Source organism: Burkholderia sp. HI4860 (genome assembly GCF_002223045.2).
GTDB lineage: Bacteria > Pseudomonadota > Gammaproteobacteria > Burkholderiales > Burkholderiaceae > Burkholderia.
Map to the genome: position 1 here is coordinate 1 of NZ_NKFO02000001.1, position 114,430 is coordinate 114,430.

At 66.6% G+C, this 114,430-nt stretch carries 99 protein-coding genes, 1 tRNA gene and 7 pseudogenes (1 of these 107 cut by a window edge); 40 read left to right on the forward strand and 67 right to left on the reverse strand.

Going from position 1 to position 114,430, the window contains the following annotated elements:
- Together CFB34_RS00005 and CFB34_RS00010 are read right to left on the reverse strand one after the other, a co-directional pair.
- Positions 1–1,005 (reverse strand): annotated as a pseudogene (locus CFB34_RS00005) (aconitase X); the annotation flags it as partial.
- 187 nt (positions 1,006–1,192) lie between these two features.
- Positions 1,193–1,620: pseudogene (locus CFB34_RS00010) on the reverse strand (MarR family winged helix-turn-helix transcriptional regulator).
- A gap of 90 nt (positions 1,621–1,710) precedes the next feature.
- On the opposite strand from CFB34_RS00010, the pseudogene CFB34_RS00015 reads away from it, so the two are divergent.
- The 5 genes and pseudogenes from CFB34_RS00015 to CFB34_RS00035 all read left to right on the forward strand — a co-directional run bounded on the left by CFB34_RS00015 (position 1,711) and on the right by CFB34_RS00035 (position 7,330).
- Positions 1,711–2,625, forward strand: a pseudogene (locus CFB34_RS00015) (LysR family transcriptional regulator).
- Between the two features lie 81 nt (positions 2,626–2,706).
- Positions 2,707–3,138, forward strand: coding sequence for a MarR family winged helix-turn-helix transcriptional regulator (locus CFB34_RS00020; RefSeq protein WP_089443075.1), 432 nt, complete (start codon positions 2,707–2,709; stop codon positions 3,136–3,138).
- A gap of 62 nt (positions 3,139–3,200) precedes the next feature.
- A pseudogene (locus CFB34_RS00025) lies at positions 3,201–4,288 on the forward strand (HlyD family secretion protein).
- Positions 4,289–4,301: 13 nt separating this feature from the next.
- Positions 4,302–5,870: pseudogene (locus CFB34_RS00030) on the forward strand (DHA2 family efflux MFS transporter permease subunit).
- Positions 5,871–5,889: 19 nt separating this feature from the next.
- Positions 5,890–7,330, forward strand: a pseudogene (locus CFB34_RS00035) (efflux transporter outer membrane subunit).
- 50 nt (positions 7,331–7,380) lie between these two features.
- Here CFB34_RS00035 and CFB34_RS00040 read toward each other — a convergent pair.
- From CFB34_RS00040 to CFB34_RS00050, 3 genes are all read right to left on the reverse strand, one after another.
- On the reverse strand, positions 7,381–7,563 hold the full coding sequence (locus tag CFB34_RS00040) for a hypothetical protein (RefSeq protein WP_069250984.1): 183 nt from the start codon (positions 7,561–7,563) through the stop codon (positions 7,381–7,383).
- A 6-nt stretch (positions 7,564–7,569) separates the two neighbouring features.
- Positions 7,570–8,202 carry a glutathione transferase gene (gene yfcF / locus CFB34_RS00045; protein WP_089443079.1) on the reverse strand — a complete coding sequence of 211 codons (633 nt, stop codon included), beginning with the start codon at positions 8,200–8,202 and terminating at the stop codon, positions 7,570–7,572.
- 143 nt (positions 8,203–8,345) lie between these two features.
- Positions 8,346–8,756 (reverse strand): TIGR02594 family protein, encoded by a 411-nt coding sequence (locus CFB34_RS00050; protein ID WP_089428115.1) that lies wholly within the window; start codon positions 8,754–8,756, stop codon positions 8,346–8,348.
- Between the two features lie 183 nt (positions 8,757–8,939).
- On the opposite strand from CFB34_RS00050, the gene CFB34_RS00055 reads away from it, so the two are divergent.
- From CFB34_RS00055 to CFB34_RS00065, 3 genes are all read left to right on the forward strand, one after another.
- Complete coding sequence (locus CFB34_RS00055; protein WP_089443080.1) at positions 8,940–9,851, forward strand: LysR substrate-binding domain-containing protein; 912 nt, start codon at positions 8,940–8,942, stop codon at positions 9,849–9,851.
- A 128-nt stretch (positions 9,852–9,979) separates the two neighbouring features.
- On the forward strand, positions 9,980–11,296 hold the full coding sequence (locus tag CFB34_RS00060; RefSeq protein ID WP_089443081.1) for an MFS transporter: 1,317 nt from the start codon (positions 9,980–9,982) through the stop codon (positions 11,294–11,296).
- Positions 11,297–11,308: 12 nt separating this feature from the next.
- Positions 11,309–12,550 carry an amidohydrolase family protein gene (locus CFB34_RS00065; RefSeq protein WP_089443082.1) on the forward strand — a complete coding sequence of 414 codons (1,242 nt, stop codon included), beginning with the start codon at positions 11,309–11,311 and terminating at the stop codon, positions 12,548–12,550.
- A gap of 208 nt (positions 12,551–12,758) precedes the next feature.
- On the opposite strand, the gene CFB34_RS00070 is transcribed toward CFB34_RS00065, so the two are convergent.
- From CFB34_RS00070 to CFB34_RS00135, 15 genes are all read right to left on the reverse strand, one after another.
- The gene (locus tag CFB34_RS00070; RefSeq protein WP_089429160.1) at positions 12,759–13,055 is read right to left on the reverse strand and encodes a hypothetical protein; all 297 of its coding nucleotides are present in this window, start codon (positions 13,053–13,055) and stop codon (positions 12,759–12,761) included.
- A 460-nt stretch (positions 13,056–13,515) separates the two neighbouring features.
- Positions 13,516–14,508: an IS5-like element ISBmu2 family transposase gene (locus CFB34_RS00075; RefSeq protein WP_006412423.1), complete on the reverse strand. Its 993-nt coding sequence runs from the start codon at positions 14,506–14,508 to the stop codon at positions 13,516–13,518.
- A 766-nt stretch (positions 14,509–15,274) separates the two neighbouring features.
- Positions 15,275–15,715, reverse strand: coding sequence for a TIR domain-containing protein (locus CFB34_RS00080; protein ID WP_089443083.1), 441 nt, complete (start codon positions 15,713–15,715; stop codon positions 15,275–15,277).
- Positions 15,716–15,723: 8 nt separating this feature from the next.
- Entirely contained in the window at positions 15,724–17,130 is a 1,407-nt protein-coding gene (locus CFB34_RS00085) for an SIR2 family protein (RefSeq protein ID WP_242808526.1), read from the reverse strand.
- A 297-nt stretch (positions 17,131–17,427) separates the two neighbouring features.
- Positions 17,428–18,027, reverse strand: a complete 600-nt coding sequence (locus CFB34_RS00090; RefSeq protein ID WP_089443085.1) for a TIR domain-containing protein — start codon at positions 18,025–18,027, stop codon at positions 17,428–17,430.
- Between the two features lie 469 nt (positions 18,028–18,496).
- A complete protein-coding gene (locus CFB34_RS39160) occupies positions 18,497–18,772 on the reverse strand; it encodes a GNAT family N-acetyltransferase (protein ID WP_347404410.1) in 276 nt (91 codons plus the stop codon).
- Positions 18,773–18,903: 131 nt separating this feature from the next.
- Entirely contained in the window at positions 18,904–19,692 is a 789-nt protein-coding gene (locus tag CFB34_RS00095; RefSeq protein WP_089443378.1) for a hypothetical protein, read from the reverse strand.
- A gap of 105 nt (positions 19,693–19,797) precedes the next feature.
- The gene (locus CFB34_RS00100) at positions 19,798–21,660 is read right to left on the reverse strand and encodes a methyl-accepting chemotaxis protein (RefSeq protein WP_089443086.1); all 1,863 of its coding nucleotides are present in this window, start codon (positions 21,658–21,660) and stop codon (positions 19,798–19,800) included.
- 169 nt (positions 21,661–21,829) lie between these two features.
- Complete coding sequence (locus CFB34_RS00105; protein ID WP_089443087.1) at positions 21,830–22,510, reverse strand: OmpA family protein; 681 nt, start codon at positions 22,508–22,510, stop codon at positions 21,830–21,832.
- Positions 22,511–22,549: 39 nt separating this feature from the next.
- On the reverse strand, positions 22,550–23,314 hold the full coding sequence (locus CFB34_RS00110; protein WP_089443088.1) for a flagellar motor protein: 765 nt from the start codon (positions 23,312–23,314) through the stop codon (positions 22,550–22,552).
- Between the two features lie 13 nt (positions 23,315–23,327).
- A complete protein-coding gene (locus tag CFB34_RS00115; protein WP_089443379.1) occupies positions 23,328–24,572 on the reverse strand; it encodes a cyclic nucleotide-binding domain-containing protein in 1,245 nt (414 codons plus the stop codon).
- A gap of 277 nt (positions 24,573–24,849) precedes the next feature.
- Positions 24,850–25,281: a lytic transglycosylase domain-containing protein gene (locus CFB34_RS00120; RefSeq protein ID WP_039344980.1), complete on the reverse strand. Its 432-nt coding sequence runs from the start codon at positions 25,279–25,281 to the stop codon at positions 24,850–24,852.
- An 89-nt stretch (positions 25,282–25,370) separates the two neighbouring features.
- Complete coding sequence (locus tag CFB34_RS00125) at positions 25,371–25,754, reverse strand: hypothetical protein (RefSeq protein ID WP_089443089.1); 384 nt, start codon at positions 25,752–25,754, stop codon at positions 25,371–25,373.
- A 14-nt stretch (positions 25,755–25,768) separates the two neighbouring features.
- The gene (locus CFB34_RS00130) at positions 25,769–26,140 is read right to left on the reverse strand and encodes a hypothetical protein (RefSeq protein WP_089443380.1); all 372 of its coding nucleotides are present in this window, start codon (positions 26,138–26,140) and stop codon (positions 25,769–25,771) included.
- Between the two features lie 218 nt (positions 26,141–26,358).
- Positions 26,359–27,024 carry a glutathione S-transferase family protein gene (locus tag CFB34_RS00135; protein ID WP_089443090.1) on the reverse strand — a complete coding sequence of 222 codons (666 nt, stop codon included), beginning with the start codon at positions 27,022–27,024 and terminating at the stop codon, positions 26,359–26,361.
- Between the two features lie 289 nt (positions 27,025–27,313).
- Here CFB34_RS00135 and phaZ point away from each other — a divergent pair, with 289 nt between their 5' ends.
- The gene (phaZ, locus tag CFB34_RS00140; RefSeq protein ID WP_089443091.1) at positions 27,314–28,669 is read left to right on the forward strand and encodes a polyhydroxyalkanoate depolymerase; all 1,356 of its coding nucleotides are present in this window, start codon (positions 27,314–27,316) and stop codon (positions 28,667–28,669) included.
- Between the two features lie 106 nt (positions 28,670–28,775).
- On the opposite strand, the gene CFB34_RS00145 is transcribed toward phaZ, so the two are convergent.
- The 12 genes from CFB34_RS00145 to kdpA all read right to left on the reverse strand — a co-directional run bounded on the left by CFB34_RS00145 (position 28,776) and on the right by kdpA (position 40,761).
- Positions 28,776–29,243: a DUF3761 domain-containing protein gene (locus CFB34_RS00145; protein WP_089443092.1), complete on the reverse strand. Its 468-nt coding sequence runs from the start codon at positions 29,241–29,243 to the stop codon at positions 28,776–28,778.
- A gap of 60 nt (positions 29,244–29,303) precedes the next feature.
- Positions 29,304–29,441, reverse strand: a complete 138-nt coding sequence (locus CFB34_RS00150; RefSeq protein WP_167347852.1) for an HHHH-motif protein — start codon at positions 29,439–29,441, stop codon at positions 29,304–29,306.
- 313 nt (positions 29,442–29,754) lie between these two features.
- Positions 29,755–30,189, reverse strand: coding sequence for a cupin domain-containing protein (locus CFB34_RS00155; protein WP_089443093.1), 435 nt, complete (start codon positions 30,187–30,189; stop codon positions 29,755–29,757).
- 93 nt (positions 30,190–30,282) lie between these two features.
- Entirely contained in the window at positions 30,283–31,050 is a 768-nt protein-coding gene (locus CFB34_RS00160; RefSeq protein WP_039344915.1) for an ATP-binding cassette domain-containing protein, read from the reverse strand.
- 33 nt (positions 31,051–31,083) lie between these two features.
- A complete protein-coding gene (locus CFB34_RS00165; RefSeq protein ID WP_046549412.1) occupies positions 31,084–31,797 on the reverse strand; it encodes an ABC transporter permease in 714 nt (237 codons plus the stop codon).
- Positions 31,794–32,483: an ABC transporter permease gene (locus CFB34_RS00170; RefSeq protein WP_089443094.1), complete on the reverse strand. Its 690-nt coding sequence runs from the start codon at positions 32,481–32,483 to the stop codon at positions 31,794–31,796. Before CFB34_RS00170 ends, CFB34_RS00165 begins: the two co-directional genes overlap by 4 nt.
- Before the next feature lie 174 nt (positions 32,484–32,657).
- Positions 32,658–33,431, reverse strand: coding sequence for an ABC transporter substrate-binding protein (locus CFB34_RS00175; RefSeq protein ID WP_039344924.1), 774 nt, complete (start codon positions 33,429–33,431; stop codon positions 32,658–32,660).
- Positions 33,432–33,704: 273 nt separating this feature from the next.
- A complete protein-coding gene (locus CFB34_RS00180; RefSeq protein WP_089443095.1) occupies positions 33,705–34,457 on the reverse strand; it encodes a response regulator in 753 nt (250 codons plus the stop codon).
- A complete protein-coding gene (locus CFB34_RS00185) occupies positions 34,454–36,160 on the reverse strand; it encodes a DUF4118 domain-containing protein (RefSeq protein ID WP_089443096.1) in 1,707 nt (568 codons plus the stop codon). The genes CFB34_RS00180 and CFB34_RS00185 overlap by 4 nt, the downstream gene beginning before the upstream one ends.
- 80 nt (positions 36,161–36,240) lie before the next feature.
- The gene (kdpB, locus tag CFB34_RS00190) at positions 36,241–38,265 is read right to left on the reverse strand and encodes a potassium-transporting ATPase subunit KdpB (RefSeq protein WP_179243763.1); all 2,025 of its coding nucleotides are present in this window, start codon (positions 38,263–38,265) and stop codon (positions 36,241–36,243) included.
- Positions 38,266–38,345: 80 nt separating this feature from the next.
- Positions 38,346–39,047, reverse strand: coding sequence for a potassium-transporting ATPase subunit KdpC (gene kdpC, locus CFB34_RS00195; RefSeq protein ID WP_179243707.1), 702 nt, complete (start codon positions 39,045–39,047; stop codon positions 38,346–38,348).
- 10 nt (positions 39,048–39,057) lie between these two features.
- Positions 39,058–40,761 carry a potassium-transporting ATPase subunit KdpA gene (gene kdpA / locus CFB34_RS00200; protein WP_089443097.1) on the reverse strand — a complete coding sequence of 568 codons (1,704 nt, stop codon included), beginning with the start codon at positions 40,759–40,761 and terminating at the stop codon, positions 39,058–39,060.
- Between kdpA and CFB34_RS00205 the strand changes: the two genes are divergently transcribed.
- The 4 genes from CFB34_RS00205 (at position 40,741) to hutC (ending at position 43,823) form a co-directional block, all read left to right on the forward strand.
- A complete protein-coding gene (locus CFB34_RS00205; RefSeq protein ID WP_242808527.1) occupies positions 40,741–41,163 on the forward strand; it encodes a hypothetical protein in 423 nt (140 codons plus the stop codon). The genes kdpA and CFB34_RS00205 overlap by 21 nt on opposite strands.
- A 154-nt stretch (positions 41,164–41,317) precedes the next feature.
- Positions 41,318–41,632 (forward strand): hypothetical protein, encoded by a 315-nt coding sequence (locus tag CFB34_RS00210; protein ID WP_089443098.1) that lies wholly within the window; start codon positions 41,318–41,320, stop codon positions 41,630–41,632.
- 185 nt (positions 41,633–41,817) lie between these two features.
- A complete protein-coding gene (locus CFB34_RS00215) occupies positions 41,818–42,945 on the forward strand; it encodes a porin (protein WP_089443099.1) in 1,128 nt (375 codons plus the stop codon).
- Positions 42,946–43,127: 182 nt separating this feature from the next.
- Positions 43,128–43,823 carry a histidine utilization repressor gene (gene hutC, locus CFB34_RS00220; RefSeq protein WP_039349239.1) on the forward strand — a complete coding sequence of 232 codons (696 nt, stop codon included), beginning with the start codon at positions 43,128–43,130 and terminating at the stop codon, positions 43,821–43,823.
- Positions 43,824–43,843: 20 nt separating this feature from the next.
- On the opposite strand, the gene CFB34_RS00225 is transcribed toward hutC, so the two are convergent.
- Positions 43,844–45,085 carry a glycosyltransferase gene (locus tag CFB34_RS00225; RefSeq protein ID WP_089443100.1) on the reverse strand — a complete coding sequence of 414 codons (1,242 nt, stop codon included), beginning with the start codon at positions 45,083–45,085 and terminating at the stop codon, positions 43,844–43,846.
- A gap of 94 nt (positions 45,086–45,179) precedes the next feature.
- Between CFB34_RS00225 and CFB34_RS00230 the strand changes: the two genes are divergently transcribed.
- Positions 45,180–45,800, forward strand: a complete 621-nt coding sequence (locus tag CFB34_RS00230; protein ID WP_089443101.1) for a TetR/AcrR family transcriptional regulator — start codon at positions 45,180–45,182, stop codon at positions 45,798–45,800.
- A 306-nt stretch (positions 45,801–46,106) separates the two neighbouring features.
- Positions 46,107–46,460 carry a hypothetical protein gene (locus CFB34_RS00235; protein ID WP_089443102.1) on the forward strand — a complete coding sequence of 118 codons (354 nt, stop codon included), beginning with the start codon at positions 46,107–46,109 and terminating at the stop codon, positions 46,458–46,460.
- Between the two features lie 40 nt (positions 46,461–46,500).
- Here the strand turns inward: CFB34_RS00235 and CFB34_RS00240 are convergent, their stop codons facing one another.
- The 4 genes from CFB34_RS00240 to CFB34_RS00255 all read right to left on the reverse strand — a co-directional run bounded on the left by CFB34_RS00240 (position 46,501) and on the right by CFB34_RS00255 (position 50,639).
- Positions 46,501–47,316: an alpha/beta hydrolase gene (locus CFB34_RS00240; RefSeq protein ID WP_089443103.1), complete on the reverse strand. Its 816-nt coding sequence runs from the start codon at positions 47,314–47,316 to the stop codon at positions 46,501–46,503.
- Positions 47,317–47,425: 109 nt separating this feature from the next.
- Positions 47,426–48,343, reverse strand: a complete 918-nt coding sequence (locus CFB34_RS00245; protein WP_011355987.1) for a LysR family transcriptional regulator — start codon at positions 48,341–48,343, stop codon at positions 47,426–47,428.
- Between the two features lie 250 nt (positions 48,344–48,593).
- Positions 48,594–48,839, reverse strand: coding sequence for a DUF3717 domain-containing protein (locus CFB34_RS00250; protein ID WP_043178075.1), 246 nt, complete (start codon positions 48,837–48,839; stop codon positions 48,594–48,596).
- Between the two features lie 264 nt (positions 48,840–49,103).
- Positions 49,104–50,639, reverse strand: coding sequence for an amino acid permease (locus CFB34_RS00255; protein ID WP_089443104.1), 1,536 nt, complete (start codon positions 50,637–50,639; stop codon positions 49,104–49,106).
- Between the two features lie 590 nt (positions 50,640–51,229).
- Between CFB34_RS00255 and CFB34_RS00260 the strand changes: the two genes are divergently transcribed.
- The 5 genes from CFB34_RS00260 (at position 51,230) to CFB34_RS00280 (ending at position 57,509) form a co-directional block, all read left to right on the forward strand.
- Positions 51,230–52,762, forward strand: coding sequence for a sensor domain-containing diguanylate cyclase (locus CFB34_RS00260; protein ID WP_089443105.1), 1,533 nt, complete (start codon positions 51,230–51,232; stop codon positions 52,760–52,762).
- 163 nt (positions 52,763–52,925) lie between these two features.
- Entirely contained in the window at positions 52,926–53,996 is a 1,071-nt protein-coding gene (locus CFB34_RS00265; protein ID WP_089443106.1) for an FUSC family protein, read from the forward strand.
- Between the two features lie 330 nt (positions 53,997–54,326).
- Entirely contained in the window at positions 54,327–55,661 is a 1,335-nt protein-coding gene (gene argG, locus CFB34_RS00270; RefSeq protein ID WP_044848086.1) for an argininosuccinate synthase, read from the forward strand.
- Between the two features lie 218 nt (positions 55,662–55,879).
- On the forward strand, positions 55,880–56,377 hold the full coding sequence (locus CFB34_RS00275; RefSeq protein WP_089443107.1) for a shikimate kinase: 498 nt from the start codon (positions 55,880–55,882) through the stop codon (positions 56,375–56,377).
- A 340-nt stretch (positions 56,378–56,717) separates the two neighbouring features.
- Positions 56,718–57,509, forward strand: coding sequence for a polysaccharide lyase family 7 protein (locus CFB34_RS00280; protein ID WP_089443108.1), 792 nt, complete (start codon positions 56,718–56,720; stop codon positions 57,507–57,509).
- Between the two features lie 77 nt (positions 57,510–57,586).
- On the opposite strand, the gene CFB34_RS00285 is transcribed toward CFB34_RS00280, so the two are convergent.
- Both CFB34_RS00285 and CFB34_RS00290 read right to left on the reverse strand, forming a co-directional pair.
- Positions 57,587–58,897, reverse strand: a complete 1,311-nt coding sequence (locus tag CFB34_RS00285; RefSeq protein WP_089443109.1) for an MFS transporter — start codon at positions 58,895–58,897, stop codon at positions 57,587–57,589.
- Positions 58,898–59,144: 247 nt separating this feature from the next.
- Positions 59,145–60,227, reverse strand: a complete 1,083-nt coding sequence (locus tag CFB34_RS00290) for a tartrate dehydrogenase (RefSeq protein ID WP_089443110.1) — start codon at positions 60,225–60,227, stop codon at positions 59,145–59,147.
- A gap of 108 nt (positions 60,228–60,335) precedes the next feature.
- On the opposite strand from CFB34_RS00290, the gene CFB34_RS00295 reads away from it, so the two are divergent.
- Positions 60,336–61,244: a LysR substrate-binding domain-containing protein gene (locus tag CFB34_RS00295; protein ID WP_089443111.1), complete on the forward strand. Its 909-nt coding sequence runs from the start codon at positions 60,336–60,338 to the stop codon at positions 61,242–61,244.
- Between the two features lie 263 nt (positions 61,245–61,507).
- Here the strand turns inward: CFB34_RS00295 and CFB34_RS00300 are convergent, their stop codons facing one another.
- The 3 genes from CFB34_RS00300 to CFB34_RS00310 all read right to left on the reverse strand — a co-directional run bounded on the left by CFB34_RS00300 (position 61,508) and on the right by CFB34_RS00310 (position 63,944).
- Entirely contained in the window at positions 61,508–62,503 is a 996-nt protein-coding gene (locus CFB34_RS00300) for a LysR family transcriptional regulator (protein ID WP_242808528.1), read from the reverse strand.
- 95 nt (positions 62,504–62,598) lie between these two features.
- Positions 62,599–63,018, reverse strand: coding sequence for an ATP--cob(I)alamin adenosyltransferase (locus CFB34_RS00305; protein WP_089443112.1), 420 nt, complete (start codon positions 63,016–63,018; stop codon positions 62,599–62,601).
- Between the two features lie 125 nt (positions 63,019–63,143).
- Positions 63,144–63,944, reverse strand: a complete 801-nt coding sequence (locus CFB34_RS00310) for a helix-turn-helix transcriptional regulator (protein WP_089443113.1) — start codon at positions 63,942–63,944, stop codon at positions 63,144–63,146.
- A gap of 172 nt (positions 63,945–64,116) precedes the next feature.
- Here CFB34_RS00310 and CFB34_RS00315 point away from each other — a divergent pair, with 172 nt between their 5' ends.
- Positions 64,117–64,743 carry a LysE family translocator gene (locus CFB34_RS00315; protein ID WP_089443114.1) on the forward strand — a complete coding sequence of 209 codons (627 nt, stop codon included), beginning with the start codon at positions 64,117–64,119 and terminating at the stop codon, positions 64,741–64,743.
- A gap of 13 nt (positions 64,744–64,756) precedes the next feature.
- On the forward strand, positions 64,757–65,521 hold the full coding sequence (locus CFB34_RS00320; RefSeq protein WP_089443115.1) for a class I SAM-dependent methyltransferase: 765 nt from the start codon (positions 64,757–64,759) through the stop codon (positions 65,519–65,521).
- Positions 65,522–65,545: 24 nt separating this feature from the next.
- On the opposite strand, the pseudogene CFB34_RS00325 reads toward CFB34_RS00320, so the two are convergent.
- Together CFB34_RS00325 and rtcR are read right to left on the reverse strand one after the other, a co-directional pair.
- Positions 65,546–65,749: pseudogene (locus CFB34_RS00325) on the reverse strand (DUF2848 family protein); the annotation flags it as partial.
- A gap of 150 nt (positions 65,750–65,899) precedes the next feature.
- Positions 65,900–67,516, reverse strand: a complete 1,617-nt coding sequence (rtcR, locus tag CFB34_RS00330) for an RNA repair transcriptional activator RtcR (RefSeq protein WP_089443116.1) — start codon at positions 67,514–67,516, stop codon at positions 65,900–65,902.
- Positions 67,517–67,851: 335 nt separating this feature from the next.
- On the opposite strand from rtcR, the gene CFB34_RS00335 reads away from it, so the two are divergent.
- From CFB34_RS00335 to CFB34_RS00350, 4 genes are all read left to right on the forward strand, one after another.
- Positions 67,852–67,922 (forward strand) — tRNA-Cys (locus CFB34_RS00335).
- A gap of 258 nt (positions 67,923–68,180) precedes the next feature.
- Positions 68,181–69,323 carry a slipin family protein gene (locus CFB34_RS00340; RefSeq protein ID WP_089443383.1) on the forward strand — a complete coding sequence of 381 codons (1,143 nt, stop codon included), beginning with the start codon at positions 68,181–68,183 and terminating at the stop codon, positions 69,321–69,323.
- A gap of 59 nt (positions 69,324–69,382) precedes the next feature.
- Positions 69,383–70,606: an RtcB family protein gene (locus CFB34_RS00345; RefSeq protein WP_089443384.1), complete on the forward strand. Its 1,224-nt coding sequence runs from the start codon at positions 69,383–69,385 to the stop codon at positions 70,604–70,606.
- Positions 70,607–70,889: 283 nt separating this feature from the next.
- Positions 70,890–72,041, forward strand: coding sequence for a DUF1176 domain-containing protein (locus CFB34_RS00350; protein ID WP_179243706.1), 1,152 nt, complete (start codon positions 70,890–70,892; stop codon positions 72,039–72,041).
- A gap of 9 nt (positions 72,042–72,050) precedes the next feature.
- Here CFB34_RS00350 and CFB34_RS00355 read toward each other — a convergent pair whose 3' ends face one another.
- Positions 72,051–72,719, reverse strand: coding sequence for an O-methyltransferase (locus CFB34_RS00355; RefSeq protein ID WP_089443118.1), 669 nt, complete (start codon positions 72,717–72,719; stop codon positions 72,051–72,053).
- A 132-nt stretch (positions 72,720–72,851) separates the two neighbouring features.
- On the opposite strand from CFB34_RS00355, the gene CFB34_RS00360 reads away from it, so the two are divergent.
- On the forward strand, positions 72,852–74,147 hold the full coding sequence (locus CFB34_RS00360; protein ID WP_089443119.1) for an aminotransferase class I/II-fold pyridoxal phosphate-dependent enzyme: 1,296 nt from the start codon (positions 72,852–72,854) through the stop codon (positions 74,145–74,147).
- 187 nt (positions 74,148–74,334) lie between these two features.
- A complete protein-coding gene (locus CFB34_RS00365; RefSeq protein WP_089443120.1) occupies positions 74,335–75,060 on the forward strand; it encodes a hypothetical protein in 726 nt (241 codons plus the stop codon).
- Positions 75,061–75,082: 22 nt separating this feature from the next.
- Here CFB34_RS00365 and CFB34_RS00370 read toward each other — a convergent pair whose 3' ends face one another.
- Positions 75,083–75,586: a hypothetical protein gene (locus CFB34_RS00370; RefSeq protein ID WP_089443121.1), complete on the reverse strand. Its 504-nt coding sequence runs from the start codon at positions 75,584–75,586 to the stop codon at positions 75,083–75,085.
- A 65-nt stretch (positions 75,587–75,651) separates the two neighbouring features.
- The gene (locus CFB34_RS00375) at positions 75,652–75,927 is read right to left on the reverse strand and encodes a DUF4148 domain-containing protein (RefSeq protein ID WP_089443122.1); all 276 of its coding nucleotides are present in this window, start codon (positions 75,925–75,927) and stop codon (positions 75,652–75,654) included.
- Between the two features lie 316 nt (positions 75,928–76,243).
- Between CFB34_RS00375 and CFB34_RS00380 the strand changes: the two genes are divergently transcribed.
- A complete protein-coding gene (locus tag CFB34_RS00380) occupies positions 76,244–77,404 on the forward strand; it encodes a porin (protein WP_089443123.1) in 1,161 nt (386 codons plus the stop codon).
- 199 nt (positions 77,405–77,603) lie between these two features.
- On the opposite strand, the gene CFB34_RS00385 is transcribed toward CFB34_RS00380, so the two are convergent.
- Positions 77,604–77,828 carry a hypothetical protein gene (locus tag CFB34_RS00385; protein WP_179243705.1) on the reverse strand — a complete coding sequence of 75 codons (225 nt, stop codon included), beginning with the start codon at positions 77,826–77,828 and terminating at the stop codon, positions 77,604–77,606.
- 325 nt (positions 77,829–78,153) lie between these two features.
- Between CFB34_RS00385 and CFB34_RS00390 the strand changes: the two genes are divergently transcribed.
- Positions 78,154–78,441 (forward strand): DUF4148 domain-containing protein, encoded by a 288-nt coding sequence (locus CFB34_RS00390; protein WP_089443124.1) that lies wholly within the window; start codon positions 78,154–78,156, stop codon positions 78,439–78,441.
- 79 nt (positions 78,442–78,520) lie between these two features.
- Here the strand turns inward: CFB34_RS00390 and CFB34_RS00395 are convergent, their stop codons facing one another.
- The 11 genes from CFB34_RS00395 to CFB34_RS00445 all read right to left on the reverse strand — a co-directional run bounded on the left by CFB34_RS00395 (position 78,521) and on the right by CFB34_RS00445 (position 94,918).
- Complete coding sequence (locus CFB34_RS00395) at positions 78,521–79,951, reverse strand: heavy metal sensor histidine kinase (RefSeq protein WP_089443125.1); 1,431 nt, start codon at positions 79,949–79,951, stop codon at positions 78,521–78,523.
- Complete coding sequence (gene irlR / locus CFB34_RS00400) at positions 79,948–80,631, reverse strand: heavy metal response regulator transcription factor IrlR (protein ID WP_039349341.1); 684 nt, start codon at positions 80,629–80,631, stop codon at positions 79,948–79,950. Before irlR ends, CFB34_RS00395 begins: the two co-directional genes overlap by 4 nt.
- Positions 80,631–83,843, reverse strand: coding sequence for a CusA/CzcA family heavy metal efflux RND transporter (locus CFB34_RS00405; protein WP_089443126.1), 3,213 nt, complete (start codon positions 83,841–83,843; stop codon positions 80,631–80,633). Before CFB34_RS00405 ends, irlR begins: the two co-directional genes overlap by 1 nt.
- Before the next feature lie 125 nt (positions 83,844–83,968).
- A complete protein-coding gene (locus CFB34_RS00410; protein ID WP_089443127.1) occupies positions 83,969–85,435 on the reverse strand; it encodes an efflux RND transporter periplasmic adaptor subunit in 1,467 nt (488 codons plus the stop codon).
- A 34-nt stretch (positions 85,436–85,469) separates the two neighbouring features.
- A complete protein-coding gene (locus tag CFB34_RS00415; RefSeq protein ID WP_089443128.1) occupies positions 85,470–86,798 on the reverse strand; it encodes a TolC family protein in 1,329 nt (442 codons plus the stop codon).
- A gap of 243 nt (positions 86,799–87,041) precedes the next feature.
- Positions 87,042–88,232, reverse strand: coding sequence for a phosphotransferase (locus CFB34_RS00420; RefSeq protein WP_089443129.1), 1,191 nt, complete (start codon positions 88,230–88,232; stop codon positions 87,042–87,044).
- A gap of 41 nt (positions 88,233–88,273) precedes the next feature.
- Entirely contained in the window at positions 88,274–88,906 is a 633-nt protein-coding gene (pnuC, locus tag CFB34_RS00425; protein ID WP_089443130.1) for a nicotinamide riboside transporter PnuC, read from the reverse strand.
- A 59-nt stretch (positions 88,907–88,965) separates the two neighbouring features.
- Entirely contained in the window at positions 88,966–91,197 is a 2,232-nt protein-coding gene (locus tag CFB34_RS00430; RefSeq protein WP_089443131.1) for a TonB-dependent siderophore receptor, read from the reverse strand.
- A gap of 567 nt (positions 91,198–91,764) precedes the next feature.
- A complete protein-coding gene (locus CFB34_RS00435) occupies positions 91,765–91,968 on the reverse strand; it encodes a DUF2970 domain-containing protein (protein WP_043178166.1) in 204 nt (67 codons plus the stop codon).
- A 124-nt stretch (positions 91,969–92,092) separates the two neighbouring features.
- Positions 92,093–94,237 carry a pyridoxamine 5'-phosphate oxidase family protein gene (locus CFB34_RS00440; RefSeq protein WP_089443132.1) on the reverse strand — a complete coding sequence of 715 codons (2,145 nt, stop codon included), beginning with the start codon at positions 94,235–94,237 and terminating at the stop codon, positions 92,093–92,095.
- A 36-nt stretch (positions 94,238–94,273) separates the two neighbouring features.
- Positions 94,274–94,918 (reverse strand): glutathione S-transferase, encoded by a 645-nt coding sequence (locus tag CFB34_RS00445; protein WP_089443133.1) that lies wholly within the window; start codon positions 94,916–94,918, stop codon positions 94,274–94,276.
- Positions 94,919–95,044: 126 nt separating this feature from the next.
- On the opposite strand from CFB34_RS00445, the gene CFB34_RS00450 reads away from it, so the two are divergent.
- Positions 95,045–95,986: a LysR family transcriptional regulator gene (locus CFB34_RS00450; RefSeq protein WP_089443134.1), complete on the forward strand. Its 942-nt coding sequence runs from the start codon at positions 95,045–95,047 to the stop codon at positions 95,984–95,986.
- Positions 95,987–96,116: 130 nt separating this feature from the next.
- Here the strand turns inward: CFB34_RS00450 and CFB34_RS00455 are convergent, their stop codons facing one another.
- Both CFB34_RS00455 and CFB34_RS00460 read right to left on the reverse strand, forming a co-directional pair.
- The gene (locus CFB34_RS00455) at positions 96,117–96,554 is read right to left on the reverse strand and encodes a hypothetical protein (RefSeq protein WP_242808621.1); all 438 of its coding nucleotides are present in this window, start codon (positions 96,552–96,554) and stop codon (positions 96,117–96,119) included.
- 88 nt (positions 96,555–96,642) lie between these two features.
- Positions 96,643–97,293, reverse strand: a complete 651-nt coding sequence (locus CFB34_RS00460) for a TetR/AcrR family transcriptional regulator (protein ID WP_242808529.1) — start codon at positions 97,291–97,293, stop codon at positions 96,643–96,645.
- A gap of 103 nt (positions 97,294–97,396) precedes the next feature.
- Here CFB34_RS00460 and CFB34_RS00465 point away from each other — a divergent pair, with 103 nt between their 5' ends.
- Genes CFB34_RS00465 through CFB34_RS00475 form a run of 3 tightly spaced genes read left to right on the forward strand, consistent with a single transcriptional unit; the run spans position 97,397 to position 100,861 of the window.
- Positions 97,397–98,299 carry an SDR family NAD(P)-dependent oxidoreductase gene (locus tag CFB34_RS00465; RefSeq protein ID WP_089443137.1) on the forward strand — a complete coding sequence of 301 codons (903 nt, stop codon included), beginning with the start codon at positions 97,397–97,399 and terminating at the stop codon, positions 98,297–98,299.
- A complete protein-coding gene (locus tag CFB34_RS00470) occupies positions 98,296–99,870 on the forward strand; it encodes an NAD(P)/FAD-dependent oxidoreductase (RefSeq protein ID WP_089443138.1) in 1,575 nt (524 codons plus the stop codon). The genes CFB34_RS00465 and CFB34_RS00470 overlap by 4 nt, the downstream gene beginning before the upstream one ends.
- Positions 99,871–99,877: 7 nt before the next feature.
- Positions 99,878–100,861, forward strand: coding sequence for an alpha/beta hydrolase (locus CFB34_RS00475; RefSeq protein WP_089443139.1), 984 nt, complete (start codon positions 99,878–99,880; stop codon positions 100,859–100,861).
- A 57-nt stretch (positions 100,862–100,918) separates the two neighbouring features.
- On the opposite strand, the gene CFB34_RS00480 is transcribed toward CFB34_RS00475, so the two are convergent.
- Complete coding sequence (locus CFB34_RS00480; RefSeq protein ID WP_089443140.1) at positions 100,919–101,317, reverse strand: carboxymuconolactone decarboxylase family protein; 399 nt, start codon at positions 101,315–101,317, stop codon at positions 100,919–100,921.
- A 358-nt stretch (positions 101,318–101,675) separates the two neighbouring features.
- Here CFB34_RS00480 and CFB34_RS00485 point away from each other — a divergent pair, with 358 nt between their 5' ends.
- Positions 101,676–104,051 carry a collagen-like triple helix repeat-containing protein gene (locus CFB34_RS00485; protein WP_089443141.1) on the forward strand — a complete coding sequence of 792 codons (2,376 nt, stop codon included), beginning with the start codon at positions 101,676–101,678 and terminating at the stop codon, positions 104,049–104,051.
- A gap of 120 nt (positions 104,052–104,171) precedes the next feature.
- Positions 104,172–105,455 carry an isoprenylcysteine carboxylmethyltransferase family protein gene (locus tag CFB34_RS00490; RefSeq protein WP_089443142.1) on the forward strand — a complete coding sequence of 428 codons (1,284 nt, stop codon included), beginning with the start codon at positions 104,172–104,174 and terminating at the stop codon, positions 105,453–105,455.
- Between the two features lie 87 nt (positions 105,456–105,542).
- Here the strand turns inward: CFB34_RS00490 and cml are convergent, their stop codons facing one another.
- Positions 105,543–106,775, reverse strand: a complete 1,233-nt coding sequence (gene cml, locus CFB34_RS00495; protein WP_089443143.1) for a CmlA/FloR family chloramphenicol efflux MFS transporter — start codon at positions 106,773–106,775, stop codon at positions 105,543–105,545.
- Positions 106,776–107,484: 709 nt separating this feature from the next.
- On the opposite strand from cml, the gene CFB34_RS00500 reads away from it, so the two are divergent.
- Both CFB34_RS00500 and CFB34_RS00505 read left to right on the forward strand, forming a co-directional pair.
- A complete protein-coding gene (locus CFB34_RS00500) occupies positions 107,485–108,075 on the forward strand; it encodes a histone acetyltransferase (RefSeq protein WP_089443144.1) in 591 nt (196 codons plus the stop codon).
- A 63-nt stretch (positions 108,076–108,138) separates the two neighbouring features.
- Complete coding sequence (locus CFB34_RS00505) at positions 108,139–108,711, forward strand: NADPH-dependent FMN reductase (protein ID WP_089443145.1); 573 nt, start codon at positions 108,139–108,141, stop codon at positions 108,709–108,711.
- Between the two features lie 13 nt (positions 108,712–108,724).
- On the opposite strand, the gene CFB34_RS00510 is transcribed toward CFB34_RS00505, so the two are convergent.
- The 4 genes from CFB34_RS00510 to CFB34_RS00525 are packed head-to-tail and all read right to left on the reverse strand — an operon-like array spanning position 108,725 to position 113,812.
- Positions 108,725–109,339: a DUF2894 domain-containing protein gene (locus CFB34_RS00510; protein WP_089443146.1), complete on the reverse strand. Its 615-nt coding sequence runs from the start codon at positions 109,337–109,339 to the stop codon at positions 108,725–108,727.
- The gene (locus CFB34_RS00515) at positions 109,336–109,980 is read right to left on the reverse strand and encodes an OmpA family protein (RefSeq protein ID WP_060343323.1); all 645 of its coding nucleotides are present in this window, start codon (positions 109,978–109,980) and stop codon (positions 109,336–109,338) included. Before CFB34_RS00515 ends, CFB34_RS00510 begins: the two co-directional genes overlap by 4 nt.
- A gap of 3 nt (positions 109,981–109,983) precedes the next feature.
- Positions 109,984–113,031: a DUF802 domain-containing protein gene (locus tag CFB34_RS00520; RefSeq protein ID WP_089443147.1), complete on the reverse strand. Its 3,048-nt coding sequence runs from the start codon at positions 113,029–113,031 to the stop codon at positions 109,984–109,986.
- 10 nt (positions 113,032–113,041) lie between these two features.
- On the reverse strand, positions 113,042–113,812 hold the full coding sequence (locus CFB34_RS00525) for a DUF3348 domain-containing protein (protein WP_089443148.1): 771 nt from the start codon (positions 113,810–113,812) through the stop codon (positions 113,042–113,044).
- 452 nt (positions 113,813–114,264) lie between these two features.
- Between CFB34_RS00525 and CFB34_RS00530 the strand changes: the two genes are divergently transcribed.
- On the forward strand, positions 114,265–114,430 hold the 5' portion of the coding sequence (locus CFB34_RS00530) for a hypothetical protein (protein WP_089443149.1). The gene runs 1,046 nt beyond the window's last position; the window shows 166 of its 1,212 coding nt (coding positions 1–166); it begins with the start codon at positions 114,265–114,267; its stop codon lies off the right edge, out of view.

Genomic DNA, 114,430 nt, shown 5'->3' on the forward strand with positions numbered 1-114,430 from the left:
AGGATGAATCGGCTCGTGTTCACGTAGAAATCGCAGGCCGGCCTGCCGTCGAATGCATCGAGCAACGTATCGAGCGTGCGGAATTCGGCCAGCGAGAAATGCGGCGTACCGAGCGCTACCGCGACGAGTGCATCGCCGGCCGCGCCGTGGTTCAGCGTGCGGCGAATCTCATCGAGATCGGCCATCGTGACATCGACCGTGCGTGGCGCCGCTTGTCCGTGCAATGCGGCGTCGAGCGTAGGCGCTTCCGGTGTCACACCGACCGCATGGAACAGCGCAACGGCCCCGCTCGACGCGGCGGCCGCGCCCAGTGCCTTGAGTTCGTCTTCCGTGGTGTCCGCCGGCAGCCCGACGATCGCCGGCACGACCGCGCCGCGATCCTGCCGATCAGCAGCCCGAGTGCGGCGAAATAGATGTCGCGCGAGGCCAAGCGACTGAATTCCGGTGCGTTGAACACGATCCGCGCGGCGCGATTCGCTTCGACATGCAGCCCCGCATACGGCGCACGCCCGGTGATCGCAGCGGCCAGGTCGAGAAAATCGCCGTAGCGGCTCGTCGCGCGCCGAGCACCGAGTCGCGAACACGATCGCGTTCGATTCGGCCCACGCGATCTGCTCGCCTTTCGCGGGACGGTTCTTCAGTTGGTACGGCGCGCACGTGAAGCTCGATTCGCAGCGAGCTGCAGATGCGCATCCATCAGGCGCTGCGCATCGCGCTGGATCGTGCGGTCGCCGTGGTACAGCTCCGGATGGATCAGGTCGAGCGACCGACGTTCAGCGTGGTCGGCACCGCGACCTTCGCGCCGGTGTCGACGAAATACTCGACGAAGTCGAGGCTGGTCTGGCCGTGGTAAAGGCAGCCGTCGATATGGGCGGACGTGATGTCGATCAAATGCGGCGCGGACATCACGTGCGCCGTGCGCGCGACGATCCGCATCGCGCGCGCGACGCCCTCGCCGAAATCCCCGCGCAGCATCGCGCTGTCGCGGTCACTCAACTGCAGCATCGGTTGCTCCTCTGACGCGTGCCGGCGGCGCCGGCTCGTGAAATCCGTCAGGGGACTCTACAACTGGAAATAAAAACTGTCCAGATCAGCACTTAACCGACATTTTCAAAAACCAATTTCCACCCTTGAGCGGCTTTGAAGCGACCAATGGCTCGAATTCAGCTCCAGTTTGCCGCCAGCCAGCTGTCTAGCGTTCCGAGGTCACGCTGAACAGCTCGTCGCGCAGCGCCTTCGCGCGATCGCGGCCGAACTGCGTCTCGAATTCGTCCTGCGCGGCCTGCCAGGCGACTTTCGCTTCAGCGAACGTGCGCTCGCCCAGCTTCGTGAGGCTCAGCGCATGCGCGCGCGCGTCGTGCTCGGACGCGGCCGTCGCGACAAAGCCGTCGCGCTGCAGCGGCTTGAGCGCGCGCAGCAGCGTCGTGCGATCCATCACGAGCGCATCGGCGAGTTCGCTCATCAGCAGGCCGGGCTGGCGCGTCAGGTTCGCCATGATCGAGAACTGGGCGGGCGTGACGCCGACTGGGCCAGATGGCGTTCGTACAGTTGCGTGACAAAGCGCGCCGCCTGACGCAGCGCGAGGCAGTTGCACGCCTGGGCAATCGAGGTGTCGTTCATGTTTCGCAATTTATATGTGCATATGCATAAAGTCAATGTACACTCCGCCGTAACCAGGCCGGCGGCCGGCCTCGCGTCAAGGAGACGGACATGGACTACATCGACAAGCTGCGGATTTTCCGGTCGGTGGTGGAGATGCGCAGCTTCACGCGCGCCGCCGACATGCACGGCCTCGCACGGCCGGTCGTGTCGCGCGCGGTCGCGGATCTGGAAGCGCGCTTCGGCAGCCGGCTGCTGCACCGGACACGCGCCAGGTGTCGCTGACCGAAACGGCCGAGCGCATCTACGAGCGCTGCGCGGCCGTGCTCGACGAACTCGACTCGCTCGAGGCGGAAGCGCAGTCGCCGACGCGCGAGCCCGAAGGCTGCTGCGGCTCGTCGCGCACACGACGGCCACGCTGAACCGGCTGGTGCCGCTGATCGCCGGCTTCAAGCCGCGCACCCGAAAGTGCGCCTCGACGTGACGCTGACCGAGCGCCCCATCGATCTCGTCGGCGAAGGCTACGACATCGTATCGTCGTCCCGTACATGCTGACGAACGAATCGACCGTCGTGCGGCTGATCGAGCGGATTCCGCTCGTGATCGTCGCGACACCCGCGTACCTGCGCGCGCATTCGCGCCGGTCGCGCCAGCCGATCTCGCCGATCACCCATTCGTGCCGATGTCGCCGTCTCTGCGCCGGCCCGCGCTGTCGTTCCGCGTCGACGGCAACACGCTGACCGTGCCGTTCCGCTTCGACATCTCGTCGAACAGCCCCGTCTTCAACCGTGAAATGGTGATGCACGACTTCGGCATCGGCGTCGTGCCGAAGACGCTCGTCGATGCCCAGCTTGCGTCAGGCGCGCTCGTGCAGTTGCTGGCCGACGCCGATCTCGTCGATGCGTTCGTCGAGATCAAGCTCGCCTACGCGAACCGCGCGCTGCTGCCGCGAAGGTCAAGACGTTCATCGACTACACGGCCGCTTATTGCGACCGCGAAGGCTGGATCGTTCCGGCGGCCGCCTGACGCCGATTGGTACAGCCGCGACAACAATCTGATCGTGCCCCGCCGCTCGCTTCGAGCCGCATTGCCTCCTAACATGTGTACATGCACAAGATGACGCTCACCGATGACGATTGCTTCGCGGTCCGGCAAGCCGCCCGACGAATCTCGCAGTTCTACGAGCGCTATCTGTCGCGGGCGGGCGTGACGCCGTCGCAGTACAGCATTCTCGCGCTGCTGCGCGACCGGCCCGGCCTGACGATGGCGACGCTGTCGACCGTGCTGGTGATCGAACGCACCGCGCTGCTGCGCGCGCTCAAGCCGCTCATCGGCGCGGCGCTGGTGGCGGGCCAGATCGAGCCGCGGTGCCGCCGCCAGACCTTCGCGCTGACCGCGCACGGCGAAACGAAGATCGCCGACGCGCACGTGCACTGGCTCGCCGCGCAGGAAGCGTTCGAGCAGCGGTTCGGGTCGACGCAGGCGGCCCGCCTGAGAGACGAATTGTTCCGGATCACGCACAACCTGCCGGAACGCTAGCCCTTCCCCGATCGACGACATGCGTCGATCGACTTGATAAGTGCATATACATAGGTGAATCGATGGATACGACCCAAGCCGCTGCCTCATCCCGTGAAGCAGCCACACTCGACAGCCGCGAAGCAACAGCGCCGCGTGCCGTGGATGCGCATCGCGGTGGGTGCCGTCGTCATCGTCGTCGCCGCGCCGCGCTCGACTGGCTGTTCGTGCTGCGCTTTCAGGAAAGCACCGACGATGCGTATGTCGGCGGCGACGTGACCGTGCTGGCGCCGAAGGTCAACGGCTTCGTCGACAAGATCCTCGTGACCGACAACCAGCGCGTGAAGGCCGGCGACGTGCTCGTGCAACTCGATGCGCGCGACTACGACGCGAAGCTCGCACAGGCCAGCGCCGAAGTCGACAGCGCGCGCTCCGCGGTGACCGAACTCGAGGCGAAGCAGCAACTGCAATTCGCGGTGATCGGCCAGCAGGCGGCCGAGAAGAATGCGTCGTCGGCCGAGCTGACGCGTGCCGCGTCGGACCGCGTGCGCTATCGCGAGCTCGTGAAATCCGACGCCGTGTCGAACCAGATCGTCGAACGCGCGGACGCCGACTATTCGAAGGCCGGCGCCGCCGTCGACCGCAGCGACGCCGCGCTGCTCGCGTCGAAGCGGCAGCTCGACGTGCTCGGTGCGCAGCTCGCCGATGCGCGGGCCCGCGTGAACACCGCGCTTGCCGCGCAGCGTGTCGCCGCGCTCAACGTCGAATACACGACGATCCGCTCGCCGGTCGACGGCTACGTCGGCAACCGCACGGCCGCGTCGGGATGCTCGCGAACGTCGCGTGCCGCTGCTGACCGTCGTGCCGGCGTCCGGCCTGTGGATCGACGCGAACTTCAAGGAAGACCAACTGCGCAAGATGCACGCGGCGATCGCGTCGACGTATCGCTCGATGCGTCGAACACGAAACTGCACGGCCGCGTCGACAGCCTCGCGCCCGCCACCGGCGCGACCTTCAGCGTGCTGCCGCCCGAGAACGCGACCGGCAACTTCACGAAGATCGTCCAGCGCGTGCCGTGCGCGTGCATCTCGATCCGCAGCCGGGCCTCGAGCAGGTGCTGCGCCCCGGGCTCTCCGCGGTCGTGACCGTGCATACCGATCACGCGAACTGAACGGGAGCCGACGATGACCACCGCGTTTTCCGGCGACCCGGCGTCGCAACCGACGAAGCAGCGCGTGTTCGCGTTCGCGCTGATGTGCGTCGGCTTCTTCATGGCGACGCTCGACATCCAGATCGTCGCGTCGTCGCTGCGCGACATCGGCGGCGGCCTGTCCGCCAGCCAGGACGAACTGTCGTGGGTGCAAACGCCTACCTGATCGCCGAGATCATCGTGATCCGATGTCGGGCTGGCTGTCGAAAGTGATGTCGACGCGCTGGCTGTTCGCCGCATCGGCGGTCGGCTTCACGATCACCAGCATGCTGTGCGGCGTCGCGTGGGACATCAATTCGATGATCCTGTTTCGCGGCTGCAGGGTGCGCTCGGCGCCGCGATGATCCCGACCGTGTTCACCACCGCGTTCGTGCTGTTCCCGGCAAGCAGCGGCTGATCGCGTCGACGACCATCGGCGCGCTCGCGTCGCTCGCCCCGGCGATCGGCCCGTGATCGGCGGCTGGATCACCGATCAATGGTCGTGGCACTGGCTGTTCTACCTGAACCTCGTGCGGGCATCGCGGTGGCTGCGCTCGTGCCGCGCTACGTGCACATCGACGAACCCGACCTCAGCCTCATCAAGCGCGGCGACTATCTCGGCATCATGCTGATGTCCGGTTTCCTCGGCTGCCTCGAATACGTGCTGGAGGAAGGCCCGCGCAAGAACTGGTTCGGCGACGACGCGATCGTGATCTGCGCGTGGATCTCCGGCATCTGCGGTTTCCTGTTCATCGTGCATGCGCTGACCGCGAAGGATCCGATCGTCGACCTGCGCGCGCTCGTCGTGCGCAACTTCGGGATCGGCAGCCTGCTGTCGTTCGTGACCGGCATCGGGATCTTCGTGACCGTGTTCCTGACGCCGCTGTTTCTTGCGCAGGTGCGCGCGTTCAGCTCGCTGCAGATCGGCATCGCGTTGCTGTCGGTCGGCGCGTTCCAGCTGATTGCGCTCTGCGCGTATGCGTTCGCCGCGCGCTACTTCAGCCTGCGCGCGCTGCTCGTGTTCGGGTTGATCTGCTTCGGGCTCGGCTGTTACCTGTACACGCCGATCACGCACGACTGGGGCTGGCGCGAACTGCTGCTGCCGCAGGCGCTGCGCGGCATCGGCCAGCAGTTCAGCGTGCCGCCGATCGTGACGATGGCGCTCGGCTCGCTGCCGCAGTCGCGCCTGAAATCGGCGAGCGGCCTGTTCAACCTGATGCGCAATCTCGGCGGGGCGATCGGCATCGCGGTGAGCGCGACGATGCTCAACGACCGGCTGAACTTTCACTACCTGCGCCTGAACGAGCACGTGAGCGCCGGCCAGCCGCAGATCGCGTCGCTGCTCGATCGGCAGGCTGCGTACTGGACGTCGGTGGCCGGCAACACGCTGGACACCGCGCAAGCCGGGCTCGCGAACCTGCATCACCTGATCTATCGCGAGGCGCTCACGCTCACCTATGCCGATGCGTACTACGCGCTGTCGCTGTGCTTCGTCGTCGCGCTGCTCGCGGTCGTCTTCTCCAAACCCATTTCCCTGAACGCGCCGCCGCCGGACGCGCACTGAGGTTGAGGTCATCCCCATCATGAAAAAACTTCTCGTCGCCCTCGCCGTCAGCGCACTCGCCGCCGGATGCGCGGTGCAGCCCGCGCAGCATCCGGCGCTTCAGGATTCGGTTCGGACGCTCGCGCCGGACGCATGGGACACCGATGTGCCGCGCGCGGACATCGACGCCGCCGCGTGGTGGGCGCAATTCCACGATCCCGCGCTCGACCGGCTGATCGCCACCGTGCTCGACGGCAACCTCGATCTGCAGGCCGCCGCCGAACGCGTGAAGCAGGCGCAGGCGCTGACCGTGCAGAAGCGCGCAGTGCTGCTGCCCGAACTCGATGCGACCGCGCATGCGGCCGACGCACGCCAGAACACGCCGCCGCCGCTCGGGTATGTGCGGCAGGCGGGTGCCGGGCTCGCGTTGAGCTGGTCGCCGGATGTGTTCGGCGGTGAACGGCTCGATCTGCTTGCCGCTCAGGCCGAGCTCGTCGGGCAGAAGCATGCGGAAGATGCGATGCGGCTCGCGCTCGCGGCCGATGCGGCTTCCGCGTATGTCGATCTGCGCTGGGCGCAGCAGGAATTGAAGATCCTGCAGGACAACGCGAAGATCCGGCAGCATGCGCTCGAACTCACGCGCAAGCGGCAGACGTTCGGGCTGTCGACCGAGCTTGACGTCACGCGTGCGCAGAACCAGCTCGATGCGCTCGAAGCGCGGATTCCGCCGACGCAGGCGCAGATTGCGCATCAGCTCAATCTGATTGCGGTGTATTCGGGGAGGACGCCGGAATCTGTTGATCGGCTGGTGCTCGCGCAGGCGGGGAAATTCCCGCGCCGCCGGTTGGCGCACCGGGTACGTTGCCTTCCAGGCGTTGCTGCGGCGGCCTGATGTACTGACCGCGTATGCGCAGGTCGAGCGGCGGGCCGCGCAAGTCGGTGTGGCAAAGGCCGAGCGGTATCCGAAGTTTTCGTTGAACCTGACGGACGGGATTCTGGCGGCTTCTTATCTCGGGTTGCCGACGTTGACCGATAACCTGTTCAGTGCGGCGTTGAGTGCGACGAGCCCGATCTTCAATGCGGGGCGCATTACCGCCGACATCTCGCAGAGCGAAAGCCGGATGCGCGAGTCGGAACTCGGGTTACGGCAGACGATGCTGCAGGCGCTGAGGGAAGTCGAGGATGCGCGGGCGAATCTCGTCAGTTCCGATGAGGCGACGCGCAGGCTGGGTAGCGCGCTGGCTGCGTCGGACAAGGCGCTTGGGTTGGCGAATCAGCTCTATAAGGGCGGTGCGACGGATTTTCTGGATGTGCTGTCCGCGCAGGAGGTTTATCTGCGGGATTCGGATTCGCTGAATCAGGTCAAGCGCGAACATGCGCTGGCGGCGGTGGCGCTTTATCGGTCGCTCGGGGGTGGGTGGAGCAGGAATGACGCGGCGGGTGGGCCGCCGACGGAATCGGAGGAAGTGGCGAAGAACTAGGCGGGATCACGACAGGGCGGCGGCTTCCATACTTGCCGGCGCCCCGCTCTTCAGCCGCACGATCCGAGACATTGGACCGTCGTCAACGCAATCGAGTAAGCCACGATCCACGCAATACCCAATCCGACGATCACGGTGACGATACGCGTGATGAGTTTGTGCCAGAACCGGACCGCAACAAACACGCCTGCCGCCAACAGGAGCACCATGAGGATCGGCCAGATCACGTTCATGGCGAATTACAACGGCGGCCGCTTCAGCTTCACCCAGCGCTGCACCGACGGCCGTTCCCACTGCGCACGTGCATAGTCGGCGAGGCGCTGCGGCACCGGATCGTCATTCAGCACCAGACGGTTCAGCATCACCGCCAGGTCGACATCCGCGATGCTCCACTCGCCGAACAGGTTCGACGCGCCCGGTGCAAGCAGCTTGTCGGCGGCCACGAACAGCTTCTGCGCGGCGGCCTGCGCGAGACTCGACAGCGGCTCGCTCGACGGCCCGTAGAACAGCACTTCGGTCGACCGCTCCGTCCGCACCGGCATCAGGTCGCTGCGCAGCCACGCCTGCACCTGTCGCGCCCGCGCACGCTGGCGCGGCTCGACCGGATAGAGCCGCGTGCCCGGGAAAGTCTCGTCGAGATACTCGGTAATCGCCGACGATTCCGACAGCGCGAAATCGTCGTGGACGAGCGTCGGCACACGTTGCGTCAGCGACGTCGCCGCGTAGTCGGGCGCGAAATGCGCGCGGTTGCCGAGGTCGACGGTCACCAGTTCGTAAGGCAACGCTTTTTCCTCGAGCGCCACGAAGACCGACATCGCGTAAGGGCTCGTGTATTGCGTATCCGCGTAGAGACGGAGATGACCGGTTTGCACTGCAGGCTCCTTGTGGGTGCGGAGGCCGGTGGCGGCGCGTTGATGCGCCGACGGGCTCCGGGTGGGTCGATGCGGTTGTGTGACAGGTTAGCAGCGGCCGGTTACGCGGCGCTCGTGGTTTTGTATGGGCTGTTGCTGCGTCGTCACGCGGCGTCGGGCCAGCGGTAGCCGATCACTTCGTTCAACGGGTACGCGAGTTCGCGTACTTCTTCCAGCTGATTGCCGCCGAAGAGATACACCTGCTCGTCATCGTGACGCAGGTAGAAACCGACGTGCCCTTTCCAGCTCGCGGGATCGTCGCGGGTCAGGATTGCAATGCAGCCGTAGACCGGGCGTTCCAGCGGCCTCCCCCATTCGAGCCACGAACGCGCAAGCGCCGAGCCCGTGCCGCGTATGCCGGCGTGCGTCATGCACCAGTTGACGAAGGACGAACACCAGGAAATCTTGTCGTCGTAGCCGACCAGGTTCGTCTGGTTGTTGTATTCGACGATGCGCGGGTTGATGCTGCCGGGCGGATGGCGGCGGATGCCGAGTTCGGCCATCGCGACGGGCATCCACGGCGGATGGGCGGCGTCCGGTTTGCTCTCAGGGTTGAATAGGGTCACGTCGTTCTCGGGCGAGTGTGTTGTGCGGTCAATCTTCGCATGAATGCGGTGACTGGCGCACCCTGCTTCCTTGTGATTTCCTTTCGATCCGCTCGTATCATATCGGCAGCCTCCTCGACCTCCCAAGCTGCCATGCGCATCACGCCCCTGCCGCCCCTTCAGTGCCTCATCGCGTTCGAAGCCGCCGTGCGGCATGCGAGCTTCACGCGCGCGGCCACCGAGCTGCATCTGACCCAAAGCGCGATCAGCCGGCAGATCCAGCAGCTCGAGGAATTCCTCGGCCGCTCGCTGTTCGTGCGCGAACATCGTTCGCTGCGGCTGACGATCGCCGGCGAGCAATACGCCGCGCAGGTGCACCATCTCCTCACGCAATGCGCGGAAGCCACGCACGATGTAATGAAGCCCTATGGCGATCTCGAACTGACGATCGCATGCTCGTCGGGCGTTGCGCTGCTGTGGCTCACACCGCGCCTGCCCGCGTTTCGCGCCGCCTATCCGGACATCAAGCTGCGGCTGATCGTGCGCGACGGGCTCGCGTCGATGTCGCCGGCGGAGTTCGACGTGGGTGTGTACTACGTGCGTCAGCAGGCGCCGGCCGAATACACCGCGCGCCGCCTGTTCGACGAGGAAGTGTTTCCGGTCTGCTCGCCCGGCTATCTGGCCGGCCGCACGCTCGACGCAGCCGATCTTGCGAACGAGACGCTGCTGCGTCTCGAGGATGGCCAGCGCCAATGGATGTCGTGGTCCGAATGGTTCGACCAGAACGACATCGACCGGCAGAAGGCACGGCCGCAGGACATCACGATCAATTCTTATCCGCAGATCGTACAGATGACGATTCTCGGCCAGGGTGTGTCGCTCGGCTGGCGCTACATGATCGACGCATGCATCGAGGCCGGCCTGCTCGTGCGCGTGACGGAAGCATCCGCGAGCCACGGCGGCGGCTACTACGTGATCTCGCCGAACGACCGCGCGCAGAACCACGCCGCACGCCTGTTCACACGCTGGCTGTTCGAACAGGCGGAGAAGCAGACCGCGTCCTGATTGCGATGCATGCGCGTAGCGCATGCGTGCATGCAAATCTTTCGTTTCAGAAAAAAATCGCGCTGTCCTTAGCATGGGTTCACGCGGGGCAGCCGTCCCGCCTTCTGATTCCGATAGAGGAAGAGACCATGCAAGGAACGCTTTCCCCGCGCGCCGCGCCTGCCGTCGATGCGGCAGTGCAGCAGCGCCGCCGCGCCATCGTCGCGACCGTGATCGGCAATGGTCTCGAATGGTTCGATTTCACCGTCTACAGCTTCTTCGCGGTCATCATCGCGAAACTGTTCTTTCCGACCGGCAACGAACTGACGTCCGTGCTGCTGACCGTCGCGACGTTCGGCGTCGGCTTCTTCATGCGGCCCGTCGGCGGCATCGTGCTCGGCATCTACGCGGACAAGGTCGGGCGCAAGGCCGCGCTGTCGCTCACCATCCTCATGATGGCCGCCGGCACCGCGCTCATCGGGCTCGCGCCGACCTACGAACAGGCCGGCATCGCCGCGCCGCTGCTGATCGTCGTCGCGCGGCTGCTGCAAGGCTTCTCGGCCGGTGGCGAGATGGGCGGCGCCACCGCGTTCCTCACCGAATACGCGCCGCCGGAGAAGCGTGCGTACTACTCGAGCTGGATCCAGTCGAGCATCGGCTTCGCGGTGCTGCTCGGCGCCGCGACCGGCACCTTCGTCACGACGTCGCTCGACACGCAGGCGCTGCATAGCTGGGGCTGGCGGCTGCCGTTCCTGCTCGGGATCATCGTCGGGCCCGTCGGCTACTACATCCGCAGCCATATCGACGAGACGCCCGCCTTCAGCGCCGTCGAAGCGCAGGCAAAAGAAAGCTCGCCGCTGAAGGCAGTGCTGTCCACCTACCCGCGCGAGACGTTCGCGAGCTTTTCGATGGTCATTCTGTGGACCGTCTGCACCTACGTGCTGCTCTTCTACATGCCGACGTATTCCGTGCGCACGCTGCATCTGCCGCAATCGACCGGCTTCGCGGCCGGCATGGTCGGCGGGCTGATGATCATGTGCTGCTCGCCGATCGTCGGCCGGCTCGCCGACGTGTGGGGACGGCGCGTATTCCTGTCCGGATCGGCGCTGGCCATCTTCTTGCTCGCGTGGCCGATGTTCGCGTGGATCAACCATGCGCCCGGGTTCACGTCGCTGATCGTGTTCCAGGCCGTGTTCGGCGTGCTGATCGCGACCTACACGGGGCCGATCCTCGCGGCGTTCGCCGAACTGTTCCCGACCAAGGTGCTGTCGACCGGGCTGTCCGTTGCGTACAACTTCGCGGTCACGATCTTCGGCGGCTTCGCGCCGTTCCTGATCACGTGGCTCATCGCCCGCACTGGCAGCAACATGGCGCCGGCCTTCTACGTGACGCTCGCGGCGGCCGTCAGTTTCATCGGAACGCGCTTCGTGAAGGACGCCAAGCGGGCGGCTTCCGTCAATCGATAAGGATCTCTATCCATGACCATTACCGTGCTGCAAGGCGGCAACGTACTCGATCTCGAACGGGGCGTGCTGCTCGACCATCATCATGTCGTGATCGACGGAGAACGGATCGTCGAAGTCACCGATCGGCCGGTGGATTTGCCGAATGCGCAGGTGATCGACGTGCGCGGCAAGACCGTGATGCCGGGATTCATCGATTGCCATGTGCATGTGCTGGCTTCGAATGCGAACCTCGGTGTGAATGCGACGCAGCCGAATATTCTTGCCGCGATTCGGTCGTTGCCGATTCTCGATGCGATGTTGTCGCGCGGGTTCACCAGCGTGCGCGATGCTGGGGGCGCAGACTGGAGTTTGATGCAGGCGGTCGAAACCGGGCTGGTGTCGGGGCCGCGGATTTTTCCGTCGGGAAAGGCGTTGTCGCAGACCGGCGGGCATGGGGACTTTCGGCCGCGCGGGGATTTGCTGGAGCCTTGTTCTTGCTGTTTCAGGACGGGGGCGATTGCTCGGGTGGTGGACGGGGTCGAAGGTGTGCGGCTTGCCGTGCGTGAGGAGATTCAGAAAGGCGCGACGCAGATCAAGATCATGGCGTCAGGTGGCGTGGCTTCGCCTACCGACCCGATTGCGAACACGCAGTACTCCGAGGACGAGATTCGGGCCATCGTGGATGAGGCCGAAGCCGCGAATACGTATGTGATGGCGCATGCGTATACGGGGCGGGCGATTGCTCGGGCGGTGCGGTGTGGGGTTAGGACGATCGAGCACGGGAATCTCGTGGATGAGGCGGCGGCGAAGCTGATGCGCGAGCATGGCGCGTTTGTCGTGCCCACGCTTGTCACTTATGACGCGCTGGCCAAACACGGCGCGGAGTTCGGGATGCCGCCGGATTCGGTGGCAAAGGTGGCTTCCGTTCAGCAGAAAGGCCGCGAATCGCTGGAAATCTATGCGAACGCCGGCGTGAAGATGGGGTTCGGGTCGGATCTACTCGGGGAAATGCACGCGTTTCAAAGCGGAGAGTTTCGGATTCGGGCGGAGGTGCTCGGGAATCTGGAAGCGCTCAGGTCGGCGACGACCGTCGCGGCGGAGATCGTCAATATGCAGGGGCAGCTTGGGGTGGTGGCCGTGGGCGCGATCGCCGACCTCGTCGTGCTGGATGGGAATCCGCTTGAAGATATCGGAGTCGTGGCCGATGAAGGCGCGCGGGTCGAGTATGTGTTGCAGCGGGGGGCGCTTGTGAAGCGGCAAGCCGGTGGGCGTTGATTTGATGATTTGACGCCATTCGGCTGTTTCGGCAGGCGCCGTGTCGCCTCACGGACCTTGCGGTCGTGACAGTTGTTGAAGGTGGCTGGAGGTGTGAGTCGCGGCGTTTGCAGCAATGGCCGGGGCGGTGTCGCCCCGGCAGTCAGTCGCATTCGGGAAACGCCTGCATTCCACTCGCTAGGGCCGCATCAAGCGGCCCTTGCAGGCGTTATAGCGTCGACGGTCCACGGTCAAGATCGTGGTACGGCTGCTCTCGCAACGCCAACTGGCTGTAATCCGGCGTGATCGTGATCTGCCGGGTCGCGTAGTTGGCGTCCACGTATACGCGGTCGCCAGGCTTGAATCCGAAGATCTTGAAATCAATGTCGATCGCCTTCATCCACGGCAGATACGGCCAGCCTCGCTTGGGAAGGTCCGGGTAGTTGCGCAGGACCAGCTCAAACGTCTTTTGCATGTTGACCGGTTTGTTCTTTCTACGACGTGGCTTAGTATTGGCGTCAGCCATTTCCGACTCCTGGTGTGAGTTGGTGGTGGTCAGCGGGTCGTATGGGTTGCCGCCCATGCGGCCCGCGCTTTTTTGATGCCTTGGGTTTTCCCTTCTTTCTCCCCCTTCGCTGGGTCTTGTTGGGCAAGACGGCTTACGGTCGACCATCGGGGCGGAGGGGACTGCGTTCTACTCCCGATGACGAGAAGCAAGGCTTCAAGACCAGTGTAGTCGGGCTGGCATCTCAGAAATGGGGGATTGGGGGGATTGGCCGTTAGGTATAGGGAGCGTGTCCGTGCCTGATGTTTCATGTCAGTGATTCGGAGGACTTGTACCCCATGAATCGCTAGGGAAACGCTGATCAATGGACCAACTTCCGAAGTTGCAGGCGAGATGGCTTCAAATTTTCTGGATGACGAAGCGAATCGGCGCTCAATTCAGTGAATTTGGCGCGTAAGCGAGCCTCCCCTGCTCGCATTTTTCATACGCATGACGGACTGCTCCCATGGACCGATCGCAACAGATTTCGCGCAATCACCAGATTCGCCAGAGCGAACAGGCTGAACAGTTGCGCGGTGTTCTTGGCCAAGCCCTTGTATCGGGTCTTGCGATGCTGAAACAGATTCTTGACGATATGAAACGGATGCTCAACCCGCGAACGGATCTGCGCCTTGGTTCGCTCGAGCGCGATCACCAGGTCCTTCAGCGCTCCTTCTTGCATCGCCTTGATCTTTCCCCGCCTGGCAGCGACGTGCCACTTCACGGCCTTGCCCGCCATTTCCTCGCGCTTGTCGACGCCAATGTAGCCCGCGTCGGCGAACACCTGCTCTTCATGCCCGTGCAGCAGGGCATGAGCTTGCGATACATCCGACACGTTGGCCGCCGTGCCAACCACACTGTGAATCAGGCCCGAGTCGGCGTCGACGCCAATGTGGGCTTTCATGCCAAAGTGCCATTCGTTGCCCTTCTTCGTTTGATGCATTTCCGGGTCACGGCTCTTCCCGGCATTCTTGGTCGACGGCGGCGCTTCAATGATCGTCGCGTCAACCAGCGTGCCTTCCTTCATCATCAGCCCACGCTCGCACAGCGAGATGCCAATCTCGTCGAACAACTTCCGTGTCAGTTCGTGTTCGATCAGCAGGCGCCGGAACTTCAACAGCGTGGTTGCATCAGGCACGTTCTCGATCGCCAGATCGATGCCGGCGAAGGCTCGCAGCGTGATGCTGTCATACAGCGCGTCTTCCAGTCCTTCGTCCGACAGTCCGTACCACTGTTGCACGAAGTAGATTCGCAGCATCCGCTCAAGGCCAATCGGCGGGCGACCTCGCGTGCCCTTCGGATAGTGCGGTTCGATGGCCGACAGCAAGCGCTGCCACGGAACGACCTTCTCCATCTCTTCCAGGAAGCGTTGGCGCCTCGTCACTCGCTTCTTGCCTGCAATTTCCGCTTCCGCGAAGCCGATCTGCCTCTTCATCGTCGTGGGTCCGTTCCGTGAGCTGTCTTCTAAACGTCCTCGGCTACGTCTGCGATGACCGCCGAGCCGAATAAATCAGCGTTTCCCTAGGGCCGATCGATCCCCGACTATTTCAATTTCGGGAAATACGTCGACCGCAACTCTTCTTAAGCCGTATCGTCCAAGACTGCCAACGCTCAACGCGTAGGTTACGCACGGCCGCTTATGGCCGTACCCTTAGGAGCCACGTTGGAGCGCCAATCGTGCGAGGTTACCGCCAATGCCAACGGCGGCAATCGATGGCAGATTCAACCGGTCGATGCATCATAGTCCCGAGAGGAGGTATGAGAGTGGATCGGTCATTCCCTGCCGTCACTCGCGGACAAGTCATTGGTCTTTGCCGATGCTCCGATGACGGCGATTGCGTAGCAGCTACTAGTTTCTTTCCGAACGTTCGCACCACGGTCCAGAAACGAGTTTTCTGCCAAATCGACATAAACCCTACAGCCATGTATGTCCAAACACGCCTTCACGCCAAGATCAAGTTCAATATCGTTGACGGATGCGCAAGGAAAACGTCAAAACCTTCGCTACCGTTCTGGGCCTTGCCTCCTCCCGGAAGCTGGTGTCGAAACTCACGCCCGCTCGTCGTTGTGCGGAGGGCGTCAGCACAGCAGCTGGTCACGCCTCCGCTTTTGTGAAACAAGCCATCCAAAATTTTTATCAATTTTCGATCGGCCAAAGTGATTCGAGTCGGGGAAACCAACAGTCCGCCCGAAGCTGCTAACTATTTGCTTGCGGCTACAGCTGCGTCCTCCACCCATTTACCGAGGTTATCCCTACCGTTGTCGTTGTTCCACAGGTAGTGGTTGTACCCCTTAACTCGCAGGTTGCAGCACCCAGTGGTGTTCCCGTCCAGATCCTTGATCTTGCTGATATCAATGGTCAGAATGCCATTTCCCCGAGAGATACTCTGGTCGATCTCGTACTTGACCCATCGACTCTTGTCCGTATTCGCGCCGACCAGCACCACGGTGACTGTCGTACCCTCGAGCTGTTTGTCAATCCATGCTTTGATGGCACTGTCGCCCTTGCGCTCGACCTCTTCGAAGTCCGCTTTATCGATGAATCCCGACTTGATTGCACCCGTGATGACATTGCTATTGCGCACATTCATTGCACGCTGGACATCGTCATACTTGAAGCTGAAGAAGACTTTTCTTGCCATTTCTGTTCCTAGATGATTTTCAGAAGTTTCAACACGATTCCCATGGCGGCATCGAGATCTGTCTTATCGTCGCCAAGAGCTTGTAGTAGCGGCAGCATTTGAGCGCCGTTCTGGTGCTTGGTCGGATCAAAAGTTGCGAGCACCTCCTCCCAAATCTTTCGGGTTATCGAGCCGGTAATACCGACGGGGATGACGAATACACCTTTCTCGCGAGCAATGTCAAATTCCTCGCGCATTCCGTTCGACTCCACAACGTCATCACCCTGCACTTTATTTCCAAATAGGAAGATAGCGATGCCCGCGTGATCAATCATCGTGTGGCGATACTCCCGCCACAGTTCTGGGAGTGGTCGGGCTCCGGCTCGAGTCTGGGGAAACGGTCGCAAGACCAACTGATCGGTGTCGAGGCGACCTCCATTCATTATGGTCTGCTCAAGGACACCCGTGATAACCGCGCTGCCGATACCGAGACCAAATCCTGAGATGACCCGAAAGTCTGCCCTGCTGATTTCGCGGCTCAGGTTGTACACAAACTTCTCAGACTCGGCCTGGGTCCACGGCGAGTAATCGTGTGCGGCTCCAGAGATAAAAATCGTTCGCCGTTTGTGCTTGTCTTCAACTGCTTTCAGGACAGTCGTTATCTCAGCGTACTCGTCAACATAGGTTGCCTTAATACCAACGCGCAACAGCTCTCCTTCGAACAGCTTTTCTTTTCGCTGTCTATACTCAAAATCGGCCTTGCTTTCACCTTCACTTTGGCTTACCCGCCGCAGAACGCAATGATGCTGCCGTTGGTCCTTCCCATACTGGATTCGGACACGGCTGAGGATGTATTCAAGATTCGGATCAGTGAAACTGAACCCCAAGAACAGGAAGGTCTTTGACACGAGGTCGCCACTCAGCGCAGTAATGAACGGCTGCATTGCAAGGTGGTAGCGCTCGTAGTCATCGCGAATCAACACAGCTTCTGATGCGTGGTCGGCATCACCATGCATCTTGTAAACAATAGCGTCTCGGTGGCGACGCGTCGTCGCCAGCTGCTTGACCGTGTACTTGACGTCAGGAATTTTTCCCGTTAACTCAAGAGCGGATTCAATCAGTTTGTCGTAGTTTGTTGTCCAGAACGTATAAATAGGCAGTCTAGCAAGAATGCGATGATTCTCCGTCGGCACTAAATTCGTAGAGAATTCTGTTACCAGAAGCTGGTTGAGCTTTGCTCGATTTGAGTGATTGACGTTTGTGTGGTACTGCGCCAATGTGACAAGATCCCATTCTTTTTCGACATCAAGATCGAGATCGTCTGCGATCGGCTTCAGCAAAGTTTTCCAATCAACGTATCCAGCACCGCGGGAAAATCCTGCGCCAGCGAATATTGCGAGATTTCCTTCTTCGAGCTCTTTGGAAAGAGCCTCCACGAGTTTTATTTGGTCCCTATGCATACATCCCCCTATTCATTTTTTCTTAAGCCGATCTCGACATTCGCTCATTAAAAAAATCAGAGTTTTTGATTTATATTAAAAAGCAAACGCAATATTCTTAGCCTTATAAATAGCATCACATCGCCCAAACGCACAACATATTGCTACGAATCTATTGAGTGATATCCGATGTACTTCATAGTTTTTACTATACGCAGCGCCAAACGTGAGTTAGCGAGCCGATCAGTGCAACGTTGGACAACGATACCGTCTGGGCTCATCCCGTTCGCTCTCTTAGCCCAACAGCTTCTTGAGGTTTTCCCAGTTCCATGCGTACAACCGGCCCGCATTCGGAACTGCGGTGTAGTCACCGTCCTTGTACCCGATGACCTGAACAATCTTGATGCCCGCTGCACGCGCCATCGCTACCTCTTTGAGAACGCCTTGTGCTTTGTGCGTCTTGGGTCCAACCATAACGACGACGATATCGGCACGGCTAATTGCCGTGCGCGCCTTATTTTCCCAGTCGTCCTCAGGGGCCGCCTCCTTTAGGGAGTGATCGATGACCTCGAACGGGGAATCCTGCAGCTTAGCCTGCCCAAGGATAAAATCTTTCAGCACCCGATCGTTATCGAAGTCAAAACTCACGAATATACGCGTCTTTTCCACGCCTTCCCTCCTGAAAACCGTCCTGAAAAAATGGCCTGCAATTCCGCCGAGCAATAGGCCGCCCACACCTGGAGCGATGGTATTGCCAAGCAATGCGCCTGTACCAACGGCGATTGCCTCGCTCGCCGATAAAGCAGACTGATGAATCCTGCAGAAGTCGCTTCCTTTCAACGGCTGATTGAGACAGCGACGCCCCGATTTGGTACTTGACTTGCAGCGTCTCATTTTTATTCTGCGCCAGCTTTTGTAGCCTATCGCAATTTAATAAAATAGTCCGAATATGACCTTAACCGACATCGCATGACGCCGCCTTGGAATCACTACTCCGTGACTGTAGCACGATCTCTATTGAAATAAGAGAGGAAAATTTCCTCTTGCAATTCCTCATATTGCAATCGCGTTTCGCCAGGGCACGCGGGATGATTGAGACTGGCTCGAATGATCTCACGCAGGATGATGTTCTTCGAACGATCCGCTGGCCGCAGACCGGACAGCGATCTATACCGCCATTGCCCAACACTCGGCCAATGCCAGCAAAGGTTTGCAAGCGTGCGTTGAACATGGGGCGAGTTTTCGAACGGACCAACCATTCGAGAGACCACAGCATGGCTCGGGCGGCGGCAGCAAGTGCCGCAAACCGGACGACCAACCTGACATCGCTAGACACCATTTTGAGTCCGCACGAGCCTGCTCCTCAGGACGCGATGTGTTTCTGCATGAAAACACTCAACGGATCGTCCGTGTAATCACCAAACGGACCCCGACGCTGATATCCGGCAGACGCATACAAAGCCAGCGCCTCGTGTTGATAGGGTCCAGTCTCAAGCCTGATCACCGTGCAACCCGAGTCGACCGCCCGTAACTCAAGCATAGCTATAAGCTTCCTCGCCAAACCGTGCCCACTAGTCATGGCAGACGAGTTGGGCAAAAGGGAAATCGAAGTACCCGGTGACGAAGCCATGCGCGACATCTTCGGCGATCGAGTCTTCAGCCGCTGATTGTTAGCGATGTCTCCGGTACTGGCGAACTTCTCAAAAAAGCGGGCGAATCCGATCGCCTCGTGATATCGCCCGACTCACCGACCATGGAAACAATCGCATCCTATTGAACAACCGCATCGACCATCGCCTGCGCTTCCGACACAAACCGCGAAAAGCGCCGCTGTTTAGGCAATTGCTGCGCGTAACAGGCTGGCCGCTGTTCCTCTGCCACGTGCCCCGCACTGCAAGCGACAATCGTCGGCAACGTCGCATCCCGCCACATGAGATAAACCCGCGCGCCCTGCTTGACCGACACCACCAACGTATTCGGCCCATCCGGCATCCCGTCCTGGCTGTCACCCAGCAGCAACGCCTTCACCACCGCATCAGCCGGTTTCCGCTTCACCGGCAATTCGGTAAACCGAAACTCCGCAGCGTCGCCGCCGAGCACGTCGGTGTAAAACGTCTCGTTATCGAAGATAACGGCAACATCGTCCGTGAACTTGATCCCCGCATCCGCCGTCGCCACCCACGCCTTCAAAAGCGGAACCGTCGTCACAACGAGATTCACCTTCCCGTCATTCGACTTCAAGAGCAGTCCATCCGGCCCGGGCGTAATCCCGTTGTCGATGACGAGGGTCTCCACGGTACTCCCCGCCTTCGAGGAAAACCCTCTCGCCCTGACCGTCCCGACAAGCTTAACCAACCGCGCATTCACCTCAGCGGTGTATTTCTTGTCCAGATCCGCCTGATCTTCCATCCGCGCCGCTGTAATGGTGTCGACGGCTTTCTTCCGATAGGCGAGATAAGAATCGGTAGGCGACGCAATCACCTTCGCCCCCACCGCAGCCGCCACCGCGACGAGCACCGCCGCCCCCACCCCGATCTTCCATTTGGAAATGCGTTTCATTTTTATAGACGCCACCGAATCCCGCGCAAACATGCAAAAACGGCCACCGTAACCCCACGGCAGCCGTCCCTCAGAAACGCCTTATTCTAAATCGCGAATCAGACTTTACTCATCCACCTTGAAAGCCGACACCAATCGTGTCAATTCCGCCGCCTGCTGCTTCAAGCTCGCCGCAGCCGCCGCGCTTTCTTCAACTAGCGCCGCATTCTGCTGCGTCATCTGATCGAGCGACTGCACCGCGTCCCCGATCTGGTCGATACCGGCGCTCTGTTCCAGGCTAGCCTCGGCGATCTCGCTCATCATCGCGCTCACGCCTTGAACCTGCGAGACAACATCGCGCATCACCTTCCCCGCCTCACTCACCAGCCGCGACCCGGTATTCACCGTCCCCGCGCTATGCTCGATCAGCGTCTTGATCTCCTTCGCTGCCTGCGCGCTGCGCTGCGCCAGATTCCGCACCTCAGAAGCCACTACCGCAAACCCGCGCCCCTGCTCCCCGGCCCGTGCTGCTTCCACAGCCGCGTTCAAAGCAAGAATATTCGTCTGGAACGAGATGCTGTCGATCATCACGATGATCTCGGAGATCCGCTGCGACGCGTCGCTGATCTCCTGCATCGTGGTCACGACTTCACCCACCACCTGCCCGCCGCGCGCCGCCGTATCGGCGGCACCGTTGATCATCTTCGCGGCCGTCGTCGCCGTTTCGGTGTTGTTCCGCACCACCGCCGTGATCTCTTCCATCGACGAAGCCGTGCGCTCCAGGTTGCTCGACTGCCCTTCGGTGCGCTCACTGAGATCCGCATTCCCGGTAGCAATCTGCGCCGACCCAGTCGCAATCGACGACGAAGCCGCGCGAATGCTGTGCACCAGCGCCGACAGTGACGACACGAACCGGTTGAACGCATCCGACAACTGCCCGATCTCGTCCTGGCTCTCGACCGTCATCCGGCGCGTGAGGTCACCCTGCCCGCTAGCGATCTCCGACAGCAGTGTCGCCGCGCGACGAATCGGCGCGGCAATCGCACGCCCCACCAGCCAGATCACGAGCAGCGCGACACCCAGTCCCACCACCGCCGCAACCAGCGCGGCGCTACGAATCGCACGCGTCACCGGCCCGAGCAGTTCCGCCTGCGGCACCTCGACGACCACATACGCGTTCAACTCCGGAATGAACGACGTCGCGATGAAACGCGCGCCGCCATCACCGTTGTAGCTCAGGTACGCATACGGCTGCCCGGCCAACAGCGTCGCCGACGCATCCCCCGGCAACCCCTGCTGATCCTTCATGAAATGCTTGCCGTCGATCAGCGACGAATCGCGATGCATCATGATCGCGCCATCGGGACGTACGAGATACGCGAACCCGGTCTCGCCGATCCGGTACGCAGCAATCCCCTTCGCGAGCGCATCGACGGACAGGCTCATGCACGCAGCACCAATCGGCACACCATCAAGCTCGACGCGGCTGTTGATGAACATCATGTAGCCGCCGACCGTCACCTCGCGGTCCATGTTCACGTCGAACGCCTTGCCGGACGACAGGAAGCCGGTCAGCCACTGATCCTTGTCGGTCACCTTCCGCTGCAGGCCGGATTCGTTGTAGTAGTTGCCGCTCTTCACGGACACCCACTGCACCGACGCGGCCTTCTGCTCGTCCTTCACGTTCTTCGCGAGCTGGATCCAGTTGCGCGTGCCGGCGTCGGGTTCGCCGTCGGCTTCCCATTGCAGCAGGAACGCATCGCGCGCGAGAATCCGCGACGCGGCGATCGGCCCGGCCATCTGCCGCTGCACGTCGGCGCGGATGCCGTTCACGGCCGTCGGCAGCTCTTCGCGCACGACGCGATCGCGCACCGCGTTGCCGATCAGGCGGATGCTGAGTCCGCTCGAGATCGCGACGAACACGAGCAGGCAACTCGTCATGCTGAGAATCAGCTTGTTCTGTATGGAAAGCTTGCGCCAGAAATGCATGGGGAACCCTCGATAACCGCTCGGTCTGAGCCAGTTTGGGTTATCGGCATGCACGCGCAGAACCGCATCGCTGATCTCACATGCTCATCATGCGAGATTCGTTATGTTGTTGTCAGGCGGACATATGCGGCCGCTTATAGATGCGCGAACAACGAAAATTCAGCGCCGATCAATATGCAACGAAGATCGTGACACGCCGGTTGCGCGCCCGCGCGGCCGCATCGTCGCCCGCGACGAGCGGCTGTGTATCGGCCCGCCCGATCGCCGCGAGCCGGTGCGGGGCGACACCGCGCTCGGTCAGGTAGCGCACGACGCTCCCCGCGCGCGCCGACGACAGCTCCCAGTTCGATTCGTATTTCGCGTTCGCGATCGGCACGCTGTCGGTGTGGCCTTCGACGAGAATCTCGCCGGTTGCGTGATCGCTCAGTGCCTGCGCGATCTGGTTCAGCACCGGCGACGAATCGGGCAGCAGGCGCGCATCGCCTACGTTGAACAGGATCTTCGCGTCGATGCCGATCTCGACGCCATGCGGCGCCTTCACGAGCGAGATCCGGCCATTCGACTTCAACGAATCGAGCAAAGCGAGCCACGGCGGCGAGTGCTCAGGCGTCACCGCAGCGGTCGCAGCAGCGGATGCACTCGCCGCGCTTTCCGCATGCCGCGCGAGCGTCTGGTACCGCGCGTCCAGCGCGTTGTATTTCGCGAGCTGGAGCACGTACAACGCGAGAAACAGCACCATCAGCGTCGTGATGAGATCCGCGTACGAAATCAGCCAGCGGCCGGATTGCGCGCCTTCGAGTTCGTCGTCGTCGCGATCGGCGGCGGATGCGCCGTCAGTTCGAGCAGTCATGCGATTGGCATTCCGGGTTCGTCGTATGACACACGCGCATCATGCGAGCGATTCGACCGCGCGACCGCGCACGTCGCCGGTCAGGCGCGTCTCGATCGTATGCGGCGATTCCTTGCGCGAGATCGCGAGCAAGCCGTCGAGATACAGCTTGCGAAACCGCAGCTCGCTGTCGATCTGCGCGCGCAGCTTGCCGTAAAGCGGCAGGAACACGAGGTTGGCGAACGCCAGCCCGTACAGCGTCGCGATGAACGCGACCGCGATGCCCGGCCCGAGCTGCGCCGGCTCCAGAATATGGCTCGTCACCTGCACGAGCCCGAGCACCGAGCCGAGAATGCCGAAGGTCGGCGCATAGCCGCCGGCCTGCTGCCACACGCGCACGGCGGCGAGTCGGCTGCGTTCATACGCATCGAGTTCGCGCTGCAACGCGTCTTCGAGCACGGCGGTCGACACGCCGTTCGCCAGCAGTTCGAGCCCGCGGCGCGCGAACGGATGAATGCCGCTCACGTCCATCGATTCGAATGCGAGCAGCCCGTCGAGCTTCGCGCGGTCGCCCCATTCGAGCAGGTCGGACAGGTTCTTGCGATCGACTTCGCGTGCCCGCACGAACGCGAGCCGCAGTTGTTTCACCGCGTCGAAGAAGCGCGCCCAGGTGTTCTGGATCATCACCGCGCCGAGCGTGCCGCCGAGCACGATCACGAGCGCCTCGAACTGGAACAGCATCGAGAAATGCCCGCCTTCCAGAGCGAAACCGAACACGATCGCAGCGCCGCCCAACAGCACACCGGCCAGAGTCAACAGATCCATGCGCGCCTCCTCGTCAAGCATCCGATGCCGACGCGACAGGCACGGTGCCCGCCGCCGGCGCCTTCGCCGCGCGTACGGCATCCAGCACGCGCTGCTCGATGTCCTCGATCTCGACCGGATCGAGCTTGAGCTCGCGGCGCATCACCCACGACACCTCGTTGCGCCGCGCCTCGGTCATCACGGAGAACAGCTTGTCGGCCACCGCGCGATCGTCGAGATTCGCGATCAGCTTCGCGAGATCGTACGTATCGAACGCGCTGATCACGTCGAACAGCGTGCGCTGGTCGATCCACACGAGATCCTCCAGCGCGCGCACGTCGCCGCCGCGACGCGCATTGCGCCGCGAGAAGTACGTCACGCCCTTCTGTTCGACGTAACTGAGCACTTTCGATTTGCGGAACGCGAACAACTCGTCGGCAATCTCGCCGTTCGACAGTTTGTTGAGCAGCATCGTCTTCTCGACACCGATCAGCGCTTCGAGGTCGGCCAGCTCGATGAGTTCGAGTTCGCTGTTGATCGACAGGTCGAGATCGTGATCGGCCACCTGCTGCGCGCGATCGATCACGCGCGCGGCGTCGAACGTGACGACCTGGCGTGCATCCGACGACGCCGCATAGTCGACCGCCCCGCCCGCATGGTCCGCCTGCGCCGCTTCGATCGTGACGAGATTGAGCTTCTCCATGCGTCGCAGCATCGCGAGCACGTGCGGCCGCGAGTGGCCGGCAATCGCGCGGCATTTGCGGATCACGTCGGCGAGCGGCACCGAGGTTTCGGCCGCATGGGCCTGCATCGGCCGGCGCGCCCACGTGTCGCCGCCATCGCGCGCTTCGGCGCCCGCCATCAGCGACAGCACATGCGCATACGACAGCACGCCCGGCATAAAGTCGGCATGGGTGTAGGTGGCGAGCTGGTCGTCCTTGCGCTTCACGCGGCGGATCATCGTTCGCACGATGTGACGCAGCAGCGCCGACACGCGCTCGATTTCGTCGTCGAGCATGCCGGCCGGCACGACCGTCAACTGACAGAATGAAAGGGCCTTCGCGGTATGGGCACGCGGCTCGGATGCGAGCAACGCCGATTCACCGAAGAACTCGCCGCGGCCGAGTGTCGCGACGACGACGCGCTTGTCGTCGCATCGCGTGGACAGCTCGACCTTGCCGTCGGTGATCAAGAAGATGACGGGCTCACCCGCAAAGCCCTCGGAGTAGATGATTTCTCCGGGCGCCGCCGTACGCGTCCACGATTGCTGACGATTCAAGTCGATTCCCCTGCTGCGCTTGCTTTCTTGTGCGGCGGCGCGTCGCGCTGCATGCGCGATCATCGCCGCCGTTCCCCGTGCTCCCGTTTACGACATACGCTGTGGAGTTCTTTAACCTCGTCGCAGGGGTTCCTTGAGCAGAATTTGATGTAAATCGTTTGCGCAGCAGAATCGGCTTGATGTATTCGGGAAAACGACAGGCTGCGGCACGTTCGTCGAACCGGCCGAGCCCGCCGCGATCCTTACTTGCGGCCTTCAACACTCACCAAAAGGCGGCTCATTCGTGCAAGCCCCACGACACGACCACAGCATGAATGTTTCGCGCGTATTCGTCCCGATAGCGCGGCGTTTCCGAGTGATAGGCACCGATCGCCTGCCAGGTGTTCCCATAGCGGACCATCTTGCGTTTCAGCATCCACGCCGCGACGTAGATGTTCACGCACGCATCCTTCAGCGCGCGTGGCGGCACGCCATAGCGGCGCAGCTCGCCGAAATGCACCGAGTTGATCTGGGTCTGGCCGACGTCGATGCTGCCGTCCGCGTTGCGATGCACGGCAGCCGGATTGCCCTTTGATTCGTACCAGGCGATCGCGCGCAGGATATGCGGGTTGACGCCCTGATAGCCGGCCGCGCGCTCGAAGCATTCGTTGCCGGGCGCGTCGTCGGCGGCACGCACCGGCGTGACGATGAGCGCGCTCAACACCAACATCGCGAACCACAGCCATGGCGTGCAACGTCGTTGCGTCGACGCGACTCCGGTTCGAGCCGTCACGTATCCGCCGCTTCGAATCCGCGCGCTCATGGCGTCATCGCCAGCGCTGCCGCGCCGGCCCCCGTCGTGCGCCGCTCGTGCGTGCTTTTCGCCAGCGCGTCGTCGAGCTTCTTGTCCTCGGCGGCGAGCGCCGCGCGCGACTCGTCGGTCACGACGAGACGCACCTGCCATTCCGGCGCCTTCTTCACGGGCGATGCGTGGCGCAGCTTCTTCGCGTGACGGCCGCCCGTCGGTGCGGGTGCCTGCACTTCGTCGTCGCCGCCCGCTCCCGGCGGCAGCGACGCGAATGGCGGCAGCGGTGGAAACACCTGGTTGGACGCAGCAGGGGCAAACGGCACGCCATCGCCGGGCGGCGCCGCACACGCGGTGCCGCACATGAACATGGCGGCACAGATCGACAGTCGTAGCATCGCGGGATCTCCTGTTATTGGCTCGGTCCGACCTGGACGCTGTACGGCCGGCAACTGCCGGCCGCGACGTTCTCGACGCGCACCGCCGCAGCACGCGGCGTCGCAATGCCGCGCTTGATCGACTGGTTCAGGTAGCCGAAATCCTGCGGCAGCGCGGCCACGCGAATCGTCATCGGTTGCGACTGCTTCGATGCCAGCGCACCGACTTTCGTAAGCAACGCGGTCAACTGAGGATCGCGCGCACCAAGCGCATCGGCTGGTATGACGAAATCGACGAGCGACGTCGACGCGGAGGGCGCATCGGGGTGCGTATTCGCGTCCTGGTGTGCGGGTTGAAGTTGGGCGCAGCCGGCTGACGTGACGAGCGCAGCGGCAAAGACAAGCATGACGAACGGTTTCACGTGTTTCTCTTGCGGTCACTGGACCTGCGTTATCGGCACCGCGCCCGCGATGTTTACCCCGATAACGCACGAGGCCCGCCGCACGGGGCCTCACGCCGTGGCGGCGATTCGTCCGATTTAAGCGCGCTTTGGTCAGACGCCATTCATCCGATATTTGAGCGCGTCATGCATGACGACGCGTGTGCCGCACGTGATCCGGCGCGTCAGAACTCCATGTCGAGTTCGTCGATGTCTTCGTGCTCCGCCTTCGCCGCATCGATCCACTCCGCGACGAACGGTTGCGCGAGTACCTGCATGCAGTACTCGGCGACGTCGGGCTCCAGTTTCACGTCGTAGGTCAGGAAGCGCGTGACGACCGGCGCATACATCGCGTCGGCGATGCCGATCTCCGCGCCGAACAGCCAAGGGCCGCCGTATGCGGCCAGGCACTCGCGCCAGATCGTCACGATCCGCTCGATGTCGTGCTGTGCACGCGACCAGATGCGGAAGCCAGGAAAATGCGCGCGCAGGTTCATCGGCAACGCGGAGCGCAGCGCGCTAAAGCCGGAATGCATCTCGCCGCAGATCGACCGGCAATGCGCGCGTGCTCGGCGGTCCTCCGGCAGCAGCCGCGCCTGCGGCCGGATTTCGTTCAGGTATTCGGCGATCGCGAGCGTGTCCCACACCGTGTTGCCGTCGTGGGTGAGGCACGGCACGAGAATCGACGGCGACAGCAGCAGCAACTCCGCGCGCGACGCGGCATCGATCGGCACGCTGACCGTCTCGAACGTGAGCCCGCTCAGCTTCGCGAGCAGCCAGCCGCGCATCGACCACGACGAGTAATTGCGGCTGCTGATGGTCAGCGTCGTCTGTCCTCCGGTGACTTCCATGTCGCTCCCCTGTTCAAGACCGTTCGTGCCCCTGCACCGAAAACGGACGCCGCGCGGCGTCACCCGCACCATGCCGGTGCCGCGCATTCGCCGAACTGGCGCAGCGCCGCACGCTGTCGCGTCACGTGCCGCACGACAGGCCGGCCGGGCAACGCATCGCGTGCGGCTGCCGTGTGTCGCGTGCCGCCTGCGTCGCCGCGTTCCCGAACCACGTGCAACGCGCGTGCCAGCCGCAAGCTGGCACATCGCTTGCCTCGTTCCCTGCAACGCGGCACAACGAGCGACAGCCATGAATCTGCTTGCCTATCCGTTCTATCAATGGTCTGCAGAATGCACGCGCCCGGCGCGCGCATGGGCCGCCGCTACCCGCGCGACGATGTCGCTGTGGCCGCCCGCCACCGCGACGCCGACCGGCCGCATGCTCGACGCGCTGTGCGAACTGCTCGAATGCTGCGCGTTCTCGCATCGGCGTCCGCCGTTCGGCATCGCGTCGATCGTCGTCGACGGCGAAACGGTGCCGATCGTCGAGGAAGCCGCCGCGGCCACGCCGTTCGGCACGCTGCTGCATTTCCGCAAGGCGCGGCCGGTGGCGCGCCAGCCGCGCGTGCTGATCGTAGCTCCTATGTCCGGGCATTTCGCGACGCTGCTGCGCGGCACCGTGCAGACGATGCTCGCCGACCACGACGTGTACATCACGGATTGGCACAACCCGCGCGACATCCCGCTGACGGCCGGACGGTTCGGCTTCGACGAATACGTCGCGCACGTGATCGACTTCATCCACCAGATCGGCCCGGATGCGCACGTGCTCGCGATCTGCCAGCCGACCGTCGCCGCGCTTGCAGCAGTTTCGTTGATGGCGGCCGGCGGCGATCCAGCGCAGCCCGCGAGCCTGACGCTGATGGCAGGCCCGATCGATTGCCGCGTGAATCCGACGAAGGTCAACGCGCTCGCGACGAGCCAGCCGATCGAATGGTTCGCGCGCAACCTGATCAGTGTCGTGCCGGCGGGCTTCGTCGGGGCGCAGCGCTGCGTGTATCCGGGCTTCGTGCAGGTGGGCGCGTTCATGTCGATGAATCCCGATCGTCATGCGGCGTCGTTCGCCGACCTGTATTACGAGCGCGCGAAAGGCGATCCGGCGAAGGCCGACACGCTGCGGCACTTCTACGACGAATACTTCGCGACCGCCGATCTCACCGCGGAGTTCTATCTGGAAACGGTCGAGAAGGTGTTCCAGCAATACGCGCTCGCGCGCGGCGAGCTGACGGTCGGCGACCGGCTCGTCGAACCGGCGGCGATTCATCGCACCGCGCTGTTGACGATCGAAGGCGAGAAGGACGACATCTGCGCGGTCGGCCAGACGGTGGCCGCGCAGGAGCTGTGCTCGGGGTTGCCGCCGTACCTGAAGACGCATCACGTACAGACGGGCGCGGGCCACTACGGCGTGTTCAACGGCAGCCGCTGGGAAACGCAGATCTATCCGATCGTGCGCGCGACGATCCACGACAACGAGCCATACGATCGCACCGCGGGTGCAGACGGCAACGCGGACGGCACGCACTACGTGACGCTGCGCGCGCTGCTCGACGCCCGCGCAGCCGCGCACGATGCTGCGACCGACACGCAATCGCAGCTCGCGCACTGAAGCCGGACGGCGCTGAAAATGAAACGCCCCGCCGTTGATGGCGGGGCGTGCGTTGCTGCAGTGTTCAGATGATGCGCGAGGGAGCGGCCTCGCGCGTCAGCCCGCGTTACGAACAGGCCTTGCCGTGCGATGCGTGGTAGCCCTTCGCCTTCGCGTCGGCTTCCGACATGTAGCTGCCGTGCTTCGTCTTGCCGTAGTACTTGTCGGTCGAGCAGTGATAGACCTTCGTGCTGTCGTTCGCCCACACCTTGCCCGCGCCGCCGCCCGGCGCTGCCGCCGCGGTCGTTGCTGCCGCGCTCTTCGCCGGCGCGGTGCCCGATGCAGGCGCTGCGGAGGCTGCCGTGGCCGGCGCTGCGGCCGGTGCGCTGGCGGCTGCCGCCGACGATGCGCCGTACCAGGTCTTCACACCCTTGTGGCCGGCGCACGCGCCCTTCTTCGATGCGCCCGAGTAGAACGAGCCATCCTTGCACAGACCGGTCGTGCCGGCCGGCGCGCTGGCCGGAACCTGCGCGAATGCACCGATCGACAACCCCATGCCGGCGACCAGCGCGGCGATCAACATCGTCTTTTTCATAGTCCTCTCCTGATTTGCCTGATAAAGCATGCGTTCCGGGTATCCCCGGGAAAGTCGCGGTTACCGCACCCAGCGGCACACGCGATGGTGGTGATGATCGAAATGACACACACGGTGCGAATGCGCTTCGGCCAGTGCCGGAGCAAGGACGGCACATGCCACTGCGGTGGCCGTCAGGATCTTCGCGATGCGCTTCATGAAACTCTCCCGGGTAACTCAACCGGTGATCCGGCTGGTACCTCCTTAACGCCGGTCGTCGACTCGCCGTGCACCGCGTCCACGCGCAATTGACGATATTTGACATCGAGGCGCCGTCAACGCATCGAAGCCGACGAATGTCTTTCTTTCCTTTCAGGATCTTCAGCTTCGCGACGATTCGGAATTCGAAAGAATGTGAAGCAGGGAAAGCGGTTCGCACGGAAACCTCCGTGGAACGCGCAAGAAAAAACCGCCACGAGGGCGGTTTGTCACAAACAGGCGTACCGACGATGCATGCGGCAACACCACGCAGCTACGCCCCCGCCTCTCCCCAAGGCGTCGGCGGCGGCACCGCGCACGGCCCCTCGACATCGATCGACGTGAAATCGGCGGGCCCGACGATCTCCAGGTACTCCATGTCAGGCGAGTAGTCGAACAGGTAGTGGACGATCCCCGGCGCCTGGTGCACGCAGTCGCCGGCCGCCACCAGCGTTTCCTGGTCGCCGTACATGAAGCGCGCCCAGCCCTTCAGCATGATGACGATATGGAACTCGGCCTCGTGACGGTGCCAGCCGGTGCCCGCCTCCGGTGCATGATTCGCCCTGACGAGTTGCGCGACGACCTTGCCGTTCGTCGCGGCCGCGATACCGAGATCGCGATACAGGAAGAAGTCGCGCAGGCCTTCGCCGCGATACGCGGTGTCCTGCGGCTTCACATGGGAAAAGGCGGTGGTGATCGGTGTGCTCATCGCGGTGCTCCTTCATTGAAAGGATCCCGCGTGACAAGCATTTAGCGTTCCAGTATGCGACGTCGCCGATGACGCGCGACGCCGCCTGCCCGCTTACTTCAACCGCCCCGACAGAAACTGCCCGAGCCGTTCGCTCTTCGGATTCACGAGAATCTCCTGCGGATTCCCCTCCTCCTCGATCTTCCCCTGATGCAGGAAGATCACGTGATTCGACACGTTGCGTGCGAAACCCATCTCGTGCGTGACGACGACCATCGTGCGGCCTTCTTCCGCGAGCTTCTGCATCACCTTCAGCACTTCGCCGACGAGCTCCGGATCGAGCGCCGAGGTCGGCTCGTCGAACAGCATCACTTCCGGCTCCATCGCCAGCGCGCGCGCAATCGCGACGCGCTGCTGCTGGCCGCCCGACAGGTGCGACGGATACATGCCCTCGACGCGCGGCGCGAGGCCGACCTTCTCCAGGTACTTGCGCGCCCGCGCGATCGCCTCGTCCTTGCCGACGCCGAGCACGGCCATCGGCGCTTCGATGATGTTCTCGAGCACCGTCATGTGGGCCCACAGGTTGAAGTGCTGGAACACCATCGACAGCTTCGTACGCATCCGCTGCAGCTGCTTCTGGTCGGCCACGCGCAGCGAGCCGTTGCGGTCGCGCGTGGTCTGGATCGGCTCGCTGCCGATCGTGATCTGCCCCGAGCACGGCTGCTCGAGGAAGTTGATGCAGCGCAGGAACGTGCTCTTGCCGGAGCCGCTCGAGCCGATGATGCTGATCACGTCGCCGGCCTTCGCCTTCATCGACACGCCCTTCAACACCTCGTTGTCGCCGAACTTCTTGTGCAGGTTGTCAACGGTAAGCTTGTACATGCTGGGTCCTTCCTTGCGAATCTTGCGAATGCGTTAATGGCCGCGCGGCGAGAGGTACGCGAGCCAGCGCGTCTCGAGCTTGCGGAACGCCCAGATGAGCGTGAACACGACGGCGGCGTACAGCACGGCCGCGATGCCGTAGGCCTGGAACGACATGTAGGTTGCCGAATTGACGTCGCGCGTGACCTTCAGGATGTCGGGCACGGTCGCGGTGAACGCGAGCGTCGTCGCGTGCAGCATCAGGATCACTTCGTTGCTGTAGCTCGGCAGCGAGCGGCGCAGCGCGGAAGGCAGGATGATCCGCGTGTAGAGCTTGAAGCGCGACATCCCGTAGGCCATGCCGGCCTCGATCTCGCCTGCCGACGTTGCCTTGATCGCGCCCGCGAAGATCTCGGTGGCATACGCGCATTCGTTCAGCACGAACGCGAGCAGCGTGCAGTTCATCGCGTTGCGGAAGAACGTGTCGAGCAGCACGTGGTTGTGCACGACCTGCAGGCTGTAGATGCCCGTGTAGCACATCAGCAGTTGCACGTAGAGCGGCGTGCCGCGGAACACGTACGTATAGAGCCACACCGGGCCGGAGATCCAGCGGTTCGACGACGCGCGCGCGATCGCGAGCGGCACGGCGAGCGCGAAGCCGAACGCGATCGACACCACCAGCAGCCACAGCGTGATCGCGAGGCCGCTGAAGCGGTAGCCGTCGGTATAGAGATAGCTTTGCCAGTACTGGCTGACGAGTTCGATCACAGTGCGAGCCTCCGGACGCCGACGGAATAACGCTTCTCGAGGTGATGCAGCACGACGTTGGAGACCGTCGTGATCGCGAGGTAGATCGCGCCTGCAGCCAGCGTGAAGAAGAAGAAATCGAGCGTGCTCTTGCCGGCGTCCTGCGACGCCTTGACGACGTCGGCGAGGCCGATGATCGACACGAGCGCGGTGGCCTTCACGAGCACCTGCCAGTTGTTGCCGATGCCGGGCAGCGCGAAGCGCATCATCTGCGGGAACAGGATGCGGCGGAACACGCGCCAGCCGCTCATCCCGTATGCGAAGCCCGCTTCGAGCTGGCCGCGCGGCACCGCGAGAAACGCGCCGCGGAACGTCTCGGTGAAGTACGCACCGTAGATGAAGCCGAGCGTGATGACGCCGGCCACGAACGGGTCGATGTCGATCTGGTCCCAGCCGAGCATGTCGGTGACGTTGTTCAGCAGGATCTGGATCCCGTAGAACAGCAGCAGCATCAGCACGAGGTCCGGCACCGCGCGGATCAGCGTCGTGTAGAAGGTGCCGATCGACCTGAGCATGCGGTTCGTCGACAGTTTGGCGCTTGCGCCGATGAGGCCCAGCACGAGCGACGCCGCGAGCGACAGCACCGCGAGCTTCACGGTTTCCACCGTGCCGGCCCACAACAGCGGGCCAAATCCTTGGAAGATCATATGAGGGATCCAGAACGATGTGGCTGGATTGTCAATAGCCATTACCCGCGCATCAAACGATATCTGCGCACTACCTGATGCAGCCTGCTCATCAAGTCGGACGCATCGCGCGAAGCGGGTTGCACCCGCGACGGACGCGGCGCGCATCGCAACCGGTGCGCGCCGCGGGGAGCATCAACCGCCGTAGACGTCGAACGCGAAGTACTTCTTCTCGAGCTTCTTGTACGTGCCGTCCTTGATGATGTCGGCGATCGCGTGGTCGATCTTCGCCTTCAGGTCGGCGTCGTCCTTGCGCAGCCCGATGCCGGCGCCGTTGCCGAGCGTCTTCGGATCGTCGATGTCCTTGCCGGCAAATTCGAAGTTCGCGCCGCGCGGCGTCTTCAGGAAGCCGATGTCGGCCTGCACCGCGTCCTGCAGCGCCGCGTCGAGGCGGCCCGACATCAGGTCCTGGTACACGCCGTCCTGGTTCTGGTAAGGCACGACCTGCACGCCCTTCGGCGCCCAGTAGGCCTTCGCGTAGGTTTCCTGGATGGTGCCCTGCTCGACGCCCACCGACTTGCCCTTCAGCGATTCGGCCGTCGGCTGCAGGTTCGTGCCCTTCTTCGCGACGAGGCGCGTCGGCGTGTTGAACAGCTTGTCGGAGAACGCGATCTGCTCGGCACGCGCCGGCGTCATCGACATCGACGACAGCACGCCGTCGAACTTCTTCGCCTTCAGCGCGGGAATCATCCCGTCGAAGTCGTTCTCGATCCACACGCATTTCGCCTTCAGGCGGGCGCAGATCTCGTTGCCGAGATCGACGTCGAAGCCGACGACCTTGCCGCTTGCGTCCTTCGATTCGAACGGCGGATAGCTGGCGTCGACGCCGAACCGGATCGTCGACCAATCCTTGGCGTGGGCACCGACCGCGATGCAGGCAAGGGCAATACTGAGCGCGAGTTTCTTCATGGCGTTCCTGTCAGAGGCGAACTGGGCCGGGTTCCGTCGGGCAGCGCCGCCGTGAACCCTTCCAACCCGGGGGTCGCCCCTTCCGGCGACACCTCAAGTTGTACATACAACTTTGCCTTTTCACAAGGTGCGCCAGCAATCCGTGTTTATCTCTAATTGTCGGTTCAATAGGATCGTGGGTCGCAAATTTCCTTATATTTCAATTAATTGCGAATTACACCGAGCTAAACAACAGCTTTCTCCGGGCGTTGGCGAACGACGGGGAGCTGGATTTCAGTTGTCTAGACCTGCCGGCGCCGCGCCGCACGGCCCGTCCGCCGTGGCGACCGTTTCCAGACCGACCAGCCGGTAGCCGAACTGCAGCTCCGTCAGCAGGTGCCGCGGGCGTGCCGGCACCGGCTCGAGTTTCTGCCGCAGGTTCGTCATGTACACGCGCACGTAGTGCGCGCGGTCGGCGTCGTGGATGCCCCAGACCTCCGCCAGCAACTGCCGTGCGGCGATCACGCCGCCGCGTGCGCGGATCAGCGCGGCGAGCAGCCGGAATTCGAGGCGCGTCAGGTGAACGGGCACGCCGCCGCGCGCCACTTCGTGCTTGCCGAGATCGACGGTGACCTCGCCGAACCGCACGATCGACGACGATTGCCCGTCGGCCGAGACGAACGCCGCGCGCCGCAACTGCGCGCGCGCCCGTGCGAGCAGTTCGGGCACGCCGAACGGCTTCGGCAGGTAGTCGTCCGCGCCCGCATCGAGCGCCGCGACCTTCTCCACTTCCTGCTGCCGCGCCGACAGCACGATCACCGGCACCGTCGACCACTTGCGCAGCTCGCGGATGAAGGTCTTGCCGTCGTCGTCCGGCAGCCCGAGGTCGACGATCACGAGGTCGGGCTTGCTGCTCGACGCATACATCCGCGCCTCGCGGGCCGTCGACGCCTCGCAGGTGTCGAGCCCTTCCTGTTCCAGCGCCATCCGCACGAAACGGCGGATGTCCGATTCGTCCTCGACGATAAGTACGCGCGATCTGATCATGTCCGGCTCTCGTGTTCGATATCGGGCGGCGCGCCCAGAGGCAGGCGAACCTCGAACCGCGCGCCGTGCGGCTCGAGCGGCACCGCGCGGATCGAGCCGCCGTGCGCGTTGACGATGCTGCGGCACAGCGCGAGCCCGAGCCCCACGCCGCTGATCGACGATTCCTTGCGTTCGCGCTCGAACGGCTCGAACAGCGGCTCGGTGTTGCGCGCGACGAAGCCGGGCCCGTCGTCCTCGACGAATACGTACAGCGTTTCGCCGAACACGCGCGCACGCACCGCCACGGCCGCGTTCGCGCCCGCATACTTCGCCGCGTTGTCGAGCAGGTTCATCAGCACGCGCTCGATCAGCAGCGCATCGACGTCGATCAGCGGCAGGTCGGCCGGCAAGTCGGTGCTCACGTCGCGGCCGGCCAGCACGCCGGCCGAATGCGCGAGCGCGCTGCCGACGATCTCGTCGAGCATGTGCCATTCGCGATTCAGCCGCACGCCCTCGCTCTGCATGCGCGCGAGATCGAGCAGGTTCACGACGAGCCCGTGCAGCGCCTCGGCCTGGTTGCGGATGCCGTGCGCGAGCGCGGCCGGCTGCCCGTCGGCCAGCCGCTCGGGCCGCTCCAGTGTCTCGGCCAGCCCGCGGATCGCGGTCAGCGGCGTCTTCAGGTCGTGCGACACCGCGGCGAGCAGCGCGTTGCGCAGCCGCTCGCCTTCGATGCGGACCAGCGTGTGCTGCGCGACATCGACGTAGTGCACGCGTTCGAGCGCCATCGCGATCGACGAGCACAATGCGTCGATCAGGCGGCGATCGTCGGGGTCGGTGGGAACTGGCTGCGCGTCGCCGAACAGCACGAGCACGCCGCGCACGCGCATCGGCGCCTTCAGCGGCAGGTACTGCGCGGCCGCGCGCTCGAACGGCGGCAGCCCGCCCCCCGCGCCACGTGCATTCTCGTAGACCCAGCGGGCAATCGGTGCTTCGACGAACCGGGCGTGCTGCGCCGGCATCAGATGATCGTCCGCATCCGGCAGCACGAGCGCGACGCGCACGCCGAGCAGCGGCGCGATCGTGCCGGTGCAGATCGATGCGATCTGCTCGGTCTCGATCGCCGCCGACAGGTCATGCGCGACCCGTGCCAGCGCCGCCGAGCGCTTCTCGTTCGCACGCGCGGCCCGCGCCTCCGCGCGCAGGCGCGCCGCGAGCTGGCCGATCGCGAGCGCGACGGCCAGCATCAGCGCGAACGTGAACACGTACTGCGTATCGGACACCGCGAACGACAGCCTCGGCTCGACGAAGAAGAAGTCGAAGCAGCCGACGCACACGAATGCGGCCCACGCACCGGCGAGCCGGCCGAGCCGCAGCGCGATCAGCACAACGGTCATCAGGAACAGCATCACGACGTTCGACAGGTCGAACACGCGCAGCAGCGCGCTGGCCGCGAGTGTCGCCAGCGCGCACACGAGCGTGGCGAGCAGCAGCGGCACCGCGTACTGCGACATCCACACGTGCGTGCGCGGGCGCGCTTCGCGCACGGCCAGCGTCGGCTGCGTGTCGGGCCCGGCGCCCGCGATGCGGTCGGCCAGCGTCGCGCCTACGCGCAGCACGCCGCGCCAGCGGTCGCGGCGCACGTCGTCCCCGCTGCGGTGGGCGGCGGTGTCCCGCGGCCCCGTTGCCCGTCGATTCGCTTCGCTCACGTTCACATTCACATCCATGATCGCTTCCGGCAATTGAAACGCCGAACGGCCCCGCGCACGCCATGAAGGCGTGAGCGGGGCCGCGACGGCGCGTTCGGTCAGATAAACGGCGTCAACAGCATGTCGATCAGCTTGATGCCGATGAACGGCGCGATGACGCCACCCACGCCGTAGATCAGCAGGTTGCGCCCCAGCAGCTTCTCGGCCGGCTCCGCGCGATACTTCACGCCTTTCAGCGCGAGCGGGATCAACGCCACGATGATCAGCGCATTGAAGATCACCGCCGACAGGATCGCCGACGTCGGGCTGTGCAACCCCATCACGTTCAGCGCACCGAGCGCCGGATACGTCGCGACGAACGCGGCCGGGATGATCGCGAAATACTTCGCAAGATCGTTGGCGACGCTGAACGTCGTCAGCGCGCCGCGCGTCATGATCATCTGCTTGCCGACCTCGACCACCTGCATCAGCTTCGTCGGGTTGCTGTCGAGGTCGACCATGTTGGCCGCCTCCTTCGCCGCCTGCGTGCCGCTGTGCATCGCGACGGCCACGTCGGCCTGCGCGAGCGCGGGCGCGTCGTTGGTGCCGTCGCCCGTCATCGCAACGAGATGGCCCTTCGCCTGGTGCTCGCGGATCAGCCGCAGCTTGTCCTCGGGCGTCGCTTCGGCGAGGTAGTCGTCGACGCCGGCTTCCGCCGCGATCGCGGCCGCGGTGAGCCGGTTGTCGCCGGTGATCATCACGGTCTTCACGCCGACCTTGCGCAGCTCGGCGAAGCGGGCGGCGATCCCGTGCTTGACGATGTCCTTCAGCTCGATCGCGCCGAGCACGCGGGCACCGTCCGCCACGACGAGCGGCGTGCCGCCGCGTCGCGCGATATCGTTGACGGCCGTCTCGACCGCTTGAGGAAACACACCGCCGAGCGCATCGACGTGCGCGCGGACCGCCGACGCCGCGCCCTTGCGCACCTGACGCTCGCCGATGTCGAGGCCGCTCATTCGCGTCCGTGCGCTGAACGGCACGGCGATGCTGCCGGCGGTCGCGGCCACGTCCAGCGAGAAACGCTGCTTCGCGAGCGCGACGATCGAGCGCCCCTCGGGCGTTTCGTCGGCGAGCGACGACAGTTGCGCGGCCTCGGCCAGCGCACGCTCGTCCACGCCCGGCGCCGGCCGGAATTGCACGGCCTCGCGGTTGCCGAGCGTGATCGTGCCGGTCTTGTCGAGCAGCAGCACGTCGACGTCGCCGGCCGCCTCGATCGCGCGGCCCGACGTCGCGAGCACGTTCGCGCGCATCATGCGGCTCATCCCCGCGATGCCGATCGCCGACAGCAGCGCGCCGATCGTCGTCGGGATCAGGCACACGAGCAGCGCGATCAGCACGGTCAGGCTCACCGCCGTACCCGACGCGTTCAGCAGCACGCTGAACTGCGAGAACGGCAGCAGCGTCACGCACACGAGCAGGAAGATGATCGTCAGCGCGACGAGCAGGATCGTCAGCGCGACCTCGTTCGGCGTCTTGCCGCGCTTCGCGCCTTCGACCATCGCGATCATCCGGTCGAGGAACGCTTCGCCCGGTTGCGCGGTGATCTTCACGATGATCCAGTCGGACAGCACGCGCGTGCCGCCCGTCACCGACGAAAAATCGCCGCCCGACTCGCGGATCACCGGCGCGGATTCGCCGGTGATCGCCGATTCGTCGACCGACGCGACGCCGTCGATCACTTCGCCGTCGGCCGGAATCGTGTCGCCGGCTTCGACGAGCACGATGCTGCCGGCCGCGAGCTCGTCGCTTGGCACGCGATGGCTGGTGCTGCCGAATTGCTTCGGCTCGTCGAGCACCTTCGCGTACACGCGCTTGCGCGCCGCGCGCAGCGCATCGGCCTGCGCCTTGCCGCGCCCTTCGGCCAGCGCCTCGGCCGCGTTCGCGAACAGCACGGTGAACCACAGCCAGCACGCGACCGCGAAGATGAAGCCGGCCGGCGCGTCGCCCGTGCCGGCCAGCGCCTGCAACCACAGCACGGTCGTGACGATGCTGCCGAGATAGACGACGAACATCACGGGATTCTTCAACTGCACGCGCGGCGCGAGCTTGCGGAACGCCTCGCGCAGCACGGCCGTCCAGCGCATCGGCGGCACGCCGCCGGCCGGCATCGCCACTGGATTGATCGGGGTTTCGATATGGGACATGAGTGACTCCGTGGTTCCTGCTATTGCTTCGCGCCGGCCGCCTGGCCGAATGCGCGGTCCAGCGCGAGGTTCAGGTCGAGCACGCGCACGCGCGGTTCGCCGAGCACGCCGAGCTGGCGCGGCAGGGCGATCCGGTCGACCAGCGCCGCGACCTGCGCGGCATCGACGCCGCGCGCCTGCGCGACCCGCGCCGCCTGCAGCCGCGCGTTCGCGACCGAGATCTCGGGATCGAGCCCCGACGCCGACGCGGTCACCGCATCGGCCGGCACCGGCGTGCCGGCGGCGAGCGCGTTTTCCTGCCGGTAGGTGCGCACCCGCTGCGCGATATCCGCGAGCAGCTTCTTGCTGGTGGCGCCCTGATTGCTGGCGCCGCTGCCGGCCGCGTTGTACGGCTGGTCGACCGTCTTCGACGGATCGGCCGGATCGGTGCCGACCGTCGCGCTCGGCCGCCCGTGGAAGTAGCCGGCCCGCGTGAACGGCTGCCCGATCACCGCCGAGCCGACCGTCGTGCCGTGCTGCTGCACGAGACTGCCGCGCGCCTGCGACGGGAACAGCACGTTCGCGACGCCGGTGGTGAGCAGCGGATATGCGATACCCGTGACGAGCATGAACAGCACCGATGACGCGATCACGGGCCGCACGAGGCCGCGCGTCGCCGCGCCGAACGAAGAACCGGGTGCCGGCGCGGCGGCGGCCGCTGCCTGGCGATTGCCTTGCATCATGATGTTTTCCTCAGAACAGTTGGCCGCCCGACATCATCAGGTGCTCGACGACCGGGCCGAGCGCGAGCGCCGGCAGGAACGTGAGACCACCGACGACCAGGATCACGAAGACCAGCAGGCCGGCGAACAGGCCCGTCGACGTCGACAGCGTGCCCGCGCTTTCCGGCACGCCCTTCTTCGCGGCGAGGCTGCCGGCGACCGCGAGCATCGGCAGCAGCGTCAGGTAGCGGCCGATCAGCATCGCGAAGCCGATCGTCGTGTTGAAGAACGGCGTGTTCGCGTTCAGGCCCGCGAACGCGGAGCCGTTGTTGGCCGTGCCCGACGTGTAGGCGTACAGCACTTCGCTGAAGCCGTGCGGGCCGAGGTTCGCGAGGCTGTCCATCGTCGAATGCAGCATCGACGCCACCGCGGTGAAGCCGAGGATGCTGAACGGATGCGCGAGCACCGCGAGCATCACGAGCTTCATCTCGCGCGCCTCGATCTTCTTGCCGAGGAACTCCGGCGTGCGCCCGATCATCATCCCGACCAGGAACACCGTGAGGATTGCGAACGTGAACAGGTTGATCAGCCCGACGCCGTCGCCGCCGAACACGTTGTTCAGCATCATCTGCGCGATCGGCACGAGCCCGCCGAGCGGCGTCAGCGAGTCATGCATCGCATCGACCGACCCGGTGGTCGCGGCCGTCGTGACGGTGGCGAACAGGCTCGTCTGGGCGATGCCGAAACGCATCTCCTTGCCTTCCATGTTGCCGCCCGGCTGCGTGGCGCTCAGTTGCGGGTCGACGCCGAGCCCGGTCACGAGCGGATTGCCGTGCTGCTCGGCCGAATAGATCACGGCCAGGAAGCCGACGAACATCACGACGAACGCGGCAAGAATCACCCAGCCCTGGCGGCGCCGGCCGATCATCGTGCCGAGCGTGTAGGTCAGCGCGGACGGAATCAGCAGCATCGACAGCATGTGCAGCGTGTTGGTGAGCGGCGTCGGGTTCTCGAACGGATGCGCGGCGTTCATGCTGAAGAAGCCGCCGCCGTTCGTGCCGATGTGCTTGATCGATTCGAGGCTGGCCACCGGCCCCATCACGATCTGCTGGCGCGCGCCTTCGAGCGTGGTCGCCCATGCGTCGGACGCGAGCGTCTGCGGCATGCCCTGCCACACGTACACGAGCGCCATCACGAAGCTGAGCGGCAGCAGCACACGATAGGTCACGCGCGTGAAATCGACCCAGTAGTTGCCGATGTCCGCCGCGCTCTTGCGGCTCAGCCCGCGGATGAAGCCGCCCGCTGCCGCGACGCCGGTGGCCGCGCTGACCACCATCAGGAACGTGATGACGGCCATCTGCGAGAAGTTCGACAGGCTGCTTTCGCCCGCATACGCCTGCCAGTTCGTGTTCGTGATGAACGACGCGGCGGTGTTGAACGCGAGGTCGGGGCTTTGCGACGCGCGCTGCAGCGCGTCGAACGGCAGCGTGTCCTGGATGCGCAGCAGCAGATAGCCGAGCAGCATCATCCCGGCATTGCTGAGCAGCAGCACCATCCCGTAGCGCTGCCACGACATCGCTTCGTCGGGATTCACGCCGAGCAGCGCATAGGTACGGCGTTCGACCCACGCGTGGCGCGGGCTCGTCAAGGCGTGCGCGAGCCATTTTCCGACGACGGGCACCAGCGCCAGCATGATCGCGAGAACGATCGCGAATTGAATGAGATTGTTGAACATGTCGACGCTCGCTCAGATCCGGTCAAGGCCGGTGATGAAACCCGCCGTCAAGGCAAAGAACGCGAGCGTGAACAAGATGAAAAGCAGATCGCTCATGACATTCACCGATATTTTCGAATTCCTGTTGAATCGCGCCGATCAATACCGCTCGGGTTGGATCAACGCATGAAACAGATAGATAAAGAGCGCGAGCGACAACGCGCCGGTGATCCACAACATGGCTTTCCCCTTTTCTCTGTATGCGCGGCAACGCCGCGCGATCGTCGGCGCATCGGGCCTCGCCGCGCTGGCGCAGGCTCGTGTGACGCCCCCATGCTCAGTTGGCGGATGGGATGCGACAGTGTAGAAATCCGCGTATCAAAGCGGTGTTCAATTTCCTTACGCAAAGTAAAAAAGCCGTAAAGACGAAAGCCGGCGGCGATGGCGTTTTTATGCGTTCTTTTCAGGGCCAATACGAGTCTATACACCGTATCTTCATCGCCATTCCTAGAATGAGCGGCATGTCCAAGACGAGATCTCCGCGGTGCGGAGCACGATGCGACCCGGGGATGCCAGCATGAAACCGACCAGAACCGAAACCGCCGCCTCACGCGACCTGCCGCCCGTTCGTGCGCGGCGCCGGTGCCCCGCCGACGAACTCGTGCTGCTGTCGATCCGCGTCGAATCGGACAACCTCGCCGTCGTGCGGCGCCTGCTGCACCAGGCAGTCGGCACCGCGCTCAATTTCTACACGGCCGCGATCGACAACCGCACCGGGCGCGCGTGCATCGAGCTCGAAGTCGCGCGCTCGCAGGCGTCGCCCGCCATCCTGTCGATCCTGCGCCTGCTGCCGGCCGCCGAATTCGGCACGATCCGCCTGCTGCAGCACTAGCCGGCGTCCATTGCGGTCGCGCGTGACACGCGTCACGCGCCCGCTCCCCTTTCATCGATTCGAACGCGCGTTGCCGACGCGAACGCGTGCGGTTCGTCTTCGTCACGAGCCGCGCACGCTCGCCACCGGCATGCGCGCCGGATCGTCGTTCCCGTCGCTACGGGCCTTTCCAGGAAGCACTCACAATGAAAAAAGCAGTCGCCGGTACCCTATCCCTCGCGTTCCTCAGCGCGGCCGCGCATGCGCAAAGCAGCGTCACGCTCTACGGGATGCTCGATGCGGGTATCGTCTATACGAACAACCAGTCGGGTAAAAGCGCGTGGCAGCAAGGCAGCGGCCTGCTGTCGAACACGGTCTTCGGCCTGAGCGGCAACGAGGATCTCGGCGGCGGCCTGCATGCGCTGTTTCGCCTCGAAAACGGCTTCAACCTGAACAACGGCACGCAGTCCTACAAGAACACGATGTTCGGGCGCCGCGCGTACGTCGGCCTGCAGAGCGACCCGTACGGCACGCTGACGCTCGGCCGCCAATACGATGCCGTGGTCGATTATCTCGGCCCGCTCGCGATGGCGAACAACGGCGACGGCAACAATCTCGCGTCGCATCCGTTCGACAACGACAACCTCGACGATTCGTTCTACATCGACAACGCGGTGAAATACACGAGCCCGACGCTCGCCGGCTGGCAGTTCGGCGGCCTGTACGGGTTCAGCAACGCGGCCGGCGGCTTCGCGAACAACCGCGCGTACAGCGCGGGCGTGTCGTATGCGAACGGGCCGGTCAGCCTCGGCGCCGCGTACCTGCAGCTCAACCGCGGCGGGCTGACGGCCGGCGGTGCGCTGTCGACCAACGACGGCCCGAACTTCCCGGCCGTGCGCCAGCGGGTGATGGGCGCGGGCGGCAGCTACGCGTTCGACCGGCTGACGGTCGGCGCGCTGTGGACGCATTCGATGTTCGACGACACGGCCGCGTCGTCGCTGCCCGGCGCGCTGAATGCGCTGCGCTTCGACAACTTCGAAGTCAACGCACGCTATGCGCTGACGCCGGCCGTTTCGTTCGCGGGCGCCTATACGTTCACCCACGGCCGCTACGACGACGCAACCGGCAGCCATCGGCCGAAATGGCACCAGGTGACGCTGATGGCCGACTACGCGCTGAGCAAGCGCACCGACGTGTACGCGGAAACCGTCTACCAGCACCAGTTCGGCGCGCCGGCGGGTGCGACGCTCGGGTTCGCGAACGTCACGGGGCTCGCGCCTTCGTCGACCAACACGCAGGTGGTCGGGACGGTCGGCATCCGGCATCGGTTCTGACCGTACGCCAGTTGCCCAAGGCCGGCCGCTCTGTGCAATCCCGCATGGACGCGCGCCGGCCGAACAGGGATCATTCGGGGAATCCGGGCCCGCGCGCCTGCGAAACCGGTACACTCGGCGCCGGGCGCGCGCCGGATCGGCATTCGGCGGCGGGCCGCTGCCGACTCTGGAATCGTGATCCCATGACCACACCGATCTATCAGGAAATCAAGGACTTCATCCTCGCGCGCATTCATGCCGGCGAATGGGCGGAAGGCGACCAGGTGCCGTCGGAGAACGAGCTGGCGCGCGAATTCAACGTCGCGCGGATGACCGTCAACCGCGCGCTGCGCGAGCTGACGGCCGAGCAGGTGCTCACGCGCACGCGCGGCTCAGGCACGTACGTCGCGTCGCCGAAGTACGAATCGACGCTCGTCGCGATCCGCAGCATCTCGGACGAAGTCGCCGCGCGCGGCCACGGCTATCGCGCGCAGGTGCTGCAGGTCGGCGCGGCCGTCGCCGATGCGAAGCTCGCCGACGAGCTGCAGATCGACACGGGCAGCCCGATCTTCCATTCGCGCGTGCTGCACTTCGAGAACGACACGCCCGTGCAGCTCGAGGAACGCTGGGTCAATCCGGCCTGCGCACCCGAGTATGCGTTGCAGGACTTCACGACCACGACGCCGAACCAGTACCTGACGCGCGTCGCGCCGCTGCAGCGCGTCGAATACCGGATCGAGGCCGCGATGCCCGACACCGAAACGCGCCGGCACCTGACGATGGACGACCGCGAGCCGTGCCTGCTGCTGCATCGGCGCACGTGGTCGCAGGGGATGGTCGCGTCGGTCGCCAATCTGTGGCACCCGGGCAGCCGGTACCGGTTCACCGGGCATTTCTGAGCTGAGGTGGAGGCGCGGGCTTACCGTGCGCCCGGCTGCCCCCATCGCTCGATCGCGCTGACGGCCCGCTTCAAGCCTTCCTCTCGTGCGATGCGCGCGCCGAGTTCGATCGCTCGCGCTTTCGTTTCGTCCCGTTCGGCAAATGCGATCGCCCGTGCAAGTGCAGCGGCGTCCATGCGCCGCCCCGCCACCGAAGCATCCGCCACGCCGAGTCGCTGCAGCCGGTTCGCCCAGAAGAACTGATCGCCCGCGAACGGCACGACGACCGACGGAATGCCGGCCCGCGCCGCCGAATGCGTGGTGCCCGATCCGCCGTGATGGATTGCCATCGATACCTGCGGGAACAGCCGGTCATGCGGCGTATCGCCGATCACGTGAACGTTCGTCGGCAGCATCGACGCGTCGATACCGCTCCAGCCCGGATAGAACAACGCGCGCCGGCCGGCGAGCGCGTGCGTCAGCGCTCCGACCATCGCGGCGCGATCGAAGCCGGCCATACTGCCAAAACCGATGTACACGGGGCGATCGCCCGCTTCGAGAAATGCCGCGAGTTCGGACGATGGCGCCCAGGCATGCGCATCGATCCGCCACTGGCCGCATGCCTGCACATTCGACGGCCAGTCGCCCGGCCCGGACAGCAGCGCCGGCGACACGCCGTACAGCATCGGATGATCGGTCCACACCTGCTTGCGCGGCGGCAACCCGCACACGCTCGCTCGTGCCGCATTCGTCGCCTTCCTGAACGCCTGCCACAGCAGCGCGTTCACGAACCGGTGGCTCGCGCGATTCAGCCATCGCGGCACTTTCCCCGGCGGCAGGAACGGCGACGCGAATTCGGTGGTGGGTGTGATCGGGATCATGCCGGTGCCGATCGCCGGCACGCCGCGATACTCGGCGACCGACAAGCCGACGAACGATGCAAGCCCCGACACGAGGATCGCGTCGCAGCCTTCCGATGCATCCGCGATTTCGCGCATCCACGCAGCCGTGTTCGCATTGGCGATTGCCGCGAGCGCCTTCGACGTGTCGTTGAAGCCGCCGCGCCCGCGCACCGCATCGGCCAACGCGCCATCCGGCGCAATCGCGCGGCGGATGGCGCCGGACAACGGCGCCGACGGCACGCCGAGCACCGCGGCCGACCCGAGCGTCGCCGCATCGGCCAGCAGCAGGACATCGTGGCCGGCATCGATCAACGCACGGCCGAGCGCAGCGAGCGGACGCGTGTCGCCTTCGGTGCCGTAGGTGGCGATGACGAGCTTCATGCGTGACTCCTCGTGCCGGCGGCATTGGGTGGATTCAGAAAAATGCACGTCGTATACTAATGCAACTCGTGCACTTTCAGTCAATCCCTCCGCCATGACGAATCCGACCGACGATCCGGGCCGCCGCGCGCGCAAGCGTATCCAGATGCTCGCGCATCTCGCCGCCACCGGTGCACGCCTGTTCGATGCGCACGGCTATGAAGCCGTCACGATGGAACAGATCGCCGCGCAGGCCGATGTCGCGAAGCGCACGCTGTACAACCACTTTGCAACGAAGGAAGCCGTGCTCGCGCACTGGCTGGAGGGTGAACTCGCACGCGATCTCGCGCATCTGCAGCGCGACGTCGCGCGGCGCAAGACTTTCGCGTCACGCATCGGCTGCGTGCTCGATGCGTCGGCTGCTTGGTGCGAGCAGCATCCCGCGTATCTGCTCGCGTATTTGCGCCATCGCTTCCTGAGCATCGGAACGGTTGAAGTGGCAAGCGGTGGAGAGAACGGCAGCGATATCGCGCTCGTGTGGCAGCAACTGATCGCGGCCGGGCAGCAATCCGGCGAACTGAACGGCACGCTGCCGGCCGACCAGCTCGCGACGTGGTTCCATCACCTGTATCTCGCGGCGATGCTGCGCTGGCTGACCGTGCCGGGGCTGTCGCTGAAACGGGAGTTCCAGGCGGTCGCGAAGCTGTTCGTCGAAGGTGCTCGAGCGAAAGGGTGAGCGGCACCGGTAAGCGTTGACCGGTGCCAGTCGGGCGCTCGCCGGGCGCAAGCGCCCGGGCACGACCGCGAGGAGCGAGCGCCACTGAGGCGGTCGGGGCGCGCATACGGCGCATACGGTGCGATAAAGGCGTCGCGCGGCGCCGATGCATTTTTACGACGGCCGCACGCATCGCATGCCAAATTTCCCGCGCAGCAGTATGCTGATGTCGTACGGCCGCGCGCGACGCTTCGGGTAATCCCTTCGTTTGCACGTTGTCGCGCCGCCGTCGCGACCGCAATCATGCGTTGCAAGGAGGGATTCGTGATGGCAACCACGCATCAGCACTTCCACCTCGAACTACGGCACGCCACCGCGCCGACCTATTTCATCAGCTACCTGTTCCCCGCCTTGCTGTTCGTGTACGAACTGCTGCGCGTCGGCCAATGGATCCGCGATCACGGGATGCAATTCGCCGCGTTCAAGCAGATGGGTTACGAGTATTTGCTGATGCTGCTGTTCGTCGGGCTGCAGATCGTCGTCGAGGCGATCTTCCTGCTCGGCGCCGCGATGCGTCGCGACAATCGCGACTTCGAGCACCGGCTGCCGAACGTGGTCCTCGGGATCGGCCTCTCGATCGCCGTGCTCGCGATCGACCTCGCGATCCAGATCGCGTTCTGACGGCCGGCGGGCGTCCGCCCGCTGGCGATCGCGAGCGCGCTCAGGCGCGCGCGTCGCGCAGGAACGTCGTCACGGCGGCCAGCACGTCGCCGGTTCGCTCGCGATGCGGCATGTGCCCGCACCGGCCGAGCAACAGATACGACGACGGCCCCGCGACGCGCGCGGCGATCCGCTTCGGATGCACGTCGGATCCGTATTCGTCGTCTTCGCCGTGAATCGCGAGCGTCGCGCATTGCACGCGCGGCAAGTCGTCGTCGAGATTCCAGTCGCGAAACGCCGGCGACAGCCACGTGTCGACCCACGCGCGCAGCACCCATTCGGCCTTGTCGCCGTGATAGCGCGCGAGCCGGTCGAGCTGGCCCGGTTCGTCGAACTGCTGCCCCGCATCGCGGATACCGGCCAGCGTGCGATCCTCGACGAACGCCTGCGCGGCGATCGTCACCAGCGCGCGGCAACGCTCCGGATGCGCGGCCGCACACCCGACCGCCATCCCGCCGCCGACGCTGTGCCCGAGCGCGACGAACGCGTCGACGCCCAGTTGTTCGAGCAGCGCCGCGAACGCGTGATTGGCCTCGTCGCGCACGAACGTCGTGCCGAGTTGCCCCGGATGACGATCGGAACGACCGAAGCCGAGGCGATCGTAGGCGATCACGTCGCGCTGCGTGGCGCTCGCCAGCTGCGCGGGGAAGTCGCGCCACAGTTCGACGCAGCCCAGCGAATCGTGCAGCAGGACGATCGGCGCGGCTGGCTCCGGTGCACGTACCGCCGGTTGCGCCAGACCACCGCGCCAACGTTTCGCAAAGAGGCGCCCTTGCGGCGTCTCGACGGTGGTCTCCTCGATCGGGATATCGGTCATGGGTGTGTCGTCTGCATGAAAGCGGCCGCCCCTCGGCGGCCGCATCGGATCCTGCGATGTTGGCCCTTGCCCGCACACAGCGTCAAGCAAGCCCCCACCGCCCGCGCGTTCATTCGGGTTGCGGCGGCAGATACTCCATCTGCGCCTCGTCATACAGCCGGTAGATCAGCGCCTGCATCGCGCGGAGATCCTCCGATTCGTCGAGCATCCGCATGCTCATGATGATCGGCGACACGAGGTTCGGATCGTCGAGCGGCTTGTAGCTGATGTCGTCGCGCTTCAGCCCGTACACGCTGTGCGGCACGACCGACACGCCCTCGCCCATCGCGACGAGGCCAAGCGCGATCTGCAGTTCGCGCGTCTCGTAGATCTTGCGCGGCTGCAGCGCGCGATCGTGAAACGCCGCGAGCACCTGGTCCGCATAGCTCGGACGCGGCGCCTTCGGAAAGATGATCAGCGTGTCGTTCACGAGATCGTGCAGCGACAGCACGGGCTTCGCGCTGTCGAGCGGATGGCCGACCGGCAGCGCGACGATCATCCGCTCCTCGCGCAGCACGACGCGCCGCACGCTCGGATCCTCGTGGCGGATGCGCCCGAACCCGACGTCGATGCGCCCTTCCTTCAGCGCCTTGATCTGGTCCATCGTCGACATCTCGTGCAGGCTCAGCTCGACCGCCGGATACTCGCTGCGAAAGCGCCGGATGATCTTCGGCAGCATCCCGTACAGCGTCGAGCCGACGAAACCGACCGACATGCTGCGCTCGATCTTGCCGACCCGCTTCGTCATCGATTCGAGCTCGGTCGTCTGCGCGAGCAACTGCACCGCGTGCGAATAGAAGAAGCGCCCCGCGTCGGTCAGCTTCAGCGGCCGCGCGTTGCGCTCGAACAGCGGCACGCCGAGCGCTTCCTCGAGCTGCTGGATCTGCCGGCTCAGCGGCGGCTGCGCGATATGCAGCCGTTCGGCCGCCCGCGTGAAATTCCGCTCTTCGGCGACCGCGACGAAGTAGCGGAGGTGTCTCAACTCCATGTTCGAATCCTCCCGGGCAGGCGACGGATGTTGATTCCGCACCGCGCACGGCGCGCGCGTCGGCCGTCCACACCGGCCCTGTCGGCCACTTGCTTCCCGATCCCGTCACGATACCTCAGCCGGCACCGCTCCCGGCGCGAACCGCATGGCGCGCGCAGCGGCGGCCGGCGCCGCGCAAAGCAAAACGGGAAGCCGCAACGCTTCCCGTTCGTTCACCGATACCGCGCCGCGGCACCGTGCAGGCCGAGCATCACACCTCGGTCGCGTAGAGCGCGTCGCGCTGCGCGTCGCTCAGCGAGTCGAGCGGCACGTCCGGCAATTGGTAGCAGATCATCGTGCCGTACAACTCGGCGAGGCAATTGCTGCCGGCGTCGAGCGCGTAGCCGTCCTCGCCGTCCGGGGCCGGCGGGTACACTTCGCGCCACGCGTTGATCGCGGCTTCGAGTCGCACGATGGAAACGGGTCCGGCCTTCCGCTCGGCGGGTGATGCGCTCATGGATTCCTCTGGGTTGCGCGCTCCGCGGGCCGGATCGGCCCGGATGGAACGATGAGAACGCCGGGCGTTTCGCCGGCCGCCGCCTGTCGCGCGCGCCGGATGCCGATCCGCGCGGCGCGCCTCGCGCCGGCCGGGCCGTGGCCCGGTAGGGTCGGGCAATATAACCGGCTTTGACCCCGTGCAGGCAAAAGCCGGGCAAAAAAAACGGGAAGCGCGAGGCTTCCCGTTGCGTCGTACGTCACGCGGCCACGTGCCGCGCCCGCGTCAGCCCGCGGTTTCGCGGTTCGCCACCGGCTCCCGCTGCGCGCCGCGGCTCGCGGCGATCCACGGCGCGATTTCCATGTCTTCGTAGCGCACGAAGCGGCTCTTCTTCAGGAGCCGGAAGCCGAGCCACACGGCCAGGAACAGCGGAATGCCGACGTAGGTCGCGGCCACGCCCGCCCAGTCGATCCGGTTCGCGAGGAACGCCTGATAGTCCTGGCCGAGCGCGATCACGAGGCACAGCACGAACGCGAACAGCGGGCCGAACGGGAACCACTTCGACTGGTACGGCAGCTGATCGAGCGCGTAGCCCTGCTTCACGTAGCCCTTGCGGAACCGGTAGTGGCTGACCGCGATGCCGAGCCACGCGATGAAACCGGTCATCCCCGACGTGTTCAGCAGCCACAGGTACACGGTCTTGTCGCCATACAGCGACGTGAAGAAGCACAACGCGCCGACGGCGGTCGTCGCGTAAAGCGCATTGCGCGGCACGCCGCCGCGCGACAGCTTCGCGAAGATCTTCGGCGCGCGGCCTTCGGTCGCGAGGTTGTAGAGCATCCGCGTGGACGCGTACATGCCCGAGTTGCCGGCCGACAGCACGGCCGTCAGGATCACCGCGTTCATCACGCCGGCCGCGAACGCAAGGCCCGCGTGGCGGAACACGAGCGTGAACGGGCTTACGCCGATATCGGTCACGTCCGTCTTCAGCAGGTTCGGGTCGGTATAGGGAATCAGCACGCCGATCACGAAGATCGCGAACACGTAGAACAGCAGGATCCGCCAGAACACCTGGCGCACCGCGCGCGGGATCGTCGTGCGCGGGTTTTCCGATTCGCCGGCCGCGACGCCGATCAGCTCGGTGCCCTGGAACGAGAAGCCCGCGATCATCGCGACGCCCATCAGCGCCGGCAGGCCGCCCGCGAACGGTGCGTCGCCGATCGTCAGGTTGCCCCAGCCATTGCTCGGCGCGCCCTTCAGAATGCCGAAGATCATCAGCAGGCCGACGCCGATGAACGCGACCACGGTGACGACCTTGATCAGCGCGAACCAGTATTCGGCTTCGCCGAAGCCGCGCACGGTCAGCGCGTTGAGCAGGAACATCACGCCGAGGAACGCCGCGCTCCACCACACGCCCGGCACGTTCGGGAACCAGTAATGCATCACGAGCTGCGCGGCGACCAGCTCCACCGCGATCGTCACGGCCCAGTTGTACCAGTAGTTCCAGCCGAGCGCGAAACCGAAGCCTTCGTCCACGTACTTCGCGCCGTAGGTCGCGAACGAGCCCGACACCGGCATGAACGCGGCCATTTCGCCGAGGCTCGTCATCAGGAAGTAGACCATCAGGCCGATCGCCATGTACGCGACCATCGCGCCGCCGGGGCCGGCCTGCGAGATCGATGCGCCGGACGCGACGAACAGGCCCGTGCCAATCGAGCCGCCGATGGCGATCATCGTCAGGTGGCGCGCCTTCAGCGCGCGATGAAGCTTGGGTGGGTTCGCTGACGAACCGGATGGGTCGGATTTCGGAATTGCGGACATAAACGAGACGAACGTTGAGCGGGCCGGCATCCGTAGCCGGCGCATGCGAAATCGGAGCGCAGTGCGCGTCCTGCGATGCATTCGATGCGGCCCCGATACGCGTTGCGCGGCGGGCGCCTGCGGCGAAGCGCGGATTCTACCTGATTCGTCACGGGGACAGCTCACGTGGCGCCGCCCGCCGCCGCCACGGAGACTTCGCAGAATCAAGGAGTTGGCCGCGTCGAACCGGGCCGCCGTCGCAGGTCGGCTCAAAATCCCGCGCCACGGATGGTTATCCGCTTCCGCGATCCCGACGGGGTTTCACCACTATCCCGTCGCAATCCGCCCGATGCCGCGCCAGCGCGCATAATCACCGGGTAATCGCTGAATTATTCAGACAATACAACCGATATCGGCGATTGATTCAAATCAAATCACGTGCGTGTAAAGCAGTAACGATGCGTAACAATTCGGAATCGCCGTATCCGCATGCATGTTTTGCATGCGCACGCGAATCGCCGGAATTCGCGAGATAATGCGGCCCGATTCAAAATAAACAGCGTACGGAATCGCCAACGACGCGAAAATCCGCCGCCCGCCGCCCATCGAGGATGAAGTCACTCACGCTGCCCGCCGCGCTGCGCCGCCATACCGCGTCGATCGTGGCACGCATTCTGTCGCCACGCGGCGTACTCGTGGCGGGAATCGTGCTGCTGATGTTCAGCTGGGGGCTTTCCACGTCGCTTTTAATCGAGGCGCGGCGCGACGCAAATGACCATGCGGTCGAAAATGCACGCAACCTGATGCTGCTGATCGAACGCGATATCGCCCGCAATATCGCGCTCTACGATTTGTCGCTGCAGAACGTCGTCGACGGCATTGCCGACCCGGAACTGATGGCCTTGCCGCCGCGCCAGCGTCACCGGCTGCTGTTCGACCGCGCGGCCACCGGCGAATTTCTCGGGTCGATCTTCGTGATGGACGCGCACGGCAATATCGTGATCGATTCGAGCGCGTCGCCCGCGCGGCAAGGCAATTTCGCCGACCGCGACTACTTCGCCGTCCATCGCGACGGGCTCGCGCAGGGCCTCTACATCAGCAAGCCGTATGCGGCCCGGCTACGCGGCGGTGCCCTGACGATCGCGCTCAGCCGGCGGATCAACCGGCCCGACGGCACGTTCGCCGGCATCGTGGTCGGCACGCTCAGCATCGACTACTTCCGCGCGCTGCTCGACGGCCTCGCGGTCGGCAAGCACGGCAGCGCGGCGATCGTCGAGGACAACGGCACGCTCGTGTCGCGCCTGCCGTACGACCCGCACGTGGTTGGCCTCGACCTGCACAGCTCGCCGCTGTTCATCGAATCGCAGCGCGCGCCCGACGGCGAGCTGGCCGGGGTCGGCGCGATCGACGGCATCCGGCGCATCTATGTTTACAAGCATCTCGCCGCGCTGCCGCTGATCGTCGACGTCGCGCCCGCCGAGGTCGACGTCTACGCGTCGTGGCAGCACCGCGCGATCTGGACCGTCGTGCTGATGTGCCTGTTCACCGGGTTCATCGCGTGGGGGTCGCTGGCGCTGTCGCGCGAACTGAAGCGCCGCCAGGTCGCCGAATCGAAGCTGTACCGGCTCGCGCACACCGATGCGCTGACGGGCCTCGACAACCGCGGCACGTTCGACACGGTGCTCGCGAAGGAGGCGCAGCGTGCGTCGCGCAGCGGCCGCCCGCTGTCGGTGCTGTTCGTCGACGTCGATCACTTCAAGGCGTTCAACGACTATTACGGCCATCCGGCCGGCGACGACGTGCTGCGGCGCGTCGCGCAAACCGCGTCGCGCTGCCTGCGCCGCAACAGCGATCACGTCGCGCGCTACGGCGGCGAGGAATTCGTCGTCACGTTGCCCGACACCGATGCGCAAGGCGCGTTGACCGTCGCCGAGGGCATCCGGCGCGCGATCGCGACGCTCGACATCGCGCACGCGAAAAGCCCGTACGGGCGCGTCACGGCGAGCATCGGCGCGGCGACCGCCACCGACGGCCGCGTGAACGCCGCGACGCTGCTGCAGCGGGCCGACGAGGCGCTGTACCGCGCGAAGTCCGGCGGCCGCAATCGCGTGCTGGAGGCGCAGCCGAGCGCCGCCGGCGCATGACGTCGCCGTGACGTGGCGTGAAGTCGCGCGGCGGCCGGCCGGGCCGGATGTCCGCACCGTGGACAGCCTTCCCGCGTTCGGTTAGCGTGACACCTGCTGCGCACGCGGCGCGGCGCCGGCCCGCGCAGGCCGCCGTGCGCGTTCCAGCCACTCCCGTTCCGCCATGACCACCCCGCTCCCTACCCGGCTGCCGCCGTTCCTGCGCCACGCGCTCCGCCCGCTGCTCGACCCGTATCGCCGCTACCGGCACGCGAAGCTGATCCATGCGGCGCGCGTGTCGCTCGCGATTCTCGTGTCGATCGCGCTGTCCACCGGCCTGAACGTGCCGCACGGCGAGTGGTCGACGATCACCGTGCTGATCGTCGTCGGCGGGCTGCAGCACCACGGCAACATCCGCAAGAAGGCGGCCGAGCGCGCGCTCGGCACGTCGATCGGCGCGCTCGCCGGGCTCGGGCTGATCCTCCTCTACTCGTTCCTGCACGCGCCGTTCGCGATCTACCTGCTGATGGCCGTCGGGTGCGGTATCTGCGCGTATCACGCGATCGGCAAGGCCGGCTACATCGCGCTGCTGTCGGCGATCACGATGGTGATCGTCGCCGGGCACGGCGACAACGAGATCGTCGACGGCCTGTGGCGCGCGGTGAACGTGCTGGTCGGCATCGCGATCGCGCTGGCGTTCTCGTTCGCGTTGCCGCTCTACGCGACCTATTCGTGGCGCTACAAGCTCGCCGACGCGCTGCGCGCTTGCGCGGCCGTGCATGCGCGGCTCTCGGGCGATCGCCAGGTCAGCGACGACGCGCACCTGAAGGAAATGGCCGCGCTGAGCGCGCTGCTCGTGCAGTTGCGCTCGCTGATGCCGTCGGTGTCGAAGGAATGCGAGACGTCGATGGCGCAGCTCGAGGCGATCCAGCGCAGCCTGCGCCTGTGCATCGGTTATCTGGAGATCCTGTCGAGCGCGCTGCCGGCCCGCGACGACATCGCGGCCCGCGAATACATGCGCGTCGACATGAAGGCCGTGAACCGGCGCATCCGCGACACGCTGGTCGGCGCGAGCCGCGCGCTCAAGTTCGGCACGCCGAGCCGGCTCTCGCCGCGCCGCCGGCCGGTCGACCCGCCGCACGACGCGCCGCCGCCGCAGTTGTCCGGCTACGTGTCGATCACGGCCAAGCTGGCCGGGGAAGTCGACCAGTTGCGCGAGAAGCTGCTCGACACCGCGCAGTCGTGGAATATCTGACGCGGGCGGGAATTCGGGCCTCGCGCGCCCGTCTTTCATATGCCTTTCGGTTCGGCCCATCGGCATCCTGACGGCGGGCCGCCGCGCTCTTCGGCCGATCCGGCCCCGGAAACACGGCCCGCAGCCGGGCTCGCCGATGCCTGTTTCTGCCGCGATTTCGCACCGGCGAACGCGGTATTCTCCACCCGGTTAATCGCCCGCCAGGCCCGCCGCAACAGGCTCGACGACGGTTCCGCGCGAAAATCAGCCCTTGCCCCAACCTCCGGGACAGCCGATACTCGCATATTCCGCGAAATACGATCCCACCGGCTTCAATCCACGGTAATTCCTATGAGCACGATTCTCGAAAGCCTCCCGACCGGCCAGAAGGTCGGTATCGCCTTCTCCGGCGGCCTGGACACCAGCGCTGCACTGCACTGGATGAAACTCAAGGGCGCCGTCCCGTACGCATACACGGCGAACCTCGGCCAGCCCGACGAAGACGATTACGACGCGATCCCGAAACGCGCGATCGAATACGGCGCAGCCGGCGCCCGCCTGATCGACTGCCGCGCGCAGCTCGTCGCCGAAGGCATCGCGGCGCTGCAAAGCGGCGCGTTCCACATCACGACGGCCGGCGTCACGTACTTCAACACCACGCCGATCGGCCGCGCCGTGACGGGCACGATGCTCGTCGCCGCGATGAAGGAAGACGGCGTCAACATCTGGGGCGACGGCAGCACGTACAAGGGCAACGACATCGAGCGCTTCTACCGCTACGGCCTGCTCGTGAACCCGGATCTGAAGATCTACAAGCCGTGGCTCGACCAGACGTTCATCGACGAGCTCGGCGGCCGTGCCGAAATGTCCGAATTCATGAACCAGGCCGGTTTCGCGTACAAGATGTCGGCCGAGAAGGCCTACTCGACCGATTCGAACCTGCTCGGCGCGACGCACGAAGCGAAGGATCTCGAAAGCCTCGAAAGCGGCATCAAGATCGTGAACCCGATCATGGGCGTTGCATTCTGGCGCGACGACGTGAAGATCGCCGCCGAAGAAGTGACGGTGCGCTTCGAAGCCGGCCAGCCGGTCGCGCTGAACGGCGTCGAGTTCAAGGATCAGGTCGAGCTGCTGCTGGAAGCGAACCGCATCGGCGGCCGCCACGGCCTCGGCATGAGCGACCAGATCGAGAACCGCATCATCGAGGCGAAGAGCCGCGGCATCTACGAAGCCCCGGGCCTCGCGCTGCTGTACATCGCGTACGAGCGCCTCGTCACCGGCATCCACAACGAAGACACGATCGAGCAGTACCGCGAGAACGGCCGCCGCCTCGGCCGCCTGCTGTACCAGGGCCGCTGGTTCGACCCGCAGGCGATCATGCTGCGCGAAACGGCACAACGCTGGGTCGCACGCGCGATCACCGGCGAAGTGAAGATCGAACTGCGCCGCGGCAACGACTACTCGATCCTGAGCACGAAGTCGCCGAACCTCACGTACCAGCCGGAACGCCTGTCGATGGAGAAGGTCGCATCGACGTTCTCGCCGCGCGACCGGATCGGCCAGCTGACGATGCGCAACCTCGACATCACCGATACGCGCGACAAGCTGCGCGTGTACTCGCAAGTCGGGCTGCTGACGCCGGGTGAAGCGTCGGCGCTGCCGCAGATCAAGGGCGACGACAAGTAAGTCGCTTCGCTCGACGCCGTGCCGCATCGATGGATGCGGTACGGTCGGGCAGGCCGGGTGAGCGCATCCGCTTCGCGCACTCGGCCTGCCGCTTTCTCCGCCCCCTCGCCTGTCTGCTTTCCCTCCGCAATCGCATCGCCCCGCGTGACGTACCGACGCCACGGCATCGCCGCGCCAGTCATGGCAAGCTGCGAGTCTTCCGATTCCAGCGCTCACCCATGACCGCCCTTACCGTCATCCACCTGAACGGCCCGATCAACAGCGGCAAGACGACGATCGGTCTCGCGCTCACACGCTTGCTGCCCGACGCACGCTTCATCGACGGCGACGATCACGATGCGCCCGAGGATGCACCGTTCGACGTGCAGTGGGCGATCGCGCTCGAACGTCTCGTCACACAGATCACGCACGCCCAAGAGCGTCATCTGGTCATCGCCTATCCGATCGGCGAAACGGAGTTCGAGCGGCTGCGCGCGGCCTGCGACGCGCGCGATGCGCGGCTCTTCATCGTGACGCTCGCGCCGCCCGAAGCGGTCGCAGCGTCGAATCGCGGCTCGCGTGCGCTGACGGACTGGGAGCGCAACCGGATTGCCGAGATGTATCGCGAAGGCTATGCGTCGCGGCCGTTCAGCCAGATGGTGCTCGATACGTCCGATGCGACGCCCGATGCTTGTGCGGCGCGTATCGCGCAACACGTCGCGGCGACGGAGTCGTAACCGGCACACTTGCCCGCGCCCTTCACGCCGGCACGCGGATACCTCGCAGCAACCAGCGAAAGACCGCCTCTCCAGCCCGAATAGGAAAACGTTTACTCTTCCGACGCTTCTTGCTAGGATCATCCTCGGTCGGCCTGCGCGCGTTCATGGAAAGCCGATTGCAAGCGTTGAAAACCCCGCAATTCCTGGTATCACTGTTCCAGCCTTAGAGCCTCATCTGCTTTCTGTATTTTGGCGTGCATTCTATGGGCACCGATCTCGTTTCAACGATCAGGCACCCGAATAGGAAAACGTTATCCACAACGTGGCGCCCAGCCACGGACCATCAGAGAGAGACACCATGAAGAACAGGATCATCCCGTGCGTCGTCGCCGTTCTGTCCGTTGCGTGCCTGCCCGCTTGCGGCGGCGACGATCCGGCCAGCCCGGCCGCCGCCCGCCAGCAGGCCACCGCGATGGCGCTCAGCCCGTCGAACCCGCCCGGCTCGAACTTCAACCTCGCGCCGTTCACGCTGCAGTTGCCGACCGGCTCGTCCGGCAAGGTCGACACGGTGAGCGGCTCGTCGCTCGCGGGCGGCTACGTGAACCCGACGTATTTCTATACGGACGGCAGCGACGGATCGATGGTGATGATGGACCCGACGCAGGGCTGGACGACATCCGGCTCGCTGCATCCGCGCACCGAGTTGCGCGAGAACACGATCTGGCCGACTTCCGGCACGAACCGGCTGAACGCGACGGTGGCCGTCACGCAGGTGCCCGATCACACGACGATCGGCCAGATCTTCCAGGGCACCGGCCCGAGCAAGCCGCTGTGCGAGCTGCAGTTCACGTCGGGCGGCGTCGTGCAGCTGCTGCTCGAAAGCACCAACCAGGGCGGCAAGTCGACGACCACGCCGATCACCACGGTCGGTGTCGGGCAGAAGTTCAGCTACGCGCTGAGCCTGAGCGGCACGACGATCACCGTCACCGCGAACGGCACGACCAAGACCTTCACGATGGATTCGAGCTTCGATGGCGAGAGTTTCTACTTCAAGGCGGGCGACTACGACCAGACGGCCGTGTCCGGCACGCCGCTGACGACGCCCGCCACCGTCGTGAAGTTCTATGCGCTGACGCTCACGCACAGCTGATCGCGCGGCACGATGCATGACGCCGGACGGGCGCACGTCCTATGCGACCGTCCGGCGTTTCGATGCACGCGTCGAGCCTACGAGTGATGCCGCACCCCCGACACGGCGGCATCCCTCGCGCCCTTGCGGCTCAACATCAGCGTGACGACCGCCGACACCGCGAGCGTGCCCGCCACCACGTAGAGCCCCGCCGCATACCCGCCCGTCACGTGCTTCAACCAGCCGATCGCGAACGGCCCGACGAACCCGCCGAGATTGCCGATCGAGTTGATCATCGCGATGCCCGCCGCCGCGCCGGCGCCGGACAGGAACGCGCTCGGCATCGCCCACAGCGGTGCCTTCGCGGCGCTGATCCCGATGTTGACGACGACCAGCGCGAGCACCGTCAGCAGCGCCGTGCTCGCCTGCCCCGCGAACACGAAGCCGATGCAGGCAAGCACGCACGGCGTCACGACGTGCCACGTGCGCTCGCCGGTGCGGTCCGAATGCCGCGCCCACGCGATCATCGCGACGACGGCGGCGATGCTCGGGATGCCGGTGAGCAAGCCCGTCTGCAGCGCGGTGAAGCCGAACTGCTTGACCATCAGCGGCGCCCACAGGCCGAGCGTGTACAGCCCCGCCGACGTGCCGAAGTAGATCAGCGCGAGCGCCAGCACGCGTGGGTCGCGCAGCGCCTGCCACGCGCCGGCCGTATGCCCGGCATGCGTGTGGCGCGCATCGGCTTCGGCTTTCAGCTTCGCGACCAGCCAGTCGCGCTCGTCCGCGCGCAGCCACGCCGCCTTCGACGGCGCATCGGTCAGGCACCTGAGCACGACGAAGCCGAGCACGACCGCCGGCAACGCTTCGACGATGTACAGCATCTGCCAGTCGGCGAGCCCGAACATCGGCGGCATCTGCATGATCGCGCCCGACAGCGGCGAACCGATCGCGGTCGAGATCGGCGCGGCCGCCATGAACCACGCGGCGGCCACCGCGCGCTGCTTCGCGGGAAACCACAGACTCAGGTACAGGATGATGCCGGGGAAGAACCCGGCTTCGGCCATGCCGAGCAGGAAGCGCAGCACGTAGAAGCTCGTCGGCCCGGCCGCGAATGCGGACACGGCCGACACGATCCCCCACGTGATCATCACGCGTGCGATCCAGATGCGCGCGCCGACGCGATGAAGAATCAGGTTGGACGGCACCTCGAACAGGAAGTAGCCGATGAAGAACAGGCCGCCGCCGAACCCGAACGCGGTCGGCGACAGGCCGATTGCCTTGTTCATCGTCATCGCTGCGAAGCCGACGTTGACGCGATCGAGAAAGCTGACGAAGTAAAGCAGCATCACGAACGGAATGATGCGCCACATCAGTTTCCGCGCGACGCGGGTTTCCAGATCCGCTTGCATGTGTCTCCTCCTTCGAGGTCGAGCCGTCGAGTCGTACTCGGTGTTTGAATGCTCGCCGGCGTCGCGACGAAGCGCGTGGGCCGACGCCCGGCTCGCGTCGGACGCGCGAGTCGCGGGGCAGGAACATCCGGGGACGATGAACAGGCGACGAACGGTAACCGGTTGCGCCCGCGCGCCGCCGCCAGCCGCCAGCCACCGGTCGCGAGCCGCTATGTCGCGGCCCGCCCACCCATCGCCGCGCTTGTCGTCAGGCGGCGACCGCCGCGTGCGCGACGCGCTCGCACACCGCCGCCGTCACCTGCGCGGTCGTCGCGCTGCCGCCGAGATCGCGCGTATGCAGCGACGGATCGGCCGTCACCGCCTCGATCGCCTGCATCACCCGTGCGGCGGCGGCCGTTTCGCCGAGGTGCTCGAGCAGCATCACGACCGACCAGAACGTGCCGACCGGATTCGCGAGCCCCTTGCCCATGATGTCGAACGCGGAGCCGTGGATCGGCTCGAACATCGACGGATAGCGGCGCTCGGGATCGATGTTGCCGGTCGGCGCGATGCCGAGGCTGCCGGCAAGCGCGGCCGCGAGATCGCTGAGGATGTCCGCGTGCAGGTTGGTCGCGACGATCGTGTCGAGCGACGCCGGCCGGTTGACCATGCGCGCGGTCGCCGCATCGACGAGCTCCTTGTCCCACGTCACGTCGGAAAATTCCTGCGCAATCTGCTTCGCGATCTCGTCCCACATCACCATCGCGTGGCGCTGCGCGTTGCTCTTCGTGATCACGGTCAGCAGCTTGCGCGGGCGCGACTGCGCGAGCCGGAACGCGAACCGCATGATGCGTTCGACGCCGGCACGCGTGAGGATCGACACGTCGGTCGCGGCCTCGATCGGATGGCCCTGGTGCACGCGGCCGCCGACGCCCGCATATTCGCCTTCCGAGTTCTCGCGGACGATCACCCAGTTCAGGTCGTCCGGCCCGCAGCGCTTCAGCGGCGCGTCGATGCCGGGCAGGATGCGCGTCGGGCGCACGTTCGCGTACTGGTCGAAGCCCTGGCAGATCTTCAGGCGCAGCCCCCACAGCGTCACGTGATCGGGCACGTCGGGGTCGCCCGCCGAACCGAACAGGATCGCGTCCTTGCCGCGCAAGGCGTCGAGGCCGTCGGCCGGCATCATCGCGCCGTGCCGGCGGTAGTAATCGGCGCCCCAGTCGAAATCCTCGAACTCGAACGCAAAGCGGTCGCTGCCGCGGGCCAGCGCTTCCAGCACTTGCTTGCCGGCAGGCACGACTTCCTTGCCGATCCCGTCGCCGGGAATCGTTGCGATACGGTAGGTCTTCATGCGCACATCCTCGATTGATCGTCAGCGTGAAGGCACTTTACCGAACCAGCAGTGTGGGAACCGGCGCTAGACTCAAAGCATCTTTAACTTGAATTCACGAATCTCGACATGGCGGATACCGTTCAGCCGGCCGATCTCGGCTTCTTCTCGACGCTGGCCGCGTCGGGCAGCCTGAGCGCGGCCGCGCGCGAACTCGGGCTGACCGCGGCGGCCGTCAGCAAGCGGCTCACGCAGATGGAGCGGCGCGCGGGCGTGACGCTCGTGAACCGCACGACGCGGCGGATGATGCTGACGCCGGAAGGCGACGTGTATCTCGACTATGCGCGCCGGATTCTCGACCAGATGGACGAGCTCGGCGAACTGCTCGGCAGCGCGAAGCAGCGCCCGAAGGGGCTGCTGCGTGTGAACGCGACGCTCGGCTTCGGGCGCAACCAGGTCGGCCCCGCGATCTCGCGCTTCGTCGCGCGCTATCCGGAGGTGTCGGTGCAGTTGCAGTTGTCGGTCATGCCGCCGCCGCTCACCGACGACGCGTTCGACGTGTGCATCCGCTTCGGCGAGCCGCCCGATACGCGGGTCGTCGCGCGGCGGCTCGCGCCGAACCGCCGGCTGCTGTGCGCGGCGCCCGCGTATCTCGCGCGGCACGGCACACCGGCAACGCCGCACGACCTGACGCGCCACAATTGCATCGGCATCCGGCAGGGGGACGAAGGTTACGGAATCTGGCGCCTGACGAGCGGGCGCGGCGCATCACGCCACACGGAAGCCGTGCGGATCAACGGCAACCTGACGACGAACGACGGCGAGATCGCCGTGAAATGGGCGCTCGACGGGCACGGGATCCTGATGCGTGCGGAATGGGATCTGCGCGACTATCTAGCCGACGGCCGCCTGGTGGTCGTGCTGCCCGACCATGAGACGCCGAGCGCCGACATCTATGCGGTGTATGCGCAGCGCCACCAGATGTCCACGCGGATTCGCGCGTTCGTCGATTTTCTGGCGGACGAACTGGGGCAGTGATCGGGACGCACGAAACGACGTCCGTCGACTCAGGAGAGACCAACGTGCGGCTCGCTCAAAAGCGCCAGTATTTCAGCTATTTCGTCAAAAAATCGCCAGAATATTGATACTGTCATATGAGCCGGCAGCGCCCGGCCGCGGCCGTCCGCTTCGCCACGGCCACCCGGCGGGATCATCGATCCGCTTCCGCAAGCTCGTCGGTCAAGAGCGCGCACCCACGACGATTGCGAACCGTTGAGCGCGCCTGACTCGACACTTGCTGATCAAGCTGCGGCCATCTGGGCGTCCACCTGATCAACCCTGTCCGCGACGCCCGCCGTCGGCCGCCACACCCGTGCGGTGATCATGCCCGCATGGCCGCTCACCGCCGCCTCGAAACGCTCGGCGATCCAGTCGACGAACGCGCGCACGCCGGGCGACACATGCGGCCGCTTCACATAGACGGCCGACACCGCAACCGCGTCGGGCCGCCAGCGCGGCAACACTTCCCGCAACCGCCCCGCGTCGATCAGCGGCTGCGCGGCGACGCGCGGCGGCTGGATCAGCCCGAGGCCGTGCACGCCGCACGCCAGATACGCAGGCTCGTCGTCCACGCTGACGATTCCGTCCATCCGCACCTTGCGCACCGCCCTATCGACGAGGAAATCGAGTTCGGCCGTGCGCTGACCCTGAACGGACGACAGGCCAACCGCGCGATGCATGGCCAGATCCTCGAGCGTGCGCGGCACGCCGTGGCGATCGAGATACGCGGGGCTCGCGCAGGTCACCCGCTCGAGCATGCAGAGCCGGCGCGCGACGAGCGACGAATCGGGCAGTTCGCCGAGCCGGACACTGCAGTCGATCGCATCGCCGACGCGATCGGCCGCGCGCCCCGCGACACCCAGCGTCAGCACCAGATCGGGATGCCGCGCATGAAACTCACCGAGCGCCGGCAGCACGATCGCGTCCGCGACCGCCGCCGGCAACTCGACGCGTAGCGGCCCGCTCGGACGCAGCGCCGCGCCGCGAATGCTGGCTGCGAGTTCGTCGACGTCGGCCGTGATGCGCACGCAGCGCCGGTAATACGCGTCGCCTTCGGGCGTCGCCCGCAGCGCACGCGTCGTACGCACCAGCAACGGCATGCCGAGCGCCGTTTCGAGCTCCTGCACGGTCCGCGTCGCGGTGGCGCGCGAAATGCCGAGCGCCTGCGCCGCACGCGTAAAGCTGTTCATTTCGACGATGCGCGTGAAGATGCGCATCGCGCGGATCGGATTGTCCACCGGACACCCCTGCATGTTGGCCGCATGCCGCGGCGCGCTGGCGCGCCGTGCATGCGTATCGAGGAACGCCGCGCCGCCGGCGCGGCAGCGTGGCTTCAGCCGTTCGCCGCCGCGGCGCCGCGCGCCGGTTCGTCGAGCAGTTGCTGCGCCAGTGCGAGCGCGTCGTCGCGGGTGGCCGCCGCGTTCAGCGGATAGCCCCATACCTTCTCGAACGCACCCGAGAATGCGTTGAGCGCCACCCGCCTCGCGGCGTCGGGCTCGATCGCGATCATCGCGGGAATCCATTCGCGCGACTGCGCACGGTTGGCCTTGCTCCACTTCGCGAGCTGCTTGCGCAGTTCGTGATCGTCCCCGCCGCGATCGTCGCCGGACGGTGCATCGTCGGTCAGCAGAACGAACGGTTCGCGACGCGCCAGCAACGCGTCGAGTTCGGCGATCAGGCGGACGGGATCGGTGTGCGTCGAACCGGTGTAACGCAACCAGACAAACGGGAATTCAGTCGTGACGATTTGCATGTCGGCCTCCAGATGAGAACGATTCTCATTTTATGGATCGAGGCCTGTGGCGTCATTTATCGTCCCGGCCAACCGCTTGCTCAATCCGGCCAATCGCGCAGGCACGAAGGCACGGCCTTCATCGCTCAGCGTTGCCGGTCGGTCAGGAATTGCGTCGGCGACTTGCCGGTCGCCTTGCGGAACATCGTCACGAAGCTGCTCGCGCTCTCGTAGCCGAGATCGATCGCGATCTGGTGCACGCGGCGGCCGGCCGTCAGCATCCGCAGCGACAGCGCGACGTGCAGCCGCCGGCGCCAGTCGCCGAGGCTCATCCCGAGCTCTTTCGCCGCGAGCCGCGTCAGGCTGCGCTCGCTGATGCCCACGCGTCGCGCGAGTTCGGGCAGCGGCGACTTGTCGGCCGGATCGTCGAGCAGATGGTCGATCAGCTTGCGCAGCCGCCGGTCGGCCGGCATCGGCAGGTACAGATCCTCGACCGGCGCCGCGACGAGTTCGTCGAGCAGCGTCGCGATCAATCGCCCCTGCGGCCCGTCGACGTCGTACAGGTTCGGGAAGCTCGCCGCCTTCAGCAGCAGTTCGCGCAGCAGCGGCGACACCGACAGCGTGCAGCAGCGCGCCGGCAGGTCGAGCGCGGCGTCAGGTTCGACCAGCACCGCATAGAACGTCGCGCCGGCCGAGCCGCGCGCCGAGTGCGGGACGTCGCCGGGAATCCACACCATGCATTGCGGCGGCGCGCTCCACACGCCGCCGTCGACCTCGCAATAGATGACGCCGCTCAGCGTGTAGAGCAGTTGCGCCTGCGGATGGCTGTGCCGCTCCAGTCGCCATTCGGGCTCGACGACCGAGCCGCCGAACACGACGAGCGGACGCGGCACGTGGAAAACTTCGTCATCCGCTGCGGGATCGGTGGTCGGTGGAAGCTCGCGCATGAAACGATGGACGATGGAGGAAGCCGGACGCGCTGCCCGCGCGTCCTTTCGTGCTTATACCAGAAAGGGGCCGGTGGGGCCGTGCGGGTGCCGGGGCTGCGTCTGCAGTCGGGCGGCGAAACGAATACAATGCCCCGATCCCCCGTCGCTGCGCCCACCTGCCGGAGCCGCCATGTTCGACCTGACCACGCTGACCACCTTCACGGCCGTCGTCCTGGGCCTGTTCCTGATTCCCGGCCCCGCCGTGCTGCTCGTGCTGAGCCGCACCGTGCAGGGTGGCCGCAGGACCGGCATCCTGACCGGCCTCGGCGTCGCCAGCGGCGATTTCGTGCATACGCTGTTCGCGGCCGTCGGCCTGTCGGCGCTGCTGATGACGTCGGCGCTCGCGTTCAACGTCGTGAAGGTGGTCGGCGCCGCGTACCTGATCTATCTCGGCGTGCGCGCGCTGATCGAGAAGCCTTCCGATCCGTCGCTGCCGAGCGTATCGCCGGTCACGCCGCTCAAGGCGTACCTGCAGGCGATTCCCGCCGAAGTGCTGAATCCGAAGACCGCGCTGTTCTTCCTCGCGTTCATGCCGCAGTTCGTGCATCCGGAACGCGGCTCGACGTTCGTGCAGTTCGCGGTGCTCGGGCTGATCTTCGTCGCGCTCAGCTCGCTCTACACGACGCTGATCGCGTGCTCGATCCGCCCGCTCGGCCGCATCGTGAAGCGGCTCACGTGGCTCACGCGCTGGCAGGGGAAGATCATCGGCTCGATCTTCATCGCGCTCGGGCTGCGCGTGGCGGTGCAGCAGCGCTGACACGCGCGGCCGCATGACGTCTTCCACCGCGCCCGCCGGCGAAACCCTCTACACCGACCCGCGCCTCGTCGCGCTCTACGACCTGTTCAACGCGGGCGACCAGGACTTCGCGTTCTACGCGTCCGTGATCGGTGCCGCGCGGCAACGCATCCTCGATCTCGGCTGCGGCACCGGCACGTTCGCGCGCCGGCTCGCGGCAGCCGGGCACAACGTCGTCGCGATCGATCCCGCGCCGGCGATGATCGAATACGCCCGACGCCAGCCCGGCGCCGCCACCGTGCGCTGGCTTGCATGCGGGCTCGACAGCCTGCCGCCCGACGCACCACCGTTCGATGCGGTCGTGATGACCGGGCATGCGTTCCAGTGCCTGCTGACCGACACCGAAATCGACGCGACGCTGCGCGGCGTGCGGCGCGTACTCGCCGACGGCGGCCGCTTCCTGTTCGACACGCGCAATCCGCGCATCCAGCCGTGGCGTGCATGGACGCCGGAGCATTCGGCACGCAGCGTCGAGTCGCGCGAGGCGGGCATCGTCGATCTTCATCATGCGGTGCGCTCGGTGGACGGTGCGATCGTGACGTTCGACACCCACTACCGCTTCCACCGCGACGGCACGGTGCTGACGAACACGAGCCGGCTGCGTTTCGTCGCGCAATTCGACCTGCAGGCACGCGTGATCGCAGCCGGGTTCTCGTCGGCCGACTGGTACGGCGACTGGCAGCACGCGCCGTTCGACGAAGCGACCAGCGCGGAGATCATCGCGATCTGCCGCGCGTGAGTGCTTGCGCGCGCCGCTACCGCGTCAGCCCGCCACGGGCAGCGTGTCCACCGCATACGCATGCCGCAATGTGCGCCCCAGCACCGGATCTTCCAGCTCGATCTCGAACCGCTCGGCCGGCCGGATGCCGCCGATCGCCGCAAGCGTGCCGCACAACATCGCGGTGCCGTCGACGAAGCGGCCGTTGTGGCGTGCGAACTGCGCAAGCACGTCGTCCGGCACACGCATTCGCCCGCGGGCTCGCGGATGTGGCAGCTGCGCAGCCGGAGTGGGCATTCCTGGCGCCGTTTCACGAGGCAGCGGCGGTGTAACCCCTCCCGATCGCTGGCCGCGTGCCGGGCACTCCGGCTGCACGCGGCGCCCGCGCCGCCGGACGCGTCATGCCCCGTCGAGCGCCTGCCGCACCCCGTCCCAATCCAGCCCGAATCGCGCGAGATACTTGCGCAGCCGGTCCGCATCGTTCGGCTGCTTCTTGCTCTGCCGCGACACCGCGAACAGCGTGCGCCCGGCTTCCGACAAGCTTGCCGACACACGGCACACGTCGAGAACGCGTTCGAGCTGCGCACGGTCGAACAGGTCGAGTTCCGCCGCACGCGCACCGAACACCGCGTCGACACATGCATCGGCAGCACCCGCAGCGCCCCGCGACGACCACGTGCGCGTCAGCCGTTCGACTTCCTGCTCGGCGAGCGCTTCGGTAATCCGTCCCGCATCGGCCAGCGTCGCCATCCGCGTGACCGACGCGGACAACTCGCGGAAGTTACCGGCCCACGCCGCGCGTGGCGACGCAGCGAACGCGAGATAACGCCGCTTCGCCTCGACGTTGAACCGCACCTGCTCGCCCTGCTCGCGGCCGAAGCGGTCGAGTTCGAATTCGAGGTTCGGCTCGATGTCCTCGCGCCGCTCGGCCAGCCCCGGCAGTTCGTATGTCCACAGGTTGATCCGCGCGTAGAGGTCCTCGCGGAACGTGCCGGCCGCCACCATCTGCCGCAGGTCGCGGTGCGTGCCCGCGATCAGCTCGAAATCGCTGGTCGCCTCGACGTCCGCACCGACCGGCAGGAACCGCTTCTCCTCGATCGCCTTCAGCAGCATCGCCTGTTCGTCGAGCCCGAGTTCGCCGATCTCGTCGAGAAACAGCAGCCCGCCGTCCGCCGCGCGCAGCAGCCCGGCCCGCGCCGACTGCGCGCCCGTGAACGCGCCCTTCACGTGACCGAACAGCGTCGACATCGCCGCGTCGCCGCGCAGCGTCGCGCAGTTGATCTCGATGAACGGGCCCGCGAGCCGATGACGGCCGCGCTTCAGCTCGTACACGCGCTTCGCGAGAAACGACTTGCCGGCACCCGTCGGCCCGACCAGCAGCATCGGCGCGCGCGACCGCACGGCCACGCGCTCCAGTTGCTCGATCAGCGCGTTGAAGCGCGCGTTGCGCGTCGCAATGCCGGCCTTCAGGAACGATACCGTTTCGTCGCGTTCGCGCGTGAAACGTTGGGCGATTCGGTTGTAACGCGACAGGTCGAGATCGATCACCGACATCGTGCCGGGCCCGCTCGGTCCTTCGTCGGTCTTTTGCGGCGGCGCCGTCTGCGCGAGACGCGCGGGCAGGTAGCGCGCCTCCGCCAGCAGGAACCAGCAGATCTGCGCGACGTGCGTGCCGGTCGTGATGTGGATCAGGTAGTCCTCGCGGTCGAGATCGAACGGGTAGGCGCGCGCGAAATCGTGCAGCGTGGCGTAGACCTCCTCGAAATCCCACGGATCGCAAATCTCCATCGGGATCAGCCGCACGTCGGTGTGCGGCGACACGCGTTCGAGATCCTGCTTCACGCGGTCCGCGAGCCGCGCGTAGTTTGGCGCGTGCAGCAGTTCGAGCCGGTCGATCGGCGTGTCGCGCTGCTCGCACAGCGAAATCGTCGGCCGCCAGTTGCGCCAGCGGCGCTGCGAGCCGCCGCCCTGGTCGAGCACGGTACCGAGAAAACCGATCGCAACAGTCTTTCGCATGTTTATCTCATGGGATAAGAAGCGATCCGATTGTATCGAATATTCCGGATCGAGCGACCATCGGATATTCAGGCCCCACCTGCCGATAAAAATAATTTCCCCTTTTACTTCAATAGCTTGAGATTTTTCTCGAGCATCGAGCCACCCGCTGGCACGCTCCTCGCTAAATAGAAAGCGCCGGATGTCCCGCTGGCCCGCGAGTCAGGGTTCACCAAGCCCTGCTGGTGCGCCGCCGCCGAACCTGGTTCGTCGCGGCAGCGCATGTCGCCATGGACAGACGAAGGCAAACGGGCGCGCAAGGCGCTTCGCCCGGGTTCGAATCCCGGGGCGCCCTCCGTTCGGAAGCTCATAGGTAGAGCAGCCGGCGCAAGCCGGTGTGTAGCGGGTTCGAATCCCGCTCGAACACTGTCCGCAAGGACAGTCTCTTGATGGAAGCAGTACCCGCCGGTGCGGGCCGCAAGGCCCGCCGTGCGTCGGACCGGTTGCGGTTCCGCGCGATCGGCCGGACGGCCGCACGGCCCGCGCGAACGCGCACGACGACGCGATGCAGGATGCGTCGCCGTGCACGTCGACGCCGGGCCAGCGCGCCGCCCGCCCGGTTGCGTCGCCCCGCGATCCGCACGATGCGTGTTACCCGGCGGTCAATGAAGAAAAGGACAAGAATATGTGGATGCGACATGTTGTGAAAAAGAACGAACGCGCGCTGCTGATGAACGAGGGCGATTTCGTGAAGGTGCTGGAACCGGGCGTGCTCAAGGCCTTCGATCCGTTCAAGCGCCTGTCGGTGCAGACCGCGCGTCTCGACGCGCCGCTCGCCGACGCGGCCCTGGCCGATTACCTGCGTCACGACGCGCCGGACGTGCTCGCGCAGCACTTCGTCGCGATGGATCTCGCCGACGATGAAGCGGGCCTGCGCTACGAAGACGACGTGCTCGTCGAGATCCTGGCGCCGGGCACGCGCCGGCTGTACTGGCGCGGCCTGACCGCGCACCGTCTCGAGCGCGTCGATCTCGCGCAGGACAGCCTGCTGCCGGCCGCGCTCGTGAAGCGCATCGCGCAACCGGCGCTGCGTGCGCGCGGCGTGGCGGGCCTGACGGGCGTGCTGCTGGCGCAGGTGCCGGCGTACCACGTCGGCGTGCTGAAGATCGACGGCAAGATCGAGCGGTTGCTGGACGCGGGCGTCGCGGCGTTCTGGCGCTTCAACCGCGACGTCGCGGTCGAGCTGGTCGACCTGCGTTTGCAGGCGATCGAAGTCGGCGGACAGGAAATCCTGACGCGCGACAAGGTCGCGCTGCGGCTGAACCTGTCGGCGACGTGGTGCTATGCGGACGTGCTGCATGCGTTCGGCCAGCTGCAGAAGCCGGTCGAGCACCTGTATCGCGAGCTGCAGTTCGCGCTGCGATCGGCCGTCGGCACGCGCTCGCTCGACGAGCTGCTGGAAGACAAGCAGTCGATCGACGACGTCGTGATCGCGCAGGTGCGTGCCCGCCTCGGCGAGTCGGGCGTGGACGTGCGCAGCGTCGGCGTGAAGGATATCGTGCTGCCGGGCGACATGAAGACGATCCTCGCGCAGGTGGTCGAGGCGGAGAAATCCGCACAGGCGAACGTGATTCGCCGCCGCGAGGAAACGGCGGCCACGCGCTCGCTGTTGAACACCGCGAAGGTGATGGAAGAAAACCCGACCGCGCTGCGGCTCAAGGAGCTGGAAACGCTCGAGCGCGTCGCGGAACGGATCGACCGCATCTCGGTGTTCGGCGGTCTCGACCAGGTGCTGAACGGACTCGTCAGCATCAAGGGCGCGTCATGAATGACCGGGCACGGCGCACGCGCGTCGTGTCTCATGAACGAAGTAGCAAGGTGATGAACATGAGTGAAATGGACTATCAGGTCATGGAACTGGCGCACGGCAAGCCGGTGAAGATGTGGACGCAAGGCGTGGCCGTGGAAGACGAAGCGCGCGCGCAACTGCGCAACACCGCGCAGATGCCGTTCATCTTCAGCCACGTCGCGGTGATGCCGGACGTCCACCTCGGCAAGGGCTCGACGATCGGCAGCGTGATTCCGACGAAGGGCGCGATCATTCCGGCCGCGGTCGGCGTCGACATCGGCTGCGGGATGATGGCCGCGCGCACGACGCTGACGGCGTCCGACCTGCCGGATTCGCTGGCAGGCCTGCGCAGCGCGATCGAACGCGCGGTGCCGCACGGCCGCGCGCCGGGCCGCCGCGATCCGGGCGCGTGGGGCGACCGCACGCCGGCCGCCGTGACCGAATCGTGGAAAGCGCTGCAGCCGGGCTTCCAGCGGATCGTCGACAAGTATCCGAAGCTGGAAAAGACGAACCACTACGCGCATCTCGGCACGCTCGGCACCGGCAATCACTTCATCGAAGTGTGCGTCGACGAAGCGGACCACGTGTGGTTCATGCTGCACAGCGGCTCGCGCGGCGTCGGCAATGCGATCGGCAGCCTGTTCATCGAGCTCGCGCAGGCCGACATGCGGCAGCACATCGCGAACCTGCCGGATCGCAACCTCGCGTATTTCACCGAGGGCAGCCGCCACTTCGACGACTACGTCGAAGCGGTGGGCTGGGCGCAGGACTACGCGCGCCGCAACCGGCAGGCGATGATGGATGCGGTGATCGGGGCAGCACGCGGCGTGATCGCCAAGCCGTTCTCGGTCGACGAACACGCGGTGAACTGCCACCACAACTACGTGCAGCGCGAACGCCACTTCGGCGAAGACGTGCTCGTGACGCGCAAGGGTGCGGTGTCCGCGCAGAAGGGGCAGCTCGGGATCATCCCGGGCTCGATGGGTGCGAAGAGCTTCATCGTGCGCGGGCTCGGCAACCCGGACAGCTTCTGTTCGTGCAGCCACGGCGCGGGCCGGACGATGAGCCGTACCGAAGCGAAGCGCCGCTTCACCGTCGACGACCAGGTGAAGGCGACCCAGGGCGTCGAATGCCGGAAGGACGCGGGCGTCGTCGACGAAATCCCGATGGCCTACAAGGACATCGACGCGGTGATGGCGGCCCAGCGCAGCCTCGTCGAAGTGGTGCATACGCTGCGCCAGGTGGTGTGCGTGAAGGGATAGCGCGGTGCGCGGCTGCGCACGATGAAAAACGAACGGCGCGGTGCCTGCGGGCGTCGCGCCGTTTTTGCATGTGCATGCGTCCGTCCCATACCGGCCAGCAACGGTCGCGCCCGCACACTACGCGCCGCCGTCACGGTTGCAGCCCATTGCGGCGGTATACTCGATGCCGTTCGGTAACGCGCGCCGCCGCATGCGCCGCAGCCTTCGACCTGCCTCGTTTGCTGACGATGCGCTTGCAGTCCGACGTCTTCCGCCCGCCCATCCACCGTCGATACGAACCGTCATGTCGCACCGCCTTTCGCTCGCCATCGCCGCCCTCCTCGCCGTTTCCCCGATCGTTGCCCAGGCTCGCCCGCTCGCGCGGCCGCCGGTCGAGCGCGATTTCAAGAACTGGTCGGTCGTCTGCGACAACGGCAACCGCTGCATTGCCGAAAGCCACGCCGACGATATCGACGACGCACGCACCCGCCTCATCCTGCGCGTGACGCGCGATGCGGGCCCGGACGCACAAGCGTCGCTCGACCTCTACGCGTCGGCGCCGCTGGACCTGCGCAGCGCACGCATGGATGGCCGCCCGTTCGATGCCATGGCCGCCCAATGGCATGCATTCGGCGGCAAGCCGGACGATGACGAAGCGCACCCGTTCCGGGTCCGCACCAACGATCCGGCAACGGTTGCCGCCTGGCTCACCGCGTCGCGCAATGCGCAACTGCTGAGCTTCGGCGATCCAGCATCGGCGCAAACCGCCCGCACGCCTTTGACGGGATTGAATGCCGCGCTGCTGTTGATCGACGACACGCAGGGCCGGGTCGGCACCGTCACCGCGCTGCTACGCCCGGGCACCCGGCCCGCGTCGTCGGTGCCGGCCGCGCCGGCACTGCCGCCCGCCGTCACGCCGGCACCGGCCGTCGCGGACCTGTCGGCCGCCGAGCAACGCCCGCTCGTCGACGCGGTGCTCGCGAAGTTCGGCGGCGACGTGAAGCAATGTGCGGCCGATGTCGAAGACGAGATGTCGGCGAGCGAGCGCCGAAAGGCGTCGCGCGCCGTGGCGATTTCCGCCGACGAAGCGCTGGTCGCGATACCGTGCCAGACCAGCAGCATGTATAACCACACCGACCTGTGGTATCGCGTGCGACGGACGGCGCCGTTCACGCCAGCGGCGATGAATTTCGGCGAGAACGCGAACGCGGGACTCGATTCGGCCTCCTTCGCGAACGAACTGACCGAGGCCGTCTACGATCCCGCCAGTGCGACACTGTCGAGCAAGGTGAGGTTGCGCAGTGCCGGCGACTGCGGATCGACCGCATCGTGGATCTTCGACGGCCGGCGCTTCATGCTCGGCGATATCGCCACGCACGGCACATGCAACGGCCTGTTCGACGATCAGTGGCCACGCTTGTATCGACGGGCCGATGCGGCAGCCAGCCCGCGCTGACGCACCACCTCACACACCGACGATCGAGATCGAGAACCCGTCCCAGCCCTTCTGCCCGACCGTCTGCACGGCCGTCGTCGTGAGATTCGGCGCGGCCACGAGACGCGCGAACCCGTCGCGTACGCCGACCACGTCGGGCTCGCGATTGTCCGGATCGGCCACGCGCCCGCCGCGCACGACGTTGTCGACGACGATCACCGTGCCGGGCCGCGACAGCTTCAGCGCCGCGTCGAGATAGACGGGGTTGTTGTCCTTGTCGGCATCGATGAAGATGAAATCGAACGGCGCTTCGCCCGTGTCGACGAGCCGCGCGAGGCTGTCCTTTGCACTGCCGACCACCACCGTCACGACTTCCGCCAACCCGGCACGCGCGATGTTCTGCGTCGCGACCTTCGCATGCGCGGGATTGAGTTCAAGCGTCACGAGCGTGCCGCCCGGCGGCAACGCGCGCGCGAGCCAGATCGTGCTGTAGCCGCCGAGCGTGCCGACCTCGAGGATCCGCCGAGCGCCGCGGATCGTCGCGAGCAGTTGCAGCAGCTTGCCCTGGTTCGGCGCGACGTTGATCGCGGGCAGCCCCGCTGCGTCGCTTGCCGCGAGCGCGGCGTCGAGCACGTCGTCGGACGGCACGAGCGTCGCGGAGAAATACGCATCCACCTGGTTCCAATGATCCTGATTCATCGAGCGCCCCTCGTTTGCGGAACAGGCATTTTATGCGCCGCCCTGCCATAAGCAACAAACCATTCGTTCTAAAGGCAGTGGCGCACGTGCTCCTATAATCGCTCGACCACCACAACAACAGACGGAGCACCCATGACCGATCAGGCCGCATCGAACTGGCGCCTCGAAACCATCGCCGTACACGGCGGTTATCGTCCCGACCCGACCACGCGCGCGGTCGCCGTGCCGATCTACCAGACCGTTGCGTACGCATTCGACGACACGCAGCACGGCGCCGACCTGTTCGACCTGAAGGTGCAGGGCAACATTTACACGCGGATCATGAACCCGACGACGGACGTGCTCGAGCAGCGGATCGCCGCGCTCGAGGGCGGCATCGGCGCGCTGGCGCTGGCCTCGGGGCAATCGGCCATCACGTACGCGATCCAGACGATCGCCGAAGCCGGTGACAACATTGTGTCCGCGAGTTCGCTGTACGGCGGCACCTACAACCTGTTCGCGCATACGCTGCCCCAATACGGGATCACGACGCGCTTCGCCGATCCACGCGACCCCGCGTCGTTCGAGCCGCTGATCGACGCGCGCACGAAGGCGATCTTCGCGGAATCGGTCGGCAACCCGCTCGGCAACGTCACCGACATCGCCGCGCTCGCGGAAATCGCGCATCGCCACGGCATCCCGCTGATCGTCGACAACACCGTGCCGTCGCCGTATCTGCTGCGCCCGTTCGAGCACGGCGCGGACATCGTCGTGCATTCGCTGACGAAGTATCTCGGCGGGCACGGCACGAGCCTCGGCGGCGCGATCGTCGATTCGGGCAAGTTCCCGTGGGCCGAGCATGCGGACCGCTTCAAGCGGCTGAACGAGCCCGACGTCAGCTATCACGGCGTCGTCTACACGGAAGCGTTCGGGCCGGCCGCCTATATCGGCCGCGCACGCGTGGTGCCGCTGCGCAACATGGGCGCGGCCATCTCGCCGTTCAATGCGTTCCAGATCCTGCAGGGCATCGAAACACTGGCGCTGCGCGTCGAGCGCATCAGCGACAACGCACTGAAGATCGCGCAGCATCTCGCGCGCCACGAAAACGTCGAATGGGTGAACTACGCGGGCTTGCCCGATCACCCGGACCATCCGCTCGTCGCGCGCTACCTGTCGGGCCGCGCGCCGGGCATCCTGACGTTCGGCGTGAAGGGCGGCCGCGACGGCGGCGCGAAGTTCCAGGACGCGCTGAAGCTGTTCACGCGGCTCGTCAACATCGGCGACACGAAATCGCTCGCCACGCACCCGGCATCGACGACGCACCGGCAACTGTCGCCGGCCGAACTCGCGAAGGCCGGCGTGAAGGAAGAAACGGTGCGGCTGTCGATCGGCATCGAGCATATCGACGACCTGCTCGCCGATCTCGACCAGGCGCTCGCGCAGCTTTGACGGATAACGGGCGCGCCGGCTTGCCGGTGCGCCCTGCCTCGAATATGTTGACCTTGAAGCGGCTTCAAGGTGTTCAATCCCCGGTTGATGCCGGGGCGATGCCCGGCGTGTACGAACCACCCGTACCCTGCAGCCGGATGGCCAGACGCTGAGTCCGCTGCGGTACGCCAACCGTCCGAGAGGCCGCATGACACCGACCGCGAAGCTCGCGCTGCTCACGTTACCGCCGTTGCTGGCGGCCTGCTTCGGCGCCCTCGCGGCGGCGTGGCGTGCCCCCGGCCCGAAAACATCGAGCGTCATCCAGCATTTCACCGGCGGCATCGTGTTCGCGGCCGCCGCGCTCGAACTGCTGCCGCAGGATCGCGCGCATGCGCTGTTTCCGGTCGTCGTCGGCTTCGTGCTCGGCATCGCGCTGATGCTCGCGATCCGTGCACTGTCGGGTGCGATCGAGACGCGCTTCGAGCAAGCGCGGCTGCCCGTGAGCCTGATCATCGTCACCGCGATCGACCTCGTCATCGACGGCCTCGTGCTCGGCATCGCGTTCTCGGCCAGCGACGAAAGCGGCATCATCCTGACCGTCGCGTTGACGCTCGAGGTGCTGTTCCTCGCGCTGTCGGTCAGCGCGGCGCTCGCGGCCGCCGGCATCGGCCGCCTGCTGTCGATCGTCGTACCGGTCGGGCTCGCGGCGCTGCTGAGCATCGCGGCCGTGGCCGGCAACGCGGCATTCGCCGGACTTCCCTCCAATATCTACGCCGCACTGCTCGGGCTGGGCACCGTCGCGCTGCTGTACCTCGTCACCGAGGAACTGCTGGTCGAGGCGCACGAGGTCCCTGAAACGCCGTTCGCGACCGCCGCGTTCTTCATCGGCTTCATCGTATTCTTTCTGATCGAAGGATCGGTGAAGGCCGGATAAGCCACGCACGCCGGCGCGCCGGCTACCACGTCGTCGCGCCCGTCGGGTACGGCTCGACGATGCGCGTGCCGTTGACGGGCGTCACGCCTGCGTTGCGCAGCGCGGCCCACAGGTCGATCGCATGTTCGCGCGACTTGCGGCTGCCGTCGTCGGTCAGCACGTTCAGCGCGATCACTTGGTCGCGTGTCGCCAGTTGCAGTTGCTCCTTCAGCTTGCGTGACTGATGCGACGCGGTGCGGACGTCGCCGAGCACGATCCGCTGCTCGGCGACAGTCGATTCGCCGCCTGCATCCGCCGGCACGAACGTCAGCCGGCCGTTGTCGACCTCGCATTGCCCGCGCGTGAACGTCGCGCTCCACTCGCCGGCCGGCACGGCCGCGAACTCGCAGCGCATCCGCTCGCTCGCGCGCCGGCCGACGTCATGCGCCGACGCGTGCGACAAAGCCCGCTCCGGCCAGCCGGCCGCCATCGCGGCCGTCGACATCAGGCACGCCGCGAGCACGATTCCTTTCATGAAATGGCGCATGGCACGCTCCTCTTCGTGTGGGGTGCGGCCGGCGGGCACCGCGCCTGCCGGCCGCGAATGAACGGTCAACGCACCGCGAAACGGTTGTCGTGCGCATCGACCAGCGGCGCACTCTCCCCGCGATGCACCGTCACACGATGGATTTCCTGGTTGCGCGCGACGGCGGCCGGGCTCGCCGGGTAGTCGTGATTCGGGCTCGGGATCACGCCGTCGTGGCGCGCCCGTGCCAGTTCCTGACGGACCTCCTGCCGCGTCTTCTGCTGCGCGGCCACGGCCTGTGAAAAGACCGCCATCGACAGGGCGGCAGCGGCGATGACGATCATCGGTCGCGGAATGGTCATGTGGTTCGCTCCTTGCAGGAAATCCGTGACGGGAGCGTTCACTTTGAGCCGGCAGCGGTGCGGAATCGTGATCGCAGCATGACGGTTTCGTCACCACCGCGACATTCCCTGTATCGCACTGCGAATGAAAATACGTGACGCGTTTCCGCGCGCATGACGCGGCGATGACATTTTTCTCATTTGTCCCTCACCTTCACGATCCGAACGCTTTCCAGAATCGGCAACGCCATCGCGACATTCCGCGCCCGCCTGCACCACGCGCGGCACGGAATCGACCGATGCACGAAACGATCATCTTGAATCCCAGGGGAACACCATGAAAACTCCAGTTCGGCTCGCCATGATGTCGGGTGCGCTGCTCGCGACCGCTCACGCGGCACATGCAGCGGAAGTCACGTTATACGGCCTGTTCGATACGTCGCTGACGTATGTATGGAACGCCAATGCGGACGGCAAGAATCTCGTCGGCCTCGGCAACGGCAATCTGCTCGGCAACCGCTTCGGCGTGAAAGGTGCGGAAGACCTGGGCGGCGGTCTAAAGGCGATCTTCACGCTGGAAAATGGCTTCAATCCGAACACCGGCGCGCTCGGGCAAGGCAACCGGATGTTCGGCCGGCAGGCGTTCGTCGGCCTCGACAGCGCGCGCTGGGGCACGTTGACATTCGGCCGCCAGTACGACGCGCTCGCGGATGTCGCGTGGCCGGTCACCGGCGACTTCTACTTCGGCAGCGTCTACGCGACACCCGGCGACGTCGACAACTACGACACGTCGTCGCGCACCGACAACGCGGTGAAATACACGTCGCCCGTGATCAGCGGACTCCAGTTCGTCGGCATGTACGCGCTGGGCGGCGTGGCCGGCAAGAGCGGCGCCGGACAAACCTGGTCGGCCGGCCTGTCGTACAGCAACGGCCCGGTCGACGCGGCGGGCGGCTATTACTACGCGGCCAATCGCTCGTCACTCACCAACGGCATCCGCACCGGCTGGAATGGCACATCCGACGGCACATTCGACGGGTCGCTGGTCAACGGCGGCTATATCTCCGCGAAATCGATCGGCATCGCGCGCGGCGCATTGCGCTACAACTTCGCGCCGTTCGCGGTCGGCATCGACTACAGCAACGCGCTGTACAAGGCCGATGCGATGTCCGCGTTTCGCAGCACGCAGAAGTACGACACCGCGCGCGGCTTCTTCAACTATCAGGCGACACCCAGCCTGCTCGTCGGCGTCGGCTACAGCTACACGCGTGCCCGAGGAGATACGAGCGCGACCTACCATCAGGTGTCCGCCGGCGCCGACTACGTGCTGTCGAAGCGCACCGATCTCTACGCGGTCGGCGCATGGCAACGCGCGAACGGTGAACAGCGCACGCTCGACGGCGGCACGCAAACGGCGCAGGCGTCGATCGGGTCGTACGGCTATGGCGGAACGCGCACGCAGGGCATCGTCAATCTCGGGTTGCGCCACCGGTTCTGATCGCTGCGGCATGACGCGCGCCGCATGACGAAAATTTCATGATCCGATCAGGTTCGCGAAGCGTCGCATCGCTACGATCGAAAACGTGACGGGCAGCGCCCGTTCCAGACCACGCAAGCGAGTCGCTGCCGCACGGCACGTCACGCGTTAGGCCCGGACACGTCGAGTGCCGGGCCTTTTTTTGATCGCGCGCCGACGATCAGGGCGTTGAATTGCGCTGCGGAAACAGGCAGTTATGCGTCTTCACATACAAGTTCGGATTGCCGCAGCGATGCCCGGCGTAATCGATCTGCTCGCCCGGCATGAGATCGGCCGGCACCGGCCTTTTTGTCGCGGTGGCGGGCGTGGTCTGCGCAGTGGGCGTAGTGCCGGAACGTGTCGATGCGCAGCCCGCGAACAACGGGACGATCAGGACTGCGATCAAGGCTAGGCGAATGGCGGGACGAGGCACGTTTCAAGTCCGGTGTGAAAGTCAGAACAAGGCCGCCCGCGTTCCATACAGCTATCGCGAACGGCATGAATGCCGCCGGCCACGTTGACCATCGGCAGACTTCATGTTCCGCTTCCCGCTCATCGCACCCATGACGCGAACATGACGAATGCGTCATGCCGGTCGCGTCCCAACTGCACCTCTCCTCTTCACGCAATCTGACGCATTTTTCATCTCGCGATCACGATCACGCACGGCTGCTTTCGCATACTGGGTCCATGGTTCGCCACCCGGCGACCCTGATCAAGGAGAGCACTCGATGAAAACCGCAAAACTCGCTGCACTGTTCGTCACCGCCACGCTGTCGCTCGGCATGGCCACGCAGGCCGCCTTCGCGCAGACGCAAACGCAGGGCAAGACCCGCACGCAGGTCGTCAATGAACTGAAGCAGGCACAGCACGACGGCGTCGTGCCGGTGAGCAAGACGCAGTACCCGCCGACCGGCGAACTCGTCGCGCGCAACAAGGAGCTGCACGGGGTTTCGGTGCATGGCGGCGAGAAGAAGCCGCAGACCGACAACCACGACAACCTGACCGCGCAGAAATGACGCTCGGTCATCCGACCGCGGGCAGCGCGCCACGCGCGGCCGCCTCATGGCGAACGCGCGGGCACGCCCGCCGGCGGTGTCAGGTAGGGAGGGCCGCCGGCCGTTTCAGCTCGGCCGGCCGGCGCGGAAAGCGTAGCCAGAACGTCGTGCGCCGGCCCGGGTCGCTGTCGACGCCGCATTCGCCGCCGTGGTTGTCCATGATCGACCGGACGATCGCGAGCCCAAGCCCCGTCCCTTGCGCCGAATTGTGCCGGGACGGATCGACGCGATAGAAGCGCTCGAAGATCCTTCCAACATGCTCGGCCTCGATGCCGGGCCCCGCATCCGACACGGCGATCGTCGTCGCCCCGCCCTGCTCCACGCAATCGATCGTCACGATGCTGCCGCGCGGCGCGTAGGCCAGCGCATTCGACAGCAGGTTGCTCAGCGCGCGCTGGTACAACGTCAGATCCGCGTCGACCCACGCATGGCCGTCGACCTTCACCGTCACGCCGGCATCCTCCGCCAGCGGCTCGTAATAGCCCGCGACGCGCCCTGCCTCTTCCGACGCATCCAGGCGCCGCACGCTGATCGACGTGCCGGCCTGTTCCGAACGCGCCAGGAACAGCATGTCCTCGATCATCCGCGACAACCGCTGGTATTCGTCGATGCTCGACTCGATCACGTTGCGGTATTCGTCCGCGCTGCGCGGCTGCGACAGCACGACCTGCGCGGCCGCCTGCAGGTTCGTGAGCGGCGTGCGCATGTCGTGCGCGAGGTTCGACGAGAACTGGCTCAGCCGCGTGAACGACTCGTTCAACCGCTCGAGCATGCCGTTGAACGCGTGCTCGAGCTCCTTCAGCTCGCCGGCCGTATCGAGCGCCGGCAGCGGATGGGCGAGCCGGCTCGTCGACATCTGTTCGGCGCGCGCCGCGAACCGCCGCAGTGGGCTCAGCCCGAGCGCGGCGATGCCGTAGGCGATCGCGGCCGCGAGCACCACACCGAACACCTCGATCACGACGATCGTATAAGCGTGCGTGCGCAGCAGCAGCACGTCGGCGCTGCGGTCGTACTGCACCACGACGCGCACCACGGGCGCACCCGTGCCCGTGCCTGAAAGCGGCACATTCGTCACCAGATACTGGTGCCGTGCGCCCGGCGGCGCGACGCCGACCGGCACGCGCCCCGCATTCAGCGACATCAGCGGCGCAACGAGGCGGAAGCCGGGTGTGCGGACCAAACGCGCGCCCGTGGCGTCGAAGATCGCGAGATCCATGTTCGGATGACCATGCAGCTGGTCGATCCAGATGTCGGTGTTGCGCGCGACGTCGGCGGTCGAGCGCGCTTCGGCCAGATGCGCGCCCAGCGCGGCGGAGATCCCGGCCATCTGCTCGGCCGCCGCGGTTTCGACGCGATTGCTCAGCGCCTCGTACAGCGCGACGCCGCTCGACGCGAGGATCACCGACGTCGACAGGATGATCAGTGCGGTCAGGCGTCCGCGCAGCGTGCGCGGCAGCAGGCGCGCGATCATGCCGCGCTGCCGCCGCGCGCCTCAAGCACGTAGCCCATCCCGCGCACCGTATGGATCAGCTTCGGGTCGTATGCGTCGTCGATCTTCGAGCGCAGGCGCCGGATCGCCGAATCGACGACGTTCGTGTCGCTGTTGAAATTCATGTCCCACACCTGCGACGCGATCGTCGCGCGCGGCAGGATCTCGCCCTCGCGGCGCATCAGCAGCCACAGCAGCGCGAACTCCTTCGCGGTCAGCAGGATGGTGTCGCCCTGCCGGGTGGCCTTGCGGCGGGTGAGGTCGAGTTCGAGGTCGGCCACGCGCAGCGTGTTCGAATCGCGCGGCTGGCCGCGCCGCAGGATCGACTTGATGCGCGCGGTCAGCTCGACGAAGTCGAACGGCTTCGCGAGATAGTCGTCGGCACCGAGCTCGAGGCCCTTCACGCGATCGCCGACATCGTCGCGCGCGGTGAGGAACAGCACGGGCGTCGACTTGCTGCGCCGCAGGTTCTGCAGCAGCGTCCAGCCGTCCTGGCCGGGCAGCATCACGTCGAGCACGAGCAGGTCGTACTCCTCGGTCTCGGCCTGGTGCTGGCCCGTGATGCCGTCCTCGACCCAGTCGACGACATAGCCGGCCTCGGTCAGCCCCTTGCGCAGGTACGCGCCCGTCTTCGGTTCATCCTCGACAATCAGAATTCGCATCACGCATTACCCTTGAAGAAACCCAGCCGGCGCAGCACGCCCGAGCCGAAGCCGCCGCGCAACGCCGCGCGCCACGACACCGCATGGCTGACACGGTACAGCACCGGCAGCACCAGCAGCGTCAGCGCCGTGGACGACAGGATACCGCCGATCACGACCGTCGCGAGCGGGCGCTGCACCTCGGCGCCGGTGCCGGTCGCGAACGCCATCGGCAGGAAACCCAGCGACGCGACGAGCGCGGTCATCAGCACCGGCCGCAGCCGCGTGAGCGCGCCTTCGCGCACGGCGGCCTCGAGCGGCATCCCTTCGTCGCGCAGGTTGCGGATGAACGAGATCATCACGAGCCCGTTGAGCACCGCGACGCCGGACAGCGCGATGAAGCCGACCGCCGCCGTGATCGACAGCGGAATCCCGCGCAGCCACAGCGATACGACGCCGCCGCTCAGCGCGAACGGAATGCCGGTGAACACCAGCAGCCCGTCCTTCACGTTGTTGAACATCACGAACAGCAGCACGAACACCATGAACAGCGCGAGCGGCACGACCAGCTTCAGGCGCTCGCTCGCGCTCTGCAGCTGCTCGAATTGACCGCCCCACGACACCCAGTAGCCGGCCGGCACGCGCACGTCCTGCTGCAGTTGCTCGCGCGCGTCGGCGACGAACGAACCGACGTCGCGGCCGCGCACGTTCGCGCTGACGACCACGCGCCGCTTGCCGTCCTCGCGGCTGATCTGGTTCGGGCCCGGTGCGACGTCGATCGTCGCGAGTTCCGCGAGCGGCACGTACGGCGCCGCCGCGAGCGGTGCGCTGGCGCCGGCCGCCGGTGCGGGCAGCGCGATCGGCAGCCGCTTGATCGCCTCGATGTCCGAGCGCAGCTCGTCGGGCAGCCGCACGACGATGTCGAAACGGCGGTCGCCCTGGAACAGGGTGCCGGCCTTCTGGCCGCCGACGGCCGCGGCCACCGTATCCTGCAGGTCGGCCACGCTCACGCCGTAGCGCGCGAGCTTGTCGCGATCGAGGTTGACAGTCAGCACCGGCAGGCCGGTGGTCTGCTCGACTTTCACCTCCGACGCGCCCGGCACCTTCTGCAGCGCGGCCGCGATCTGCTCGCCGGTCTGGTTCAGCACGGCCATGTCGTCGCCGAAGATCTTCACGGCGACGTCGCTGCGCACGCCCGAGATCAGTTCGTTGAAACGCAGCTGGATCGGCTGCGAGAACTCGTACGCGTTGCCCGGCAGCTCGGCGAGCGCTTCCTCGATCTCGCGCACGAGCTGGTCGCGCGGCTTCTTCGGGTCGGGCCACTGGTCGGCCGGCTTCAGCATGATGTAGCCGTCCGACAGGTTCGGCGGCATCGGGTCGGCCGCGATCTCGGCCGTGCCGGTGCGCGCGAACACGCGCTCGATCTCGGGGAAGCGCGCCTTCAGCGTCTTCTCGATCGACTTCTGCATCTCGACCGACTGCGACAGGCTCGTGCCGGGGATCCGCAACGCGGCCACGGCCAGGTCGCCTTCGTTGAGGCTCGGGATGAACTCGCTGCCGAGCCGCGTGGCCAGCCCGAGCGTGGCCAGCACGATCACGCCCGCGCCGACCATCACGCGCGCCGGGCGCGTCATGAATGCGGCGAGCGCCGGCTCGTACGCGCGCCGCGCCCAGCCCATCAGCCGGTTCTCCTTCTCCTCGACACGCTCGCCGATGAACAGCGCGACGGCCGCCGGAATGAACGTGACGGTCAGCACCATCGCTGCCGCGAGCGCCATCACGACGGTAATGGCCATCGGGTGGAACATCTTGCCTTCGACACCTGTGAGCGCAAAGATCGGCAGGTACACGACCATGATGATCAGTTGCCCGAAGATCAGCGCGCGACGCGCTTCCTGCGACGCGCCGAACACTTCCGCGAAGCGCTCGTCGCGTGTCAGCGGCCGGCCGGCGGCGGCCTGCGCGTGCGCGAGCCGTCTCACGCAGTTCTCGACGATCACCACCGCGCCGTCGACGATGATCCCGAAGTCGAGCGCGCCGAGGCTCATCAGGTTCGCGCTCACCTTCGCGTTCACCATGCCGGTGAAGGTCATCAGCATCGACAGCGGGATCACGAGCGCCGTGATCAGCGCCGCGCGCATGTTGCCGAGGAACAGGAACAGCACGGCGATCACGAGGATTGCGCCTTCGAGCAGGTTCTTCTTCACCGTCGCGACGGCCTTCTCGACGAGCACCGTGCGGTCGTACACGGGGATCGCCTTCACGCCCGACGGCAGCGTGCGGTTCACGTCCTCCATCTTCGCGGCGACGGCCTTCGCGACCGTGCGGCTGTTCTCGCCCATCAGCATGAAGACCGTGCCGAGCACGACCTCCTCGCCGTTCGACGTCGCCGCACCGGTGCGCAGCTCGCGGCCGATGTCGACCAGCCCGACGTCCTTCATCCGCACCGGCACGCCGCCGACGTTGGTCAGCACGATGCTGGCGATGTCGTCGACGGTGCGCGCCTGGCCCGGCACGCGCACCAGATACTGCTCGCCGCGCTTCTCGATGTAGCCGGCGCCGACATTGTCGTTGTTGCGCTCCAGCGCGCGCACGACGTCGGCGAGCGTCAGCCCGTACGACATCAGCTTCGCCGGGTTCGGCGCGACACGGTATTCCTTCACGTAGCCGCCGATCGAGTTGACCTCGGTCACGCCGCGCACGTTGCGCAGCTGCGGCCGGATGACCCAGTCCTGCAGCTCGCGCAGGTCGGCCGCCGTATAGCGCGTGCCGTCGGGCTTGCGCGCGTTGGCGTCGGCTTCGACGGTCCACAGGTAGATTTCGCCGAGGCCCGTCGAGGTCGGCCCCATGGCGGGCGCGATGCCGGCCGGCAGCTTGTCTTTCGCTTCCTGGATGCGTTCGTTGACGAGCTGCCGCGCGAAGTAGATGTCGGTGCCGTCCTTGAAGATCACCGTGACCTGCGACAGCCCGTAGCGCGAGATCGAGCGCGTCTGCTCGAGGCCCGGCAGGCCGGCCATCACGGTTTCGACCGGATAGGTGATGCGCTGCTCGGCCTCCAGCGGCGAATAGCCGGGCGCGGCCGTGTTGATCTGGACCTGTACGTTGGTGATGTCGGGCACCGCGTCGATCGGCAGCTTCTGGTAGCTGAACACGCCCAGCGCGGCCACGGCCGCGATCGCCAGCATCACGAGCCAGCGGTGCGCAATCGCAAAGCGGATCAGGCGTTCAAACATGGCGGGTTTCCTTGAAACGGGGCACGGTCACCCTCGACGGACGAGCCGCCCGGCCAGTTACACGGCGGGCCGGAAAGCGGGCCGCATATCGGGCCGCGAGGCGTGCAATGGCACACATGTAGCGCTCATTCATGTTCCGCGCTCCCCTTGCCGAGTTCGGCCTTCAGCACGAAGCTGTTCGACGCCGCGTATTCCTGGCCCGGCTTGAGCCCCTTCAACACTTCGGTCGCGCGTTCGTCGCGCCGGCCCGTTTCGACGGCCTGCGCGACGAAACCCTTCGACGAGCGGACGAAGACGGACGGTGCGCCGTCGACGTCCTGCAGCGCGTCGCTCGCGACCGCGAGCGGCACGTCCTGTTTGCCCGCGTCGACCGACACGTTCACGAACATCCCGGGCCGCCACACGCCGTCCGGGTTCGGCAGCACGACGCGCGCCGGCGCGGTGCGCGTCTGTTCGCCGAGCAGCGACCCCACGTACGCGATCGGGCCGCTCGAGCGCGATTCGAACGCGGTTGCGATGACCGTCGCATCGCGGCCGACCCGCACGTCGTTCAGCCGCTGCGCCGGCACGGCCATCTCGGCCCATACCGTCGAGAGATCGGAGATCACGAACATGCTGGCATCGGCGGCAATCGCTTCGCCGGGCGTCGCGTGCTTCTCGACGATCGTGCCCGCGAACGGCGCGCGCAGTTCGTAGCGGTTCAGCGCGCCCGCGCCGACCGGCGCGTTCAGCGCGGCGAGCTTCTGACGCGCGTTCTGCACGGCAATCTCGGCTTCACGCAACTGCACCTGCGCCTGCTGGTAGTCCTGCTCGGCCGAGATGCGCTCCTTCCACAGCGTGCGTTCGCGCTCGTAGGTCGCGCGGGCGCCCGACAGCCGGCGCTCGGCCGTCAGCAGCTCGCTGCGCCGGTCGGCGAGATCGGTGCTCGCGATCACGGCCAGCACCTGCCCCTTCGCCACGTTCTGCCCGAGCGACACCGAGACCTGCTCGACGATGCCGGCCACGCGCGGCACCACGTGCGCGGTGCGATCCTCGTTGAACTTGATCTCGCCCGGCAACTGGAACGGCGTCGCGATCTGCGCGGGGCCGGCCTTCGCGAGCGCGATCTTCGAGGTCGCGAGCTGCGCGTCGGTCAACGCGATCGCGCCGTCGGCGCGCGCGAACGGGAACGATGCCGATTCATTGCCCGCCTTCACGTCGATCGTCGCGTCGAACACGTGCGGCTTGCCGATCGACTGCGCGGACACGAACTTCTGGCCGGCCGCGTCGAAACGCAACGGCTCGTGCGTGCGGTCGTAGCGGACCAGCGTGCCGGACACGGTGACGCCCTTGTCGGCCGGCTTGCCGTCGACGAACGGATAGACGATGAGGCGCGCATCGCCGGGCTTTTCCGTCATCACGATTTCGACGGACAGCTTGCCGCGCGTGAGCACGACACCGCCGCGCTCGCCGGTGGCTTCGGTAGATGAAGCGGCAACGGCCGCGGCCGCGCCGTTGCCGCCGCCGTTGCGGGTAACGCCGAGTGCGCCGATGACGATCCCGGCACTGCCGAGCACGACCGCCGCGATGATCAGGATTCTGTTGCGTGACATGGTGATCCTTCAGGTGAAAGAGGCGTCCGTTGCGCTATTGCGCGACCGGTGCCGGTGCGAACGGCGCGAGCGGCGTTCCGACCAGCCGGCCGATGTCGGCGCGAGCCGTATGGGCATCGGCGAGTGCGCGCACGTATTGCGACTGGCCCTGGAACAGCGTGCGCTGCGCGTCGAGCACGTCGAGGAAGCTGAACTTCCCGAGCTCGTAGCCGCGCGACATCGCATCGAGTGCAAGGCGCGCGGCCGGCAGGATGTCGGCCTTCAGCCGCTGCGCTTCCTGCGCGGCGGCTTCGAAATTCGCGTACGCCTGCGTGAGGTCCAGCCGCAGGCGCGTGCGTTCGCGATCGAGATCGGCATTCGCGCGCTCGGCCTTGTGCGTCGCCTCGAGCAGCGCGCCCTTGTTCGTGTTGAACAGCGGAATCGGGATCGACACGCCGACGACCGCCTGGTTGTCCGGCACGCCGCCCGTGGTCACGCGCTTCACGCCCGCGCTGATCGTGACGTCCGGTATGCGCCGCGCCCGTTCGAGCGACACGGCCGCGTTCGAGCGCAGCATCTCGGCGCGTGCGATCCGCGCCAGCGGAGCGTCATCGAGCTGCGCGGTCAGCGCGGACAGTTGCTCGACCGGCGGCACGACTTCGAGGTCGCCCTGCACCGCAAGCCGGCCGTCGCGTGCTTCGCCCATCACCGCGTTCAGCTTTTCGCGCGCGACCTCGACACGGCCGCGCGCCGTCACCACTTCGATCTGCACGCCGGCGGCCGCCACGTGCGCCTTGGTCGCCTCGACCGGCGACACCTTGCCCGCCTGTGCCCGGCGGCTCGCGAGGTCCGCAGAGCGCGCGGCGATCGCGGCCGATTCCTCGGTCACCTGAAGCTGGCGCTGCGCGGCGAGCAGCCCGTAGAACGCGGCGATCACGTCGGCGCGCACGACGGCGCCCTGCTCGTCGAGCGATGCATTGGCCGCTTCCCTGCCGTACGACGCGACATCGAGCCGCGCGCTGCGCTTGCCGCCGAGTTCGATCGTCTGGTTGATCAGCGCGGTCGACGTGCGTTCCGCGCGGCGGAACCCTTCCTGCAGGAACGACACTTCGGGATTGGGACGCGCGCCGGCCTGCATCAGTGCACCGGCCGACGCATCGACGTCCGCGCGCGCGCCGCGCAGCGCCGGGTTGTTCCGCGCCGCGACCGATAGCGCGTCGGCAAGCGTCAATGAGTTGGGAGGGAGAGCATCGGGGGGCGGTACGCTGATCGGCGCGACGCTGCCGGAGGCAGACGGGGCCGGCCCCGGCGACAGCGACGGCTGCGCATGAGCCGTCGCGGCCATCGCGAAGACGATGGCCACGGCGAGGTTGAGCTTGAGCATGTTCGGTTCTGCGGTAACGGTTCGCGACCGATGCTACGGTCCGGCCGCAGTGCGAACATGAGGCGAAGATGATATTTCCGTCATGTTGGGGGCGGCCGCGTGCGCGCGTGCGGCGCCCTGCGAGAGTCATGCCCCGCTTCGGCGATCAGGAGGATTTGATGAACGTACGGCGCGACGGCCGCACGGAGGATGACGGTGATACGGAGAATCGGCACACGTGCACGGCGATTCTCCGCCTGCGAATCAGGCAGCCCCTCGCTTGGCGCGCCGCCGCTGCCCAAGCCAGTCAAGCAATTGCCGCCCGTCGCGCTCGCCGAACCAGCGAGCATGCCCGATCAGGTAACCGTCGTATGCGATGTCGACGATGGCCGGCGCATCGATGATGCAGCCGAAATAAGCGACTTCCGACAGCGCGAACTCCGTATGCACGATCGGCAGCAGCGCGACCAGCGCCGCATAGGCTTCGTCGCCCAGCGGTTCGAGCGATTCGTACCCGTCGAGCAGCGCATCGATCTGCGCGTACTCGACGCGCCGCGCATCGGCCGGCGCCATCCAGTCGACCGTATTGCGCTCGATCGCGAGCGCGAGGTCCATCACCGCACAGGTACGATCCGACAGCCCGAAATCCAGCACGGTCCGCACTTGCGCGCCGGGCCCTGCCTCGGTCCACAGGAGGTTCGACGCATGCCAGTCGCCGTGCGTCCACAGCGGCGGCAGCGCAGGCAGCAAAGGCACGAGGCGCGCATGATACGGGCCGATCGCGTCGGCCACGTCGCCGCGCCAGTCACGCGCACCGAGCGCGCGCACGAGCAGCGGCTGCGCGTCGACCCAGCGTTCGAGCGCGCCCGCCAGATCGGCGGACGACAGCACGCGAAAGCTCGACAGCAGCGTCCGCACGGGCCGCGCCGGCGCATCGTAGCCGGCCGACGCGCGATGCAGCTCGGCCAGCGCACGGCCGGCCGCGTACGCGTGCGAAGCATGCGTGAACGGCTGCCACGACATCACGCCGCGATACGGGTCGACGCCGGGCGCCCGTACGTGCACCTCGTAGGTCCAGTCGCCGGAGGCGAATGCGGTCGCGCCGTCGCGATCGGCAAGAATGTCGACCACCGGCATCCCGCGCTCGCGCAGATGCGCGATGAAGCGATGCTCTTCCTCGAGCCCTTCCACATCGCGCAGGCTCACGTGATGACGCTTGACGAACAGCCCGCGCCCGTCCGTCATCTGCACCAGGACGGCCGCCGCGAACTGCCGCGGGCTGTGCCACGTGAGCCGCGCCGGCTCCCCGGCGCCGTCGATCCGGGCGAGCACCGCCGCCACCTCGTCGTGCGTCATCAGCGGCCAGTCGCGTTCGGCCTGCTCGCCGTCGACGCCGAATTGCGGCGGCGCGACGTCACGCGACAGGGATCCGTCCGGCTCGAGGGGGAATGACATGAACGACGTTGCTCCGTGGTGAATTCAGATCGGCACGCGGATCAGCGCGCGCCACCGCCGGTTGCCAGCGCACCGCCCGCCGCCGCGCGCAGCGCCGCGGCCGTGCGGCTCCAGTCGCGCCAGCCGACGACGGCCAGCCCGATGAACAGCGCATAGAGTCCGGCCGTCAGATACAGTTCCTTGAACACGAACATCCCGACGTACACGACGTTCACGACGATCCACAGCCCCCACGACGCGATGTAGCGCCGCGCGGTCCAGTATTGCGCGACGAGGCTGAACGCGGTCAGCGATGCATCGACGAACGGCAGCGCCGCATCGGTCCAGCGCGCCATCACGCCGCCGAGCAGCGCGCTACCGACGACGGCCGCGATCAGGTCGGGCAACATCTGCAGCGGCCGCACGCCCGTGACGGGTGCGACGTCGCCCGCGGGTGCCGCACTGCCATTGGCTTCGCTCGCACGCTGCGCGAGCCAGCGTTGCCAGCCGTACACCTGCAGCACCGCGAACGCGCCCTGCAGCAGCATGTCCGAATACAGCTTCGCGTCGAAGAAGATCCAGCCGTACAGCGCGACCGACACGAGCCCGACCGGCCAGCACAGCATGCGCCGCTTCGCGGTCAGCCAGATCGCGAGCGCGCTGACGATCACGCCGGCGATTTCGAGTGGGGACATCGTCTGTGCTCTCCAGGTTGGCTACCGGGGCCGCGCATCACGCGGCCGGTTCCGGTCGATCAGAAATCATAGGTCAACGACACGCGCGCGGTGCGCGGCGCACCCGGGAACAGGTACGCATCGCCCTGCTGCTCGCCCGCGTCGCGCCAGTAGAACTTGTTGAACAGGTTGTCCACCGACACGCGCAGCACCGTGCGATGGCCGCCGATCTTCGTCGTATAGCGTGCGCCGAGATTGAACACGAACCACGACGGCACGCGTGCGGTGCCCTCCTCGTTCGCGTTGCGGGCCGCGCTGTATTCGACGCCGCCCAGCACGTTCAGCCCCGCGACGCCCGGCACCGCGTAGTCCGCATACAGCGACGCGCGCAGCGCCGGCACGTTGATGATCTGGTGCCCTTCGTACGCCGGCGACCCGGAATCGTACGCACGCGCACGGATCGCCGCGACGCTGGCCGTCAGCCCCAGGCGCTCGGTCACGCGCCCGGCCGCGCCGAGCTCGATTCCCTGGTGCCGCTGCGTGCCGCGCTGCACGAACGTGTAACTCGTGCCCGATGCGTCCGGGTCGGCGAACTGGAACGGCTTGCTGATCGAGAATACTGCGGCCGTGAGGCTCAGTCGGTCGAGCCAGTCGTATTTTGCGCCGACCTCGAACTGGTGCGATTCGACCGGCGGCAGGAACGCATACGCGTTGGTCGCGCGCACGGGCGCCTGGTCGCCGAGCGACAGCGCCTTGCTGTACGACGCGTACAGCGACAGCACGTTCACCGGCTTGTAGACGAGCGCCACTTGCGGCAGGAACACCGAGCGGTCGGTATGCGTCGCGTCGCCGTCGAGGCTGCTCCAGCTGCGCTGGCGCAGCAGCACTTCCTTGCCGCCCGCGAGCACCTGCCAGTGTTCGCCGATGCTGATGCGATCGAGCCCGAACACGCCGTACTGCCACGCATCGAGGCGAGGATACGACGGGCCGGGCGAATTCGGCGACGGCGAGAACGCCGTGTCGGGCCCGTAGATGTTCTCGCTGCCCACGTAGTCGTACACGGCGTCGGCCATGCTCACGACGCGGCGCTGCACGCTCACGCCGAGCGTCAGCTCGTGCCGCAGCGGGCCGGTCGCGAACTTGCCGGTCGTGACCGCACGCAGGTCGTCGTTGCGACGATATTCGCCGGGGCTGCGGAAGTCGTAGACGTCGTAGTCGCCGTTCGCGCCGAAGAAGAACGGCGACGTCGCGCCGGCCGTGCAGCTCGCGGCATATGAGCAGCCGTACGCGAACGCGCTGTTGTCGTCGATCATCGTGCGGCTGCGGCCGGCGGCGATGTAGGCTTTCCAGTCGTCGTTGAACTGGTAGTCGAAGCGCGCGTTCAGGTTCAGCGCGTCGGTCGTCACCGGTTTCGCCCACGGCTGCGTGCCGAGCGCCTTCGACGTCGTCTTGACCGACGGCACGACGGTGCCCCCGAGCAACTGATAGCCGGGTGCGGAACGCTGGATCCACTGCTGGAATTCGGCGTTGAGCTGCAGGCTCGCGCGCGGGCTGATGTCCCAGTCGGCGGCGATCGAGCCGAACGTGCGCCGTCCGTTCGTGCCGTCGATGTACGAGTGCATGTTCTCCTTCGCGGCATTGATCCGGAAGCCGAACTGATTGTCGGGGCCGAAGCGTCGGCCGAGATCGACGGCCGCCGACGTCGAGCCGCGGCTGTCGACGCCGCCCGTCACGCTCGCGACGTTCGCCGAGCGCTTCGTCACGAAGTTGATCACGCCGCCCGGCGCGACGACACCGCTGTCGATACCGGCGAGCCCCTTCAGGATCTCGACGCGCTCCTTGTTCTCGAGCGGCACGTTCTGCTCGCCGGACACCGTCAGCCCGTCGATCCGGATCGCGCTCGCGAGATCGACCGGGAAGCCGCGGATCGCGAAGCCTTCGAAGTAGCCGACTGGCGCATAGTCGTTGACGACCGACGCGTCGTTGCGCACGACGTCGCTCAACCGCTTTGCCTGCTGGTCGTCGAGCTGCTCGCGCGTGACGACGCTCACCGACGCCGGCGTGTCGCGCAGCGGCGTGTCGTCGAGCCCCGCGACCGATGCGTTGCGTACGCGCAGCGCATTGCCGCGCTCGCCGCTCACCGTGATCGTCGGCAGCGTCGCGCTGCCGGCTACGTTGGCGTCCGTCGCCGGCGTATCGCCCTGCGCCGCGGCGGCCTGGGCCGCGAAAAGCGTGATGCCGAGACCGACGCCAAGCCCGACTTTCGCGCGCCGCCGCCGTGCGCGCGACGCTGTTGTTCTATTCACCGTCATTGTTCTGGATGGAAAACTCGCCACTCGACCTGTCGAAACCGTTTACGAAGCTGCGAAGCGTGCCCGTGCGCGACATTCATCAGACGAACCGGACGATACGGCACGCAAGCGGGCCGCTCGGTCAGGAAGACGCAGGATGGGACGTCGGATTCAGGTGATGCGCCGGGAACCGAAGCAGCCGTCGACGGGTTCGTCGGGGGCGTGTCGGGCGGCCGGCGGCATCGCGCGGTCTTGTCATGCGGGGGACGCTTCGAACGCCTCGGTGCGGGCGCGACGCACTTGCGCGCACCGTTCGCTGGAACGGCGGCGTGCCCGTCGCGCGCGACATCGCGGCGCGGCGCGCATTTTACCCCGGGCGGGGCTGACCGACCTGGAATCGGGCGAAACGGGAAACGGGGAAGACGGGAATGAGGGCAGCGCGATTCGCGCGGCACGACGACGGCGCCGATGGGCGCGTGACTGGCGTCGTGCGCAGCCGCCTCGATAACCGGCGCCGTTGCGCGCCGGTCATACGGCCGGAAACCGCAGCGGGGACGTTCTCCCGCTCGCGATTCATCGGCCGTCTGCTCAGAACCCCTGCATCGTCACGGTCGGATCGACGACCAGGTGCACGACGCCGTAGATGACTGCGCCGACGAGCACCGCGAGGATGATCGCCACGAACGGCAGCATCGTGAAGTTGGCATTCGCGAGATCGGTTGCGTGCGCCTTGCTGTTGCGTACGCCGAAGAAACTCCACAGGACCAGTTTGATCATGCCGAGCAGTTTCATGATTGCGCTCCTTTCATCTATCGGTTGACGCTATCGTCGATCCGACCGGCATCTGAAAAAAGAAGCAGTTGCGTGCGCTTTTCGCGCAGCAGCGCATCTGCGGCGGCATGTCGCATGGGGTGTGTCAGCGGTCGAGCACGAGCGGTTCCGCCCCTGGCGCGGGCCGCGCGACGCATAGCAGCGCGCAACCGGGTTCGACCGTGGCATCGGGCGCCTGCTCGTAGTCGACCGCGCCGGACAGCACGCGCGTCGCGCACGTGCCGCATGAGCCGGAGCGGCATTCGGACGGCACGTCCACGCGCTGCCCCTCCGCGAATTCGAGCAAGGTGCCGTCGGCGGGCGTCCACGCGGCTTCCCGGCCGGTGCGCCGGAAGACGACCGGCACGCTCGCTACCGCCGCCGGCATTGCGGTCGCGCGGGTCGCGCTACGTGCCACGCTCGACGGCCCGAATGCCTCGAAACGGATGCGTTCGTCCGGCACGTTCAGTGCGCGCAATCCGTCGTACAAATCGCGCATGAACGCCGACGGCCCGCAGAGGTAGAAATCGTGATCGTCGAACGAAAGGATCCGCTTCAGCTGCGCGATATCGATGCGGCCCGCATGCGCTGCCGAGCCTTCGTGAGGATGACTGTCGAACCAGTGGAGCGACAAGCGCGCGTCGGTGGCGGCGACGCGTGCCAGTTCCTCGGCGAACGGTCGATCAGCCGCTTCACGCGCACCGTGTACGAACACCACGCGGCGCGGCGGTTGAGCGTCGGCCAGCGCACGGCGCAGCATCGCGATCATCGGCGTGATGCCGATACCGGCCGACACGAGCACGGCCGGGCGCGGGCTCGCGAGATCGAACGAGAAGCGGCCGCGCGGCATCTGCGCGTCGAGCGTCATGCCCGCGTACGCGTGATCGTGCAGCCGCGCCGAGACGCGCCCTTCGCGCTTCACGGTGATTCGATAGTGCGCGCCGCCCGGTGCATCGGAGAGCGTGTAGCTGCGGATCGCCGGCGCATCGCTGCCCGGCAGCGGGATGCGCAGCGTCAGGTGCTGCCCGGCTTCGTAGGCGGGCAACGGGCCGCCATCCACCGGTTCGAAATGGAATGAGCGGATCGCGCGCGCTTCGTCGACGACCTTTGCGATTCGCAGTGGGCGCCATGTGGGTGCCGACGCCGATGCGGTCGGCAATGCGGATGCGGATGCGGATGCGGATGCGGATGCGGATGCGGATGCGGACGATACCACTACGCCTGCCCCTGCCCCTACGTTTGCCCCTGCGCCTGCGTTTGCGCCCATACCCGCCGCCATCGCCGCGAACTGCGGCGCACGCTCGACCGCCGACCACCGGAACGGCAGCACCGCGCGCATGCGCCGCACTTCCCGCACATGGAACCGCACGACCCGCTGCGCGCCGTCGAACGACGCGACGAGCGGCCCGTCCCACACGATCTCGGCGCGCGCGGCCACATACAGCAGGTCGCCGTGGTCGAAATCGATGAACAGCAGCCCCGCGCGCGGATCGTGCTGCAGGTTCCCGAGCGTATTGAAGAAGCGGTTGCCGCTGAAATCCGGCGACGTCAGCGTGCGCGCATCGTCGACGCGCACGAAACCCGGCATCCCGCCGCGATGCGACACGTCCGCGCCGCGCGCGGCGCCCGCGTCCGCCGACGTGTTCGCGCTCGCGACGAAGAACGTATCGGCCTGCGCGAGCAGCGCGCGATCGGCGTCGTTCAACGCGTCCGACACGTCCGGCCGCGCGAACGCATCGACTTCCCGTGCGACGAACGTCGGCTTGCGCCCCTGGATGTACTTCGCGCAGTTGCCAAAGCTCTGCTCGACCGCGATCGTCAGCGCATCGCCGTCGGCCGCACGCACGACGCCGTTGACGCGATTGCGCCGCCGCGTATCGAATTCGATCCCGAGCCCGCCGAGCGGCGCGCCCGGCTGCCACGCGCCGGCCAGCGGATCGCCCGGCAGTGCGCGCGACGCGATGCGCAGCGTGCGCGCATCGGGCGACGTCACGAACCCCGGCGCGCCGGCCCGCAGCGTCGCCCACGGCTGGCCGTGCGCGTCGACGCCGCCGAGCACGAAGAACGGCAGTTGCGCGAAAAACGCCCGGTGCTGGTCCGGCATGAAGCGCCGGATCCCGCGCCGTCCGGCCGAACCCGCGGCGTCCGTCACGCCCGCGCGCTGCTGCACGGCGAGCTCGCCCGCGTGAAACGGCGCGGTATCGAGTTCCCAGCCCGGTACGACGGCGGTCGGAACAGTCGGGGCATTCATCGCGTTCTCCCTGAGCAGGCTCGGCTTCGGTGGGTGTTACGCGGCGAGCAGGCCCGCGCGCGTCGTCGGCATCGCGACGAAGCCCGGCAGCGCCTCGATGCGCGCCAGCCACGCACGCACGTGCGGATACGGTTCGAGCGACACGCCGCCCTCCGGCGCGTGCGCGATGTACGAATACGCGGCGACATCGGCGATCGTCGGTTGAGCGCCGGCGGCAAACGGCTTGCCGGCCAGCTCGCGGTCGATCACGTCGAGCACTTTGGCGGCCGTGCGCTTGGCGGCCTCGTGGTCGAGCTGCGCGCCGAACACGGTCACGAGCCGCGCGGCGGCCGGCCCCGATGCGATCGGCCCGGCCGCATACGACAGCCAGCGCTGCACGACCGCCGCGCCGGCCGGATCGTCGGGCAGCCAGTGCGCGTCGCCGTAGCGCTTCGCGAGGTACACGAGGATCGCGTTCGAATCGGCGATCACCGTGCCGCCATCGTCGATCACGGGCACCTGCCCGAGCGGATTGAGCGCGAGAAACGCCGGTTCGCGTTGCGCGCCGGCGGCCAGATCGACGTCGACGGTCTCGGACGGCAGGCCGAGCAGCGACAGAAACAACCGGACGCGATGAGCGTGCCCGGACAGCAGGAACGAATAGACACGGATCGGTGAAGCAGGCTTGTTGGCGGCAGACATGGAAACGCTCCGGGCTCTCGCGCCGCCGGGGATCGGCGACGCACAACCGCAGCGTAGCGCTCGCCGTTCGTCACCAGAAGACGGATAATCTTTTAAATATCATCCTTTTTCATAGGACAATCGACGATGGCCGATCTGCGCGATGTGAACCTGAACCGGCTGGCGATCTTCGTCGCGGTGGTCGACGCCGGCTCGCTGACAGCCGCGGCCGAGCGCCTCGGCCTGGCGAAGACGGTCGTCAGCACGCACATGCAGCGCCTCGAATCCGAGGTCGGCGCGAACCTGCTGGTGCGCACGACGCGGCGGCTGAGCGTGACCGATGCGGGGCGGGCGTTCTACGACGCGTGCCGCGACATCGTGCGCGCCGCCGAAAGCGCGCTCGACGCGGTGTCGTCCGATGCGGGGCCGCTTCGGGGCACGCTGCGCGTGAGCGTGCCGATCGACTACGGCGCGCTGGTCGTCGCGCCTGCCGTCGTCGCGTTGCGCGACCGGCATCCGGGGCTCGACGTCGAACTCGTCGCGAACGACCGCGTGGTCGATCTCGTCGCGGACAACCTCGACGTCGCGATCCGCATCGGCCGCCTCGCCGATTCGAACTATCGGGCAGTGCAGCTCGGCACGTACGAGAAATGGCTGGTGGCGAGCCCCGCGTTTGTCGCCCGCCATGGGCGGCCACAAGAACCGGATGCGCTCGCCGCGCTGCCGTTCGTGATGCTGTCGTCGCTGCCGCACGCGCATACGGTCAAACTGGAAGACGCGAACGGCAACACCGCTTCCGTGCGCTGCGTCGCGCAGGTCGTGTCGAACACCGCCACCGCGTGCCGCGCGATCGTGCTCGCAGGCGGCGGCTTCGGGCTGCTGACGGATTTCTCGACCGCCGACGACGTTGCGGCGGGCAGGCTCGTGCGGTTGTTGCCCACGTGGCGCTCGGCGCCGGCCGGGATTCATGCGGTGTATCCGTCGACGCGGCTGCCTTCGCCGAAAGTGCGGGCGTTCGTCGCCGCGATGAAGGCGAGGATCGGGGAGACGGCGGGGACGCGGGTGACGAAGCGCTCAAGCCCGGCTTAGCCGAAGAATACGGCGCGACGGGGCGAGGAAGCATCTCGTCATGCGCGTCGCATGATCCGACCGCCACGACGGCAGGTTCCGCGTCGCCGCTGCCATGGTCCGACGTCAGTCTCGCCAGGTAGCCAGCCCGTCACATGAACTTGACGTAGCACGACTTCTTCTCGACCTGTTCGCGCTTGAATCCGCTCTCGGCCATGCATGCCTCGTACTCGTCGGGCAGCGGCTTCAGATTGAAGATCCGCTGGTCGATCGCGGTGGGCAGGCCATGATTCAGTTCGTCCTGCGCCTCTTCGCAGGTCGCCTTGGCCAAGCTGAGCTTCACGGGTTCCCCGGTGATGACGTTGCGGATTTTTTCATATTCCCCGCCCTTGCAGGCTGCAATGGCTTCCTTGAGGTGTCGCGTGTAGACCGCGTCGCGGCATCGATCCCCTTCCTGATCCAGGTTCTTGAATTTCGCCGCGAAAGTCTGCGACTTCCACACGGTTTCAGAAGTCGTGGACTCGCTGAACGGCCAGCAGCCGCAGCCCGTCAGCCCCAGGACAGACACAGCCATCCCCGCCGACGACATGCGACGCAACCATCGGTTTCGTGCTTGCATAGGTTCCTTGTTATTGATTGTCGGCCATACATGGTCGCGGGTAACGGCCCCGTCCCCGCTACCCCACCTCCCGCAACGTCCCCAGCAGCACCTTCCTGCAACTCGCGACCATCTGCGCCTCCGGATCGCGATAGTCGGTGAGCAGCCACGCCGCGCCGACGTTCGTCATCGCGCCGACGAGCGCGAGCCCGATCAGCCGCTGCTCGGTGCGCTCCGCCGGCGTTGCCGCTTCGCGCGGCGCGCCGATCGCCATGATCAGCTTGCCGAAGTCGATCAGCATGCGCTGGTAGGTCATGTCGGTGTCCGCGCTCACGCCCATCACCTCGAGCAGCAGCACGCGCGCCGCGCACGGGTCGCGCAGGAACGCGAAGAACGCGGCGAGCCCCGCATCGACGCTCTCGCGCAGATCGCCGCCGCGCTCGGCCACCGCCCGCGCGACCGCTTCGTGCAGCTGCTGCGCATGATGCAGGTAGGTGCAGCGCAGCAAATCCTCGGTGCTCTCGAACGCCGCATAAAAATAGCGATCGTTCAGCTTCGCTTCCTGGCAGATCGACCGCACGGTCGCCTTGCGGAATCCGACCGTGCCGAACACGCGCGTCGCCGCGCGAATCAGTGCGTCGCGCCGCTCCGCGGCCCGCACCTCGGGCGCCACGCCACCGTACGACCGGCCCCTTTTTTCCGTCTTTTCCGTTTCGAGTGCTTTCTCCATTCCGCTATTTGACATCAGGACACCCTAAAACTAAAGTGGTGACGAACAACACCACATTAGACGCGCCGCCGGCGCAGTGCAAGCGGAACGGGAGGAGCAACGGATGAACGGGTTTTCCGGCAAGGTCGCCGCGATCACGGGCGCCGGTTCGGGCATGGGCCGCAGCCTCGCGGTCGAGCTCGCGCGGCGCGGCTGCGAGGTCGCACTCGCCGACGTCAACGACGTCGGGCTCGCCGGCACGGCGGCCGCCTGCGCGCAGCACGGCGTGCGCGTGAGCACGCGGCGGCTCGACGTCGCCGATCGCGATGCGGTGTTCGCGTGGGCCGATTTCGTGCGCGCCGAACACGGCAAGGTCAACCTGGTCTTCAACAACGCGGGCGTGTCGCTGGCCGCCAGCGCCGAGACCGCGCGCATCGCCGATCTCGAATGGATCGTCGGCATCAATTTCTGGGGCGTCGTGCACGGCACGCAGGCGTTCCTGCCGCATCTGCGCGCGTCGGGCGACGGGCACGTCGTCAACACGTCGAGCCTGTTCGGCCTCGTCGCGATGCCCACCCAAAGCGCGTACAACGCGACCAAGTTCGCGGTACGCGGCTTCACCGAGGCGCTGCGGATGGAGCTCGAACTCGACGGTGCGCCGGTGAGCGCGACCTGCGTGCATCCGGGCGGCGTCGCGACGAACATCGTCGACGCAGGCCGCGTCGATACCAGCATCCATGCGCTCACGGGCCAGGACGAAGCGACCCATCGCCGCCAGGCCAACCGCCTGATCAACGCGACGACAGCCGAAGACGCCGCGCGGCAGATCCTCGCGGGGGTCGAGCGCAATGCGCGCCGCGTGCTCGTCGGCGCCGACGCGCGCCGGCTCGACCGGATCGCGCGCCTGCTCGGCGCCGGCTACCAGTGGCTGATGCTGCGCCACGTGCGCCGCGCCCGTGCCCGTAACCTTGAACGCGCGCACGCCCCGGCCGCACTCCCGACCACGCCGACCCAGGACCCCGCATGACCTCGACGACGACCGACCGGCGCGACGCGCCGCCCGCCCCCGACGCCCGCCAGGACAGCAACGACCTCGACGTGCTGATCGTCGGCGCCGGCCTGTCCGGCATCGGCGCGGCCTATCACCTGAAGCAGCGCTGCCCGTATGCCAGCGTGGCGATCGTCGAGGCGCGCGACGCGATCGGCGGCACCTGGGACCTGTTCCGCTATCCGGGCGTCCGTTCGGATTCCGACATGTTCACGCTCGGCTACAGCTTCCGGCCATGGCACAGCGACAAGGCGATCTCGGACGGCCAGACGATCCTCGACTACATCCGCGATACCGCGCGCGCATACGGCATCGACAAGACGATCCGCTATAGCCAGAAGGTGGTGGCAGCCGACTGGGACTCGACCCGCGCGCGCTGGACGGTGCGCATCGAGCGCACGCGGAACGGTGCGACCGACACGCTCGTCTATACCTGCCGATTCCTGTTCATGTGCAGCGGCTATTACGACTACGACGCCGGCTACCTGCCCGACTGGGCCGGGATGGACACGTTCGAAGGCAAGCTCGTGCATCCGCAGCACTGGCCGAAGGATCTGTCGTACGCGAACCGGCGCGTGGTCGTGATCGGCAGCGGCGCGACGGCCGTCACGCTCGTGCCGTCGATGGCGGCCGATGCGCAGCACGTGACGATGCTGCAGCGCTCGCCGACCTACATCGTGTCGCTGCCCGCGCGCGACAAGATCGCGAACGCGCTGCGCCGCGTGCTGCCGTCGCGGCTCGCGCACCGGCTCGTGCGCGTGAAGAACGTGCTGCTGACGATGTACCTGTACAACGTGTCGCGCCGCAAGCCCGACCGGACGAAGCAGTTCATCATCCGCGCGGCCAGTAAGCAGGTCGGCCCCGGCTTCGACGTCGCGAAACACCTGACGCCACGCTACATGCCGTGGGACCAGCGCGTGTGCCTGGTGCCGAACGGCGACCTGTTCAAGGCGATCCGCTCGGGCCGCGCGTCGATCGTCACCGACGAGATCGAGCGCTTCACGCCGACCGGCCTCAAGCTGAAGAGCGGGCAGCAACTCGACGCCGACGTGATCGTCACCGCGACCGGGCTGAAGGTTAAGATGCTCGGCGGCGCGCGCGTGACCGTCGACGGGCGAGCGGTCAACCTGCCGGACACCGTGTCGTACAAGGGCATGATGTACAGCGACGTGCCGAACCTCGCATCGTCGTTCGGCTACACGAATGCGTCGTGGACGCTGAAGGCCGAGCTGATCGCGCGCTACGTGTGCCGGCTGCTCAACCACATGCGCGCGAACGGCTACGACACGTGCGTGCCGCGGCTCGGCACCGGCGACCTCGGCAACGTGCCGGCCGTCAACCTGAGCTCGGGCTACATCCAGCGCGCGGCCGGCATCCTGCCGAAGCAGGGGCACGGCAAGCCGTGGAAATTCCACCAGAACTACGTGCTCGATCTCGCATCGCTGAAGTTCAGCGGACTCGCCGATTCGGCGATGCAGTTCGAACGCCGCGCAAAAGCCGGCCCGACCGCCACGGCGCCGGTTGCCGAACCCGCACTCGAAACCCGCTGAGGCCGACATGACCCCTACGCTCCATCTGATCCAGAACGTGCTGCTCGGCGTCGTCGCGGTGCTCGCCGTGCTCGCGCTGTTTACCGGTTACGTGGCCCGCCGCGTGACGCGCGCGTTTCCGCCCGAAGGGCGCTTCGTCGACGTCGGCGGCGACCGCATCCACTACGTCGAATACGGCAACGGCCCGCCGATCGTGTTCGTCCACGGGCTCGCGGGGCAGCTGCGCAATTTCGCGTACCTGCCGCTCGCGCGGCTCGCGCAGCAGCATCGCGTGATCCTGATCGACCGGCCGGGCGCCGGCCGCTCGCTCCGCGGCGCGGGTTCGCAGGCGAACGTGTTCGCGCAGGCCCGCACGGTCGCCGCGTTCATCGACGCGCTGAAGCTCGACAAGCCGGTGCTGGTCGGCCACTCGCTCGGCGGCGCGATCGCGCTCGCGGTCGGGCTCAATCATGCGGATCGCGTGAGCCGCCTCGCGCTGATCGCGCCGCTGTCGCACGAGCAGAGCGAGCCGCCGGCGCCGTTCAAGCCGCTGATGCTGCCGTCGCCGCTGGTGCGCCGCTTCGTGTCGTGGACCTTCGCGATTCCGCTGACGATCCTGACCGGCCGCAAGGCCGTGTGCCAGGTGTTCGCGCCGGAAGACGTGCCGCGCGACTTCCCGGTCAAGGGCGGTGGCCTGCTCGGGATGCGCCCGCACGTGTTTTACGCGACGGCGACCGACCTGCTGTCGGCACCGGTCGACCTGCCCGCGATGGAATGCCGCTACCCGGAGCTCACACTGCCGGTCGACGTGCTGTACGGCCGTGCCGATCCGATTCTGAACTGGCGCGAGCACGGCGAAGCGCTCGCGAAGAAATCGGCGCGCGTGCGGTTGAAGGTCGTCGAGGGCGGGCACATGCTGCCGGTCACGATTCCCGAAGCCACCGCCGACTGGCTGCTCGAAGTCGCCGCCGCGCCGGCCGAGGTGGCCGCGCCGTCGGCACGCATCGCGTAAGCCGGCACCGTGTAGCAGACCCTGATTCCGTGCCGTGCCGCCGGCGCTGCGGCGGAATCAGGTTTCGTCGTCGGGCAGCGACAGCCCGAGATCCGATATCACCTCCCGCGCGCTGCGGAATGCCTCGACCGCGGCCGGCGCGCCCGCGTACAGCGCGCTGTGCAGCAACACCTCGCGGATCTCGACGAGGCTCGCGCCGTTGTTGAGCGCGCCGCGAATGTGACCCTTCAGTTCCGTGCTGCGGCCAAGCACCGCCAGCATCGCGCAGGTGCACAGGCTGCGCGTCTTCAGGTCGATCCCGCCCCGCTGCCACGTGCTGCCCCACGCGTGCTCGTTCAGCCAGTTCTGCAGCGGCCGCGAAAAACCGTCGAGGTCGCGCATCGCACGCTCGACGAACGCCTCGCCCATCACGTCGATGCGTCGCGCCTTGCCGTATTCCCTGTCCTGTTCGCTCATGTCCGTGTCCTGTGTGGAGTCGTGGGTGTTGCGGCGTCGCCGCGAGCCGGGGATGTCGCGCCATGTTCATCGGGCCTGCGCGTTTCGTCAAAGATGCGGGCCTCGGTTCGCGGCGCCCGCGTCACGCGATGTCGAACGCTACGTAACATCGCGCCGCGCGTTACGGCCGCGTGCGGGAACATCGCAACTGCCGCGCCGGCGCACCCTGCGTGCCCGTCGCGCGAAAGCCCCGCTACTCCGTTTAAATCGCACGTATATTCCCGATTCCTGCAATAAAGCGCGACACCGTTTCGGGAATATTGTCGTGGCGCGAAATTTGCAGTGGTGGCTTGGACACACTTCCAATGTCGAGGCCAACATGCACAAACTCTTCAAGAAGACGACGGTAACGATGGCCGTCTCGTCGCTACTCGCACTCTATGGTTGCGGCTCGGTCGATGGACCGACCACGCCGCCGACGATCAAGCCGAGCACGTCAGGGACGGGCGGCAGCTCGGGGACGTCGGGAACGTCGGGGTCTTCTGGTACTTCGGGGTCCTCTGGTACGTCGGGCTCGTCCGGGACGTCGGGTACTACTTCGGGTACTTCCGGCACTTCGGGTACGTCGGGTACTTCCGGTACCTCGGGCACTTCCGGTACTTCGGGTACTTCCGGTACGTCGGGTACCTCCGGCACTTCGGGCACGTCGGGCACTTCCGGCACTTCGGGCACCTCCGGCACCTCGGGCACTTCCGGCACGTCGGGTACTTCCGGCACCTCGGGCACTTCCGGCACCTCGGGTACTTCCGGTACCTCGGGTACCTCCGGCACGTCGGGCACCTCCGGCACTTCGGGCACGTCGGGTACTTCCGGCACGTCGGGCACTTCCGGCACCTCGGGCACTTCCGGTACGTCGGGCACTTCCGGTACGTCGGGCACTTCCGGTACCTCGGGTACCTCCGGCACTTCGGGCACTTCCGGTACCTCGGGCACCTCGGGCACCTCCGGCACCTCGGGTACTTCCGGTACCTCGGGCACCTCTGGTACATCGGGTACTTCCGGTACGTCGGGTACTTCCGGCACGTCGGGCACTTCCGGCACTTCCGGCACCTCCGGCACCTCCGGCACCTCCGGCACCTCCGGCACCTCCGGCACGTCGGGTACTTCCGGTACCTCGGGCACTTCCGGCACGTCGGGCACTTCCGGTACCTCGGGCACCTCCGGCACGTCGGGCACCTCCGGCACGTCGGGCACCTCCGGCACGTCGGGCACCTCCGGCACGTCGGGCACTTCCGGTACCTCGGGCACTTCCGGTACCTCGGGCACTTCCGGTACCTCCGGCACTTCCGGTACGTCGGGTACCTCCGGTACGTCGGGCACCTCCGGCACCGGCGTCACCCCCCTTGGCAATGTTCTCCAGAAATCCGGCAACCTCGTGACGGCACTCGGCACGACGGTCGCAACCGGCGGCGCGCAGATCGGCGGCGTGCAGATCCCCGGCACGAACCCGACGACGGCCACCAGCGTCGGCAACGCGGTCACGAGCCTCGGCAACGGCGTGCAGGCGCTCGGCAACGGCGTCGCGGCCGGCCTCGGCTCGATCGGCGTGTCGGCCAACCCGCTCGGACCGACGCTGACGTCGACCACCGGCCTGCTGACCGGCGCCGGCGGCGCGGTCAACAACCTCGGCAACGCGGTGAAGAGCCTCGGCTCCGGCCCGCTGTCGCCGCTGTCGCCGGTCACGACGCTCGTCGGCGATCTCGTCAACACCGTCGGCGGCGCCGTCAACTCGACCGCGTCGGGCCTCAACACGGCGCTGAACAGCTCGCCGGTCCAGCAGCTCGAGACGCAGGTCGGCAAGGTGATCAACCCGATCACGAACACGCTGACCGGCGGAGTCACGACGCCGGGCGCCACGCAGACGCTCGGCGGCGTCACGCTGCTCGGCACGCCGCTCAACGGCCTGCTGAGCGCACTCGGCAACGGCCTCGCCAGCGCCGGCACGAAGGTCGGCGGCGCAACCGACAACCCGGTCGGCGGCGCGCTCGGCGGTGTCGTGGCACAGCTCGGCAACACGGTGACGTCCACCGGCGGCCTCGTCCACGACAACAACGCGGGCAGCTCCAGCAGCGGCACGGGCGGCAGCAACCCGCTCGCCCCGATCACGGGCCTGCTCGGCACGCTGACGGGCGGCCTGGGCGGCGGCAGTTCGAGCGGTTCGGGCGGCACCAGCGGCACCAGCGGCACGAGCAGCGGCGGCCCGCTCGGACCGGTCACGGGCCTGCTCGGTTCGCTGACGGGTGCGCTCGGCGGCCTCGGTTCGGGCGGCACGAGCGGTACCGGCGGAACGAGCGGAACGGGCGGCACCAGCGGCACCGGTGGCGCGGGTATCGGCGGCCTGCTCGCGCCGGTCACCAACCTCGTCAACTCGCTGACGCCGCTCGGCGCCAGCCTCACCGGCACGGTCACGACGCCGGGCGGCAACGTGACGGGCACGCTCGGCGGCCTGTTGTCGAGCGGCCCGGTCGGCACGGTGACGGGAGCGCTGACGACGCCGGCAGGCGGCGCGGGCGCCACCGGCACGGCCAGCCCCGGCGGTGCGGCCGGCACGGTCACGACGCCGGCGGGTGGCGGCTCCGTGGTGGGCGGCCTGACCGGCGGCTCGAGCGGTGGTGCCGCGGGCGGCGCCGGCAACCTGCTGTCGCCGGTGACGAACCTCCTGGGCGGTCTGCTGGGCGGCGGCAACAAGAAGTAACGCTTTACCTATCAGAACCACAGGCCAATGGCCGGGCGCGCATCCATACAAAGCCCGGCCGACGGCCGGCGTCACCCGCCAAGCGGGGGCGCCGGCCCTCATCCGTACGAGGATCCGATCATGAATTCCACGCTTGACGGCATCGCCGCGGTCCAGGACCGCCCACCCCGTTCCGCCACGCCGCTGCGCGCCGGCCTGATCGGCATCGCCGCCGGCCTCTTCGCGCTGTGGATCACGCGCGACCAGCCGACCCTCGACGCAGCCACGCGCGCGGTCATCGCCAGCCTCGCGATCATCGGCACGATCGCGCTGCACGAAATCTTCATCTCGCGCGTCTACCTGCGCCCGAGCGCGGGCCTGTCGCGGCAGGCCGTCCGGCCGCTCGGCATCGCGCGCGTCGCGACGCGGCTCGGCGCGCTGACGTCGATCTATGCCGGCATCGGCGTGATCTACTGGCTGCTGCCCGAATACCACGGCAAGTTCTACCTACCGTTCTGGTCGCTGCTGCGCTCGCTCGCGCCGTACGTGATCGTCGCCGCGCCGTTCTACTTCGCGTGGATGGATCGCCACCAGCGCGAGACCGACGACGCGTACCTGCTGTGGGGCCGCTTCCTGTTCCGCCGCGAGCAACCCGCAAGCTGGAAGCCGGTGCGCGAGATGCTGGCTGGCTGGGGCGTGAAGGCGTTCTTCCTGCCGCTGATGACCGTCTACCTGTCGAAGGACGCCGATCACCTGACCGCGTCGCTCGCGAACGCGATGCATGCGCCGATGACGATCGCAACCTTCGTGTTCATGTACGACCTGTCGTTCACGATGGACCTGATGTTCGGCACGGTCGGCTATCTGTGCACGTTCCGCATCCTCGACAGCCACGTGCGCACCGTCGAGCCGACGACGCTCGGCTGGGTGGCCGCGCTGATGTGCTACCAGCCGTTCTGGTCGCTGTTCTCGAACAACTACATCCGCTACGAAGGCTCGATGTTCTGGGACAACTGGCTGATGTCGGCCCCGACGCTGCGCGTGATCTGGGGCGCGGTGATCATCCTGCTGCTGTTGACCTACGCGCTGTGCACGATCTCGTTCGGGCTGCGGTTCTCGAACCTGACGAACCGCGGGATCATCACGTCGGGCCCGTACCGCTTCACGAAGCATCCGGCGTACATCACGAAGAACCTGTCGTACTGGATGGTGTCGGTGCCGTTCGTCGAGCCGCTCGGCTGGCAGGTCGGGCTCATGCACTGCGCGGGGCTCGTCGCGATCAACCTGATCTACTACACGCGGGCGAAGACGGAAGAGCGCCACCTGATGCGCGATCCCGACTATCGCGCGTATGCCGAATGGATCGAGCAGCACGGGCTGTTCGCGCGGATCAGGCAGGCATTCGGGCAGCGCGCGCCGGCTTGACGCTGGGCCAATGGCGGGGCTCGCTGCCCCGCCACTTCATCGAAGCGCCGCGCGGCCCCACACCACGGCGCGTCGCCGCGCGCATGCTCAGTCGAACGAGACGCTGCGGTCACGCCCGTCACGCGCGCGACCGGTCGCACGCGTCAGCCCCTTGATCGCGACGAAGCTCGCGAGGCCCATACCGAAGCAGCAGGCCGCCAGCGGCCACGCGGTGGCACCGTCGAAGACCAGCGTCGTGAGCGTGCCCACGCCGGTGACGATCACGCCCTGCACCGCGTAGTAAAGCGCAACCGCCTTGCCGGCGGCATCGCCGAAATCGCGCAGCGCGCCGTTCGCGGACACCGACGACATCAGCACGATACCGACCGCGATAAGCCACATCGGCATCACGAACGTCGCGAACGACGGCTTCGCCAGGACCGTACAGACGGCCAGCACGATCGCACCCGTCATCATCGTGAGCGCCCCTCGCGCAACGCAGCCGGCCTCGCCCCACCTCGACACGACCGTCCCTGCGAAGCGCGACGCGACGACCATCACGATCGCGACGGTGGCAAAGGCCACGCTGAACGCCACGCGGGAGTAGCCCGCCCCGCCGACCAGCACGCGCGGCGCGGTGGAGAAGAACACGAAGAACGCCCCCATCGCGGCGGCAAACGCGAGTGTGTGAACCTGAAAGGGCCGGCTGCCGAGAATCGATGCGACGGACGGCCCCTGCCGGTTCGCCGGCCGCGGCCGCGTTTCGTGCCAGCGTGGCCACGCACGGCCGCACGCGAGCAGACCCAGCAGGCCGAGCGTCGCGAAGATCGCGCGCCATCCGCAGGCGGCCGCGATGGCCGCGCCGAGCAGCGGGCCCAACGCGGGCACGAACGCCAGCATCGCGCCGAACTGACTGTAGATCGTGCGGCCTTCCGGGCGATCGGCGTAGACATCGCGCACGGTCGCGAACGTGGCGACGAGCGCGGCCGACGCGCCCAGTGCCTGCAGCACGCGCAGTGCAACGAACAGGCCGCCGCCGGTCGCGATTGCAAGCGCCAGCGAAGCCGCCGCAAAACACAGTGCGCCGCCCAGCACCACCGGCCGTCTGCCGACGCGGTCCGATATCGGGCCGAAGAGCATCTGCCCCAGGCCGAGGACGACCATGTAGACGCTCAGCGTCAACTGGACGATGGCCGGTGTCGTGCCCAGCGCAGACGGCATCTCCGGGATCACCGGCAGGTACACGTCCATCGCCAGCGACGCGAGAAGATCGAAAGGCGCCATCAGCAGCAGCGCCGACGGCAACGAATAAGCCCAGACGGGCGTGGATTGTTCAGGCATGACGAGGCATCCGCTCAGAAAAGGGAATCTGGCGGCGATCTGCCTGGTCAGCGAGGGACAACGGGAGATCGCCGCAACGACCGGTTGACGAAGGTCGTTGCGGCTTAGCGATCCGTGGACGGGCCGGCTCCCATGGAGAAATCCTTGCGGTGTGCGTTGACTGCGCAGTGTAGTCGGTTCGACCGGGCGGCACCAGCCGCGTGCGCACGGCCAGCGGAGGCTGTCGGGCCGCCCCGCGTCGCCCTCCGCTCGGGCGACGGCACGCCCCCATGCGGCCAATTGTCGCGAAACGACGCGATTCTCCGCCTTTCGTCGCTTTTCATCTCCTGTCCGATTGCCCACCCGAATCACGTCGCGTATGGTGCTGCCCGTCCGCGTGCGATACGGCGCCCGACCTGCGCGCGTGTCGCCCGGACCTTCGACCGTCGTCCCGCACGACGGCCGCGCGGGCCGTGCCCGCCGCTCACCGTCTCCGCGATGCCGCCCTTCGGCGCCGCGCATTCATGAGGAGAGAGACGTGATCCACAAAGTCCTGATCCTGTTCGCACTCTGCATCGCGGGCCTCGCCGCGATCGCCGCCGGTTTCCAGCACATCCCCAGCTGATTCGCGGCCCCGGCTCGCTTCGCCGAGCCCGGGGGCCGCAGCCATTCCTTTCCCCGTTTGCGATGAACCACTTTCTCGGACCGCCCGGGACGGGCGACCTTTGCCATGCGTATCGACGTACAGCATTCCCAGCACGACATCGACGATGAACTCGACACGCTCCACGCGCGTCTCCACCAGCCCGGCCATCGCCTGCACGGCCTGCCGGCGGTCGCGCTCGGCCGCTCCGGCCTGATCGTCCGCCACCGCGAGGCGGACGGCGAGTACTTCCTGTATGTCGAAGATCCGGCCGCGCGCCAGCTCGCCGGCTATACGGTGTTCAACCGCCTGCCCGAAATCCCGCGCCGCGCCGACCGCTACCTGCGCGCGCCGCATACGCGGCTGCGCGGGTCCGCGCAGCGCAAGGGGCTCGCGACGACGTTGTATCGCTGGGGGCTCGACGCGGGCCTGTGCCTGATCAGCGGCGCGCGCCAGTCGGTGGGCGCCGCGCAGTTGTGGACGGCGCTCGCGCAGGATTACCGGCACGGCTTCGTCGATATCGACGGGCGTGCGCTGCGTTATCTCGGCGAAACCGTCGCCGACGACGTGCACGGCGCGCTGCATACGCGGCGGCTGATGCTCGGTCATGGATGGGAGATCGAGGAATTCGCGCGCGTGACGGGGATGGCCGGCGCCGCCCGAACCCCGGTGCGATAATCCGTGCGACCTGCGCGACGCGACGCGCTCCGCGACGCGACGCGCCAACCGACACGCCCATCGATGACCACCGATCTCCGCCCCCACGCCGACCGCCACCTCGACATCGTCGCGCTGTGCGGCAGCCTGCGCGCGCAGTCGTACAACGCCGCGTTGCTCGATGCGGCCGCGCTCATCGCGCCGCGCGACATGCGCATCGTGCGCTTCGATCGTCTCGGCGAATTCCCGCTGTTCAATCCCGATACCGAATATCCGTCGCCCGCCGCGGTGCGCGACCTGATCGACCGCGTGAATGCCGCCGACGGCCTGCTGATCGCCAGCCCGGAATACGCGCACGGCGTAACGGGCGTGATGAAGAACGCGCTGGACTGGATCGTGGGATGCGAGGCCGTCGTGTACAAGCCGGTCGCGGTGCTGAATGCGTCGCCGCGCGCGACGCATGCGGACGCCGCGCTGCGGGAGACGCTGTCGGTGATGTCGGCGAACATCGTCGAGCGCGCGTCGATCACGCTGCCGATCCTCGGGAGCCAGCTCGACGCGGCGGGCATCGCCGCGCATCCGCCGTTCGCAGCGGCGCTGGCCGATGCGTTGCACGCGCTGCGCGCGGCTATCCAGGAGGCCGAGCCGGGCCGGTAGCCACCCGCGTTCGTTACCGCGCCTTCGTGCGCGTCACCTTCTTCGCCGGCTTGGTCGCCTTCGCGCGCGGCGCTTCCTTCTCGGGCTGCGCGCCGCCGCCGGCGAGATCCTCGAGCCACGCGAGCGCGTCGACATACGACAGGAACTGCTGCAGATAAGCTGGCGACAACTCGCGCATCGTCGCGAGCGACCGGTGCACGAGACTGTTCGAATTGAGCGGCCCCGCGTTGCGCGGCACCTGGTCGAGCGACTGGCGGTACTGCTGCTCCGTGCGGACCTTCGACCACATCGTACGGAAGTAGTCGACCAGTTCGGGATCGAGCCCGCGCCGGTCGGCCTGCGCATCGCGCGCGAGCCGCTCGACGAGTGCCGCCAGCGCGCCGCGCACGGGCACACCGGCCGCGCCGCTTGCGGTTGCCGTGTCACCGGCGCGCGCAACGATCTCCTCGAAGCCTGCGAGCAATGTCGCCAGCCGTGCGTCGAGCAACGCGCGCGCATCGCCTTCGACCGCGGCCGCGCGCCGTTCGAGCGCGTCGATCCGGTGAAAGCGCACCGGATCGAGCCGGTCGGCACCCTGCTCGCGCCATGCGTCGAGCGTCGCGCGAACGTGCGTCGCGTCGCCGGTCACTTCGCCTTCCCTCCGTTCGAAGCGGACTTGCGCGGCACCGGCGCGATCTCCACGCGGCGGTTCTTCGCGCGACCTTCATCGTCCGCGTTCGAGCTGACCGGCTGCTCGGAGCCGAACGCGGCCGCGAACACCGACGACGCCGGCACACCGGCGTCGATCAGCGCGCGCGTGACCGTCAACGCGCGCTTGGCCGACAGTTCCCAGTTGTCCGCGAACAGGCGGTTGCCGGCATGCACCTGCTGGTCGTCGGCGAAGCCGCTGATCATCAGGATCTCGTCGCGCGTCTTCAGGTAGGCGCCGAGCGGCGCGGCCAGCGTCTTCAGCAGGTCACGGCCCGCGGGCTGCAACTGGTCGGAATTCAATGCGAACAGCACGTTGCCGCTGATGCCGATGCGGCCGTTCACGAGCGTCACGCGGCCGGCCGCGAGCGGCCCGGCAAGCGCCTGCTCGAGCGACTTGCGCTGCTGCGCTTCCTGCTGGCGCGCACGCACGGCCTCCTCGAGCTTCGACGTGAGCTGAAGCTGCATGCCGATCACGCCGACGAGGATCAGCACGAACGCGCCGAGCAGCACCGACATCAGGTCGGCGAACGCGGGCCATACCGGCGCGGAAGACGCGCCGCCGTCGATTTCGTCATGCATGCGTTACGCTCCGACGCTCGCCCGCCGGCCGGCGAGCTGCTGCAGGTCTTCGACGATCTGCTTCTGCGACATCATGCTCAGGTCGATCACCTCGCGCGCCTGCGCGACGTAGTACTCGAGCTGCTCGTCGCTGCGCGCGAGCGACTTCTCGAGCGCGGCCTCGATGCGTTGCAGATGGGTCAGCAGCTTGTCGTTCGACTCGCCGAATACCTGCACGGCCATCCCGAACGCGTCGCCGAGGCTCGCGACCTCGACGGCGCCTGCCGTGACTTGCGCGGCCACCGAGTCGAGCTTGCGCGTTTCGGCATCGACGGTGTCGTTGAAGCGCGCGCCGACGCGATCGAGCAGGTCGGCCGACGTGCTGACGAGCGCATCGATCGCGGTGCGCTGTTCGGTCGACGCGTGGTTGACCGCGCCGAGCAGCGTTTCGAGCGTCGCGAGCAGACGGCTGCGTTCCTCGAGCATCGCGGTGTCGTGCACCAGGCTGTCGGACAGGCGCTGGCGCAGCTCGGCGACGACGTCGGCCGCGGCTTTCGGCGCCTCCGAGGCAGCCTGCACGAGACGCGCGATCTCGTTGATCGTGTCGCTCGCGTGCACCTGCGCCTGCGCGGTGATGTCGTTCGCGGTGCGGGCCAGCGTGTCGCAGATGTCCTGCTGGCGCGACGCGGCCTGCGCGCTTGTCTGTGCCCATTCGTCGCGCAGCGCGGCGGCCATCGCGGCGAGCGAGTCGTTCCATGCCGCCAGGCGCTGTTCGTCGCGCGCGGCCAGTTGCGTCTGCAGGCCGGCATGCGAATCGCGGATCGTCGACAGCAGTTCGTTCGAGCGTTGTTCGAACGTCGAAGCCTGTGCGGTCAGGTCGCGCGTCGTTTGTGCCAGTGCATCGCAGATTTCCTGCTGACGGCCCGCACTGTGCACGCCTGCGCGCTGCCATTCGTCGCCGAGCTTCGCGGCCATCGCGGCCAGCGAGTCGTTCCATGCAGCGAGGCGTTCTTCGTCGCGTGCAGCCAGTTGCGTCTGCAGGCCCGTATGCGAATCGCGGATCGTCGACAGCAGTTCGTTCGAGCGTTGTTCGAACGTCGACGCCTGTGCGGTCAGGTCGCGCGTCGTTTGTGCCAGTGCGTCGCAGATTTCCTGCTGACGGCCCGCACTGTGTACACCTGCGCGCTGCCATTCGTCGCCGAGCTTCGTGGCCATCGCGGCCAGCGAATCGTTCCATGCAGCGAGGCGTTCTTCGTCACGTGCAGCCAGTTGCGTCTGCAGGCCCGTATGCGAATCGCGGATCGTCGACAGCAACGCGTTCGAGCGTTGCTCGAACGTCGAAGCCTGCGTGGTGAGATCGCGCGTCGTTTGCGCCAGTGCGTCGCAGATTTCCTGCTGACGGCCCGCACTGTGCACGCCTGCGCGCTGCCATTCGTCACCGAGCTTCGTGGCCATCGCGGCCAGCGAGTCGTTCCATGCGGCGAGGCGTTCTTCGTCGCGTGCGGCCAGTTGCGTCTGCAAGCCTGTGTGCGAATCGCGGATCGTCGACAGCAATTCGTTCGAACGTTGCTCGAACGTCGAAGCCTGCGCCGCGAGATCGCGCGTCGTTTGCGCCAGTGCGTCGCAGATTTCCTGCTGACGGCCCGCGCTGTGCTCACCTGCGCGTTGCCATTCGTCGCCGAGCTTCGCGGCCAGCGCGGCCAGCGAATCGTTCCATGCAGCGACGCGCTGCTCGTCGCGTGCCGCCAGGTCGGCCTGCAGCCCCGCGTGCGACTCGCGCATCGCGGCAAGCGTCGCGCCCGAATGGCGTTCGAACGTCGCGGCGGCCTCGCCCAGCGCGCGCGCATGCTGGCCGGCCAGCGTCTCGCCGACCTGCTCCTGGCGCGACAGCGCATCGCGCCATGCTTCCGACAGGCGGCTTTCAGTCGATTCGAGGCGCGTCGCCACGCCGTCGAGCAGCGCCGTCGAACGCTGCGAGAACGTGTCGGTGAACTGGCCGAGCGTCGTCTGCAGCTGCTGCGCGACGGCATCGCCCGCGCGGCGCTGCTCGTCGAGCGCGCGGTTCCAGACGGCCGTCACGTTGCCGGTGGTCTTCTCGAAGCCGTCCGTCAGCCCGTCGAGCTGACGCTGCACGGCGCCCGTCACTGTGTCGCGCAGCGCGGCCATCTCCTGCGCGAGCCCCGTCATCGTCGCGGCGACGACCGGCTGCAGCGCGGCACCGGCCACGCGCGCGCTCTCGGCGGCGCTTTCCTTCAGCGCGTCGCCGACATTCGACGCGAGGCCCGCATACGCGCGCTCGGTCCGGTCGAAAAACGCCTGCTGGCTTTCGATCTGGCGATCGTGCAGCGCGACGCTGCGCGCCTCGAGCGTCGTCATCATCGTCTGCAGCCGGTCGACCAGCGCCGGCATCACGTCGGCCTGGCGCTGCAACAGCCGGAACGATTCGTCGCGCTGATGCGCGGACGAATGCACGCGCAACGTCGTCGCGATCTTCGCGTCGAGCTGCTGGGCCGCGTCGATCCGCTCGCGGCGCACGAGCGCGGACAGCAGCCCGAGCATCGCGGACGTCGCGACGCCGGCAATCGACGTGCCGAACGCGAACCCGAGGCCCTTCACCGGCGCGATCAGCGACGCGCGGATCGCGTCGAGATCGGTCGCGCTTTCGAGCGCGGCGCCGGTGCCCTTCAGCGTGACGACCATCCCGAGCAGCGTGCCGAGCATGCCGAGCAGCACGAGCAGGCCGACGAGGTAAGGCGTGAGCGACGGGCCCGGCAGCGCGACGCGCGCGCCCTCGACCCGCGCACGCACGGCACCGCGCAGGCCCGGGTGCAGCGTGTCGAGCCACGTGTCGAGCTTCGCGGGCGGCTCGGTCAGGCCGGCGACCGCGCGCGACAGCGTGGCGGTGGCCTGCCGGTAGCGCAGCAATTCCCATGCGCCGGCGACGTAGCACGCGGCGATCAGCAGCGTGACGGCCGCCGCCAGCGGGTTCGACGCGACATAGCCGACGCCGATCCAGCCCACAGCGACCAGACCGGCGACGAAGACAACGAGATCAAGGCGAATTCTGGACATAGCGTGTTGATTAGCTGGTGCGAAGGGCCGCGAGCAGCCCGTCTACCGTTTGAAACCGGACTTCGAGTTCGGCAAGCAGGATGCTTTGCATCTCGTCGCGAAACGTATCGAGCCATGCGCCGGGCACGATTGCCGCGACGGCCGTGGCGTCGGCCACCACCGCGCCGTCGTCATCGGCCGGATCGGCTGCGGCTGCGGATTCGGCATCGGCCAGCGCCTGCCGCTCCGCGTCGCGCAGCCGCCCGAAACGGGTGGCGAGCAACGCGGGGATGGCCGACAGCAGGCTGCGCTCGCGCGCGCCGAGCACACGCTCCATGATCGCGTCGAGCGTCGCGAGCCGCGCCATCCCGGACGAACGCGCGGCGACCGCGACCCGCAGGCGGCCGCGCAACTGGCCGATCGCCGTTTCCATGTCCTGCTGCAGGGTCAGATAACGCTGGCGGAAGTCCGCGAAATCGGCCGTGTCGGCGGCCGGCGGCGGCGGATCGCCGGGCCGGCGCCGCGCACGCGGCCGGTTGGTGGCCGTGATCGCCTGCGCGAGCTCGTGGCGCACGCGTGCGCAGTCGCGCTCCGCGTCGTAGCCGCGCACGCCGGCCGCGACGCCCGGCGGGCTCGCGTTCAGTGCGGACGACAGCGTGATCGCGTCGGTCCAGCCGAGCCACTGGCTCAGTCGATCGGACAGCGTCTGCCGGGATTCCGCGACGTCGGCATCGGCCAGGCGCGCGAGCAACCGGACGAGCGCCGGGCCGCTCAGCGCCGGGCGCGGAGGTGCTTGCACCATGCTGCAAACCGTCAAAAAAGGCAGCAGTTTACACGTCGGCGGGCGGTCGGCCGCCAGAATCGGGGAAGCGGCGCCGATCGGCGCGGCGGGCGACACACGCGAACGCCCGCCGCGCAAGGCTTGGCGGGCGGCTGGAGGCTGCTGCTGCGGCGGTCCTGCCGGGCAATTGCCCTTGCCCTTGCCGTTGCCGTTGCCGTTGCCGTTGCCGTTGCCGTTGCCGCTGCCCTTGGCATTGCTCGTGCCCCGACTCCTGCTCCCCCTCCCGCCCCCGCCTCGCCGCCGCCCACCACCGCGCCCCCCGCCGGTTGCGAATATCGTCCGACGATACCGGCCGCGTTGCACTACCATCAAAGCACCCGTCGAGCCATGCGAGCCGGCCGCGGGCGGCGCCGCCGAGACCGGGCGCCACCGACCCACGACGACAACAGACGGGCCCGGCCCGACCGCACACGATGCTTGCCAATCTCGTCACGCGCCTGCGCGACCGTTTCGGCAAACCGCCGACCCCGCAGGCCTTCGCGGAACGCCTGATCGCCACGCTGCGCGCGTCGGGCGACACGCGCACCTGGCGCCACGAGGACGAGAAGGGCTGCCTCGTCCAGTCGGATGCGCCGTCGA

Bases quoted from the DNA above. Each gene is read 5' to 3' on its own strand.
- CFB34_RS00215 (WP_089443099.1), top strand. From the start codon at position 41,818: ATGAAAAAAGCAGTCGCCGGTACCCTATCCCTCGCGTTCCTCAGCGCG.
- CFB34_RS00485 (WP_089443141.1), top strand. From the start codon at position 101,676: ATGCACAAACTCTTCAAGAAGACGACGGTAACGATGGCCGTCTCGTCG.
- CFB34_RS00130 (WP_089443380.1), bottom strand. From the start codon at position 26,140: ATGCTTGTCTTTGCCGCTGCGCTCGTCACGTCAGCCGGCTGCGCCCAA.
- CFB34_RS00345 (WP_089443384.1), top strand. From the start codon at position 69,383: ATGAGTGAAATGGACTATCAGGTCATGGAACTGGCGCACGGCAAGCCG.
- CFB34_RS00415 (WP_089443128.1), bottom strand. From the start codon at position 86,798: ATGCTCAAGCTCAACCTCGCCGTGGCCATCGTCTTCGCGATGGCCGCG.
- CFB34_RS00210 (WP_089443098.1), top strand. From the start codon at position 41,318: ATGAAACCGACCAGAACCGAAACCGCCGCCTCACGCGACCTGCCGCCC.
- CFB34_RS00470 (WP_089443138.1), top strand. From the start codon at position 98,296: ATGACCTCGACGACGACCGACCGGCGCGACGCGCCGCCCGCCCCCGAC.
- CFB34_RS00175 (WP_039344924.1), bottom strand. From the start codon at position 33,431: ATGAAGAAACTCGCGCTCAGTATTGCCCTTGCCTGCATCGCGGTCGGT.
- argG (WP_044848086.1), top strand. From the start codon at position 54,327: ATGAGCACGATTCTCGAAAGCCTCCCGACCGGCCAGAAGGTCGGTATC.
- CFB34_RS00490 (WP_089443142.1), top strand. From the start codon at position 104,172: ATGAATTCCACGCTTGACGGCATCGCCGCGGTCCAGGACCGCCCACCC.
- cml (WP_089443143.1), bottom strand. From the start codon at position 106,775: ATGCCTGAACAATCCACGCCCGTCTGGGCTTATTCGTTGCCGTCGGCG.
- CFB34_RS00380 (WP_089443123.1), top strand. From the start codon at position 76,244: ATGAAAACTCCAGTTCGGCTCGCCATGATGTCGGGTGCGCTGCTCGCG.
- CFB34_RS00315 (WP_089443114.1), top strand. From the start codon at position 64,117: ATGTTCGACCTGACCACGCTGACCACCTTCACGGCCGTCGTCCTGGGC.
- CFB34_RS00095 (WP_089443378.1), bottom strand. From the start codon at position 19,692: ATGAAACGCATTTCCAAATGGAAGATCGGGGTGGGGGCGGCGGTGCTC.
- CFB34_RS00255 (WP_089443104.1), bottom strand. From the start codon at position 50,639: ATGTCCGCAATTCCGAAATCCGACCCATCCGGTTCGTCAGCGAACCCA.
- CFB34_RS00105 (WP_089443087.1), bottom strand. From the start codon at position 22,510: ATGACTGCTCGAACTGACGGCGCATCCGCCGCCGATCGCGACGACGAC.
- CFB34_RS00110 (WP_089443088.1), bottom strand. From the start codon at position 23,314: ATGGATCTGTTGACTCTGGCCGGTGTGCTGTTGGGCGGCGCTGCGATC.
- CFB34_RS00100 (WP_089443086.1), bottom strand. From the start codon at position 21,660: ATGCATTTCTGGCGCAAGCTTTCCATACAGAACAAGCTGATTCTCAGC.
- CFB34_RS00065 (WP_089443082.1), top strand. From the start codon at position 11,309: ATGACCATTACCGTGCTGCAAGGCGGCAACGTACTCGATCTCGAACGG.
- CFB34_RS00090 (WP_089443085.1), bottom strand. From the start codon at position 18,027: ATGAGACGCTGCAAGTCAAGTACCAAATCGGGGCGTCGCTGTCTCAAT.
- kdpA (WP_089443097.1), bottom strand. From the start codon at position 40,761: ATGTTCAACAATCTCATTCAATTCGCGATCGTTCTCGCGATCATGCTG.
- CFB34_RS00240 (WP_089443103.1), bottom strand. From the start codon at position 47,316: ATGACCGATATCCCGATCGAGGAGACCACCGTCGAGACGCCGCAAGGG.
- CFB34_RS00520 (WP_089443147.1), bottom strand. From the start codon at position 113,031: ATGTCCAGAATTCGCCTTGATCTCGTTGTCTTCGTCGCCGGTCTGGTC.
- CFB34_RS00080 (WP_089443083.1), bottom strand. From the start codon at position 15,715: ATGGCAAGAAAAGTCTTCTTCAGCTTCAAGTATGACGATGTCCAGCGT.
- CFB34_RS00340 (WP_089443383.1), top strand. From the start codon at position 68,181: ATGTGGATGCGACATGTTGTGAAAAAGAACGAACGCGCGCTGCTGATG.
- CFB34_RS00445 (WP_089443133.1), bottom strand. From the start codon at position 94,918: ATGTCTGCCGCCAACAAGCCTGCTTCACCGATCCGTGTCTATTCGTTC.
- CFB34_RS00225 (WP_089443100.1), bottom strand. From the start codon at position 45,085: ATGAAGCTCGTCATCGCCACCTACGGCACCGAAGGCGACACGCGTCCG.
- CFB34_RS00480 (WP_089443140.1), bottom strand. From the start codon at position 101,317: ATGAGCGAACAGGACAGGGAATACGGCAAGGCGCGACGCATCGACGTG.
- CFB34_RS00465 (WP_089443137.1), top strand. From the start codon at position 97,397: ATGAACGGGTTTTCCGGCAAGGTCGCCGCGATCACGGGCGCCGGTTCG.
- CFB34_RS00310 (WP_089443113.1), bottom strand. From the start codon at position 63,944: ATGCGCGAGCTTCCACCGACCACCGATCCCGCAGCGGATGACGAAGTT.
- CFB34_RS00365 (WP_089443120.1), top strand. From the start codon at position 74,335: ATGACACCGACCGCGAAGCTCGCGCTGCTCACGTTACCGCCGTTGCTG.
- CFB34_RS00155 (WP_089443093.1), bottom strand. From the start codon at position 30,189: ATGAGCACACCGATCACCACCGCCTTTTCCCATGTGAAGCCGCAGGAC.
- CFB34_RS00245 (WP_011355987.1), bottom strand. From the start codon at position 48,343: ATGGAGTTGAGACACCTCCGCTACTTCGTCGCGGTCGCCGAAGAGCGG.
- CFB34_RS00145 (WP_089443092.1), bottom strand. From the start codon at position 29,243: ATGAAAAAGACGATGTTGATCGCCGCGCTGGTCGCCGGCATGGGGTTG.
- CFB34_RS00350 (WP_179243706.1), top strand. From the start codon at position 70,890: ATGTCGCACCGCCTTTCGCTCGCCATCGCCGCCCTCCTCGCCGTTTCC.
- CFB34_RS00235 (WP_089443102.1), top strand. From the start codon at position 46,107: ATGGCAACCACGCATCAGCACTTCCACCTCGAACTACGGCACGCCACC.
- CFB34_RS00250 (WP_043178075.1), bottom strand. From the start codon at position 48,839: ATGAGCGCATCACCCGCCGAGCGGAAGGCCGGACCCGTTTCCATCGTG.
- CFB34_RS00230 (WP_089443101.1), top strand. From the start codon at position 45,180: ATGACGAATCCGACCGACGATCCGGGCCGCCGCGCGCGCAAGCGTATC.
- CFB34_RS00525 (WP_089443148.1), bottom strand. From the start codon at position 113,812: ATGGTGCAAGCACCTCCGCGCCCGGCGCTGAGCGGCCCGGCGCTCGTC.
- kdpC (WP_179243707.1), bottom strand. From the start codon at position 39,047: ATGATGCAAGGCAATCGCCAGGCAGCGGCCGCCGCCGCGCCGGCACCC.
- hutC (WP_039349239.1), top strand. From the start codon at position 43,128: ATGACCACACCGATCTATCAGGAAATCAAGGACTTCATCCTCGCGCGC.
- kdpB (WP_179243763.1), bottom strand. From the start codon at position 38,265: ATGCGCTGGACGGCCGTGCTGCGCGAGGCGTTCCGCAAGCTCGCGCCG.
- CFB34_RS00390 (WP_089443124.1), top strand. From the start codon at position 78,154: ATGAAAACCGCAAAACTCGCTGCACTGTTCGTCACCGCCACGCTGTCG.
- CFB34_RS39160 (WP_347404410.1), bottom strand. From the start codon at position 18,772: ATGTCGCGCATGGCTTCGTCACCGGGTACTTCGATTTCCCTTTTGCCC.
- CFB34_RS00185 (WP_089443096.1), bottom strand. From the start codon at position 36,160: ATGGATGTGAATGTGAACGTGAGCGAAGCGAATCGACGGGCAACGGGG.
- CFB34_RS00440 (WP_089443132.1), bottom strand. From the start codon at position 94,237: ATGAATGCCCCGACTGTTCCGACCGCCGTCGTACCGGGCTGGGAACTC.
- CFB34_RS00275 (WP_089443107.1), top strand. From the start codon at position 55,880: ATGACCGCCCTTACCGTCATCCACCTGAACGGCCCGATCAACAGCGGC.
- CFB34_RS00260 (WP_089443105.1), top strand. From the start codon at position 51,230: ATGAAGTCACTCACGCTGCCCGCCGCGCTGCGCCGCCATACCGCGTCG.
- CFB34_RS00020 (WP_089443075.1), top strand. From the start codon at position 2,707: ATGCACAAGATGACGCTCACCGATGACGATTGCTTCGCGGTCCGGCAA.
- CFB34_RS00515 (WP_060343323.1), bottom strand. From the start codon at position 109,980: ATGCATGACGAAATCGACGGCGGCGCGTCTTCCGCGCCGGTATGGCCC.
- CFB34_RS00135 (WP_089443090.1), bottom strand. From the start codon at position 27,024: ATGGAAGTCACCGGAGGACAGACGACGCTGACCATCAGCAGCCGCAAT.
- CFB34_RS00405 (WP_089443126.1), bottom strand. From the start codon at position 83,843: ATGTTTGAACGCCTGATCCGCTTTGCGATTGCGCACCGCTGGCTCGTG.
- CFB34_RS00505 (WP_089443145.1), top strand. From the start codon at position 108,139: ATGACCACCGATCTCCGCCCCCACGCCGACCGCCACCTCGACATCGTC.
- CFB34_RS00430 (WP_089443131.1), bottom strand. From the start codon at position 91,197: ATGACGGTGAATAGAACAACAGCGTCGCGCGCACGGCGGCGGCGCGCG.
- CFB34_RS00475 (WP_089443139.1), top strand. From the start codon at position 99,878: ATGACCCCTACGCTCCATCTGATCCAGAACGTGCTGCTCGGCGTCGTC.
- CFB34_RS00055 (WP_089443080.1), top strand. From the start codon at position 8,940: ATGCGCATCACGCCCCTGCCGCCCCTTCAGTGCCTCATCGCGTTCGAA.
- CFB34_RS00285 (WP_089443109.1), bottom strand. From the start codon at position 58,897: ATGCAAGCGGATCTGGAAACCCGCGTCGCGCGGAAACTGATGTGGCGC.
- CFB34_RS00265 (WP_089443106.1), top strand. From the start codon at position 52,926: ATGACCACCCCGCTCCCTACCCGGCTGCCGCCGTTCCTGCGCCACGCG.
- CFB34_RS00455 (WP_242808621.1), bottom strand. From the start codon at position 96,554: ATGTCGTCGGCGGGGATGGCTGTGTCTGTCCTGGGGCTGACGGGCTGC.
- CFB34_RS00125 (WP_089443089.1), bottom strand. From the start codon at position 25,754: ATGCTACGACTGTCGATCTGTGCCGCCATGTTCATGTGCGGCACCGCG.
- CFB34_RS00120 (WP_039344980.1), bottom strand. From the start codon at position 25,281: ATGTTGGTGTTGAGCGCGCTCATCGTCACGCCGGTGCGTGCCGCCGAC.
- CFB34_RS00460 (WP_242808529.1), bottom strand. From the start codon at position 97,293: ATGGAGAAAGCACTCGAAACGGAAAAGACGGAAAAAAGGGGCCGGTCG.
- CFB34_RS00320 (WP_089443115.1), top strand. From the start codon at position 64,757: ATGACGTCTTCCACCGCGCCCGCCGGCGAAACCCTCTACACCGACCCG.
- CFB34_RS00040 (WP_069250984.1), bottom strand. From the start codon at position 7,563: ATGAACGTGATCTGGCCGATCCTCATGGTGCTCCTGTTGGCGGCAGGC.
- CFB34_RS00435 (WP_043178166.1), bottom strand. From the start codon at position 91,968: ATGAAACTGCTCGGCATGATCAAACTGGTCCTGTGGAGTTTCTTCGGC.
- CFB34_RS00150 (WP_167347852.1), bottom strand. From the start codon at position 29,441: ATGAAGCGCATCGCGAAGATCCTGACGGCCACCGCAGTGGCATGTGCC.
- pnuC (WP_089443130.1), bottom strand. From the start codon at position 88,906: ATGTCCCCACTCGAAATCGCCGGCGTGATCGTCAGCGCGCTCGCGATC.
- CFB34_RS00375 (WP_089443122.1), bottom strand. From the start codon at position 75,927: ATGACCATTCCGCGACCGATGATCGTCATCGCCGCTGCCGCCCTGTCG.
- CFB34_RS00305 (WP_089443112.1), bottom strand. From the start codon at position 63,018: ATGCAAATCGTCACGACTGAATTCCCGTTTGTCTGGTTGCGTTACACC.
- CFB34_RS00050 (WP_089428115.1), bottom strand. From the start codon at position 8,756: ATGCCCGTCGCGATGGCCGAACTCGGCATCCGCCGCCATCCGCCCGGC.
- CFB34_RS00280 (WP_089443108.1), top strand. From the start codon at position 56,718: ATGAAGAACAGGATCATCCCGTGCGTCGTCGCCGTTCTGTCCGTTGCG.
- CFB34_RS00160 (WP_039344915.1), bottom strand. From the start codon at position 31,050: ATGTACAAGCTTACCGTTGACAACCTGCACAAGAAGTTCGGCGACAAC.
- CFB34_RS00420 (WP_089443129.1), bottom strand. From the start codon at position 88,232: ATGTCATTCCCCCTCGAGCCGGACGGATCCCTGTCGCGTGACGTCGCG.
- CFB34_RS00370 (WP_089443121.1), bottom strand. From the start codon at position 75,586: ATGCGCCATTTCATGAAAGGAATCGTGCTCGCGGCGTGCCTGATGTCG.
- CFB34_RS00180 (WP_089443095.1), bottom strand. From the start codon at position 34,457: ATGATCAGATCGCGCGTACTTATCGTCGAGGACGAATCGGACATCCGC.
- CFB34_RS00295 (WP_089443111.1), top strand. From the start codon at position 60,336: ATGGCGGATACCGTTCAGCCGGCCGATCTCGGCTTCTTCTCGACGCTG.
- CFB34_RS00075 (WP_006412423.1), bottom strand. From the start codon at position 14,508: ATGAAGAGGCAGATCGGCTTCGCGGAAGCGGAAATTGCAGGCAAGAAG.
- rtcR (WP_089443116.1), bottom strand. From the start codon at position 67,516: ATGCGAAAGACTGTTGCGATCGGTTTTCTCGGTACCGTGCTCGACCAG.
- CFB34_RS00410 (WP_089443127.1), bottom strand. From the start codon at position 85,435: ATGTCACGCAACAGAATCCTGATCATCGCGGCGGTCGTGCTCGGCAGT.
- CFB34_RS00070 (WP_089429160.1), bottom strand. From the start codon at position 13,055: ATGGCTGACGCCAATACTAAGCCACGTCGTAGAAAGAACAAACCGGTC.
- CFB34_RS00355 (WP_089443118.1), bottom strand. From the start codon at position 72,719: ATGAATCAGGATCATTGGAACCAGGTGGATGCGTATTTCTCCGCGACG.
- phaZ (WP_089443091.1), top strand. From the start codon at position 27,314: ATGAATCTGCTTGCCTATCCGTTCTATCAATGGTCTGCAGAATGCACG.
- CFB34_RS00500 (WP_089443144.1), top strand. From the start codon at position 107,485: ATGCGTATCGACGTACAGCATTCCCAGCACGACATCGACGATGAACTC.
- CFB34_RS00290 (WP_089443110.1), bottom strand. From the start codon at position 60,227: ATGAAGACCTACCGTATCGCAACGATTCCCGGCGACGGGATCGGCAAG.
- CFB34_RS00395 (WP_089443125.1), bottom strand. From the start codon at position 79,951: ATGATCGCGCGCCTGCTGCCGCGCACGCTGCGCGGACGCCTGACCGCA.
- CFB34_RS00360 (WP_089443119.1), top strand. From the start codon at position 72,852: ATGACCGATCAGGCCGCATCGAACTGGCGCCTCGAAACCATCGCCGTA.
- CFB34_RS00060 (WP_089443081.1), top strand. From the start codon at position 9,980: ATGCAAGGAACGCTTTCCCCGCGCGCCGCGCCTGCCGTCGATGCGGCA.
- CFB34_RS00450 (WP_089443134.1), top strand. From the start codon at position 95,045: ATGGCCGATCTGCGCGATGTGAACCTGAACCGGCTGGCGATCTTCGTC.
- irlR (WP_039349341.1), bottom strand. From the start codon at position 80,631: ATGCGAATTCTGATTGTCGAGGATGAACCGAAGACGGGCGCGTACCTG.
- CFB34_RS00170 (WP_089443094.1), bottom strand. From the start codon at position 32,483: ATGATCTTCCAAGGATTTGGCCCGCTGTTGTGGGCCGGCACGGTGGAA.